This is a genomic window from Pleionea sp. WD8-19, from assembly GCF_055326765.1.
In genome coordinates, this window is the sequence record NZ_JBUZOU010000003.1 from 171,155 (window position 1) to 286,497 (window position 115,343).

92 protein-coding genes (1 of these 92 cut by a window edge) are annotated in these 115,343 nt (G+C 43.1%); 61 read left to right on the top strand and 31 right to left on the bottom strand.

The features are described from left to right. From ACTUJY_RS05070 to ACTUJY_RS05085, 4 genes are all read left to right on the top strand, one after another. A protein-coding gene (locus ACTUJY_RS05070) for an MFS transporter (RefSeq protein ID WP_463614977.1) crosses the window boundary here: on the top strand, nt 1-748 show its 3' portion. The gene continues 668 nt to the left of window position 1, outside the view; only the last 748 of its 1,416 coding nucleotides appear in the window; the start codon falls outside the window, past its left edge; the stop codon is at nt 746-748. A gap of 50 nt (nt 749-798) precedes the next feature. Next, nucleotides 799-1,320 (top strand): single-stranded DNA-binding protein, encoded by a 522-nt coding sequence (locus ACTUJY_RS05075; protein WP_463614978.1) that lies wholly within the window; start codon nt 799-801, stop codon nt 1,318-1,320. Nucleotides 1,321-1,537: 217 nt separating this feature from the next. Then, nucleotides 1,538-3,460 carry an EAL domain-containing protein gene (locus ACTUJY_RS05080; RefSeq protein WP_463614979.1) on the top strand — a complete coding sequence of 641 codons (1,923 nt, stop codon included), beginning with the start codon at nt 1,538-1,540 and terminating at the stop codon, nt 3,458-3,460. A 137-nt stretch (nt 3,461-3,597) separates the two neighbouring features. Then, nucleotides 3,598-4,542, top strand: coding sequence for an NAD(P)-dependent alcohol dehydrogenase (locus ACTUJY_RS05085; RefSeq protein ID WP_463614980.1), 945 nt, complete (start codon nt 3,598-3,600; stop codon nt 4,540-4,542). 261 nt (nt 4,543-4,803) lie between these two features. Here ACTUJY_RS05085 and ACTUJY_RS05090 read toward each other — a convergent pair whose 3' ends face one another. Genes ACTUJY_RS05090 through ACTUJY_RS05115 form a run of 6 tightly spaced genes read right to left on the bottom strand, consistent with a single transcriptional unit; the run spans nt 4,804 to nt 9,287 of the window. Then, the gene (locus ACTUJY_RS05090; RefSeq protein ID WP_463614981.1) at nt 4,804-5,799 is read right to left on the bottom strand and encodes a hypothetical protein; all 996 of its coding nucleotides are present in this window, start codon (nt 5,797-5,799) and stop codon (nt 4,804-4,806) included. Continuing rightward, nucleotides 5,784-6,479 (bottom strand): hypothetical protein, encoded by a 696-nt coding sequence (locus ACTUJY_RS05095; RefSeq protein ID WP_463614982.1) that lies wholly within the window; start codon nt 6,477-6,479, stop codon nt 5,784-5,786. Before ACTUJY_RS05095 ends, ACTUJY_RS05090 begins: the two co-directional genes overlap by 16 nt. 42 nt (nt 6,480-6,521) lie before the next feature. Continuing rightward, nucleotides 6,522-6,890 (bottom strand): response regulator, encoded by a 369-nt coding sequence (locus tag ACTUJY_RS05100; RefSeq protein WP_463614983.1) that lies wholly within the window; start codon nt 6,888-6,890, stop codon nt 6,522-6,524. 30 nt (nt 6,891-6,920) lie between these two features. Next, nucleotides 6,921-7,895, bottom strand: a complete 975-nt coding sequence (locus ACTUJY_RS05105) for a chemotaxis protein CheX (RefSeq protein ID WP_463614984.1) — start codon at nt 7,893-7,895, stop codon at nt 6,921-6,923. A 59-nt stretch (nt 7,896-7,954) separates the two neighbouring features. Next, nucleotides 7,955-8,551, bottom strand: coding sequence for a hypothetical protein (locus tag ACTUJY_RS05110; protein ID WP_463614985.1), 597 nt, complete (start codon nt 8,549-8,551; stop codon nt 7,955-7,957). Then, the gene (locus ACTUJY_RS05115) at nt 8,529-9,287 is read right to left on the bottom strand and encodes a methyl-accepting chemotaxis protein (protein WP_463614986.1); all 759 of its coding nucleotides are present in this window, start codon (nt 9,285-9,287) and stop codon (nt 8,529-8,531) included. The genes ACTUJY_RS05110 and ACTUJY_RS05115 overlap by 23 nt, the downstream gene beginning before the upstream one ends. Before the next feature lie 165 nt (nt 9,288-9,452). On the opposite strand from ACTUJY_RS05115, the gene ACTUJY_RS05120 reads away from it, so the two are divergent. The 5 genes from ACTUJY_RS05120 (at nt 9,453) to ACTUJY_RS05140 (ending at nt 21,987) form a co-directional block, all read left to right on the top strand. Next, nucleotides 9,453-12,356, top strand: a complete 2,904-nt coding sequence (locus ACTUJY_RS05120; protein ID WP_463614987.1) for a GAF domain-containing protein — start codon at nt 9,453-9,455, stop codon at nt 12,354-12,356. A gap of 96 nt (nt 12,357-12,452) precedes the next feature. Continuing rightward, complete coding sequence (locus tag ACTUJY_RS05125) at nt 12,453-14,684, top strand: TonB-dependent receptor plug domain-containing protein (protein ID WP_463614988.1); 2,232 nt, start codon at nt 12,453-12,455, stop codon at nt 14,682-14,684. A 298-nt stretch (nt 14,685-14,982) separates the two neighbouring features. Beyond that, nucleotides 14,983-17,082 (top strand): TonB-dependent receptor plug domain-containing protein, encoded by a 2,100-nt coding sequence (locus ACTUJY_RS05130; protein WP_463614989.1) that lies wholly within the window; start codon nt 14,983-14,985, stop codon nt 17,080-17,082. Continuing rightward, a complete protein-coding gene (locus ACTUJY_RS05135; protein WP_463614990.1) occupies nt 17,070-19,586 on the top strand; it encodes a carboxypeptidase regulatory-like domain-containing protein in 2,517 nt (838 codons plus the stop codon). The genes ACTUJY_RS05130 and ACTUJY_RS05135 overlap by 13 nt, the downstream gene beginning before the upstream one ends. A 109-nt stretch (nt 19,587-19,695) precedes the next feature. Further along, a complete protein-coding gene (locus ACTUJY_RS05140) occupies nt 19,696-21,987 on the top strand; it encodes a TonB-dependent receptor (RefSeq protein ID WP_463614991.1) in 2,292 nt (763 codons plus the stop codon). Nucleotides 21,988-22,053: 66 nt separating this feature from the next. Here the strand turns inward: ACTUJY_RS05140 and ACTUJY_RS05145 are convergent, their stop codons facing one another. Then, on the bottom strand, nt 22,054-23,067 hold the full coding sequence (locus tag ACTUJY_RS05145) for a porin (RefSeq protein WP_463614992.1): 1,014 nt from the start codon (nt 23,065-23,067) through the stop codon (nt 22,054-22,056). Nucleotides 23,068-23,451: 384 nt separating this feature from the next. On the opposite strand from ACTUJY_RS05145, the gene ACTUJY_RS05150 reads away from it, so the two are divergent. The 7 genes from ACTUJY_RS05150 to ACTUJY_RS05180 all read left to right on the top strand — a co-directional run bounded on the left by ACTUJY_RS05150 (nt 23,452) and on the right by ACTUJY_RS05180 (nt 32,330). Then, nucleotides 23,452-25,725 carry an ABC transporter permease subunit gene (locus ACTUJY_RS05150; RefSeq protein ID WP_463614993.1) on the top strand — a complete coding sequence of 758 codons (2,274 nt, stop codon included), beginning with the start codon at nt 23,452-23,454 and terminating at the stop codon, nt 25,723-25,725. Between the two features lie 24 nt (nt 25,726-25,749). Further along, on the top strand, nt 25,750-27,378 hold the full coding sequence (gene pstA, locus ACTUJY_RS05155; protein WP_463614994.1) for a phosphate ABC transporter permease PstA: 1,629 nt from the start codon (nt 25,750-25,752) through the stop codon (nt 27,376-27,378). Between the two features lie 99 nt (nt 27,379-27,477). Next, a complete protein-coding gene (gene pstB, locus ACTUJY_RS05160) occupies nt 27,478-28,266 on the top strand; it encodes a phosphate ABC transporter ATP-binding protein PstB (protein WP_463615129.1) in 789 nt (262 codons plus the stop codon). Nucleotides 28,267-28,347: 81 nt separating this feature from the next. Further along, the gene (gene phoU, locus ACTUJY_RS05165; protein ID WP_463614995.1) at nt 28,348-29,085 is read left to right on the top strand and encodes a phosphate signaling complex protein PhoU; all 738 of its coding nucleotides are present in this window, start codon (nt 28,348-28,350) and stop codon (nt 29,083-29,085) included. Nucleotides 29,086-29,172: 87 nt separating this feature from the next. After that, on the top strand, nt 29,173-29,868 hold the full coding sequence (phoB, locus tag ACTUJY_RS05170) for a phosphate regulon transcriptional regulator PhoB (RefSeq protein WP_463614996.1): 696 nt from the start codon (nt 29,173-29,175) through the stop codon (nt 29,866-29,868). 39 nt (nt 29,869-29,907) lie between these two features. Beyond that, entirely contained in the window at nt 29,908-31,194 is a 1,287-nt protein-coding gene (phoR, locus tag ACTUJY_RS05175; protein ID WP_463614997.1) for a phosphate regulon sensor histidine kinase PhoR, read from the top strand. 170 nt (nt 31,195-31,364) lie between these two features. Continuing rightward, the gene (locus tag ACTUJY_RS05180) at nt 31,365-32,330 is read left to right on the top strand and encodes a PstS family phosphate ABC transporter substrate-binding protein (RefSeq protein ID WP_463614998.1); all 966 of its coding nucleotides are present in this window, start codon (nt 31,365-31,367) and stop codon (nt 32,328-32,330) included. Between the two features lie 138 nt (nt 32,331-32,468). Here the strand turns inward: ACTUJY_RS05180 and ACTUJY_RS05185 are convergent, their stop codons facing one another. Beyond that, nucleotides 32,469-33,092 (bottom strand): alpha/beta family hydrolase, encoded by a 624-nt coding sequence (locus ACTUJY_RS05185; RefSeq protein WP_463614999.1) that lies wholly within the window; start codon nt 33,090-33,092, stop codon nt 32,469-32,471. Between the two features lie 189 nt (nt 33,093-33,281). Here ACTUJY_RS05185 and ACTUJY_RS05190 point away from each other — a divergent pair, with 189 nt between their 5' ends. The 6 genes from ACTUJY_RS05190 (at nt 33,282) to ACTUJY_RS05215 (ending at nt 39,296) form a co-directional block, all read left to right on the top strand. After that, nucleotides 33,282-33,491, top strand: a complete 210-nt coding sequence (locus ACTUJY_RS05190) for a hypothetical protein (RefSeq protein WP_463615000.1) — start codon at nt 33,282-33,284, stop codon at nt 33,489-33,491. Nucleotides 33,492-33,556: 65 nt separating this feature from the next. After that, on the top strand, nt 33,557-34,462 hold the full coding sequence (locus tag ACTUJY_RS05195) for a 1-aminocyclopropane-1-carboxylate deaminase/D-cysteine desulfhydrase (protein WP_463615001.1): 906 nt from the start codon (nt 33,557-33,559) through the stop codon (nt 34,460-34,462). A 135-nt stretch (nt 34,463-34,597) separates the two neighbouring features. Then, on the top strand, nt 34,598-35,509 hold the full coding sequence (locus ACTUJY_RS05200) for an ABC transporter ATP-binding protein (RefSeq protein WP_463615002.1): 912 nt from the start codon (nt 34,598-34,600) through the stop codon (nt 35,507-35,509). A 1-nt stretch (nt 35,510) separates the two neighbouring features. Further along, nucleotides 35,511-36,251: an ABC transporter permease gene (locus tag ACTUJY_RS05205; RefSeq protein WP_463615003.1), complete on the top strand. Its 741-nt coding sequence runs from the start codon at nt 35,511-35,513 to the stop codon at nt 36,249-36,251. A gap of 12 nt (nt 36,252-36,263) precedes the next feature. Then, nucleotides 36,264-38,156 carry a Gldg family protein gene (locus ACTUJY_RS05210; protein ID WP_463615004.1) on the top strand — a complete coding sequence of 631 codons (1,893 nt, stop codon included), beginning with the start codon at nt 36,264-36,266 and terminating at the stop codon, nt 38,154-38,156. 9 nt (nt 38,157-38,165) lie between these two features. Continuing rightward, nucleotides 38,166-39,296: a DUF4340 domain-containing protein gene (locus tag ACTUJY_RS05215; RefSeq protein ID WP_463615005.1), complete on the top strand. Its 1,131-nt coding sequence runs from the start codon at nt 38,166-38,168 to the stop codon at nt 39,294-39,296. A gap of 115 nt (nt 39,297-39,411) precedes the next feature. Here ACTUJY_RS05215 and ACTUJY_RS05220 read toward each other — a convergent pair whose 3' ends face one another. From ACTUJY_RS05220 to ACTUJY_RS05235, 4 genes are read right to left on the bottom strand one after another with little or no spacing between them, the layout of a single operon-like run. Further along, on the bottom strand, nt 39,412-40,491 hold the full coding sequence (locus ACTUJY_RS05220; protein ID WP_463615006.1) for a MaoC family dehydratase: 1,080 nt from the start codon (nt 40,489-40,491) through the stop codon (nt 39,412-39,414). Between the two features lie 2 nt (nt 40,492-40,493). After that, the gene (locus ACTUJY_RS05225; protein ID WP_463615007.1) at nt 40,494-41,414 is read right to left on the bottom strand and encodes an HpcH/HpaI aldolase/citrate lyase family protein; all 921 of its coding nucleotides are present in this window, start codon (nt 41,412-41,414) and stop codon (nt 40,494-40,496) included. Continuing rightward, nucleotides 41,414-43,054 carry an acyl-CoA synthetase gene (locus tag ACTUJY_RS05230; RefSeq protein WP_463615008.1) on the bottom strand — a complete coding sequence of 547 codons (1,641 nt, stop codon included), beginning with the start codon at nt 43,052-43,054 and terminating at the stop codon, nt 41,414-41,416. Before ACTUJY_RS05230 ends, ACTUJY_RS05225 begins: the two co-directional genes overlap by 1 nt. 1 nt (nt 43,055) lies before the next feature. Further along, nucleotides 43,056-44,177, bottom strand: a complete 1,122-nt coding sequence (locus ACTUJY_RS05235; RefSeq protein WP_463615009.1) for an HpcH/HpaI aldolase/citrate lyase family protein — start codon at nt 44,175-44,177, stop codon at nt 43,056-43,058. Nucleotides 44,178-44,487: 310 nt separating this feature from the next. Between ACTUJY_RS05235 and ACTUJY_RS05240 the strand changes: the two genes are divergently transcribed. Continuing rightward, nucleotides 44,488-45,480: an HpcH/HpaI aldolase/citrate lyase family protein gene (locus ACTUJY_RS05240; RefSeq protein ID WP_463615010.1), complete on the top strand. Its 993-nt coding sequence runs from the start codon at nt 44,488-44,490 to the stop codon at nt 45,478-45,480. A 55-nt stretch (nt 45,481-45,535) separates the two neighbouring features. Here the strand turns inward: ACTUJY_RS05240 and ACTUJY_RS05245 are convergent, their stop codons facing one another. Beyond that, nucleotides 45,536-47,488 carry a YfiR/HmsC family protein gene (locus tag ACTUJY_RS05245; protein WP_463615011.1) on the bottom strand — a complete coding sequence of 651 codons (1,953 nt, stop codon included), beginning with the start codon at nt 47,486-47,488 and terminating at the stop codon, nt 45,536-45,538. A gap of 113 nt (nt 47,489-47,601) precedes the next feature. Between ACTUJY_RS05245 and ACTUJY_RS05250 the strand changes: the two genes are divergently transcribed. After that, nucleotides 47,602-49,146 (top strand): DUF3369 domain-containing protein, encoded by a 1,545-nt coding sequence (locus ACTUJY_RS05250; RefSeq protein WP_463615012.1) that lies wholly within the window; start codon nt 47,602-47,604, stop codon nt 49,144-49,146. A gap of 54 nt (nt 49,147-49,200) precedes the next feature. On the opposite strand, the gene ACTUJY_RS05255 is transcribed toward ACTUJY_RS05250, so the two are convergent. Together ACTUJY_RS05255 and tesB are read right to left on the bottom strand one after the other, a co-directional pair. Further along, entirely contained in the window at nt 49,201-52,053 is a 2,853-nt protein-coding gene (locus ACTUJY_RS05255; RefSeq protein WP_463615013.1) for a M9 family metallopeptidase, read from the bottom strand. A 279-nt stretch (nt 52,054-52,332) separates the two neighbouring features. After that, the gene (gene tesB, locus ACTUJY_RS05260; protein ID WP_463615014.1) at nt 52,333-53,202 is read right to left on the bottom strand and encodes an acyl-CoA thioesterase II; all 870 of its coding nucleotides are present in this window, start codon (nt 53,200-53,202) and stop codon (nt 52,333-52,335) included. 112 nt (nt 53,203-53,314) lie between these two features. Between tesB and ACTUJY_RS05265 the strand changes: the two genes are divergently transcribed. Further along, on the top strand, nt 53,315-53,806 hold the full coding sequence (locus ACTUJY_RS05265; protein WP_463615015.1) for a tetratricopeptide repeat protein: 492 nt from the start codon (nt 53,315-53,317) through the stop codon (nt 53,804-53,806). A 3-nt stretch (nt 53,807-53,809) separates the two neighbouring features. Beyond that, nucleotides 53,810-55,621 carry an alpha/beta hydrolase family protein gene (locus ACTUJY_RS05270; protein WP_463615016.1) on the top strand — a complete coding sequence of 604 codons (1,812 nt, stop codon included), beginning with the start codon at nt 53,810-53,812 and terminating at the stop codon, nt 55,619-55,621. A gap of 43 nt (nt 55,622-55,664) precedes the next feature. Here the strand turns inward: ACTUJY_RS05270 and ACTUJY_RS05275 are convergent, their stop codons facing one another. From ACTUJY_RS05275 to ACTUJY_RS05300, 6 genes are all read right to left on the bottom strand, one after another. Beyond that, on the bottom strand, nt 55,665-56,489 hold the full coding sequence (locus ACTUJY_RS05275; protein WP_463615017.1) for an RluA family pseudouridine synthase: 825 nt from the start codon (nt 56,487-56,489) through the stop codon (nt 55,665-55,667). A gap of 8 nt (nt 56,490-56,497) precedes the next feature. Continuing rightward, complete coding sequence (locus ACTUJY_RS05280; RefSeq protein WP_463615018.1) at nt 56,498-58,261, bottom strand: tetratricopeptide repeat-containing diguanylate cyclase; 1,764 nt, start codon at nt 58,259-58,261, stop codon at nt 56,498-56,500. Between the two features lie 3 nt (nt 58,262-58,264). Beyond that, complete coding sequence (locus ACTUJY_RS05285; protein ID WP_463615019.1) at nt 58,265-58,498, bottom strand: hypothetical protein; 234 nt, start codon at nt 58,496-58,498, stop codon at nt 58,265-58,267. 32 nt (nt 58,499-58,530) lie between these two features. Beyond that, complete coding sequence (locus ACTUJY_RS05290) at nt 58,531-59,337, bottom strand: SAM-dependent methyltransferase (protein WP_463615020.1); 807 nt, start codon at nt 59,335-59,337, stop codon at nt 58,531-58,533. Between the two features lie 76 nt (nt 59,338-59,413). After that, nucleotides 59,414-59,929: a GNAT family N-acetyltransferase gene (locus ACTUJY_RS05295; RefSeq protein WP_463615021.1), complete on the bottom strand. Its 516-nt coding sequence runs from the start codon at nt 59,927-59,929 to the stop codon at nt 59,414-59,416. Beyond that, entirely contained in the window at nt 59,930-61,183 is a 1,254-nt protein-coding gene (locus ACTUJY_RS05300; protein WP_463615022.1) for a pepsin-like aspartic protease, read from the bottom strand. A gap of 194 nt (nt 61,184-61,377) precedes the next feature. Between ACTUJY_RS05300 and aspS the strand changes: the two genes are divergently transcribed. From aspS to queC, 14 genes are all read left to right on the top strand, one after another. Then, the gene (aspS, locus tag ACTUJY_RS05305) at nt 61,378-63,165 is read left to right on the top strand and encodes an aspartate--tRNA ligase (protein WP_463615130.1); all 1,788 of its coding nucleotides are present in this window, start codon (nt 61,378-61,380) and stop codon (nt 63,163-63,165) included. Nucleotides 63,166-63,260: 95 nt separating this feature from the next. Further along, complete coding sequence (locus tag ACTUJY_RS05310; protein WP_463615023.1) at nt 63,261-64,004, top strand: YebC/PmpR family DNA-binding transcriptional regulator; 744 nt, start codon at nt 63,261-63,263, stop codon at nt 64,002-64,004. A gap of 77 nt (nt 64,005-64,081) precedes the next feature. After that, nucleotides 64,082-64,600, top strand: a complete 519-nt coding sequence (gene ruvC, locus ACTUJY_RS05315) for a crossover junction endodeoxyribonuclease RuvC (protein WP_463615024.1) — start codon at nt 64,082-64,084, stop codon at nt 64,598-64,600. Further along, a complete protein-coding gene (gene ruvA, locus ACTUJY_RS05320) occupies nt 64,597-65,205 on the top strand; it encodes a Holliday junction branch migration protein RuvA (RefSeq protein ID WP_463615025.1) in 609 nt (202 codons plus the stop codon). The genes ruvC and ruvA overlap by 4 nt, the downstream gene beginning before the upstream one ends. 9 nt (nt 65,206-65,214) lie before the next feature. Continuing rightward, nucleotides 65,215-66,237 carry a Holliday junction branch migration DNA helicase RuvB gene (gene ruvB / locus ACTUJY_RS05325; RefSeq protein ID WP_463615026.1) on the top strand — a complete coding sequence of 341 codons (1,023 nt, stop codon included), beginning with the start codon at nt 65,215-65,217 and terminating at the stop codon, nt 66,235-66,237. A gap of 177 nt (nt 66,238-66,414) precedes the next feature. Next, entirely contained in the window at nt 66,415-66,822 is a 408-nt protein-coding gene (gene ybgC, locus ACTUJY_RS05330; protein ID WP_463615027.1) for a tol-pal system-associated acyl-CoA thioesterase, read from the top strand. Beyond that, on the top strand, nt 66,812-67,498 hold the full coding sequence (tolQ, locus tag ACTUJY_RS05335; RefSeq protein WP_463615028.1) for a protein TolQ: 687 nt from the start codon (nt 66,812-66,814) through the stop codon (nt 67,496-67,498). Before ybgC ends, tolQ begins: the two co-directional genes overlap by 11 nt. Nucleotides 67,499-67,504: 6 nt before the next feature. Then, complete coding sequence (gene tolR, locus ACTUJY_RS05340; protein WP_463615029.1) at nt 67,505-67,924, top strand: protein TolR; 420 nt, start codon at nt 67,505-67,507, stop codon at nt 67,922-67,924. Nucleotides 67,925-67,935: 11 nt separating this feature from the next. Then, nucleotides 67,936-68,721 (top strand): cell envelope integrity protein TolA, encoded by a 786-nt coding sequence (gene tolA, locus ACTUJY_RS05345; protein ID WP_463615030.1) that lies wholly within the window; start codon nt 67,936-67,938, stop codon nt 68,719-68,721. Beyond that, on the top strand, nt 68,700-70,052 hold the full coding sequence (gene tolB, locus ACTUJY_RS05350) for a Tol-Pal system beta propeller repeat protein TolB (protein WP_463615031.1): 1,353 nt from the start codon (nt 68,700-68,702) through the stop codon (nt 70,050-70,052). Before tolA ends, tolB begins: the two co-directional genes overlap by 22 nt. Nucleotides 70,053-70,090: 38 nt before the next feature. After that, nucleotides 70,091-70,612 carry a peptidoglycan-associated lipoprotein Pal gene (pal, locus tag ACTUJY_RS05355; RefSeq protein ID WP_463615032.1) on the top strand — a complete coding sequence of 174 codons (522 nt, stop codon included), beginning with the start codon at nt 70,091-70,093 and terminating at the stop codon, nt 70,610-70,612. Then, nucleotides 70,602-71,360, top strand: a complete 759-nt coding sequence (gene ybgF / locus ACTUJY_RS05360) for a tol-pal system protein YbgF (protein ID WP_463615033.1) — start codon at nt 70,602-70,604, stop codon at nt 71,358-71,360. Before pal ends, ybgF begins: the two co-directional genes overlap by 11 nt. A gap of 107 nt (nt 71,361-71,467) precedes the next feature. Continuing rightward, a complete protein-coding gene (gene queE / locus ACTUJY_RS05365) occupies nt 71,468-72,112 on the top strand; it encodes a 7-carboxy-7-deazaguanine synthase QueE (RefSeq protein ID WP_463615034.1) in 645 nt (214 codons plus the stop codon). 139 nt (nt 72,113-72,251) lie between these two features. Continuing rightward, nucleotides 72,252-72,923 carry a 7-cyano-7-deazaguanine synthase QueC gene (queC, locus tag ACTUJY_RS05370; protein WP_463615035.1) on the top strand — a complete coding sequence of 224 codons (672 nt, stop codon included), beginning with the start codon at nt 72,252-72,254 and terminating at the stop codon, nt 72,921-72,923. A 35-nt stretch (nt 72,924-72,958) separates the two neighbouring features. Here queC and ACTUJY_RS05375 read toward each other — a convergent pair whose 3' ends face one another. After that, nucleotides 72,959-73,537 carry a hypothetical protein gene (locus ACTUJY_RS05375; protein WP_463615036.1) on the bottom strand — a complete coding sequence of 193 codons (579 nt, stop codon included), beginning with the start codon at nt 73,535-73,537 and terminating at the stop codon, nt 72,959-72,961. A 282-nt stretch (nt 73,538-73,819) separates the two neighbouring features. Between ACTUJY_RS05375 and ndk the strand changes: the two genes are divergently transcribed. From ndk to ispG, 5 genes are all read left to right on the top strand, one after another. Beyond that, entirely contained in the window at nt 73,820-74,251 is a 432-nt protein-coding gene (gene ndk / locus ACTUJY_RS05380; protein ID WP_463615037.1) for a nucleoside-diphosphate kinase, read from the top strand. A gap of 113 nt (nt 74,252-74,364) precedes the next feature. Further along, nucleotides 74,365-75,474, top strand: a complete 1,110-nt coding sequence (gene rlmN, locus ACTUJY_RS05385) for a dual-specificity RNA methyltransferase RlmN (RefSeq protein WP_463615038.1) — start codon at nt 74,365-74,367, stop codon at nt 75,472-75,474. A gap of 17 nt (nt 75,475-75,491) precedes the next feature. Further along, nucleotides 75,492-76,286 carry a type IV pilus biogenesis/stability protein PilW gene (gene pilW / locus ACTUJY_RS05390; RefSeq protein ID WP_463615039.1) on the top strand — a complete coding sequence of 265 codons (795 nt, stop codon included), beginning with the start codon at nt 75,492-75,494 and terminating at the stop codon, nt 76,284-76,286. Beyond that, the gene (locus tag ACTUJY_RS05395) at nt 76,277-77,179 is read left to right on the top strand and encodes a RodZ domain-containing protein (RefSeq protein WP_463615040.1); all 903 of its coding nucleotides are present in this window, start codon (nt 76,277-76,279) and stop codon (nt 77,177-77,179) included. Before pilW ends, ACTUJY_RS05395 begins: the two co-directional genes overlap by 10 nt. Before the next feature lie 58 nt (nt 77,180-77,237). Continuing rightward, nucleotides 77,238-78,371, top strand: coding sequence for a flavodoxin-dependent (E)-4-hydroxy-3-methylbut-2-enyl-diphosphate synthase (ispG, locus tag ACTUJY_RS05400; protein ID WP_463615041.1), 1,134 nt, complete (start codon nt 77,238-77,240; stop codon nt 78,369-78,371). Nucleotides 78,372-78,383: 12 nt separating this feature from the next. Here the strand turns inward: ispG and ACTUJY_RS05405 are convergent, their stop codons facing one another. Beyond that, entirely contained in the window at nt 78,384-82,880 is a 4,497-nt protein-coding gene (locus tag ACTUJY_RS05405; RefSeq protein ID WP_463615042.1) for an EAL domain-containing protein, read from the bottom strand. Between the two features lie 225 nt (nt 82,881-83,105). Between ACTUJY_RS05405 and hisS the strand changes: the two genes are divergently transcribed. From hisS to ACTUJY_RS05430, 5 genes are all read left to right on the top strand, one after another. Further along, the gene (gene hisS / locus ACTUJY_RS05410) at nt 83,106-84,386 is read left to right on the top strand and encodes a histidine--tRNA ligase (protein WP_463615043.1); all 1,281 of its coding nucleotides are present in this window, start codon (nt 83,106-83,108) and stop codon (nt 84,384-84,386) included. 52 nt (nt 84,387-84,438) lie between these two features. Beyond that, on the top strand, nt 84,439-85,185 hold the full coding sequence (locus tag ACTUJY_RS05415) for a YfgM family protein (protein WP_463615044.1): 747 nt from the start codon (nt 84,439-84,441) through the stop codon (nt 85,183-85,185). After that, nucleotides 85,185-86,408 carry an outer membrane protein assembly factor BamB gene (gene bamB / locus ACTUJY_RS05420; RefSeq protein ID WP_463615045.1) on the top strand — a complete coding sequence of 408 codons (1,224 nt, stop codon included), beginning with the start codon at nt 85,185-85,187 and terminating at the stop codon, nt 86,406-86,408. Before ACTUJY_RS05415 ends, bamB begins: the two co-directional genes overlap by 1 nt. 7 nt (nt 86,409-86,415) lie before the next feature. Further along, complete coding sequence (gene der, locus ACTUJY_RS05425; protein ID WP_463615046.1) at nt 86,416-87,816, top strand: ribosome biogenesis GTPase Der; 1,401 nt, start codon at nt 86,416-86,418, stop codon at nt 87,814-87,816. Nucleotides 87,817-88,074: 258 nt separating this feature from the next. After that, nucleotides 88,075-89,262, top strand: a complete 1,188-nt coding sequence (locus ACTUJY_RS05430; protein WP_463615047.1) for a hypothetical protein — start codon at nt 88,075-88,077, stop codon at nt 89,260-89,262. A 32-nt stretch (nt 89,263-89,294) separates the two neighbouring features. Here ACTUJY_RS05430 and ACTUJY_RS05435 read toward each other — a convergent pair whose 3' ends face one another. From ACTUJY_RS05435 to xseA, 3 genes are all read right to left on the bottom strand, one after another. Next, entirely contained in the window at nt 89,295-89,543 is a 249-nt protein-coding gene (locus ACTUJY_RS05435; protein WP_463615048.1) for a hypothetical protein, read from the bottom strand. A gap of 126 nt (nt 89,544-89,669) precedes the next feature. Then, entirely contained in the window at nt 89,670-91,748 is a 2,079-nt protein-coding gene (locus ACTUJY_RS05440) for a choice-of-anchor X domain-containing protein (RefSeq protein WP_463615049.1), read from the bottom strand. Between the two features lie 329 nt (nt 91,749-92,077). Next, nucleotides 92,078-93,439, bottom strand: coding sequence for an exodeoxyribonuclease VII large subunit (gene xseA / locus ACTUJY_RS05445; RefSeq protein WP_463615050.1), 1,362 nt, complete (start codon nt 93,437-93,439; stop codon nt 92,078-92,080). Nucleotides 93,440-93,734: 295 nt separating this feature from the next. On the opposite strand from xseA, the gene guaB reads away from it, so the two are divergent. From guaB to ACTUJY_RS05485, 8 genes are all read left to right on the top strand, one after another. After that, on the top strand, nt 93,735-95,204 hold the full coding sequence (gene guaB / locus ACTUJY_RS05450; RefSeq protein ID WP_463615131.1) for an IMP dehydrogenase: 1,470 nt from the start codon (nt 93,735-93,737) through the stop codon (nt 95,202-95,204). Nucleotides 95,205-95,327: 123 nt separating this feature from the next. Further along, nucleotides 95,328-96,905, top strand: coding sequence for a glutamine-hydrolyzing GMP synthase (guaA, locus tag ACTUJY_RS05455; RefSeq protein WP_463615051.1), 1,578 nt, complete (start codon nt 95,328-95,330; stop codon nt 96,903-96,905). Nucleotides 96,906-96,956: 51 nt separating this feature from the next. Further along, the gene (tadA, locus tag ACTUJY_RS05460; protein ID WP_463615052.1) at nt 96,957-97,598 is read left to right on the top strand and encodes a tRNA adenosine(34) deaminase TadA; all 642 of its coding nucleotides are present in this window, start codon (nt 96,957-96,959) and stop codon (nt 97,596-97,598) included. A 153-nt stretch (nt 97,599-97,751) separates the two neighbouring features. Next, a complete protein-coding gene (locus tag ACTUJY_RS05465; RefSeq protein ID WP_463615053.1) occupies nt 97,752-99,014 on the top strand; it encodes a response regulator in 1,263 nt (420 codons plus the stop codon). Nucleotides 99,015-99,289: 275 nt separating this feature from the next. Beyond that, complete coding sequence (locus ACTUJY_RS05470; protein WP_463615054.1) at nt 99,290-102,673, top strand: methylmalonyl-CoA mutase family protein; 3,384 nt, start codon at nt 99,290-99,292, stop codon at nt 102,671-102,673. Between the two features lie 108 nt (nt 102,674-102,781). After that, on the top strand, nt 102,782-104,689 hold the full coding sequence (locus ACTUJY_RS05475) for a regulatory protein RecX (protein WP_463615055.1): 1,908 nt from the start codon (nt 102,782-102,784) through the stop codon (nt 104,687-104,689). A gap of 292 nt (nt 104,690-104,981) precedes the next feature. After that, nucleotides 104,982-105,200, top strand: a complete 219-nt coding sequence (locus tag ACTUJY_RS05480) for a hypothetical protein (protein ID WP_463615056.1) — start codon at nt 104,982-104,984, stop codon at nt 105,198-105,200. A gap of 175 nt (nt 105,201-105,375) precedes the next feature. Next, nucleotides 105,376-107,367: a TonB-dependent receptor plug domain-containing protein gene (locus ACTUJY_RS05485; RefSeq protein WP_463615057.1), complete on the top strand. Its 1,992-nt coding sequence runs from the start codon at nt 105,376-105,378 to the stop codon at nt 107,365-107,367. Between the two features lie 37 nt (nt 107,368-107,404). Here the strand turns inward: ACTUJY_RS05485 and ACTUJY_RS05490 are convergent, their stop codons facing one another. From ACTUJY_RS05490 to ACTUJY_RS05500, 3 genes are all read right to left on the bottom strand, one after another. Next, entirely contained in the window at nt 107,405-107,884 is a 480-nt protein-coding gene (locus ACTUJY_RS05490) for an aminoacyl-tRNA deacylase (protein WP_463615058.1), read from the bottom strand. A 142-nt stretch (nt 107,885-108,026) separates the two neighbouring features. Continuing rightward, the gene (locus ACTUJY_RS05495; RefSeq protein WP_463615059.1) at nt 108,027-109,298 is read right to left on the bottom strand and encodes a TolB family protein; all 1,272 of its coding nucleotides are present in this window, start codon (nt 109,296-109,298) and stop codon (nt 108,027-108,029) included. Nucleotides 109,299-109,352: 54 nt separating this feature from the next. After that, nucleotides 109,353-109,583 (bottom strand): PGPGW domain-containing protein, encoded by a 231-nt coding sequence (locus ACTUJY_RS05500; RefSeq protein WP_463615060.1) that lies wholly within the window; start codon nt 109,581-109,583, stop codon nt 109,353-109,355. A gap of 214 nt (nt 109,584-109,797) precedes the next feature. Here ACTUJY_RS05500 and ACTUJY_RS05505 point away from each other — a divergent pair, with 214 nt between their 5' ends. Next, on the top strand, nt 109,798-110,547 hold the full coding sequence (locus ACTUJY_RS05505; RefSeq protein ID WP_463615061.1) for an S-methyl-5'-thioinosine phosphorylase: 750 nt from the start codon (nt 109,798-109,800) through the stop codon (nt 110,545-110,547). 51 nt (nt 110,548-110,598) lie between these two features. Here the strand turns inward: ACTUJY_RS05505 and mtnA are convergent, their stop codons facing one another. Together mtnA and ACTUJY_RS05515 are read right to left on the bottom strand one after the other, a co-directional pair. After that, nucleotides 110,599-111,621 (bottom strand): S-methyl-5-thioribose-1-phosphate isomerase, encoded by a 1,023-nt coding sequence (gene mtnA, locus ACTUJY_RS05510; protein WP_463615062.1) that lies wholly within the window; start codon nt 111,619-111,621, stop codon nt 110,599-110,601. A 22-nt stretch (nt 111,622-111,643) separates the two neighbouring features. Next, nucleotides 111,644-112,321, bottom strand: a complete 678-nt coding sequence (locus ACTUJY_RS05515) for a class II aldolase/adducin family protein (RefSeq protein WP_463615063.1) — start codon at nt 112,319-112,321, stop codon at nt 111,644-111,646. 78 nt (nt 112,322-112,399) lie between these two features. Here ACTUJY_RS05515 and ACTUJY_RS05520 point away from each other — a divergent pair, with 78 nt between their 5' ends. Together ACTUJY_RS05520 and ACTUJY_RS05525 are read left to right on the top strand one after the other, a co-directional pair. Continuing rightward, on the top strand, nt 112,400-113,314 hold the full coding sequence (locus ACTUJY_RS05520) for an AEC family transporter (protein WP_463615064.1): 915 nt from the start codon (nt 112,400-112,402) through the stop codon (nt 113,312-113,314). Between the two features lie 138 nt (nt 113,315-113,452). Continuing rightward, nucleotides 113,453-115,282 carry a DEAD/DEAH box helicase gene (locus ACTUJY_RS05525; protein WP_463615065.1) on the top strand — a complete coding sequence of 610 codons (1,830 nt, stop codon included), beginning with the start codon at nt 113,453-113,455 and terminating at the stop codon, nt 115,280-115,282. Nucleotides 115,283-115,343 lie beyond the last annotated feature (61 nt).

Sequence of the window (115,343 nt, forward strand, 5' to 3'; positions counted from 1 at the left end):
CATTTTTTTTCATCCTCAGTTATGGCGCCTTAATTTTGGTATATTTGCGCTGCATTTCCTGCTGACGGCTTTTTTTGTCGCTTTTCCTGTTAAGTTACAGCAACTTTCGCTCAGTTTTAGTGCCGGATGGCTCTATCTCTTGGTTATGGTTATTGCGGTAATCCTAATGGTGCCTTTGATCATTTGGGCCGAAAAAGGGTGGAAGCATCGACGGGTGATGGTGCTAACCATGTGCTTCATTGCGGTATTAGAGCTTGCAGTCGGTCAGGTTAATCATCCTTTATGGGCATTAATTTTGTTATTGGGCATGTTTTTCGCCGGCTTTAATGTCATGGAGGCTTTATTTCCATCGCTTATTTCACGTATTGCGCCCGCTTCAGCAAAAGGTGCCGCGCTAGGAGTGTATTCGACAAGTCAGTTTCTTGGGGCTTCGTTAGGCGGTCCGATTGCGGGTTGGCTGGTACAAACTTATGGCTTATCAAGTACTTATAGTGCGGGAGCCATTTTGGCAGTTCTTTGGGCCGTTGCAGGGCTTGGGTTAAAGTCGCCGCCACGATTGACCTCGTATACCTTCACAGTTCATCATATAGCCGATGAAGATAGCTTAGCGACCTTATTAGATGACATTCACGCCATAGAAGGTGTCGCGGAAGCCGTTGCTCTGCCCGAGGCAGGAGCCGTCTATTTAAAAGTAGACTCACAGCAGTTTGATGAAGCAGCACTGCAACAATTAAAAGCAAAGATTTAAATCGTAAAGTACTGAAAATACGGTTGAAAGCCGTAGAGGAGAAAACATCGATGGCCAGTAGAGGCATTAATAAAGTTATTCTTGTAGGTAATCTGGGTAATGATCCGGAAATCCGCTACACCCCAAACGGTGGAGCGATTGCAAATTTAAGCATTGCAACGTCTGAGCAATGGAAAGATCGTAATACCGGTGAGCCACGAGAGAAAACCGAATGGCATCGAGTGGTGATATTTGGCAAGCTTGCTGAAGTGGCTGGAGAATACTTGCGCAAAGGCTCGCAAGTGTATCTGGAGGGCAAATTGCAAACGCGGAAATGGCAAGATCAGTCTGGACAAGATCGTTACACTACAGAAGTGGTTATCGATATAAACGGCGTGATGCAAATGTTGGGTGGTGGTCAACGAGCGGGTGGCGACTCTTCTTACAATCAAGGAGCGGCTCAACAGAATTATAATCCACAACAAAGTTACGGTCAGCCACAACAAAACGTAAGTCAAAAACAAGCACCACAACAGCAAGCGCCAGCAGACAGTGGATTTAGCGAAAGTTTTGATGATGATATTCCGTTCTAGAGTTTAATTATCTACTCAAATTTAAAGGAGCAGTGTTTGCTCCTTTTACATCTAAATTCAGGACGATGAAACGCCAGGACGCAACCCGATCATTTAGAAAAGCTTCAGAGAAAGTATCGGATTTTTACGCCTTGTATAATATATGGTCTAAGCTATAAAAAGTAATTGTCTTTATCAGGCAAAATCTCAAATTTTGGATATGGAAGTGCAGAGCATTATGAGACAAATCATTACTCGTGTTTTTATTCTCTGGTTATTGGTCTTTTCGGTAACGTATTTTTTTATATATAAAGCGAATCAGCAAGAGTTAGCGCATTCCCTGTTACAACAAAGCCAATGGCTGGAAAGGCAGCATTTAAGGCTTCAACAAAAAGTTGAGGGCTTGGGTTGGCAAAATTCATCAGAGCAACAGCACAGCATTTTAGAACTGTCGGCTGATAAAGCCATCAGTGCCATTCGTTTATATCAAAATGAGCAGCTGTTAGAAAACTTTGCCAAGTCGAATTTGCCGCAGCACAGTTTTAGCTTTCGAATACCATTGGTTGCGCAACTAGAACGTAGCGCTTACTTGGATATTGATATCAACCCTTCCTTTTTCCAACCCTCATCACCACCATTTTCTATGTATCAGTTTCTTGCGATTTTATCGCTGGTTATTGGCTCTGCGGGCGCAATATGGATATTGAAACCGTTATTGACCTTGGAAAAAAAGGCAAACGCAATATTAAATGGTAACTTTGATCCAAAAAGCTTTAATGGCTCAGTACAAAACTCAACGATTTCAGAACTGGCGATAAATTTATTATTGAATGAGTATCATCAAAGCAAAGAGCAGCAGGCTGAGTTGTCCAATCGATTGCGTAAACATTCTTTCGTTGATGAGTTAACCGGGTTAGGTAATCGCGAATACTTCGATGCAGAGCTGGAAGTGCATTTAAATACCGATAGTGAAACCATGCACGGCGCAGTAGTGTTGTTTTCTTTTGAACCTTTGCTCGATCTGTATCATGAGAAAAGGCAAAAGTTTAATCAGTATATTCGACTTATTGGAGACTTTTTTTATCACTTTTCAAATGAAGAAGATTTGTGTTGGGTTGCGCGTCGTGGCCGAGTCGATTTCGCACTACTAACGTTGGAGCATGCTCCGGATAAAGTAAAGCGGCAATGTCAGAAAATTGTACGCGATTTGCAACGAAGTGTGTTTGATCGTGGAAGTTTGCAAGATAACTTTATCAGTGTTGGAATAACCTTTTTTTCATCCGGAGATACTGCCTATGATGTGCTTTCCAGTGCTGATATGTCACTACGTCATGCGCAGCTGGAAGGTGAAAACCGCATTCATATGTATACGCCTAAGTATCTGTCAAAAGACATGATCAAAGGTGGCGTGCGGTGGCGTTCCTTTTTACAACATATTCTTGATAATCGAAACGTGATTTTGTTCTTTCAGTCTCAGGTTTCGACTGAACAACCGGATAGGCTCAGTTACGAAGTGCTTTCCAGGGTTGAAGATAACGGTAAAATGATCGCAGCATCCGTTTTTTTACCTATGGCGAATCGATGTGGTTTGTCTGCGGAATTTGATCGATTAATCATCGATAAGGCAATTAAAGAACTCTCCTTTGGGGAACAATTTACCGATATTGAGTTATCGATCAATATTTTTTCCGACAGTTTAATGAATGAAAAATTTCTCTCTTGGTTATTGCGGAAACTTTCTTCCAGTCATGATATTAAAGAACGCGTTATTTTTGAAATAAGTGAGTTTGCAGCCTGTCGCTCGTTACAAAAGCTTCGCGAGCCTATGGAACAAATTGCTCAACTCGGTTTTCGTTGGTGTGTTGAGCATGTAGGAAGCCCCAATGCGGATCTTTCCTATATTACTGAGTTACCTTTACACCGATTAAAATTGGGACAATCCATTGTTCGTCATATCAATGAACAACAGGAAAAAGAACTCTTTATTCAAGCGTTAATTACTTCTGCAGGCCATGCGAATCTTGAAGTGTGGGCTGAAGGTATTGAAACGGAGCAGGAATGGAGTCGACTATTGGAGCTCGGCGTGAAAGGCGGGCAAGGCTATTGGTTTGGAAGCCCTCAGGATAAATTATTTATAGACCCTCCAATTGCAATAGGCTGATTGGTTTTGAAATGATCAGCTATCGAATACCGATGATCACTGGTCCATTACCATGCGCGCTCAGTTCGCCACTGACTACACTCCTCTTATAATAAGACGGATAGAAAAAGAAGAATCAAATTAGGTGATACGGATAAATGAAAGCAGTGGTATATAACAAGAAAGGTTTACCTGACAAGCTCGTTTACTGTGATATTGAAAAGCCACAACCAAGCGATAAGGAAGTATTGATAAAAATATTTGCGGTTTCAGTCAATGCGGCGGATTACCGTTCGGTGAGAATGGGAGTCATACCAAAGAAAAAGATTTTAGGAGCCGCTATAGCAGGTAGAGTGGAATCGGTCGGGAAAGAAGTTCGAGAATTTAAGGTTGGGGATGCAGTAGTCGGAGACCTTTCTGATTACGGGTTTGGCGGTTTCGCGGAATATGCTGTGGCTCCTGAAGAAGCACTTGTACTCAAACCTGTAGAGATATCATTCGAAGAAGCATCGGCTTTGCCTCTTGCAGCGACAACGGCGCTTCAGGCATTGCGTGACAAAGGCAACATTCAAAAAGGACAAAAGGTTTTGATTGTCGGTAGCGGAGGTGGCGTTGGGAGCTTTGCCGTTCAACTCGCCAAATATTTCCATACAGAAGTCACTGCCGTTTGTAGCACGAAAAATGTGGAGCAAGCAAAGTCTCTTGGTGCGGACAATGTCATTGATTACACAAAAGAGGATTTCACCAAATGCAACAGAAGTTACGATCTCATTTTAGCCATTAACGGGAATCGCCCGCTTTCCGATTATAAGAAAATCTTAAATCCGAACGGCATATCTGTCACGGTTGGTGGTGCTTTGACACAGATTTTTAAGTCTATTTTATTGGGTTGGATGATGTCATTTGGCTCTAAGAAAATACGTTGTCTTGCTGCAAAGTCAAACCAAGAGGATTTGAAGTTTATCTTAAAGCTCGTAGCGAATGGCCATATCAAGCTAGCTATTGACAGGCATTATTCATTGGATAAAGTTCCTGATGCTATGCGATATTTAGGCGAAGGACACGCACGGGGAAAAGTGGTGATTAATGTGGAACAAACGTAATAAAAAGGGAGAGTACAGAACAGCAATGACTTTTAATGTTTAATCTGAAATTGGTGCATTTTTAGTCTTCGAAATATTCGATTTTTGTAAAGTTCGTCGCATCAATGATAAGTAATTAAGACCGTGTAACGTTTAGTAGCATACTGTATTCGCAGTTAGCTGCTAAAGACTTAACTGCTAACAGCGTTAATGATAATCAGAACCTAATTTTAGCAAATTAAAAAAGGGCGCAGAAAGCGCCCTTAATCATTGAACAGAGGGTTATTGGATCACTTCATCCATTTCCTGAAGTTTACTCTTATGGTAGGGAATGGACTTCTTTTCCAGTACCGATACGTTGACAATCTTTTTCACTGATATGGGTTGGGATATATCGCGTTCCCCCATATCCCAATCTTCGTCCATCAATTCAAACAGAATGGATGCGGCCTGAACACCCAGCGCATAGTGATCCGGTACTATGGCAAATGTACCAAAGTTAAACTTGGTATTGAGCAGCGGTTTTACACCGACTAATACCGGTATTTCTGAGCGACTGAGTAAGGGAATCCAAAGTTGACCAATTGACTTACCGTTGAGTAACTCGTTGTCATTGAGAACCCAAATGGCATCCACTTTTTTATCTTTTAACTCTTCTATGGCTGACTTCAACTTTTTGTCCATGTTTTTGTCTTTATTCGGAAGCTCAATGGCCACTAGGTCAATACCTTCAGCTTTCAAGTACTGTTTGTTTTCATTAATCAAAGTGCTCATCCATTGACGATGAATCACACCAACAGACTTTAGAGGTTTATTGACGAGAGTTCGCATATTGACAAGACTGATGACTGCAGGGATTTCGTAACGGATACCGGAAGCATTTTTTAAGTCGCTGATGAACTTATCGATAAATAATGCCGCTAATGCAATGCTGGGTGGGAACTCAGCGTTCGGATTTTTCTTCTGATAAGCAGAGTAAAGGTTGATGGAGTTGTTACCAATCAAAATAACAACCTTGGGCTTACTTTGCTTCATTGCTTTTTCAATATCCGAAACCGATGAAGATTTTTCCAGCTCTACGGTATGAAAGCTTAATTCGTCTTCTATATCGCCGGTAATCCCAGCAACAACTTGCGAGAAGGCTTCGCCTTTCGCGGTAAGGATAAGAGCGTTGCCTTCACTGCTTATCGCCTTCGTTGAAGTAATAAGGCAAGTGAATGCAACAAGCCCCAAGAATACACGTTTGTATTGGGTCATGGAGTTTAGAGTGATTGCCATTGGTCGACTCCTAATGTTGCATTCAAAGTTTTACTGAATTTTTTTACACAAGAGATGTACTCGTCTTTTGCGGCTTTGTTGGATAGTGCCGTACCGGCAAGGCCAATTTTAATGTTGAGCCGGGTTGCAACCAGGTTAAGGTTAGATTTGCCTTTGAGTTCTGCGTAGGTGCGTTCCGAAATAAAGATACCATCAGCGCTTTTAAAGGTTAGCAGGGGCAAAAGATCTTCCTGCTTGGTAACTCTCTTTATTTTAATGTCGGCTTGAAAGAGTTGGGAAATAAATTCACCCATAGGTTTTCTTCCCAGCAGATCCACCACGCCTATTTTTTTACCGTCCAGCTTGCTTACCTCAAGTGGTGTATCGATGGAAACCAGAACGTAGTCTTCTTCGACATTTCCGTTGTGTTGCCCTCGCATAATGGTACTGTAAGTGCTACTTCGTTCGATAACCGGCACTAACGATAATATGGCATCGGGATTAGACTCTTCGACTTGTTTTCGAAAATCTTTTCCTCGACCAAAAACGGTGACTGATATATTCGGGCAAGCTGCCTGAATATCTTCCTGGATCGCCGTGGCTCTTACATCACTTGGTATAAATACAAAGAGGTCTTTTGCCAATATGGGGATTGGCATCAGAACGAGCAAGAGAAGCGGCAAATAAACAAACCTTTTCATACTAAGCCTCGTTTTATTTTCAACTATGCCTGCATCGAGAGTTCAGGCCCCGATCATTTTTTTGATGCCGCCTATCACCGCATCACCATTAAAAGGTTTTACTATCCAGCCTTTAACGCCAGCTGCTTTACCTCTTTCTTTCATTCGTGGGTCGCTTTCGGTTGTTAGCATGATAATATTGACGGAGGCATTGCCTAACTCGCCACGAATTTTTTCAACCATAGTTAACCCGTCCATGTTAGGCATGTTGACATCCGATATTACCAATTTAATACCGGAGTCTTTTTTTAATTTATCCAGGCCATCTTTACCATCTACTGCAGTTTCTACCGCTAACCCCTGACCTTTCAGGAAGCTGCCTACTTCGTTACGTACAGTTGCTGAATCATCTACTACCAGTATTTGTGCCATAGTTTTTTTCCTCTACCTGAAAGATGTTCGCTAAAAAAACTCGAGTTCGCCTGCGTTTACCATATCATCGATGGCCTGTTCACTCTCTTTGAACAGCTCAGGTTGCCAGTTGAGATTAAATATCAACTTTTGATAAATGGTAAAATCAGGTTTCGAGTTGTCGTTATCTTTAACCACATATTTAAAGCATAAGTGTGGTTCACTCGAGCCAAACGAAATAAAGTGATGCGCATGATTTACCAGAATCGGTACATGAATTCTATTGGTTATGTCACTTGCTGAGCTGCTTTCGTCTTCAATGAAAAACTTCGACTTAATAGAGCCCCATATCATATTGGTCACTTCGCTGAGTATATGGTTTACATCACGAAATGATGGGTCGGAGGTTATGAGGCCTGTTTTACCCGTCGAAATAATTTCTTTTATCTCTTTTTCGGTGGTTTGTAACATCATAAAACCACGACACCAATTACTCTCGAGCGGTATTAAACTGAACAGCTCTCCATAAATGATTTGATCTTTAACCAGGTAAGGAGGATCCACTGTCACGGTTACGTTTTCAATAGCGGTCTGAAAAGAGTCCTGAGAGATTTGTTGAATGCCTCGAATTAAAGGTATGGGGTAGTGTTCACTGAATAAATGTTTTTGAACAAGCTGAGTGAGGGTTTCTTCATCATCGATATGGTAAGTGCCAGCAAAATAGTGCTGGTACTCTTCGGGAACTTCAAAGTCCGATTGGTTGACTCTTAGAAATATCGGCACTTCGGGTCGAATTTCATGAAGTTTTTTGCCGATCTCAAGGCCACCGACCTGATTTTTATCGGGTGACTCACATAAGAATGCAGCGCCCAAGTCTGTGTTTCGGTTAAATATTTCGAGTACGCTTACCTGGCTTTCTTTCAATCCGGTTAAGTGATGAGTATCAAAAAAGACTTTGAGCTTTGCTTCCACAGAAGAATCAACTTCATGAATGAGTACTTTACTGGTCAGCTGGTCTTGATTCATATTTGTGACCTCTAATAATTCGGTTAATCATCTCGCAACATAGCGGAAATGAGATAATTTTAGAAAAACTCAATTTCACCTGCTTCTGTTTGTTCGCTGCTTTGCAGGTAAGACTCATTGACTTCGATATCGGGCTTTTCTTTTGCACACAGGTAATAGCTGGCACAGAAAAGCTCTTGCCCGGCAAGCTTACAAACAACGGACTGTTTTCCAACAACGTTGATGTCTTCTATATATTTTAAGCAAAAGTCATCCAAAATATTGGGTGTGGACATTCCTAAACTGGGTATTAGCGAGCCCAGGTTGCGTTTGAAAGCGCCACAAAAGGTATTACCTATTTCACAAAGATAGTCGTAGATTTTGTCATTTCCCAATTTTTCATTACCAATTTTTAGACCCGTAGCGACAAATTTTTGACATTCTGACGACAAATTAAAGTGAAATGTGAAAATGATACGAAATAAGTGTGAACTGACCGTTAACACAATAAATTGTGGATACTTTTTATGGTCTATTTCACCGCGCTCACGAAAATCCCAGTCACCGTCGGCAATGGCTTCTTGCATGGCCAGTTTAAAACTGGCCAAAAACTCTTTATTTAAGTAGCGTTCAAACTCAGTTTCGGTCATCGCGTTAATATTGATTCTGATTGACAATGGACTTTGCGAGCTGAGAGGTCGCATTTACTTCAGTTAAAATCATTTTGCCGCAAGCTTGAATATCCTGAAAAGTGGTCGTCGTCAGCAGATCATTTTTATTCAGGTTCTCGCGGTAAATTTCGCTTAGCTCTTGCGACTGCATGGCTAATGACCGTACTTCATCGGCGACAACTGCAAAGCCACGCCCAAACTCTCCTGCTCTAGCGGCTTCTATTGCAGCATTTAACGCCAGTATGACAATTTGTTTTACAATTTTAAAAAAGGCTTCATTTTGTTGATGCATCAGTCGGTTGTGCTCCATTAACTGGCTTAGCGATTCATGCCAACGCTCAAAAGTGACCAATAAATCTGTCAAATCCGATAAGTTACCTTTGATTTTTTCGACCTGCAGTAATAACTCGTTCACTTGTTGCTGGTGCTGGGTTGTCAGCTCATTGTGTTGTTTTTGCCAATTCGCTTGCTGATCGTTAAAGGACTGCTCTTGCTCTGCAATGTGTTGTCTGTAGGTTGCTTCAGAGCTGTGTAGTGACTGTTTGAGGTTTTCAATTTGAGATAAATATTCGTTCTTTTGCTGATTTAATTGTTCCGATAAATCATCATCGCAATCCTGTTTTATTTGTTGTGTCTTCTGTTCAAATTCAATCTGCTTTTGCTTATTAATACGATACATCCACGCTGCGGTGATTGCGGCGCCGAATACTAGCCCAATAAAAATCATCATAATGTCAATCATTTTGCTAATCTTAGTGAGAGGCGCTTGAAGTACGCTTTATAAAATATACTAGCAGCTATTTTAAGAACTGCATGAAAAACGAGATTCTATAAACTAAGCTACTATAAGAAATTATATCGAGGCATCGCCTGATGCGGATGGCTATGGTTAAGTGGAGATATCGCTTTGAAATTTAAAAGTATTCGAATAAAGCTGATAACCAAAGTCAGTTGGATGTTCATTATCAGTTTTACCATTGTGTTATCGCTCGTTTCCTACATGAGTCTTTCTGAGTCGGAACAAAACCGTGCTAAGTCCGAACAAAGCATTCGCAGTGCATTGATCGCGAAAGGCTCGACGTTGGTCAAAAACAACAGTCAGGCCCTAACCGGTATGGTGGAAGACAATGCGTTTGGTGCGGTGCAGGACCTGGTTGCCAGCACGGTTGAAAGCGATAATGATATCGTTTATGGCATTTATATGGACATTGACTTACAACCTTGGGTGTATGCGACGGAAGAAAATCCGGAAGGCACTATAACGCCGGGTGAAACTTTGGAAGATGAAACCAGCTTATGGGCGCAAGCACTGGAAACGTTTGAGTTTAAAATTGTGGAATGGAATGGCGATGAAGTGTATGAGTTTGTATCGCCCGTTGTCATAGATGATGAAGTCTTGGGTTTATTGCGTTATGGATTTACTACTCAAACCATGAAACAGCAACTGGCTGAGGAAGCTGAAGCATCCAAACAGGCTCTTATTAAGACCATTGCCATTCTTCTCGGTGTGGGGATTCTTGCTGTTGGTGGTGGATTCAATGCAACGCGAACCATGGCAAACCGTATTACCAGCCCGTTAAACCAGTTGACCTCTGCAGCAGAAACCATTGCCAGTGGTGACTATAGCTCTGCGGTGGATGTAAAGTCCGATGATGAAGTCGGCGTATTGGCCAATAACTTTGAGTCGATGCGCAGTACCATAAATAAGAAAATGAAAGATTTGGCAACTTTGAATGCCACAGGGGAAGTGTTAGCGTCGTTGCTGGACCAAAACCGGGCTTTGGAAGAAGCGCTGAAAACAATGCACGAACATTGTGGTGTCAGTCAGGGGTCGGTATTTTTAATGAACAGTAACGATGAGTTAGAAGTTAAAGGTTTTTACCCTCCGAAAAAAATGGATAAAGATTTTAAACCGACCACTTTCAAATTAGGGCAGGGCATTTTAGGGCAGTCGGCAGAAAGCAAACAAATCGTATACGTACCGAATACTGCTGAAGATGAAACGTTTGTTCAGTCGGCTCATGATGACCATCCTAAAGCGCTGCTGTGTATTCCGCTTTTGGATAAAGATGTATTGATTGGGGTAATGAATTTTTCCGGTGAAGTTGGACAGGTACATTTTGAAGACAGCGACTATGAATTTGCGTCTTCTATTGCTCGCTTACTCGTTATTACCATTAAAAATATTCGTATGCGCGAAGTGATTGAAGAGCAAAACCGAACCTTGGAGCAAAAAGTAGAAGAACGCACCGCCGAGCTGCAGGAAAAGACCAACGATATTATGAATATGATGCAGAACATGCATCAAGGTTTATTCACAGTTATGGAAGGTGGCATTGTGCATCATGAGTACGCCGCTTATCTAGAGGATATACTGGAAACAAAAAAGATTGCGCAACGCAACTTTATGGATCTTTTGTTTAAGCACAGTGATTTGGGCAGCGATCGACTTGATCAAATTCAAACAGCAGTGGAATCGTTATTAGGTTCCGATGAAATGATGTTTGAATTTAATTCTCACCTTTTACCCACCGAGTTTAATTTGGTTAATGGTGATAATTCAATTAAGAAAATTCTCGAGTTGGATTGGGATCCCATTGTGTTGAATGGTGAAATCGATAAGATCATGGTGACTGTACGCGATGTAACCGCGCTAAAGGCGTTGCAAGCCGAAGCAGAAGCTCAGAAGCAAGAGCTGGAAATTATCGGCCATATACTCAGTGTGGAGCCTGGTAAATTTAACGAATTTGTTGCTACTTCCTACAAATTCATTAGCGACTGTCGCCAATTGATTGAGTCTACATCCAATAAAGATCAAGATGTGATCGCAACCTTATTCCGTAATATGCATACTGTAAAAGGTAATGCCAGAACATACGGCTTTAGCTACATTACCAACTCGGTTCATGAGGTTGAGTCAACCTACGATGAATTAAGAAAAGATGCTGATAAAAGTTGGCAACCCGAAGAACTGCTCGAGGAGCTTGCATTGGCTGAAGAAGATGTGAAGCGCTACGAAGACGTCGCCCAGAAAAAGCTAGGACGTGATACCAAAGGCACTGATATGGGAACGGCATCTGTGGATCGAAAACGATTGGCAGGCATTCTTGAAAGTATGCATCAGATTGATACTTCCAGTTTAAGTCAGGATATTAAACAATGTTTAACAGAGGCGTATCAAGTCTTACTCGAATTTGAGGCTAAGCCAATTAACAAGGTCATAAAAGATGTTATTGAGTCGACCGTCTCTTTATCTCAACAACTTGGTAAGCCAGAACCTCAAGTCAACATTACGGGTGATCTCGCGTTTATAAAAGTTGATGCGCACAACATGTTAAACAATATATTTATGCATGTGTTTAGAAATGCAGTTGATCACGGTATTGAGTCAGCAGAAGAAAGAAAGCAAAAAGGTAAAACCGAGCACGGAAATATAGAACTCAAAGTTGAAGCTCAACAAAATTATCTTGATTTAATCGTATCAGATGACGGAAGAGGACTCGCGTTGAAAAAACTCTACGAGAAAGCGATAGAAAAAGAAATTTTTAGCAAAGACGATAACCCAAGTGCTCAAGAGATTGCTGATCTGATATTTGGTTCAGGATTCTCCACGGCTGAAGCGGTAACTGATGTTTCAGGGCGCGGTGTTGGAATGGATGCGGTTAAGCGGTTTCTTGAAAAAGAAGGTGGTTCCATTGAAGTTGTATTAGGTGAGGACAATGGTTCTCAGGACTTTCGTAGTTTTAGCACGCGAATTCGAATTCCTGAGAAGTACTACTTTTTTGCTTCTAAAGAGTTAACCGTTGCTTAACTTTTACGGTCTTAACACAAAGGTATTTTTTAGTCGAAAATCGTTTCATAAATAGTAGTCGCACTGTACTTAATAAGTAAAAATTCAGGAGCGCTTATGCGAAACTATCTCGTTATCATTTTGCTGATGACTTCAATAGTTGGGAAGGCAGAAGAGGACTTTCTGCTTGAGTTGAGTTTAGAAGATCTGATGAATATTAAGGTATCTTCTGCTTCCGGTATTGAAGAAAGTCTAAGTGATGCACCGGCAACGATGGTTGTTGTAACCGCACAAGATATTCGTCAGCGTGGCTATACCGATTTAACCGAAGTGTTTATGGATTTACCAGGCTTCGATAATATGGTTACGAACGGTACCAATTACTTAATCAGTTATCAGCGGGGATATCGAACTCCATTTCTTCAACGAACGTTATTTTTAATCAATGGAAAAGTGGATAATAATTTATGGAGCCAAGCTGCGGTTGTTTCTCGGCAGTTTTCGATGAATAACATAGAACGCATTGAAGTGCTTTACGGTCCGGCAGGTGCTGTTTATGGGCCGAACGCATTTTTGGGTATCGTTAATTTAATTACTAAAAATGTGAGAGATAAAGGCTCTAATTATGCGAATGTCAGTGTGCAATACGGGAGCTTTGATACTCAAGCGGTTGACATTGCTGCTGGCGCTCAGCTCGGAGAGCTTTATTTCAATGTTGCACTGAAAGAGTTTTTCAGCGATGACCCCGATTTAGACGATTATGCGCCTTGGGGCTTTACTACGCTCGACTGGATACAAAACGACACCGTGTGGGGCCCGATTTTGGATCTATCGTTTCGTAACGTTCCTTATTCGCAATATGCGGATCGCGCTGTTAACAACAGTACCTACTTTGATATGCAATTCCGCGATCAAAAACTGGGTGATATCACCGTTGCGCTTTCTGAATGGGAAACCAAAGAAGGTTACGGGCCTTATTATGCATTTGACCGAACAATTCCCAATCAAAGTTGGAATAATTCCTCTTCTCAGCGGTGGTTAGAGCACAAAAAGCAGTGGGACTCTTTTTCGGTTAAATCACTGTTGTTGAGACGAGACAGCCGAATTTGGGGTGGTTGGGTTGAAGCCACGCCAGACTGGAATCCGGGTATGGAAGATTTCAGTTACGTAAGCATTTCAGATTGGAACTCGGTAAACTCCAGTCGGTTATTCAAGCAGGATTATGACTATCAATTATCGGATCAATGGCGGGTTAATGGTGGAGTGAAAATGGAATGGAAAACGTTGACCAAAGCCTATGATATTTGCGGCTATTGGATCGGTGTTTTGTGTACTTCGTACACTGATGATGGCGGTATTGATGGTCAAGGGCGAGGTGTGATTCACAGCTCTCGAGACGAATACATTTTACAACCCAATTCACTTGATATTATGCCGGAAGAAAACCTAGCGGATACGACCGATAAAGGCATTTATATTCAGACGATTTATGATGTTGAACAATGGCGAATTAATGCAGGTGTTCGCTATGATAAAAACAGCTTGTATGGCAGTTCGGTCAATCCGAGAGCCTCAGCGATATACCGCATAGCCGACGGGCAAAACCTGAAGCTACTATATGGCGAAGCATTTCAAGAACCCGCACCGCTACAGTTATGGGGAGGTTGGAGTGGTCGTCAGGCGAATCCTGATCTAGAGCCTGAGTCCGCCAAAAATATTGAAGTGGTTTACAGCTTACAATCGGGCGTATTTCTTCACAGTGTTTCCTTATATAAAGCGGAGTACAAAAATGTGATAAAAGAAGAAGCTGAAAACGCGGGTACGCGAGATGTGATTGGCCTCGAATATCATGGAAAGTTTAGCTTCGACAGTTTTTTAGGAGGGATGGATAAAATCACAGGTTATATTTATTACTCTTATACTGATTCTGAATCCAGCATTACCTATAACCATGACACTGCATCATGGGATGAAGTGTCTTCGGAGCTAGGTGATATTGCACCCCATAAACTCAATGTCGGTGTGAACTTACCAGTAGGTGATTCGTGGAATTATAATTTGCGCTCAAATTTTGTATCCAGCCGTGAGTTTTATTCGCGTAATCCACTTCGGGCGCAAGGACTGGAAACCGGTGGTTATACAACGTTTGATTTCAATATGATATACAACTTTGGTGAAGCTGAAGTGGCGTTCAAAGTGCGTAATCTAACGGATAAAGAGTATTACCACCCAGGAGTGGAATCGGCGAGTGCAGGTAATGACTTTAATAATCGCTCACTGGGTTTCCACAATTCCGTTTTACCGCAAGTGGGACGTAGTTTGTTAGTTTCTTTTAACTGGAAGTTTTAATCATCGAAAGATTATTGATTGTATGAGAGATAATTGACGCCAGGTGGATTAAGTTATCTCTAAAAGCCATCAAAAACGATCTTTTAATATGACTCATAAATAAGCACAAGGTATAGGCTTATGAGTTATTTGTTTTTTATTTATTGAAAATTTATAAAGTAGCTTGTAATCAGTCACTTCCTGCTCTATACCCTAAGATGTTTCTCCTTGTTTAAACGCTCGTAAAGAGTAATCAATTAACAAATGCAGGAGTTAAGGAGGAGGCATGCATCCCAATAACCTTCTCAGGATTTCTATCTTGAGTTTGCTCGTCTTTGCTTTTCTACTCGTCCCATCCGTTTCACTTTCCGAATCCGCAACTGAAGAAATAGGTGATATTTCTCTAGAGGCCTTGCTTAATATCGAAGTTGTGTCAGCCACTCGTTCGGAGTCAAAACTAAGTGAATCTCCCGTCCCTATTTCCGTTATCACCGCTAAGGAAATTGCAGACAGTGGATTGGATAATATTCCAGATATATTGGCCAGACTCCCAGAAATTGATGTATTGAGAATAGGTCGCTCTCAAACCGAAGTTTCTATACGAGGTAAGGGAATTAATTTTAATCGTCGGTTACTGGTTCTGATTGATGGCCGAACAGAATACAACGACCTGTTCGGAGTGACGCTATGGCATGCTTTTCCAATATCCGTTGACGATATTGAACGTATTGAGGTGGTGCGAGGTCCTGCTTCGGCGCTGTTTGGTGCCAACGCATTTTCCGGCGTAATTAATATTATTACCAAGCAACCTGATGCAGAAAATGTCAATGTTGCTCGGGTTCATGGTGGTGATTACGGAACGCAATACACAACGGTTGCTGCGAATACCAAACACGATTGGTTTAGTTTGAAATTAAGTTATACGTTGCAAGAAAATGAAAGCATCCAATCGGATGTTTTTTTTGAAGGTTTTAATCGGATACCAAGCAGTGTCAATTTTGATTTGAATGATAACAAAAGCTTAGACGATATGAGTCGGGTCAACTTATCTGGATTGCTCAATCTATCGGATGATATGAACATTAAAATATCACATGGTCGAAGTCATGGCATCATGGAGTTGTTTCAACAACCGGGCTTGCCAAGAGAAGACTGGGAGGTGGAAACCAATAATTATCAAGGCACATTCAATTGGTACTTCAGTGATACGGCATCGTTTCAGTTTTCCTTGTATCGGAACGTGTTTGAATACATCACGGATCTGGTACCTCTTCGCTCAGAGCAAGAAGCATTAACCTCATCGGATAATGGCTTTTTCTTTCCTATTCGCGATAACACGAACCCTTTCTACGGTAAAGTTGAAACCGAAAACTTCTACTTTCAATTTGTTGGTAATGCAATGGAAGGTGACTTTAACTGGGTTGCGGGAGTAGAAAAACGAGACATTAATAATCGAGGAGGAATCGTCGATGACAGTGGAAAAGACATTAACTCAGTGTTTGGAAACTTTACTTTGCGAATGGATAAAAAATGGATATTGGGACTCGGTGTTCGGCAAGATGTTGACTCGATAACCTGGACCGACGTGGGGTATAACGCCAGCTTACAATATGCGCTAAGTGAAAGCGACAGTATACGAGGCACCGTAAGAAGAGCGTTTCGTGCACCAAGCCTGTTCGAGCTTTTCACTCGCTTTGATTTGCCAGTCCCCAATCAAAATCAACAAGTTAATTTTCGAGGTAATACTGAGTTGGATGTTGAAACCATCGACTCTATCGATATTACGTATACCACAATGGTAGCCGATAACATTCAGCTTACGCTTGAATTATTTCATGAAGAATACGATGCCATCATTGGTAATCCAGACAGTGGTATTTTAAGTGATGTATTGATTACCGATGAGGGATTGTTAATTTCTACGACGTCCTTTCAAAACTTGTCGAAAGCTGAAAGTGATGGCATTCAAGCCAGTGTCATATGGTTTCCAATGGAGAAGCTCAAAGTTTATGGAAGCTATCGATTTGTTAACCCCAAAGATCTCAATAGTGTACCGGGTGAAACCTTTTTTACACCGGAGCATACCATTAAGTTTGGTGGTCTTTGGCAGTTTGCCGATGGTTTTTCGCTAGATGTTGCATTCCAGTACATTGGTAAAACGGATGATGGTGAGTTTGTGCTGGGTAATGTAGCGCCAGATGGTGAAAACTTTACTCGAGAAAATCAGCAGTCTTACAGTAATCTCAACTTGGCTTTGCATTTTAGACCGAAGCAATTTGATAACTTAAATGTCTATTTGGTACTGGACAATGCACTCGATGATGAACATGTCGAATATTATGAGTATGACCAGATATTGAAAGGTGTCGGTGAAATGAGTGGCAGAAATATTTGGGGAGGTGTGTCATGGAACTTCTAAACAAAATTTTTCTTGTTGGAGTATGCATGGCGATGTACTCGGCATCCGTTTTTTCAGAATGCACTGAACAGGGGGAAGTTGTTGAGTTACGCCAGGGTTTAGATTGTGAAATTGTGTACGATGGTTCGGCAACGGGTATGGGCGAACTGCCCATCGTTGCACCTCGGCAAATCGCGATTGACCCTCAAACGGGTGAGTTGTATATCAGCAGTGGCGTGGAAACTAACATTCAAATCATCAATCCTACCAATGGTGATGCACGAGAGTTTCCCTTTTTCGGTCGAGGTATTGCATTTAACAGCGACGGGAGTGTCCTTTACTTCGGACTTTCCAGTTTAATGTTAGGGGTATGGTATCGAGATATCGATGAGTACAGAAAGTTCTCAATTTTACCCGGGGTGCAAGCGGTACAAATCGTTGATGATGGAAGTGCAAAAGGGCGCCTCATGGTCGCCAACAGTGATTACGGAAAGAATATTTTAGGCGTTGATACGATTTGGGAAGTGGACCAAAATGATGGCTATTATCAGGCGGTCACACGTTTCAGTGAGGGCTCTTCAGAAACCGGTGTCGGTTTTAAAGCACTGGCTTCAATGGCAATTGATGGTGCAGGCAATGTTCATTCACTCACCGGTCAAGGCAAAATTTTAATTCATAACGTAGACGGCAGTTATGAAGAGGGCAATACCTCGCCAGTGACCGCTAGTGGTTTAATGGAAGGTGGATTGGGCAGCAGCCCTGACGGTATTGTCTATCATCAAGATACCGCATCTGCCGAAGTATTTGCCTATTTTCCCGATGGAAGTCAAGTCATGGTTGGCTATGGCGATCCATTTAGACAAGCGTCAAACCGAACAGACGGTGCTATTTCGAGTGATGGTGATTCCATTTATGTCGCCAACGCTCGGGGTAAAGTTGTTCGTATTTTCAGTACCGATGGTGAAGCGCTTCTTTCGACTCTTCAAACAAATTTAGGCACTGCAACATTGAACGGGGTGATTCGTGACAATGAAGGGAATTTATTGTCGGGTGTTACCGTAAAATTACGAAACAAAGCTTATGCTGCCCAAACGACTGATGTTAATGGTGCGTTTTCATTTACCGTTCCAGCTGGACTCTATCATGTAGTCGCAACACTCCCTAACTTTAATGATTTTAATACGCAAGTAACCGCTCTTGATGGGCAAAGTACTGACTTGAATATTTCGTTAACGTCATTATTGCCGGGCTTCTTGGCACCTGGACTTGAAGCAGAAGTGATCGCAACGAAAGCGGTTGACAGTATCGAAGGCTCTTCCGATGTAACCTTTGATAACGACGGCCATTTGTACTCTTTAAATCACTCAAATGGCACGATTACTAAAACTGTTCTCGATACGGATACTCGGGACGTTATTGAAACTTTTGTTGCGGTTAGGGACGGTGGTTTGGACAACGCTTGGTTTGTTGCGGTGGGGGATGACTTCAATATTTATTCGTCGTCGAGTAACTCCGGATTACTTCGACTACCTCCCGTGACGAGTATCGAAGAAGCGTTTGTGTTAACTGTCGATGCTGATGATGAAAGTATCGTAAGAGACCAAAACGGTGTGGATCGAATGGTTTCTTATGTAACAGACATTGATGGTGCAGCAGTCCTTAGTAATGGTGATGTGATGTTTAGCTCTGGGAGTGGAGGGTCAATTATTCCAGGCTTTCCAGAAGGCACGATTGACACGATCATACGTTACTTACCTTCGAGTGGTAGCCAGTCGATATTCAGTCGTGGATTGGACGCTTCGGATCAAAAAATAGTGGATAACCCAGATGTGGTTAAAGCAGACGAGCAAGATCGCGTTTTAGTGACCAATCGAAATGCTAACGCGGTTCGACTTAATGCTAATGGTGTCGCGGAGCTCATTTGGCCAGGTGATCCTGATTTGGCTGCAAGCTTGGGTTACCCTCATGGTTTAAGTAGCTACACCTGTATTTCGTCGGATTTACAAGGTGGGTTATATTTAAAAGGTGTGGATGACCAAGGGGTTCCGGTTTTATGGATGATTGATCCCGCCGATCCAAAAAATACGTTGATCGTCGCTCGAGAACTGTCACCGTCTTCCGGATTTGGTGGCTTTGAGTTTGATCCACAAGATCAAGGTCGCAGCGTTGTGTTAAGTGAGTGGGATTTTGTTTTGAGAATTAAGGCGACGGATGGTCGCTCCATTGCTGAAAATTTAGTGAGTCCACCACCTGGTGCTCAACCGACAATCAATAATGCAGCGAGTGTTTCGGCAAATGAGCACGCCAAAGCCAGAATGATAACACCCGTACCATTTAAAGCGCCTGAAACGATTCGAGTTGATCCTGAAAAAGTAAAATTACCCAAACTCTGGTTTTGGGAGTCGAGTGCCAATACTGGTTCCGATAGTGCAGTCAAAGGCAATAGCGGCGGTAGTTTTCAGATTTGGTTGTTACTGTATTTCGTTATATTACTGGCTATTTTTAAACGAATTTTTCGCGAATAGAAGTAATTACTGCTATACCTTTAATAACCAAATAAAAGCCTTACTCGGAATGCCAGAGTAAGGCTTTTTAAATTTGACTGCTCTAATTATCTCTAAATGAGGAGGGATTATGTCGAGTACATTTACATTAAAAAAAATGACCAAGGCTTGTGTATTCGTATTAGCTCCACTTTCACTGCATGTTGCCGCCAGTTCCGAAGATATTGATGTTGGAAATATCTCACTGGAAGACTTGTTGAATATCGAAGTAACGTCTGCTTCTAAAATTGCGACAAAAACATCGAAAGCGCCCGCCGTTATTACTGCTTATAAGCAAAAACAACTCGATGATTATGGGTTTAATGTTATTAACGATTTACTCTATACTTTACCCGGGTTTGGCCCAAGTCAGGATTATGATCGACCCACTGTAGGCACTCGTGGAAATTTCGACAGCTGGAGTAATAACCATATTTTACATTTAGTTGACGGAATACCCGTTAACGATAATTTATATGGGTCTGCTTACACTTGGCTGGTCCCTATTTTTTTCAGTAAAACCATGGAGGTTATTAGAGGACCAGGATCGGCACTTTATGGATCTAACGCTACCAATGGTGTCGTGCAAATGAACACCTATAAAGGAGCCGATCTTGGCAATCGGTTTTACAGTAAAGTCACAATATTACCGGGAACAAATGGTACACGACGTATGGAAGCCATGACAGGAGCACAAAGTGGCGATTTGGATTTCATCATGGCGTATTCATACCATCAAACGGATGGAAATCAATACTATTCTTTTGACGGTTCAGGTCGACTCTCGGGTGAAACTTTTAGTGATGGAACGCCAAAAGCAGCACAATTTTTAACTCGAGATAACAGAGATGATTCCTACTTTTGGTCCAAGTTATCCGTTGGAGACGAATGGCAGTTTCAATATCACCGACAAGAGTGGGATTTTGATACCTATTTTGGATGGCTTTTCTGGATACCGGATTTTGACGAAGAAATGAATGAGTCGCGTGATATTTTGTCTGCGAAGTTCAGCGCTCAGATCAATGACAGTTTATCTCACGAATACGTTATCCGGTACCAACGACACGATATCACGTGGAATCAACGTTATTATCCAGACGGTGCATTCGATGATTATTATCCATCAGGCATGTGGGAATATCTGGATACTGACGCGTCGGATATTTTTGTTCGAGCGCAGCTCACTTATGTGTTTGACGATGAGTCTGGAGCCACCTTTTTAGCGGGTTTTGAAGGCGACCGATTTTCCTACGTTGGTGACGATGAACACTTCAGTAATATCAATGTCGACTCTGCGTTTTTTGAACCATTCCCTGGTGATATGAATACAGAGTTAGGACCGTGGTTAGACTATATAAAAGATGAGCCCATTTTAAATACTGCCATTTACGCTCAGCTAACAACCGGAAACTGGCTTGGCGATATTGAACTGACCGCTGGTGTGCGTTGGGATAAATTGGATGTGAATTATAAAGAAGTTTATACCCCTGAGCAGCCGAAAAGAAATAAGAGTTTATCGAAGGTAAGCCCTAGAATTGCGGGTGTGTGGTCTGCGAATGAGAACCTGGTTTTTAAGGCGATGTGGGGTAAAGCTTTTCGTGCGCCAACGCCGACTGAAATGGCAGGTGCTCACACTTTTTCATTGGCCTCCAATATTGCTGAGTTGGATCCTGAGTTGATTACAACCACAGAATTTCAATTGGATTGGACGATGGACGCAAACCATGTTCTAAGAAGCAACCTCTTTTTAACGGAGTTTGAAAATCAAATTGCGTATTCAACGGTGAATCAAAACCTGAGTACTAATATTTATTCAACTGAGAATTTAGGATACGAGTTTGAATTTATCGGTAATTATGGCGAGTGGAATTGGTTCGCGAATATTTCATATGTCACGAGACAGGATGAAAAAGTGTTGGCGTTTGATGAGAATAATAACCCAGAGTTTTCACAACATGCGGATGATATTAAATGGGAACCCGGGTTAAAAATAAATTTTGGCGCAGCTTTTCTTTGGGATAAGTTAAGCATGTCGTTTAATGCGCATTATCATGGCGAAGTCGAACGACGTGATTCCGACAATGAGCTGTTATCGGGAGATTGCGACTTTGATGGGAACATTGATCCGGATCCTAATTCCTTGCCTTTAGCTGTGTGCGTACCGACAGACTTTAATTTGGTTACTCATCGTGGCAATAAAGTTGATAGTTGGTTGACGATTAATGGAAAAGCGAGTTACGCATTGACCGATTCGGCACATGCCACTTTGGAAGTAAGAAATCTTTTTGATGAAGATGGTGTTTTAGCGAAAACAGGGCCATTTCCATTCGATTATCGTATTCCAGGGCGTCAAGTGATGGCTTATGTGGAGTTTAAATTGTAGATATTATTTAAAGCTGAAAAAAGGGCAGCTTTGGCTGCCCTTTTTTTATCATGAACTAACGTTGGATTAAAACTTTTGCTCAATTCCAACGCCTACCCATGAGTAGTCGTTTTTCGCTTTGTCGTCGCTTGAGGTGTAAAAAGTAAAGATTTTGGTTTTCTTACCCAGTTTCACATCCCAGCCAATCGAAGTCATTTCTTTGTCGACTGATTTTTCATCACTTTCACCGGTTTGGAATTTAAAAGTATGATCGCCACTTTTGTAAGCGATACTCACGAGTATACCTTCTTCATCGATCGTACCATTGTCGTGCTCATTGAATATTGCACCGAACGTCCAGCCGCCCAACTTGTATTGCGTCGTTAAGCGCGTCGTCTTAGTTTGATCACCGTCAACGTCAGAGTCTTGGGCCAGTGCAACGAATAAGTTATCCGAAGCGTACTCAAGTGAGAACGATGTTGCGTCGGTAATTTCGTTATTGTATTTAATCGCGACATCTGGAGTATTTGGATCGTTATCATGATCGGTATCGATGAGTTGAGTTTCTTCTGGGCTACCTTTTCCTTTGGAAGACATTGCCAATTTCACTTTTAATCCACCAGCAAATTTAGGTGATGTGTACTGAAAAATATTATCGGACCGATTTTCACCTACGAAGATGTTTTTAATATCGCCTTCTAAATCGTTAAATAAGTCGACTTTACCTTGAGCTTTTTTCAGAGGTGTATCGAATCGCCCTGCGATTAACTCACCAAAACCACCCGCTAGACCAACAAATTGATTACGTGATTTAATGTGATTGTCTTTTGTATCTTTCTCATCAACGGGGTCGACTTCCCATTCCAGTTGATAAATACCTTTTAGCGAATCGGACAGTTTGGCTTTACCTTTAATTCCGAAACGTGAAGCATTACTTTTAAGCTCCATACCATCTAAGTCGGCATCGTCTGTTTGTTGAAAGGTGACATTCAACTTCCCGTAAACATCAACGGACACATCATCATCCGCCAATACACTGCCTGTGAACCCGTAGGTTGCTATTGTCACTGCTACTGCAGCTACTTTTTTATTAAAGTTCATGCAAATACTCCCAGTTATGTAAAACTCAAAATCAGATGGCCGCTATCATAGAAGGTTATTGTGACAATTGTATTGCAATTGTAATGATATCAATGTTTTGGATATCTATGACTCGGGAGGTCGTGATTATAATAGAGAAAAAATGGAGATGCCTTAATTTAACAACGCAAAAAGTAATATTTCATGAATATTTCAGCCCTATGACAGAAGATTCACACAATTATTACCCAAAGCATCGATAGGCCCAGAAGGCTTTCAATAACTTGTGTAAAATCAGTAGGTTGGGTAATTTTTTGAATGGGCTGGAAACGTATGACGGTTTGTCATATAACTGTCATGTTCCACTTTTACAATATCCGCCATATTTCTCAAAGCAAGCAGCTCATGAACGATATTAGTAACGACTACGATGCGGTCAAAAATCGAGTACGCGAATTGCTCGATAATCAGACTGAGAGTGGACACCATACTTTTAGAAAAATCAAAGACTTAACTGCCAAGTACGGCATCGCATTCGGTGGTGTTTCCGTTATTGTTGCGGTTGTGATGATCTTCTTTTATTTGTTGTATGTCGTTTTTCCCATTTTTAAAAGTGCCGAAATTCTTCCCGAAACCTCGTACGTTTACTCGGTTGAGGACAGCCTTATCTGGGGAATGGAAGAGTACGGCGAAATCGGTTTTAAACTTGAAGAGTCGGGTAAATTATCCTTCTTCGATGCGACTACCGGTAAAACGGTTGATCAAAATCAGCTTCAATTGAATGAAGGCGAAAGGGTTACGCAGGCCAATTTTGCCAATCGAGAAGAAAACTTGTTGGCACTTGGGCTCTCTTCGGGGCGAGTGCTGTTGGCTAAAATGGTCTTTCGAATCAGCTACCCTGATGACAAGCGAAAAATTACGCCCGATGTTGAATACCCCTATGGTGAAGATGGCATCGAACTATTTAATGCACCAATAGCTGCCTTGTCTGTGGCTAAAGGTGAAGAATTTTTAAGCGTCGTTGCCGCTGATCAGGAGCAGGAAATTCGATTTGTTCGTTTTCTTTTTGAGCAGTCATTTCTCGATGATGAACTAACTCTTGATGAAGTCGCTAATCAATCCATAAATAGTGATATTAGCATCGACTATTTATTACACGATCAAGCGGGTCAATGGTTGTATGTCATCAACTCAGCAGGGGAAATGCAAAGTTATTGGTACGAAGATGAGGAGCTGCACACGAATGAGCGTTTGTCGTTGGTTCCGACTCAGACGAAGATAACGGAAGTCAAGTTTTTACTTGGTGGGATGTCATTAATTTTCGGTGATGACAAAGGGAATATTTCGCAATGGTTTCCCGTGCGCGATGAAAAGAATACGTATCGTTTAACTCATATTCGAAGCTTCGAGTTCAGCGATGCGGCAGTTAAAACGATTGTTCCAGAAATTCGTCGCAAAGGATTCTTGGCACTGGATAAGAAAAACCAGATTGGTGTTTTTTATGCAACATCTCATCGAAGACTATTGTTGGAATCGTTAGACGGCATAAAAGAATCGTCTCAAATGGTAATTAATCCACGTTCAAGCCGAATTGTCATTACTAATGGAAACGATCTTTCAACATGGCAATTAGATAACGAACATCCGGATTTGTCTTGGTCAGCACTTTGGAGCAAGGTATGGTATGAGAGTTATCCGGAACCTCAATATACTTGGCAATCTTCAGCATCGAATACCGACTTTGAAGCCAAGTTCTCATTGATTCCTTTAAGCTTTGGTACCTTAAAAGCGGCATTTTACGCCATGTTATTTGCGATGCCCTTAGCCATTTGTGGTGCTATTTTTACCGCGTATTTTATGGCGCCAAAAATGCGCACCATGGTAAAGCCTGCGGTGGAAATTATGGAGGCATTACCGACCGTAATTCTGGGGTTTCTTGCGGGGCTCTGGCTTGCTCCTGCGATGGAGGAAAACCTTCCCGGTGTATTTTTAATTCTTATTTTATTGCCACTGTTTATTATTGGTTTCGGTGCATTTTGGCACTTCTTACCTTCAAGCTTAAAGCAACACATTCCTGATGGTTGGCAAGCTGCCTTATTGATTCCTGTTATTGTATTAGTTGCTTGGGCTTGTTTGGCGTTCAGCTATCCGGTCGAAAAAGCATTGTTTGATGGTGATATGCGTGTCTGGCTTGAATCGTTGGGCATTAATTATGACCAACGAAATTCACTTGTGGTTGGTATTGCTATGGGATTTGCGGTGATTCCAACCATATTTTCAATTGCTGAAGATGCGATTTTCAGCGTACCGAAGCATTTGACCAGTGGTTCGTTAGCGTTGGGTGCAAGTCCATGGCAAACGCTGGTTCGAGTGGTGCTTCCTACGGCGAGTCCCGGTATTTTTTCTGCCGTGATGATAGGTTTAGGTCGTGCCGTTGGTGAAACGATGATCGTGCTGATGGCCACCGGTAATACACCCATTATGGAAGCCAATATTTTTGAAGGTATGCGCACTTTATCCGCCAATATTGCCGTAGAAATGCCGGAGTCTGAAGTAGGGTCATCGCATTATCGAGTGCTCTTCCTTGCAGGATTTGTGCTTTTTGTTTTTACCTTTGTGTTTAATACACTGGCAGAAAATATTCGTCATCGATTACGTAGAAAATACGGCTCGTTGTAACCCATAGATTGTTAGGCTGAATAAATGAAAGAGAAATTTTTTAAATCGGGTGAACATTGGGTCTGGTTTAATGCTGGTGCCATTGCTATCGCTCTGGTTATGGTATTGAGCTTATTGCTGTTAATTGCTGTGCGCGGCTTGAGTCATTTTTGGCCCGCGGATGTTACGGTGTATGAAACGAAGCAATCCGATGGCGGTACTCTTTTGTCGATGGGCGAACTCTACGATGAAGAATTACCCAAAGGCAAAGATCCGAAAGAGTATAAACAATTACTGTTAAAAGTTGGCAATCGTGATATCTATGGATTGGATTTTCGTTGGATCAAAATAAAAAACTTACTCTCTGAAACGCGTCGAGACGACGTAATGGTTTTGGAACGTCGAGAATGGGGTAACTTTTATGGATTTATTGAAAGTGTCCGCTTTGACAATAAAGACTTTGACAACGATGACAATGAGCAACTTCAAAACGCACTGTTTTTGGCGATCGAGCGAGCGAATAAAATTCACGATGAAGTTAAAGAGCTGGAAAAAGACGATATCGGATCTATTAACTACGAGCTGGAACAACTCCGTTTGGAGCGCCGCCGTTTACAACTTAACCGTGAGGATTCGCCAGAAGCATTGGCAGAAATTGAGGCACAGGAAAAGCAACTTAAAGCTGACTTTGAAGTGTTGCAAGCAAAAATGTTCGCTTTATACGAACAAGCCAATCGCGACACAATAAGCGCTCGGACCATCGATGGTAAACAGGTGAGTATTCGTGCGGCTAATATTGTGATGGCGTTTCAACCCAATTTGATGGGGTGGTTTGATAAAGTTGGGCATTACTTCAGTAAAGTAGGCGAGTTTATATTTGACGAGCCGCGAGAAGCTAACACTGAAGGCGGTGTCTTTCCCGCAATATTTGGTACCGTAATGATGGTAATACTGATGTCGATTATGGTCACACCTTTTGGTGTTGTTGCTGCGGTTTATTTGCATGAATACGCCAAACAAGGGTTTTTAACGCGCTTGATCCGAATTGCTGTCAATAATCTGGCTGGTGTTCCTTCCATCGTTTACGGTGTATTTGGGCTTGGCTTTTTTGTGTATTTTTTGGGTGGTAGTATCGACGAGCTGTTTTATCCCGAAGCGAAGCCGGCACCAACGTTCGGAACCTCTGGGTTGATGTGGGCTTCAATCACTTTAGCATTATTGACTTTACCCGTTGTTATTGTTTCAACGGAAGAAGGTTTATCGCGAATTCCTAAATCAATCCGTGAAGGCAGCTTGGCTCTTGGTGCAACAAAAATTGAAACGCTGTGGCGAACTGTTTTACCAATGGCGAGTCCGGCAATGATGACCGGTCTAATATTGGCGATTGCTCGCGCAGCGGGTGAGGTTGCACCGCTAATGCTGGTAGGGGTTGTGAAACTAGCGCCAACTTTACCACTCGATGCTAATGCGCCCTTTATTCATTTAGAGCGTAAATTCATGCACCTCGGCTTTCATATATATGACGTTGGCTTTCAGAGTCCCAACGTAGAGGCGGCGCGGCCACTGGTTTACGCAACCGCACTTTTATTGGTATTGGTAATCATTTTGCTCAACATTACCGCTATAAAAATCCGTAACCGACTGCGTGAAAAATACAAGTCGCTAGAACATTAAATGACGGATTGACGATTGAATATGAGCAAGCGTGAAGATTTTCAAATAGGTGAACCTATGACTGCAGAACTGAAACTCGATTTGAACAAAGACGATACGATGGATGGTGTTAATTTAAATGCGCTGAAAGGCGAAAAAATTGCACTGGAAGTAGACCAGCTAAATTTGTATTACGGTGAAAAACAAGCGCTTTACGATATTAACTTGCAGATTCCGGAAAAGAAGGTCACGGCATTTATCGGTCCCAGTGGTTGCGGTAAATCGACTTTATTACGCTGTTTTAACCGTATGAACGATCTGGTCGATATTGCGCGTACCGAAGGTGCCATTCGATTAAACGACAAAAACATTTACGGTCATGATGTCAATGTTGCGGATTTAAGACGCAATGTTGGTATGGTGTTTCAAAAACCCAACCCGTTTCCCAAGTCCATTTATGAAAATGTGGCCTATGGTTTGCGTTTACAAGGGATCAACAAACGCAGCGTTCTGGATGAAGTGGTTGAGTGGGCGCTTAAAGGTGCAGCACTATGGGATGAGGTGAAAGACCGTCTTGATGACAATGCATTAGGTATGTCTGGTGGTCAACAACAGCGACTGGTAATTGCTCGCGCCATTGCTGTACAACCGGAAGTTTTGCTTTTGGATGAGCCTGCTTCGGCATTGGATCCCATCTCGACTTTAAAAATTGAAGAATTGATCCACGATTTGAAAGACCAATACACCATTGTCATCGTTACACATAACATGCAACAAGCGGCACGTGTTTCCGATTATACCGCTTTTATGTACATGGGAGACTTGGTCGAATTTGATAAAACCGATGTGATTTTTACTAACCCTCGTAAAAAGAAAACCGAAGATTATATTACCGGGCGGTATGGTTAAATTAAGACGACATAGTATTGAAGAGAGATAGTTATCACGCTCTCCAGACAAACGAGTGAAACTAATAGCGAGTAATTCAAAATGATGGATAAAAGCCAATTTACGCAACACATATCTCGACAGTTTAATGAAGAGCTGGAAAACGTCCGCCAGCGTGTTTTGACCATGGGCGGAATGGTTGAAGAGCAAATTGAGCTGGCGATGGAAGCTTTATCTACACTGGATTCAGAGTTATCGAAAGAGATCATTGAACGTGATCAAAAAGTGAATGCTTATGAAGTGAGCATTGATGAGGAATGCACTCGTATTTTAGCGAAGCGTCAACCGGCAGCAGGTGACTTGCGTTTGGTGGTCGCCATTATTAAAACGATTACCGATCTAGAGCGTGTAGGTGATGAGGCAGAGAAAATTGCTCGAATGGCGAAGCATATTGCATTGTCGATGGAAGACTCTATTCCGTCTAAAAAGCAGTTTGGCTCGGTAATTCATTTAGGCAACCATGTAAAAACCATGTTGCATGAAGCGCTGGATGCGTTTGCTCGCCTAGACACTCAAGCCGCTTTAAGTGTTGCGCAAAAGGAGAAAACGGCCGACGAAGAATACAATGCGATAACTCGTCAATTGATCACTTATATGATGGAAGATCCAAGAAGCATTTCTTCTGCACTGGATGTGATGTGGTCGGCGCGTGCATTAGAACGAATAGGCGATCACGCACGAAATATTTGTGAGTACGTCATTTATTTGGTGGAAGGTAAAGACGTGCGTCACGTCAGTTTAGAAGAAATGGAAGAGTTAGCAAAAGGGCGCGAAGAGTAATTTTAAGAATCGTGTTTTCTGACATTTTATACGAAGTTAGAACATGTTGAAGTAATATTCGAAACACTTTATAGAATAGGTTAGGTTATGAGTGCAACCATTATGGTCGTTGAAGACGAACGCGACATACGTGAAATGTTGGTGTTTTCGTTGGAGCAGGCGGGCTATTCTACGTTACAAGCGGGGACTGCCGAAAAAGCGTTATCGTTGTTACAGGAAGAAACCATTCCTGATCTGTTACTGGTCGACTGGATGTTGCCAGGTGCTTCCGGAATCGAGATGACTCGAAAAGTGAAAAAGAGTACTTTATTTAAGGAAGTTCCCGTGATCATGCTCACAGCTCGTGGTGAAGAAGACGACCGTATTAAAGGACTGGATGCTGGTGCGGATGACTATGTGATCAAGCCGTTTTCTCCACGAGAGTTAATGGCTCGAATCAGAGCGGTTTTACGTCGAACTGAACCCAGTGTCGCTTCTGAAAAAGTGATTGAATCGGGACGTCTTCGCCTCGATACCGCAAGTCACCGAGTCACTGTTGATGGTCAGTCGGTGAAAATGGGACCCACCGAATACAAATTACTGTTGTTTTTTTTGGAGCATCAAGAGCGTGTGTTTACGCGAAGTCAATTGCTCGATTCGGTGTGGGGGCATCAAGTGATTGTTGAAGAGCGAACCGTTGATGTTCATATACGTCGCTTACGAAAAGCTTTGGCTCCATTTGGAATTGAAAATTACATACAAACCGTACGTGGAGCGGGCTATCGCTTTTCTCATCGTGGTTAGTCGCGTCGTGCGAGTCGGTAGGTTCGAAAAGAGTTGATTATGCGAAGTTTCCGCTATTGGGGTGTGGAAATCTGGTTTGTTTCGCTTACCGCAGCGGTTGGTATAGTCATAGGTTTGTTTACCGGCTATACCGGCGAAATTTTATTTGCCATTACCGCGTTGTATCTGGGGTGGCATTTAAGACAAATTTATCGACTGAAACACTGGCTTACGTCTTCGCGCAATTTGTACCCTCCGGAATCGGAAGGGATTTGGAGCGATATCTTTCATAGCATTTACTTGCTGCAAAAACGCAATCGTAAATCGCGTAAACGTTTGGCCAATATTTTAAGTGAGTTTCGAGCTTCAACCGCTGCACTGCCCGACGGTGCAGTTGTACTAGGCGAGTTTGGTGAAATCGTCTGGTTTAACAAGTCAGCGGAGGCACTATTAGGGTTTAATTCAAAACAAGATGTGGGACAAAGGATCACCAACCTGCTGCGTAACCCCAAGTTTGTCAATTATCTGGAACAACAAGACTATGTGTTGCCGGTCGAAATTACCTCACCAGTCGACGATGATACCAAACTGTCGCTAAGACTCACCGCTTACAATCGAAATCAACGGCTTTTAATGATTCGCAACGTTACCCGGTTATATCAACTGGAAAAAATGCGTCAAGATTTTGTGGCGAATGTTTCTCATGAGTTACGCACGCCATTAACGGTGGTTAATGGTTATGTTGAGATTTTTAGCGACTCTAAAGAGCAGTTACCCAGTTTTTTTCATCGGCCTATCGATCAAATGGGGCAGCAAGTGATGCGTATGCGCTCATTGGTGGATGATTTGTTGACGTTATCTAAGTTGGAATCGGGAGATGAGCCGATACGACAAAGTGCAGTAAAGCCTCACTTAATACTAAAACATATTTGCGAAGAAGCGCGAGCATTAAGCGATGGAAAACACAATATTCAATTCACATGTGAAACGGAATACTCTGTAAAAGGGAACGAGAAAGAATTGCATAGCGCTTTCTCTAATCTTATTTTTAATGCGGTACGTTACACGCCGGTAGGCGGCGATATTGTTGTGGCATGGGAAACGGATAACAAAGGCTTGAAAATGTCGGTGAGCGATACGGGGCCAGGGATTGATCCGATACATTTACCACGGCTTACCGAACGCTTTTATCGCGTAGATGATGGTCGTGATCGAGAAGTTGGTGGCACCGGGCTTGGTCTGGCCATTGTAAAACACATTCTTGAACGCCATGGTTCGCGCTTACAGGTTGAAAGTGAAGTTGGCAAAGGAAGTTGCTTTTATTGCTATTTCCATGCTGTCAATTGATCGGCTAAAAGCGGCCATTTTTGATATTGCAGTGAATCCAGTACGGCTTGTAACGAGCTGATTTGGTTTTAAAAATAGAATTGCATGATGTGTCATAAAAAGGAAACATTTGGTGCCTATCATGCTTGCATCCTGATTCGGGGGATAAAAGACATTTTTGGGAGAGTATCATGAAATTGCTAAAAAACGTTGCAATTGCGGCCAGTATGGCGGCTGCTTTAGCCAATTCTCACGTAATTGCCGAGTCCAAAGTTGACCCTAAATTACCTGAGTATACAAAAACCAGCGGTATTTCAGGCAACTTGTCGTCAGTAGGTTCCGACACATTGGCTAACCTGATGACCTTTTGGGCTGAAGAATACAAGCGTATGTACCCAAACGTGAATATTCAAATTCAGGCTGCTGGCTCATCTACTGCGCCTCCAGCATTGACTCAAGGCACATCGAATTTCGGACCGATGAGTCGCAAAATGAAGAGCAAAGAGACCGCTGCTTTCGAAAAAAAACACGGATACAAGCCTTTGGCTATTCCTGTTGCGATTGATGCTTTGGCTGTTTACGTAAATAAAGACAATCCCATTCAAGGTTTAACCATTGCTCAGGTCGATGCGATTTTTTCATCCACTCGTAAATGCCGCTCTGATGCAGATATTTCCAAGTGGGACCAGTTAGGGATTAATGGTTTGGGCGACATTCAATTATACGGTCGTAACTCGGTTTCTGGTACTTACGGTTATTTTAAAAAGAAAGCACTTTGTAAAGGTGATTATAAAAACAGTGTCAATGAGCAACCGGGCTCTGCTGCTGTGGTTCAAGCCATTAGCCAGTCTAAAAATGGTATCGGTTATTCAGGTATCGGTTACAAAACTTCAGGCGTCCGTTTAGTTCCGCTGGCGAAAAAAGAAGGGGATGCTTTTGTTGAAGCAACTTCAGAAAATGCTTTGAACGGTAAATTTCCTTTAAGCCGCTACCTTTATGTTTATGTAAATAAAAACCCGAACAAACCGTTATCGCCGCTAGAGCGCGAGTTCGTAAAAATGGTTCTTTCCAAGTCCGGTCAAGAAATCGTTGTTAAAGACGGTTATATTCCGCTACCTGCAAGCAAAGTTGAAGAGTTGTTAGAACTGATTAAGTAATATCGGAAATTTGATTCGCGAGGCGAAAGGCTCACCCACGGGTGAGCCTTTTTTAATTATAAATCCGGAAGGAATTCTTAAATTAACGAAAACGGACCTTGAAGCATTAATGGGTAAAAAATAATAGATAAACACGCTCTAATCGTTCGGTAACGTTGAAAAGATTTTCTCGCTGATTGATTGAGCGGCGTAAGTGATATTTTCGATTTGAGTCACGCCACTGGCTTTTCTTGGCTTAAAGCTGTGATCACCATCTTTTACCCAACGGATATCAACCGATGAAGGCAGCGGGTAAGATGCGACCTCCTGCCGACTGCCAAATGTGTCTCTTTCGCCTTGTAAAATCAAGCAGGGTTTGACCATGTCCTTAAAGTGTTCCGTTCTGAGTTTGTCGGGTTTTCCTGGTGGATGAAAAGGATACCCTAGTACAAAAGTACCGATAACCTTTGGGTGCAGATGTAACATAGTGGCTACTCTTCCACCCATAGACTTGCCGCCAATCCAAAGGTTTTTGCACTCCAATTGTTCAATGTTTTCGCTAAAACATTGCAAAAGTTTGGGCATCCTATCGGGGGGACGCCGTTTGCCATCTTGAGTACTCAATGCCATATAAGGGAAATTAAACCGTACAACTTGTACATCATCGTGCTCTAGTAATTGCTTGATCTGTCGCATAAATTCAGAGTCTGCATCGGCACCAGCACCGTGAGCCATCAAAATTGTGACTTTTTTACATCGACATACTTTATCTAAAAAGGCCATAATCGCCGCCGTTTTTATCACATGGTGAAATATTAATCAAAATCTTACCCGGTTATCCGTATTATTTTGCCGAATATCGTGGATAATTTTGGAAATTCTCAAAGGTAAGACTAAAATGCAAGTATCTTGACTGAATATGGATGTTTTTTGTTCAAGGTGCGACTTTTCTCACAAGAGGTTACTAAGACAATGAGTGATACACCAGCTGCGTATTTTGCAGAATCGAATGGTGATCGTTACTACATTGGACCGGAACGTCGGATTGATCGACGTCGAACCAATAACAATCGCCGACTGGAAAACTTACTCAGTAACTTCGGGCTGGACCGACGTGTGAGAGTGGATCGACGTAAACGTGATACTTCTTGGTTAATCATGGCCGATGTCGCTAACCTGTAGCGGCATTGATTCCTATTTGCTCTTCTAATCTTTCTAACGCAACTTTCTAAATTCTATCGCTTGTCGTGAGCAATTTAAATGCGCTTAATTTTTGCTTTCCTTCGCCCTTGCAGCCTCTTGACTCTCCCGATTGGGCGTCGTCAGTAGCGCTTTGGATTAAACGAGATGATCTAATTCACCCGCAAATATCCGGAAATAAAGCGCGAAAACTCCTATATTGGAGCAACGAATGGTTGAATACGCCTCCCTCCAGAGTTGTATCAATGGGGGGAAATCGTTCTAACTTCCTACATGCGCTCAGTTATTTGTGCCATAAGCTCAAAATTCCCTCCATCTTTTTTATTCGAGGCCATAGACCTGACTCGTTTGCTGCTACGTTGTTCGATATTCAAGGTTGGCGAACAGAGCTCCGATTTATTGACAAGTTGACCTTTCGGCTGTTGCGGGAACAACCTAATTTAGCATTACAGCAAGTAATGGATCCGGACGCCTTTTGGTTACCAGAAGGAGGCAGCGATAGGTTTGGATTGCGCGGTGTGATGGATTCGGTGGATGAGCTTGAATTTGAACCGGACAGCATATTGGTTCCAGTAGGCACAGGTTGTACCGCGTTAGGAATTGCTGCCGGTGTGTTACGCAGAGGCTGGCGCTGTCCAGTGATAGGGGTCGTTGTATTGAAAGGAGCTCGTTCATTAGAAACCAGCTTACGCCACTTATCTGAAGTTTCATCGATTGAGTGGCCTGAGAATCTAAAATTGGTGCATGATTATTGTGGTCGGGGCTTTGGCAAAATCGATAACACCATGAAAATGGAACAACACCAACTGGAGCAATTTTGGTCGCTGCCACTGGAACCGGTTTATACCCTTAAAATGTGCATGGCTTTAAAAGGACTTGTCAATGCTACCGGAACGACGCTTGGTGAGCGAGTGCTGCTTTGGCATACCGGTGGCCTGCAGGGAAACCGTTGAAAATCTGGAAAAATTTCACAAATTTACCTCTTGAAAAATCAAAATTAATCCTAATAATTTCAGCTTTCCTTTTGGCTAGTGGGTTCGATAAGCTGCTGGCCTTCCAGTGACATATTAAAAGTCGGGAGAAATAAAATGATTAAGGTAACGGGACTCACTCGCTACTTCGACGACTTTTGTGCGGTCGAAAATTTGTCTTTCGAAGTGAAAGAAGGTGATATTTTAGGATTTCTTGGTCCAAATGGCGCCGGTAAATCCACAACAATGAAAATGCTAACCGGGTTTCTTTCTGCATCGGGCGGCAATATTGAAATCAATGGTCATAATATTGAGCAGGATCCGGTTCGCTGTAAACAGCTGATCGGTTATTTGCCGGAAGGTGCTCCTGCCTACGAAGATATGACGGTCTATGACTTTTTGTATTTCATTGCCGAAGTACGAGGATACAGCGGAGATGCGCTGATTGAGCGATTGGCCGATGTGATCCGTAAAGTAGAGCTGCAAGAAGTGATTTACAAGCCGATTCAGACTTTATCAAAAGGTTTTAAGCGCCGGGTTGGGATTGCTCAAGCGATTATTCATGATCCTTTAATTTTGATCATGGATGAACCAACCGATGGTTTGGACCCCAATCAAAAGCATCAAGTGCGTAACCTGATTCGCAATATGGCGAAAGACAAGATCATTATTATTTCTACCCATATATTGGAAGAGGTCTCCGCGGTTTGTAACCGAGCCATGATTATTGCGCATGGGAAAAAATTATTTGATGGAACACCTGAAGAGCTCATTGCTCAATCTGACGAACACAATGCTATACGTGTGAACTGGGATCCGGCTCAAGATTACCAGTTTGTTAAACAAATTGAAGGGGTTGAGTCGGTACACTTAAATGGCGATCGCAAACTGCTGATAAAAGGTGACGGCGTCAAAGCTTTGGCTCCACTGGTTGCCAAACTCAATGAAAAACAAATTCAATACTCCGGATTGCAGTTAACCAGTGGACAGCTGGATGATGTTTTCCGTCAAATCACTCGAGGGGCTTAACATGAATAATTTTATGATCGGTCACTTGTTAAAGCGTGAAGTGAAAAGTTACTTTGCGACACCGCTGGCATTGGTTTTTATCATTATCTTTTTAGTGTTGTGCGGGCTATTTACTTTTGAGTTGGGTGGGTTTTATCAACGCGGGCAAGCAGAATTGGATGTTTTTTTCAGCTTTCATCCGTGGCTTTATTTATTTTTAATGCCCGCACTGGCTATGCGTATCTGGGCGGATGAACGTCGGTCTGGGACGATTGAGCTGCTACTCACTTTGCCAATTAAATTATCACAAGTCGCATTGGCAAAGTTTCTGGCGGCCTGGTTGGTGGCTGGCCTCGCTTTATTTCTCACGTTTCCTATTTGGTTTACCGTGAATTATTTGGGTGAGCCAGACAACGGAATTATATTCGCAGGCTATTTGGGAAGCTTTTTATTAGCCGGTGCGTATCTTGCCATTGGAATGTGCATATCGGCCGCGACGTCGAATCAGGTTATTGCTTTTATTTTGTCGCTCGTTGTGAGCTTTGTTTTTCTATTTATTGGTTTCCCTGCGTTACTTGACTTCTTTTCGGGTTGGTTGCCGCAATGGATAATCGATGCCATCGCATCGCTCAGCTTTTTAACGCACTTTGATGCCATATCTAAAGGTGTATTGGACCTCCGCGATGTGTTTTATTTTGCCATCGTTATTGCATTTTCATTAATCGCATCGGTGATTATCATTGATGCGAAGAAAGCAAATTAAGGAGCAAAGCGAATGAATAAATTGTTTTCTCGTTTGGGGCTGCTAACGCTTGTTGGTTTGTTTTTATTGGTGGTTACCATTAATCAATTATTGTTTAAAGGTGTAAGGTTCGATTTAACCGAAACGCAACTTTATAGTGTGAGTGACGGTACTCGCAATATTTTAAAATCGCTGGATGAACCCATCAATCTGTATTATTTTTTCTCAGAACGGGCCAGCGAGTCGCAACCAACGATTCGAAATTACGCAAAACGCGTGAGAGAGTTATTGGAGGAGTACGAAAGTTTATCGAAAGGAAAACTGGTACTGCATGTGATCGATCCGGAGCCGTTCTCTGAAGACGAAGACAAGGCTTCCGAGTTTGGATTGCAAGCAATAGGTCAAAGCGCCAGTGGTGATGATATCTATTTTGGACTGGCAGGGACCAACAGTGTCGATGACAAACAGTTACTGCCGTATTTTCATCCTGAGAAAGAGGCTTTTTTGGAATACGACATCAGTCGTCTGATTTATCGCTTGAATCAAAGTAAACAGCCAGTTCTGGGCTTGGTAGATGGTGTTTCAGCAAATGGCGGATTTGATCCTATTGCGCGTCAGCCGAAGCAAGCTTGGTATGTGATGCAACAAATTGAGCAGTTGTTCGATGTTAAAACACTGGAAAAGGATTTTACGGAACTCCCTGAGGATCTGGATTTGTTGTTATTGATACAGCCGAAAGGATTGAGTGATGAAGCGCTCTACGCCATCGATCAATATGTATTGTCCGGTGGTAAACTGGTTGTCTTTACTGATCCGAACTCTTTTGTCGATCGTCAGCCTTCTGGCCCTCAAAATCCGTTTCCGCAAAGTTTTCCAGGACAAGATTTAAACAGCCTGTTTAATGCCTGGGGATTCAACTTACCCATGGATAAAGTCGTTGCCGACAGTCAACTGGCAATGTACTTGAATATGCGAGGCCAGCGTATGCGACATCCTTTGGTATTGTCTTTAGGGCAGCAACAACTTTCTGAAGCTGAGCTTCTGGGGCAGGGGCTTGAGTCGATAAATGTTCACAGCGCCGGCGCGATTGAGTTGTTGAATAGCAATACGGATGGTAAAGATGGAGAGCAAAAAAATGCGCTGACCTTACACCCAATCATTTCGACAACGGAACAATCCATGTTAGTGGATAAATCTCGTATTCAATTTTTGCCCGATCCTTCTGAGTTGTTAAAAGATTTTCGTTCCGAAAATAAGCAACACGTTATTGCAGCTCGCATTGAAGGTGTCTTTAATTCGGCGTATTCAGACAAGATTCCAGAAGGTCAACAGGAGCAACATCTAGCAACATCCAAATCAAACTCGAATATCTTGGTGGTTGCTGATGTTGATATGTTAGCGGATATGATGTGGGTTCAGGTTCAGCAGGTATTCGGTCAGGCATTTGCGCAAGCTTTTGCCGATAACGGCGACTGGTTTTACAACTTAGTCGATGTCATGTCGGGAAGTTCTGATCTGATCGGTTTGCGAGGTCGTGGTCGATACAGTCGACCGTTTGAAGTGGTTCAAAACCTTCGTTTGGAAGCCGAAATGAAATTTCTGAGCAAAGAGCAGGAACTGCAGCAACAGTTGCAACAAACGGAACAGCAGTTAAAAGAGCTGCAAACCAATGTCAATGAGCAAGGTGTATTGGTACTTTCTCCTGAGCAAGAGCAGGCGATCAAAGATTTCCAGCAGAAAAAACTCAGCATTCGTAAAGAGCTTCGCAATGTACGGCATCAGTTGGACAAAGACATTGAAGCTTTAGGAACGCGTCTAGCAATGTTGAATATGTTTTTGATTCCTGCAGTACTCATTATTGTTGCCTTATTTGTGAGTTTGTCGCGTCGACGTGCACAGAGCCAATCTTTAAAGGATGCAGTTTAAGGAGCGATTATGACCAGTAAAAAACATCTGATTAATGCAGTCGCTACTTTCGCGGCATTATTAATCATTACTTTATTTTTAGTGAATCGAGAAAGCGATACGGATTCCTTAAGTGAGCAACCATTGTTGCTCACTGAAAGCAATTCGATCGTGAATAACATGAATCGAGTGACACTTAAAAAAGGAGAGGCCTATCTGGCGTTGAGCAAAACTGAAAAGGGATGGGGGTTACTAGAAAAAGATAATTACCCGATCAATACAGGTAAGTTGCGAGAACTGATCGATGGATTAAGCAAAGGACGTTTAGTGGAAAAGAAAACGTCTCGACCTGAGCGTTATTCTCACTTGAATGTTGCGGATCCTGGGCAAGAGGGTGAAGGAACATTATTATCCATTTTCAACGAACAACAAGCATTACTGGAGCTAATCGTTGGAAATTCCAGCAGCGGAGTTAATGGTGTCTATGTGCGCCGAAAAAACGATGCTCAAAGTTACTTGCTTGATCAGTCACTGTCGATAGCAACTGAAACGGCAGACTGGATAGACACCAAAATACTGGATATTAATGAGCAACAGGTTCGTCGTATTTCTCGACGTAACGATAAGTTGGAATACACTTTAGAGCGCGGTGATGGGGCGGAGAATTTTTCTATTAAGCCAGAGCCAGGGTCATCCAAACAACTGACTCAAGGGTACAAACTGAATGCATTGACGGGTGGTCTAAGCGGATTAACCATTACCGATGTACTCCCGGTTGCCGAGTTTAAGCCTGAAGAAAAACACCCGGAATTTGAGCTGACTTACCAGACGTTTGATGGTATTGATGTTGAGCTGAAGCACTTTAAAGTGGAAGACGATCGTTTTATGCAATTGGTGTTTAGCGAAAATCCGGATGCTGTGGCTAAAGTGGAAAGCGAAGCGCCTGAAAGCGCAGAGGATAAAGCAACTCAAGATTCTGAAACGCCTGTCGACGAAAATCAAATACCCAAAGCTGAAGAAGGTGTTGATGTTAAGAAACGACTGCAAGACTTACAGCAAAAGCATCATAAGTGGGTTTATAAGGTTTCTACCTATACTGCGGATAACCTGAATAAAACGTATGAAGACTTGCTGGAAGATAAACCTGCAAGTGATGAGTAGTTCAGTTCGTTAGTTTAAGTTTTAATGGTTGAATTGTATTTGAGCGGTCTCTTGAATACACATTGGTTCAAGAGACTGCAAAGTACATGTGTGGAAAGTATTTCGTGTCGGTATCTTAAGCTTTCCGTGGGATAAATAGCGTGTAATCCAGTTCCAATACCAAGTGAGCGTTTTCTTTTACATTTCTATCGGATTGCATAAATGCTTCCATTAATTGGGCATCACAGTTTTTAAAACCGTAGGTTTTCACGCGTAACCAGCCGATATCACGTCTGTTATCAATTTCACCTTTATCAATTATTTGAGACTGGCAAAAAATGGTATCGCCAGAAAAGCTGGGATTGACATGCGACCCACCATTAATAGCGGCCAACCACAATCCGTTGGCCAATCCATTATGGCTTAATGCACGAACCATTGAAATAATGTGGCCACCGTACACCAAGCGTTGCTCATGTTTCGAGTCTTGCATGGTGTGCGCGTCAAAATGCACTTTGGCATTGTTTTGATACAGTCGCGTAGCCAGCGAATGATCCGAGTCGTTGATGGTCATACCGTCTATATGATCGATGAGTTCTCCAGGCTGATAATCTTCCCAGAAAAACTGCGAACCACTCCAATCGCTTTCAAACGCATTAAAATTAAGTTGTTCGGGGACTAAGGTGTCAGGATTTTCTTCAAAAGACTTTAAATTGGGTTGTGAGTTTATACCCGTGGGGGCAGAGGGTGTATGTTTATGAACCATTACCCAACGTTTCCACTCCACCAAGGTTTCATGATACTGGTTTGTCGCAACAGAGTGCACATAGACCACGCCCGTTTTTCCGTTGCTGTTTTCTTTGAGGCCAATCACTTTCGACCGTACATTGACCGTATCACCAACGAAAGCGGGTTTTAAAAAGCGACATTCGGCGTAACCCAGGTTGGCAACGGCGTTTAATGAAATTTCGGGGACAGTCTTGCCAAAGGCAATATGAAACAGCAAAACGTTATCGATCGGCATGCGATCGAAACCACAAGCATGCGCCACCGTTGCCGCGCAATTTAGAACATGTCGACTGCCGGTTAATGCAATGTATAAACTGACGTCGCCTTCGGTGATGGTGCGTGGTGTGCCGTGGATCAGCAAGTCGTCAAGTTCGAAGTCTTCAAAAAAGTTTCCCGAAAACGTTTTACTGGCTTGAAATCCGGTCATGATTACTTCTCCGGCCCACAAAGCTCGCTTTGCCCAATTTTATGGACGGTGTCGTAGACCGCGATGACGCGTTCGGCCCATTCTGCCAATGAGGGTTCTACCAATCGATCGTCGAGTACGGCAATGGAGCGATCGTTCTTATTGGCTTTTTCGATAGCGTCTAAAATGCGTTTGGCTTTATTGATCTCATCTCGTTTGGGAGTGAAGGCATCGTTTGTGTAATTCAACTGGATGGGATGAATAACCGTTTTACCGTCAAACCCCAAGTCGCGCGCTTGTCGACAGGAATATTCGCAGGCTTCGATATCTTTTAAGTCGAAATGCGGTCCATCAATGACGCACTTTTTATAGGCTCGTGCAGCCAAAATGACTAACGATAAGCTGGTGAGTAATCCACTGCGATCAGGCGTAGGATTCAACTTTAGTTCGTTCGCGAGATCCGTAGTCCCCATTACAATCACTTTTAATCGATTGCTGGTTGCGGCGATCTCTTTTGCGTTTAACACTCCCAGTGGACTTTCAATATTGACCATTACATTTAAGTGCCTTCCCCCAAGGTTATCAAGGTGATAAATCGACTCTTCCAGTTGCGAAGCGGATTCCATATGTGGAAATAAAATAGCATCGATCTGCAGTTCTACGGCCGCCTTTAAATCATCGAAGCCCCAAGGGGAGTTTAACGGATTAATACGAATGACTTTTTCTGAATGGCCAAAGTTAGGATCCGACAAAAATCGCTGCACATTTTCGCGCGCCCGGACTTTCGAATCGGGTGGCACTGACTCCTGTAAGTCAAAGATGACTGAGTCGGCGTCGAGCGAGCGTGATTTTTCAATATGACGTTCGATATGAGCGGGCACGTACAACATGGTGCGTCTTGGTCGATAGTTGTAGCCGTTATTCACTGATTCATTATTGCTCATTAGGCTTTCTCCGTTTGCAGTTGTGCGCTCAGTTGTTTGCGCAAAACTTTGCCATTTTTGGTGCGCGGAAAATCTTTACAAAAATGCACGATTTTCGGAGCTTTGTATTTTGCCAGATGCTCGTTGCCGTAGCTTAACAAGTCTTCTTCGTTGACTGTGTGATTGTTGTGAGTGATGACGCAAATAGCAACCAGTGTTTTGTCTTTGCTTATTGTTTCTCCCAGCGCAACGCAATCGGCTACCGCAGGGTGAGTTTTCATTACCCGTTCCACTTCGTGCGGAGAAACACGGTAGCCAAAGGTATTGATGATGTCGTCTTTGCGGCCAATAAACCAGATGTATCCGTCTTCGTCTACCCGAGCAAAGTCGCCTGTTTTAAAGTAGCCTTGCTGTCGCGCTTTGTCGGTTTCTTCAGGTAAATTCCAGTAGTTAACGAACAAGCCCGGATCGGTCAGTGGTATACAAATCATGCCTTCTTCACCAGGCGCAACAGGTTGCATAGTGTCGTCGAGGAGTTGCACATCGTGACCGGGTTGAGGAAAACCCGCGGCGCCCGGGCGAATATCGCGTGCTTTATATTGAGAAATATAATACGACAATTCAGACATGCCAATGGCTTCGTAAACATCTTGGCCAAATCGTTCGCGCCAGGCGAGTAACATTTCATCGGATAAATGTTCACCGGCGCTCATGCAATGGCGTAACGAGAGTACATCCTGCTTGTTCAGTTTCGTTTTTTGAATAATTTGTCGGTAAATCGTTGGAACACCAATAAATATCGTGCAGTTGTGTTTTTGGATCAGCTTGGGCCAAGTTGTGGCATCATTTGGCCCTTCGTAAACCACAACGGTTTTACCGTGAAACAATGGATCCATTAACGCGGACCCTAGTACGTAGGTCCAGTTGAATTTTCCAGAGTGTAAAATGCGGTCATCGCCGTGAAAGTCGAACCAATATTGAGAAGCGGGCAGTCGCCCGATTAAGGCACGATGTGCATGTAAAACGCCTTTCGGAAAGCCTGTTGTTCCAGAGGTATAAACCAAATAGGCGGGATCATTGATTTCCGTTCGTCGTGTTGGAAACTCATGGCGTTGGCAATTCAGTTCAACATTCAGATCGAGAATTTGCAAGCCTGCCACTTTGGGTAACGAGTGAATGCTGCCTTCACCGGTTAAAAAGACTTCTTTTAAATTTGGGCAGTCACTCAATGCGAGAGATAACTCCGGCCACATACTTTTGTGCGTAACCAACGCTTTTGCGCCAGAGTCTTTTGCTAAGAATGCGACTTCATCGGCGGCGAGTAATGTTGATGTGGGGACTGCTATTGCACCGTATTTCAAACAGCCAAAAAAGGCCGTCGGGTATTCCAGTGAGTTAGGTAATCGGATTAACACCCTATCACCCTGTTCGAACATTAGGCTCGCTAACAGATTGGCAAATGCAGCTGTTTGACGTTGCAATTGATGGTAATTCATTTGCAGGGTGCCGAGCTTAGCATCCTCTAGGATAAAAGCTGTTTTATCGCCTTTGCCATCGACGACATGACGATCGATACAAGCCTCTGCAATGTTAAAGTGTTCCGGGAGTTGCCACTGCCAATCATTGCCTTCTTGAATTAAGTAATCATTCAACGCAGTCATTTTAAATCTTCCCGTAGGGCCAGTTTTCGCGGATTACGTGTACCGGTAATCGTTTTAACACGTCCATTGCAAAAGCTTTGTGCTCGGAACTGAGTGCTTTTAACGCATAAGCACGTAACAGCGTTTGTAGGGCTTTACCGAACATCGGTGGATCCAGCATTTCGCCCTCAAAGCGGATGGCTCCACCTAATAATGCGTCGGCATCTATCGCTGCCTGCAAAACGCGAACATTGCGCTGAACTTCCATTGGGCTGGGCGTAAACGCCACTTTACATAAGTGAATGTGATAAGGGTGAATAACCTGCTTACCCGTGAGCCCCATTTGTGCTTCTTCCACGGCATGTCGGTGCACTACATGAGAATTATGATCGCCGTGTAGGTCGAGCCAGCGACGCACATCGTGAGGTTCAATGTATTTTTCCGGCATAGGTGTGTCGTTAATAAGTACTTCCACACCTCCAATCACACCTTTACCCGCAATACGTGCTTCGAGTAAAAGGTTACGTAAATAGGTACGCAGTTCGTCTATCCAGCCTTCCGGCGTTAAATGGATCGCCATGGCTTTAGAAAAATCATGAATACCAAAAACAACATGAGTGACGGAGCTAAATTGCATTAAATCCGGAGCCAGCTTCAATGATCGGGGATGCTCAATGATCGGTTGAATTTCAATTTTATCGTTCACTCCAACCAGCCAGGCTGAAAGGTCACGTATTTCTGCTGCGCCGTAAACCTCTCCCGCTTTAGCAAGGATGATGACGTCAATGTGTTCGGCGACGGCTTTAATCAGTTCCAAATCTTTGTCGTATTCGGGGGTGCGGAAGGGGTTGATGCGAAGGGCAATTTGGAAGTGTTTTTCAGGGAACTTTGGGAGCTCTTGTTTCAATAATTCGCGGCTCATTTCTTTTTGTCGGCAGCCATCTTCTAAATCAAACAATAAAGTATGGGCCTGACAATGGTGAGCGTGCTTACGCATCCGTTCGGCCGCCTGTTCCATGGTTTCGTATTCCCCCTGCGCCGGATTGTATTTCACCGGAGGATAATAAAGCTGTATCCCCGGCCAGAATCCACCCAGCACCAATTGCTCATCGACGTTGTCGAGAAACGCGTACTCGTAATTCATCGCCTTGTCCTATCATTGTGCTTATGTTTGCTCCCCTAAGCATAGTTAATATCTGCTAACAGAGAGCTGTTTATTATGGTTGTATATTGCAGTGCAATAATACTAAAACACACTTAAACGGGCATTTCAATCACTTGTTTGAATTTTTTATTGCCTGATGCAAAAGACTCTAGTAAGGTGATATTAGGTTTATTGCAGTGCAAAATTCAAACAAAGCAGTGGTGTTGTTAATAGTCGCCACCGCTGATCTATAATCCCAAAAATCGATAGGACCATCGCTGAATAAGGCGGTGGCGAGAGGAGGAAAGCAATGAGCCAAAAAGTACATCCTAATGATGCGCTATTTGAAGGTGAAAAACCGTTTCCGGTGATTCCCAGTTGCGAGCATTTTGCAGGAAGTGAAAAACTGATCCGCAAAGCGCTGGCACTGCAGGATAAACTGGGGCCGGTATTCGACATAACCTGTGATTGTGAAGATGGCGCAGCTGCCGGAAAAGAAGTTGAACATGCGGAAATGGTGGCTTCGGTTATTGGTTCCGATGAAAACAAATACGACATGGCCGGCGTACGTATACATGATTATTCGCATCCGGATTGGAAACAGGATGTGGACATTTTGGTTCCTAAAGTGGGCGAGCGACTCGCTTACATTACTATCCCGAAACCCACTGAAGCTGCCCAAGTGGCGGAAATGGTGCATTACATTCAACAAGTGGCAAAAGATGCGGGAATTAAGCGGGAAATTCCTATACACGTGTTGATTGAAACACATGGCGCTTTGCATCAAGTGTGGAAAATCGCCAAGTTACCTTGGATTCAGGTTTTGGACTTCGGCATGATGGACTTTGTGTCTGGACATCACGGTGCTATTCCGGCATCAGCCATGCGTTCACCAGGTCAATTTGACCATCCCATTTTGGCTCGCGCCAAATCAGAAATGGTCGCTGCGGCACTGGCCAACGGCATTGTTCCGGCCCATAACGTGACGCTTGATTTGAAAAACCCATATCAAACCTATAAGGATGCCGAACGCGCTCGCTCCGAATTTGGGTTCTTACGTATGTGGAGTATTTATCCCACGCAAATAAAAGCCATTATCGATGCGATGAAGCCAGACTATTCTGAAATTGAAGATGCGATCGGAATCTTAACCGCTGCTCAAGATGCAGAGTGGGGGCCAATTCAATACAAAGGCGAATTGCATGATCGTGCGACCTATCGTTATTATTGGGAGTTGTTGCAACGAGCACAGGTGAGCGGCGAGTCATTACCTGATGAAGTTGTGAAGCGCTTTTTCGAATAGGGCGTCATTACACGTCAAGGGTGTGGCATGTGTCACGCCCTGAATGAATGCTTTTTTAGGCCGCCATACCATTCGTTTTTTGTTGTTCACCCACTTCAAAAGGTAACGTTAAACGAAAATGAGCACCGTCTGTGTGCGGTAAGCATTCAATGTGCCCCTGCATTTTTTGTGTCACCAAGTTATAGCAAATGTGCAGCCCTAAACCCGTACCACCATCGCGCCGATTTGTCGTAAAAAATGGCTCAAATACATGAGCGCGTACGGTTTCCGGAATGCCTTTGCCATTATCCAAATAATCGATACACACCCTGTGATCCTGTCGTTGAACGTTGATGGTAATCTGCCCGTTACTTATATCTTTAAACCCGTGAATGACGGAATTTACAATTAGATTAGTGATCACCTGCGCGAAAATTCCAGGATAGCTGAGTACGGACAATTGCTCGTCGCATTCAATGTGTACCTGATGTTTTTTCTGTTTCAATTTATGATGTAGGTTTTGTGTGACTTCTTTTAAATATTGTTTGATGTGGAAGTTGCGTTTTTCGTCGGTGGTTTGATCGGCAGAAACTTGTTTAAAGCTGCGAATTAATTCACTGGCACGTACTAGGTTTCGGTTAAGAATATCTCCCGACTCTTCCATTTCTTCAATCAACCGCTCCAGTTGTGAGCGTTTGAGTTCTCCTGTTTGGTAATACACTTTAAAGTCTTTAATGATTTCGGTTATATGAGATGCTGAAGTAACGCTGACACCAATCGGTGTGTTGATTTCGTGGGCTACACCGGCGACTAATCCACCTAAAGCGGCCATTTTTTCAGACGCGACTAACTGCTCCTGAGTGGTTTTTAATTCGTGGTTGATTCGCTCTAACTCAGCGTTTTTCTGCTCCAATTTCATATTGATTTTTTGTTTTAATTTAGCACTCCGGTAAATCAAGATAATAATTATAACAATAAATACAATAAATATAATCGAACCGTAAAGCGCTGTGGTTTGGGTTTTAATCGTAAGGCTTTGTTCGGCAATAGATTCGGATTGCTGTCGTACTTTTTCTTGAAAATCCAAAAGATCTTTTTTCTGCTTTTCTATTTCTCGTGTTTGGCGCAATAACAATTCTTTATTTTTATCAATCAGCTCAGATAAATCGCTTATGGCACTGGTTTTTTGTTGTAATTCGGCTTGTTTCACTTCCAGCAGTTGATTGTTGTTGTTGAGCTCTTCCCGACTTACTTGCAAGGAATCCATCATTGCTTGATATTCGGACTGCAGTTGATCGTATTTCGTTTTGTACTCGTTAATGGATTGATCCAGAGACGTCAATTGCTTTTGTTGACGCTCTAGTTGGTTTTGTTTTTCTGTTACCTGAAGTTGCAGTTCTTTAAACTCTAAGGTTTGTTTTTGCAGCTGTTGACGAGAAAGCTCAAGACTTTGTTCCATATCTTTAACGAGTGTTGCAATTTCGATTTCCGTTCCGCCGAGGATCACAATGTCAGGATCCGCTTTTAATTTTTGATACACCAAATTGTACCGGTTTATTTCAAAAGATAGGGTTTGATCGGCGTTATGAATAAAATTGATTCCAATTTTTGATTTATCGGCGTAATCTTCTGTAATCAAAAGAATAGGTTTGTCACTAATGCGTTGACTGATGGTTTTTACCTGATCATTTTGGGATGCATCGACGATGATCATATCTGCGGGTAACAAATCGTTAATGCGACGAGCTTGTTTTAATTCAATGGAGAGGTTGCGAACGCTTCTCCCTGAAATTTTTTGCATGGCAGTCCAGTATTGGCGATCATTGCCAAGGTACACTAAAACCAGTTTGTCTCGCTGGGACTCGTCAGGCCACTGGGTGTAACGAAGAAAATTATAAATATAAGCGAGTTTGAGTTCGTGTTCTGTCGGCTGCGCTGCAAATAAGGAAACGGGCGCCATCCAGACAGACAATAGCAAAAAAACGCTTAATAGCGTTAAATAGTGTGTTTGAGTAAACAAACGTCCCATATTCTGGCCACGTGGTTGGGGTAAATGTAAGTATAGATAAAAATTGGAGTCTTAAGGGTTCTATGACTATAACTATATTAGTGATATTACAATAAATAGTAGATGATTGATAAATGACCGAGATAGACGATACGTTAAAGTTTGCAGAAGAAGGAGATTTCACATCACAGGAAAAGCTGGAGTCCCTTAAGTGGTATCTGTTGGTTGTGGATGATGAGCCTGAAGTTCATCAGGTGACTCGTTTGGCATTGAAGAACTTTGAGTTTGCCTCCCGCCCCCTGCAAATCGACTCTGCGTACTCTGCTGAAGAAGCGAAACAACAGCTGCTTCAGCAGGAATATGCGGTTATTTTGCTCGATGTCGTCATGGAAACGGATCATGCGGGACTCGACTTGGTCCATTGGATCAGGAACGAAAACAAGAACTCTCATATTCGAATTGTGCTGCGCACCGGCCAACCTGGCCAGGCTCCGGAAAAGTCTGTAATTGTTGAATACGATATTAACGATTACAAAGAAAAAACCGAGTTAACCTCCAATAAACTCCACACCCTAATGCATGCCAGCTTACGCTCATACCGAGATATTATGGCGCTGTATCGCAATAAACTCGGGTTGGAAAGCATCATAATGGGGACCGATAAAATTTTCAGTCAGCACTCACTCATGGATTTCACCCAGGGCGCTCTGGAGCAGCTCGCCAGTCTACTGCAAGCCGATGAGGGGGCTTTTTACGGCAATATAGAAGGGATCGCGGCCACACACGACGAGACTGAAAGCCGGATTCTTGCGGCTACTGGGCCCTATAAACCGCATATTTCTGGCAGTTTGGAATCGGCCATTGCCAAGGTTCCCGCCGTTGAAATACATAACGCTTTGCAAAAAGAAGGACTTCACTTTGGTGAAGATTATGTCATTGGTGTCTACCAGTCGCATTTAAAGCGTAAAAATGTGCTATTTATGGATGGGCTACCGACATTAAGTTTACTTGATGAACGGTTATTGCAAATTTTTTGCAATCACCTAGGCGTGGCTTTCGATAATATTAGTTTGCTCGAAGAAGTGGAAGTGACGCAAAGGGAGCTGGTGTATCGTTTAAGTGAAGCGGTCGAAAGCCGTTCTAAAGAAACCAGTAACCACGTAAAGCGAATGGCGCATATTAGCCGTTTATTGGGAAAATCGGTTGGGTTGGACGAACATGAGCTCGAGGTGTTATTTACCGCGTCACCGCTCCATGATATCGGAAAAATTGCTACACCCGATCATATACTCAATAAACCCGGTAAACTGACCGCTGATGAGTGGGAAATTATGAAAGCGCACGCCAGTATTGGTTATGAGATATTGGCGGGGTCAAAACTCGAAGTGTTAAATGCAGGTGCCATAATTGCTCGTGATCATCATGAAAAGTGGGATGGTACAGGGTATCCGGACGGTAAAAAAGGCGAGGAGATTCATCTTTATGGGCGTATTGCGGCCATAGCGGATGTGTTTGACGCGTTGTATAACCGTCGTTGTTATAAAGAAGCTTGGCCAATTGGCAGAATTATTCAGTTATTCAACGAAGAAAAAGGAAAACATTTTGATCCGGAGCTGGTCGAAAAGTTGTTGTTTCGGATTGATCGAGTGGTCAGTATTCAAAACGAATTTCCTGATTGATTGTGTTGCTAGTGAGTCCACAAAGGCGCCAAAGGGCGCCTTTGTGCTTTAAGTCTATTGCGTTGTAATCAATAATGTTGCTTGATCAAAAGAGGGTTCCGATTTTAACGTCACGTAAAACCAACCCTCTTGAGGGGCGTTAATGGTTACCGATTCGGCGTTTCCAGTGTTTTGAGAGTGAGCATCGAAATCTGTACTGCTGGCCCAGCCGTTGTCTTTAACGTACAGGTCTAAATTGCCAGTCCCGTGATCGGTTTTAATCGTAACCGATTGGGTACCTGGCGGGATGTAAGTGTACAAATAACGGTATGTTGCGCCTCCCGAAATACACGTGGCGGTCCCTATTTCAACATTGCCAGAATCGATACCAGTACTATTACTGCAAGCATCGGGAATGGAGGTCGAAGCGGCCTGATAGTCTGCCACTAAGCTTAAGCCTGAAAATGCGCTGAAAGCTTTAACTCTTACGTACCAGCGTCCTTCTGCAGGATTACTAAAGGAACAGCTTTCAGAGTTGCCTCCTTGATAAGGACGACATTCGTAAACGGTATCTGTCGGTAGGCTACCGGAACTTACGTATAAATCTGCGTCACCTGTTCCACCACTGATATCAACGGTTAGGTTGGTTGCGCCTTGTGGAACGTCGATAAAGTACCAAAGCGACTCACCGGCTTGAGCCTGACTGAGCGGTGATTCAACCACGCCTTTGGTTAAAGGGAGCTCTGTTGAACCACTATCGGTATTAAAGCTGGCTTCTAACGTAACATTACTGAACGCTTGATAAGCTTTGACTCTGACATACCATCGACCAATTTGTGGTGATTCAATGGTGCAGGTTTCGTTATTTCCACCTTGATAGGGGCGACAATTGTATTGACTGTCGGTTGCTGGGTCGCCAAACCGAACATAAAGATCAGCGTCACCGGAACCGCCTTGAATGTGTACTGTTAATTGAGTCGCTGCTTGCGGTACATCGATGTAAAACTCGAGAGATTGTCCTGCAGAAGGTTCACTTAGACCGGAAACGGGCACACCGCTGCTCAGTTCGGTGGGTGTTGGGGTGGGAGGGGTTCCGTTACCTATTCCATCGGGTATCGAATCATCGCTTTGCACTTGCAGCAGCCAGCTGTTCCATTCTGAATTGTAACTGCTTCCAATTTCATTGATATAGCTCAGATAGCTGTCATACTGACCTTGTCGCAATAAAGCGAGTATTTGAACGACATCGTCACTGTGTCTTTCAAACATAAAACGCACCGCCAAATATCCCCAGCGATAAATACGGTCCGTACCGCTGTTGTAGGTATTGGCAAATAGGGTGCTTAATGAATAGGCTTGAGAGCTCGCTGCAGCGACGGCGTCGTCGTTTCGGTTTTTCTTCGATATGTACTCAGCTAAACCCTCTATCCACCAAACCGTCTTGTGAGAGCTGGTTCTAGCATCGCCAAAATCGCCGTGCATATTATACCGGCCATCAAGGTAATGAACATATTCATGAGTTAAATTCCAGACTTCAAAATCGGGACGCAACCAATCGGCTTCGTGAGCGATAAATCGAGCCTGATTATCAGGGTTAGCAGGGTTACCCTCTAGGTACATGCCACCATTGTTGGTGCTGATACCAAAAAATAAACCGGCGTAGGTGTCGTAGTTTTCCCAATCATCAAAAACGACGACTTCCAAGTCGGTGTTCAGATCATTGGCTACGGGCGTTTGATGGGTGTCTAACATTTGATGAAAAAATGACTCTTGTGCGCTCATTTTGCCACATGAGTCAGACATCTGTGTTGGATTCATATCTTGCGCGCGAATCTTTAACGTTGCGCTACAGGTATGGTTGTGCTGCAACACTTGATCTTCGAGCTCGCTTTCGAAATTGCACGTATTGTAATAGTTACAATCGTCGTAATCATTGGCTACCGAAGCCGTACGGATCCAGACTTTACTGCCTGTGCCATTCATATCGTAAAGCGATAACGTTTGTTGTACTTGGCTTCTGGTCGCAGAAAATAACGTACCGGTTTGGAATTGCAATAGTCGGGCGAGTTCGCCTCCAGCATTGACTTGCATAAAAGACGCTTCGCTGGAGAGCATCCAGCTTTGTCGAGAAAATTGCCCGAGCAGTGAAGCCAGTTCTGTGTCATTGACGACGGCCGCTTTAAAGTCATCATTCCACTGCCCTCGAAACAAAATGGTGAACACGCCATTTACGGCATTTCGCATGTACCAGTGTTGAGCCATCGATTGGTCCCAGCGTGTCAGCCACTGCTTCACAACCGGTAAATAACGCGCCTGCTCATTGGCACTGTCCATTAAAACGATGGCATCACCGATATTGCGTCCGTGTTGATCACTGCTGCGATAAAAGTCGGAGTTGTTCACTAAATTATCCAACGCAGCTCTAACTGCAGTGGTCACTTGACTGCCATAGGCTGGTACATCGTTTGAGTTGTAAAACTGAATGTAATATCCAGTCCGTAAGAATAAATACAAGTTGCCAATATCGTTTGGCCCCGAGTTAAAGGCATAGTTACTGGCAAGAGAGGCCGTAGCGTTCGCAACGTCGGTCATGTTATCGGGTTGAAAAGCTGCGAAGCTGGTGCTGTTTGCGGTGAACAGTTCGTTTAAACAACTGGTGTCTGAATTACGAATATGGGTAACCAACTCATTGCCTTTTTTGTTGGCAAAACCGGCCATATCGCAAGGCGCTTTATTTAAACTGCTTTGTTTTGAAGCTAATGAATCCGTTTGAATGGGTTGATATTTCGGTTCTACCGGAGCTACAACAGGGCTTGCGCTATTTGCGGCATAGCTGGTGGGAGGGGGAGATTGCGCCCATATCAATGAGCTTAAGGTGGGGGCAATCATTGCCAATGTTATTACCCCGGTTTGGGTTAAGGTTTTCATATTGGTCCTCGAGTTTTCGATCTAATTATTGTATGGGGTATGTGGACTGCGATTGACTCACATAGTGGGGATGTAGTGACTGCTTAAACTTTATACATCGACTAAACTATAGCGCATAGATATATTGTATACAATATATTGGATTAATGGTCCGATAAGAGACGCAAAGCGCGGGGAGAAGGCCGTCCTATTTCTTTGAGTAATAGGAATAGGTGATCGTAAAAAAGCCGATCCAGTCGCCGGCTTTTTTGTTTAATGGAAACGAGTATGAAAACTTAGTTACGATTTAGGCTTGGCAAAACGCATGACACCCTCTTGTGCGGTGCTCGCAACCAGCAGTCCATTTTTATCGAAAAAGCGACCTAAAACAAACCCTCTTTCGTTGGATGCCGAAGGGCTTTCGATGGCGTACAGCAACCAGTCATCGAATCGAAAATTACGATGAAACCACATGGAATGATCGATCGTCGCCATTTGAAAGTTGGGCGTTAAAAAAGATACACCGTGAGGCAAGGTGGCAGTAGGGAGAAAACTAAAGTCAGAAGCGTAAGCGAGTAGGTACTTATGAATGCGTGGATCGTCTGGTAAAGTGCCATTGGCTTTCATCCAAACGTGGCGAACAGGTGTTGCTTTTTCGGGTTTTAGTGGGTTGTGAAATTCAACCGGACGAATCTCAATGGGTTTATCGCAGGTAAACTTAGCGCGCAGTTTTTCGGGGATGTGCTCGGCGTATTTTCGAGCAATCTCGACTTCCGAAGGCAGGCCATCCGGTAATGCGACATTCGGCATTGCCGACTGGTGATCAAAACCACTTTGGCTGATGTGGAATGATGCGGTTAAATAAAAAATTGTTTTTCCATGTTGAATGGCTTTCACTCTGCGACTTGAAATACTTCGGCCGTCTCGAATGGTTTCAACATCATAGACTACGGGCTGCTGCGAATCACCAGGCAATAAAAAGTAGCAGTGGAATGAGTGCGCGGAACGTTTTTGATCGATGGTTTGTTTGGCGGCAGATAAAGCCTGACCGATCACTTGACCTCCAAACAATTGTGGAAAACCCAAATCCTGACTTTGTCCGCGAAAGAGTTTTGCTTCAATGCGCTCCAACTGGAGTAATTCAACCAGTTGTTCTAATACCTGACTCATGTTTTATAGCCGCTTTCTTTATTGGTTAAGTAATTGTAGGCGAATAGCATTGACACCGCTATCCTTCGACTAGGACAATGTGACCGCATGGACCTGAACAGGGGATAACAAGATGAAAACTGTGCAAAGGTTGTTCGTATTTTTGAGTTGCGGGCTTTTGCTAACGGCATGTGCAAACCAAACCGCGTTGGAAAAAAGCATCGACACACTGATCGAAGAAGCTGACGAAGGGAAAATTGCATCCGCTCATGCGTTGTGCTTTCGTATCAGCAATGGTATTGACGTTGAAATGGATGATGATAAGGCGTATTACTGGTGCAAGCGGGCTTCGCAATCGCAAAATCCTAAGTCGATGACTTTGTTAGCCGATTTATACTATCACGGGCGAGGAACGGCACAGGATTACCGCAAAGCCTTTAAGCTTTACCATTACGCTGCGGAACGTGGCATCGAAAAAGCTATGTATATGTTATATCACCACTTTCATAATGGGTTAGGTGTTGCTAAGGATGATACTGAAGCCAGGTATTACCTTAATCGTGCAGCAGCGCGAAATTATCAACCGGCCAAGCAACTGAAAACAGAACTACTATTACAAGAATAATTCATGATAACTCATTCGATTTTGCGCGGTGTTTTATTGGCCGTTATTACCCTACCTTGTTTTACGCAAGAGCCATTTGATATTAATCATTGGTTCGTACCAGAAACACAAATTCCAGTACAATTGTCGCCCGATGGTGATCGCGTTCTCTGGTTTTTAACCGGTGACGACAATGCGTTAATGTTACAACACTTACAGGGAGAAGAAGCGCTTCAGTTCACATGGTCTAAAAGTGAAACATTTTTAAATGCGCAGTTTATTTCGAACCACAGGCTCTTGTTACACACTCAAACTTCTCAACGACAGCATCGTTTATACGCTATTGATATTAAAGGCAAACATCAGAAGCTTTTGATTGAACAAAAAACGCCATTCATTCTTGCCGATAATAATCACAATGATCAAAATGTGTGGATACTGCAAGCAACACAATTAAAACGTTTTAGTTTTCAAACGCGTCTGTTTGATCGTTCGGTTGATGTGCCTGAGTTGATGGTATCGGTCAGCTTGAGTAATGCTGGCGAACCTTGTTTAGCCATTGCCGAGTCGGGTAATGTGTTTAACTTTGGTCGAGAAGGATGGCAATCCTTTGACAACACATCACATATGCATGCTATTAAAGCGAATGGTGAATGCAATAAGTTTTGGAGTATTCTAACACTTAAAGGCAATACGCGCAGTTTCTACGAACTTTCAAACACTGATAACGAAAAATTACTTTATCAAAACGAAACGTTTGATATTGATAATTTTTTACTCGCACCCGATCGCTCAAAAGTAAGTGCCATTAGCTTCGATGACCAATTGCCTAAAGTGTATGCGTTTACACCCAATATCAGTAAGTTGATTACAATTTTGGAACAACACAAGGAGCGCAGCCATTGGCAATCACTTGGGCAAAGTGTCGATGGTCAACGTTGGTTATTGGCAATACAGTCGCCAACGCTACCTCAATCTATCGTTTGGGTTGATCTTAATGCAAATCGAGTCGTGCGCCTTACTGGTTTGTTGCCTGATTATCAGAATCGAAAATGGGCCAACACTCACATTGTTTCGTTGGAAGGGCGGTCTTCGAGCGAGTTGTTCGGTTATTTTACTCAACCGTTAGATTTCAACGTTTCCGCGCCCATCATTATCAAATTGCATGGTGGCCCATATTCGGTGCGAGACTTATGGCGCTTCGATCCGGAAGCGCAATGGTTAGCCGATCGTGGTGTTGCTACGTTAACCATTAATTATCGAGGCTCATCGGGTATGGGGAGACGCTTTCAGCAGCAGGCTTACGGGCGCTTAAGAGAGACGCTGGAAGAGGATATTGAAAATATACTTGAGGCAACAAGAAAGCAATTTCAATTGAAAGATAATTTACTGTGTTTTTATGGTGCCAGTTTTGGTGGTTTTGCGGCGCTTTCGGAAATGATTGAAAATGCTGGTGACTATCGGTGTGCCATATTAGTGTCGTCTGTGGTGAGCTTACCGAAAGTGTTTCAGGCTTTGCGTAACGATGAAGATAAGAAACATTTTATTGAGCAATTTGGTGACATCAAAAACAAGGAATGGTCGAATAGAAACGATCTCCTGTTGCATCTAGAGGATATTAAGCAGCCCGTTTTGGTTATTTATGGCGAGCAGGATCAAGTGGTATCACCGGAGCACAGTGTTGAACTGATCCGTCAGTTAAAACAACGTCAGAAACCTGTTGAGTCGTTGGTTCTGCCTCGATCCGGTCATCAAATAGAAGACGCGGAAGAGCGTCGAGCCATGTATGCAAAAATTAAATCGTTTTTGAGCGCGTTGCAATTAATAAAAGATTAATGTTTAAACAGTTCGATGTCATGCTTTATCTGAGTATTAACTTCTAACCAAAATCAGCATTGATTTGATAAGATCTGGAATGTCCTGATAAGGGACATTCAAAAGACAAATGCACTGCGGTTAGCTTCAAATCGGTATTGATGTGTTTACTGCCGTATTGGCGATCACCGATGATCGGAAAGCCAACGCCTGATAGGTGTTTTCTAATTTGGTGTTTTCGACCACTTTCTATTTTTACTTCCAACAATGAAGTGTTCGAAGAAGCGTCTGACTTTAAGCAGGTAACATGACTGAGCGCTGGCTTATTCTCAATGGTTTGGTTGATGGTTAACTTTTCTTGGTGGGGCCAGATACCTTCTACGAGAGCATGGTATATTTTATTGACCGTGCGTGTTGCGAACATTTGTGATAATTTTGCGGCTGCATTTTTGGAGTGAGCAATTAATATTAACCCGCTGGCAGCTCGATCGAGTCGATGTACAACGAACGCCGATCGTTGTGGCTTTAAGTGTTGTTCTGCCCAACGAGTTACCGTGCAGTGGTCACCCCATTTGGAACCTTGTGACAAAAGCATTGAAGGCTTATTCCACACGGAGTAATCGCCTACATCGGCGATGAGCGTTGGTTCTACTGGAGCTGTATTCAATACGTGTGAGTCGAAGTAAATGTGCAACGTATCGTCTTTTTTGAGTTGCTTTTTAGCTCGACGAATACGTTGTGTTTTCTTGCCGATCGTTTGCCACACACAACCTTTTTGCATGGCATCTTTAATTTTTTGTTTGGAAAGTTCAGTGTGCTCAGCGAGACAATCGACGGCGTTAACACCATCGACTGACACTGTAATATGAGATTCAAATTTTTCAGGCATGGATAGTATTAGGTTTTTTCCAAAGTTTCTTTGTTGGCTAAAGAGCTTTGTTCTGTAGGCGGCATTGAGTAAACACAAATACGATTTCTTCCAGCGTGCTTTGCTTCATAAAGTGCTTCATCGGAATGTTTTATTAATGTATCAAGGTCATAACCAGAAACTCGACTAATGGTAATTCCAAAACTGGCAGATATTTGAAAATCGTGACCGGTTTCTTGAGTGTTGATTTTATTCAAACCAACTCGAATTTGCTCTGCTATTTCGCGGGCTTTGTCCAGTTCACAACCAGGCAATAAAATTGCGAACTCTTCACCGCCCATACGGCCAAAAACGTCCATTTTTCGAATGACTTTTTGAACGGGGCTTGGGACTTTGGCCAACACCCAATCTCCAACTGGGTGGCCGAAAGTGTCATTGATGTTTTTAAATTTATCGAGATCAAACAATATAAAACTCACCGCTTCTCTAACAGACGCATTGTAATTTAAACTGTCTTCGCTTTGTTTCGTAAAGTGTCGACGGTTTGCAATGCCTGTGAGTGAGTCAAATTCGGCTAACTGGCGTAGTTTTATGTGCGTTTTCTTCGTTCTTATTGCCCAAAAGGTAGTAAAGGTAATGACAATACCGAGCAGGATAATCATGAGTGTTTTGTTTTGTGCTTCTTTCTTAGATAAGTTTTTTTCTAGGTTTAAAGTTTCATTTTTTTTATTTAGAAGTTCGATTTGGTTGTTCTTCTCTAACAGTTTTTGTTTGACGGTATATATTGCCAGACTTCTGGCTTTACTCTCATCTAAATTAAGCTTGTCAAATTTATGGTACTGCTCTAAATGTTGAATCGAAGTATCTAAATTGCCTTTTTCTTTCTCTATTTGGTAAAGTGCGAAATGGGCTGATACGAGCTGTTTGTAAGGAATATCTTGAGAGTTTAAACTGATAATTCGGGTTGCAAATGCACTCGCGCTGTTAAAGTCACCTATTGCAAGGTAACTTTCCGATAATATGCGGTAGTATTCCGATGTAAGTACTGAATATCCGAGTTCTTCCGTTAACTTTAAGTGGCTTTTCAATAGGTTTATTGCAGACTGATATTGCTTTTTATTGATAAAGTATTTTGCAAGAAAAGCAATATTAAAGTTAGACCACATAGGTTCATCAGCATTATTGCAGATATTAATGACCTCAGTGTTGGGGTGCTGACTTTTATTGTTTTCAAATACAGCTTCATTTATCAAAGATTCTGCTTTACAGATTAAGTTATTGTCGGTGCTTTTCGCCAATGCTTTTTCGGCGTTTGCTTTGCCAAGCTCATATTCACCCAGTTGATTGTAAAATATAGCGAATGTTAAAAATACTTTACTGATTAATTTATCGTCGTCGACAAAGTCTAAAAATTGTTTGTTGTTTTCTATTAAGAGCATGCCTTTGGTCCAGTCACGGCTTACCGCATACGCATTTAATAGTAGTAATGAGGCTTTTAATTGCAGCTCTGGTGTTTTTGCATTTTCCACGATCTGTTCGGATTTGGAAACCGAGGAGTTTATTTTCCCATTGAGTGCGTCTTGAATTGCGAATAAATATTGTAAATAGAGGGATTCTTCAGAGTTCAGTATTTCATTTGTGTTTTGCCATTGGTTTAGCTGTTCTGAAAAGGCTTTAAAATTAGATGTTCTTAATTTTTCGATATTTTCGAGCTTAATCCATTGAGCAGACTGCGGGGCTGAAATAGCCCCTATGCTGTAGATAGAAATGATTAAAAAGAGTACAAATTTCATTGTTTAAGCAGACTTCTCTTCTTGTTCTTTATCGTCATTTGGGGTTTCTTGCTCGCGGTCATCATCATCTTCAGCGGGGGCAATCATACAGACGATATCTCGTTTGATATCCAATTTCTTTTCTAAAAAGGCGTCGTTTCCAAATTTTATGGCATCAACAATATCGGGTTGGTTTTCAAGTTCTTTGGACTCCAATCCTTCACCCAGAGCCTCTAGTGCTTTAATTATATTTTTCATCAGACTTACTCCTGTTTGTTTTGTTGTGTTATTCAATGAGAAAGTGAAGACCAAGTTAATTCTTTAAGTTTTTTTTGAACAATCAAATTGGGTATCAGGGGTTTTGCAGGTGGTATCACTAATGTCGACTTCATAGTCATGTGTGCTGTATGAAGTTGATAAAGTTTTACTCTTTGTTGATTGCTTGAGCGTAGAGCATTGGTTGCTGCTTCATAAATTAAGATTTCGTGGCTTAATGGGTAGCTTTTTGAAAGAAGCTCTGCGAGCGTCTTTAATCCATCGACATACTTCTGTGTGCGAGTGTGACTTTTATCCCCCGCAACCAAAGGCTGCCATAGTATTAAATATGCGGTGATATCAATTGTACGGTGATAAAGCATAAATTGACTGGTTTCGTAATGCTGGCAGCCTTGTTTACCCGGATCGATTCCTAGGTCTGCAAATAAGCAGTCTGCGGCGGAAATTCCAGGTAACATTTTTGCTTTGAAACCTTCTTTCTCGGCTTGAGCTATCGCTTTGTGGGAAGGAGAAACAAATACACCTGGGTGGCCATAAAATGCAGCAACAACATTGAGCCCTTTTCTGACTTCTTCCAGTAATACATTGGTCATCTCTTGATAGGTTATTTTTCGAGACTTTCCCTTCGCATAAAATGACTGTAACGAAATGACATTGGAATGAATTTCAGAAAGCCAAAGCTCAAACAGCCCATCGGATGAAGCGGCAAATACGACATCGGCTTTATGGATTGCATTTCGGACCTCTGGACTGATGTGGGCGCCAATCGATATACCAACGCCGACACAGGTTAAGCTTCCGAGGCAAGGCTTCTCTGTCATAGTGATGAATGATACTTTTAATAATAGGTATAAGATACGCAAGAGCGGTAAATTTGCAATAAAAAAGTGAGTGTTATCAAAGTGTTTGATTGCTGATTGAATAAATCAGAGGCGTTTGACACATCGTTTTTGCCTTTGTCTCCCTATCTTGGACGAATCCTATACGTTTCACTAATCGCTCAACAGGTCTATTAGAAGCATTAAAAACAGCAACGACTTTCTTCAACTTTAAATGAGTGAAAATATACTCGATCGTCGATAGGGTCAGCTCATACGGCAGTCCTTTTCCTTGTGCATGCCGTTTAAGAATAATGCCTATCTCCGCTTTTGAGCTTTCGTAATCAATATTGTTGACTCCCATTATGCCGAGTCGCGTAGTGGTACTTTTATCCTCAATGACAAATACCAGGTTTCTAGTCGTCTTATTCTCTTGTGCCTTTAAAGTAGACCAAAAGTATTTTTGTACTTGTGATTGAGTTAACCTTATACCAGTCAATGTCATCAACTTTGAGTCTGTATAAAGCGACTGATAAAACGCTTGGTCGTTTTTGGTTAGTAGGCGAAATGTTGCATGCTTTGAGCAGTATTTCATTTAGTATTGGCTCTGAGCGAAATGAATGCGTCCTGAATCACCCAAGGAGCGGTCAAAAATAGTGAAATAATTTGTAAGTAATGGCAACCCTAATACCGTCTGATTCGGCCAATGAGCCAACTGGGAGATGATTTTAAACGAGATCAGTCCATTTTCAGGAGCGTGCGTTTGCCAATAGTGTTGAGCGGGACAAGTTAATTTTATGGACTCTCCGTTACTTCCTTTTAAAAAGAAATGAATATCTGGCCAAATCGTCAGGTCAACCCTGCTAAGTTCAATGCCTGTTTCCACCCCCGTAAATGGTGGCATTGTGTCGATTATTGCTTTAAAGGAAGCGTTTAATCTTTCAAAGGACGCCATTAACCCTTGGTATAATGTATGGCAAAGTACGATAGCCGAAGCACCGGTATCCACAATCGAGTTAGTAAAATACAAGTGTTCGTCTTTTGCTGCTAAAGGTGGCGCTTCGATAAAATCACACCCTTCTACCTGAATACCGAGCAACTGGGTGTTGTAGTAAACATCATGAAGTACTTCAACCGATTGAAATTCACCTTTATATAAGTCTGTTTCTTCTTCTCCACCACCGAGAATAAATAACCCTTGATTAAGCGGATCGTGATTAAGTTGTTCTATCGATGCATTGCTATCAGCGCAATGAATGCTGGAGCGTTTGGTATAAAAAGCAAACTTATTCGCCGTATAGCCGTGTGTTTCCAGCTCAGTAAAAAATGGGCTGATGTCATGTTCCGGGTATCGCCAAAGAAACTTCTTAAAGTCTTGAATCGATTGGTGATTAGGCTTTACGGGAAATGGCCAGGGCCAGGTATTTGCCGGTTGAAATTGGTGTTGGTTAAAGTATTTGGTCAAGTTAAAGGCTTTGTTCAAGCCGTGATAAGCTAACCCTAAAATGCCGTCGGCTTTACCAAAAGCATCGGATTGAAGGGTGGTTGCTAAGGCCAGGTGCGCTTGATTTACCGTTATTGAATCGTTTTCTCCATTTAGTTCAACAGAGCTTTGCACGACAGGGCCAGTCCAGCCACCGATGCCGTAGGTAATATCCTGTGCGAAAGGTGTAGCTACCAAATGAGTGTCATTATCGGGTTGGTAGCTTTGAGGGTTTACGACAAAGGTGCTGCTGCCACTGTCCAGTACTAATTGTACTGGTGCTTTTTCGCTACCAAGGTCTAATTGCATACTAAAGTCGCCTTTGGCATAGACATTGGTTATTGGGATACGCAGTGTTTTTGTCATGAATTATTCACTTTTATTTTATGTCTGACACGTTTTGAGTGTCGACCTACAACTTGCTTAAATACAGGGCCTCGCGTACCATTATGCCCCTTTTGAGCAGGCTCGATTGAGCGGCGGCGACAGTCATCCGATTTTGCATTATCGGATATTAAAATCAAGATGTTACAGGAATTTTTATGTCCACTAGTTCAAATATGCGTAGTCACTATTGTGCTGATTTGGTGTCCCTGGAAGAAGGGCGTTCAATTGCCATCGCTGGTTGGGTTCATCGTCGCCGTGATCTTGGCGGGTTGATATTTTTGCAAGTGCGAGATCGCAGTGGCGTTGTGCAGGTGACCATCGAGCCGGATCAGGGCGAGGTGTTTACTCAAGCTGACCAATTACGCTCTGAATATGTGGTTCAAGTACAAGGTAAAATTCGTAAGCGCCCTGAAAATATGGTCAACAAAGATATGGCAACTGGCGCAATTGAAGTGGTAGCTGAATCCATTCACTGCTTCAATAAATCCGAAACGCCCGCCATTTTAGTGGATGGTCATGAAGAAGTTTCTGAGGAAACACGGCTGAGATATCGATATTTGGATTTGCGTCGACCAGAAATGACCGAAAAGTTTTTGTTTCGTACCAAAGTTACCTCTGCTTTGCGCCGATATTTAGATGAAAAGGGCTTTCTCGATATGGAAACGCCCATTCTTACTAAAGCCACTCCAGAAGGAGCGAGGGACTACCTGGTACCCAGTCGCACCCACAAAGGCTCGTTTTTCGCGTTGCCACAATCGCCACAGTTATTCAAACAACTTTTAATGATGAGTGGCTTCGATCGTTATTATCAGGTGGTCCGTTGTTTTCGTGACGAGGATTTGCGAGCTGATCGTCAACCCGAGTTTACGCAGCTCGATATCGAAACCTCGTTTATGGACGAAGAAGGCATCATGGGATTGATGGAAGAGATGATTCGAACGTTATTTAAAGATTTACTTAACGTTGAATTGCCGAATCCTTTTCCACGAATGCCTTATGCTGAAGCAATGGAAAAGTACGGTTCCGATAAACCGGATTTGCGCGTCGATATGCCCATTCACACGGTCGATGATCTGGTGAAAGACGTCGACTTTAAAGTTTTTAGCGGACCGGCCAATGATGAGCTGGGGCGTGTGGGCGTGATTAATCTGAAAGGCGGTGCTGAAAAAGTCAGTCGAAAGTTAATCGACGAATACACTAAGTATGTGGGTGTTTATGGTGCAAAAGGTTTGGCGTTTATTAAGGTGAACGATCGCAGTGCAGGCATGGAAGGTTTGCAATCACCTATCGTAAAGTTTTTAACCCCCGAAATTGCTGAAGCCATTTGTGAGCGAACCGACGCTGAAAATGGCGATATTCTGTTTTTTGGTTCCGACAACGCACGCACAGTCGCGGATGCTCTTGGCGCATTACGATTAAAACTGGCGAGCGACTTTGAGCTATTAAGAGACGAATGGCAACCGCTTTGGGTGGTCGATTTCCCTATGTTTGAAGAAGAAGACGGTCATTTGCAAGCCTTGCACCATCCATTTACTTCGCCCAAAGAGCTGGATCCACAAGCTTTGAGAGCGAATCCAACGGGCACTTTGTCTCGTGCGTACGACATGGTATTAAACGGTTGTGAAGTGGGCGGCGGCTCAATCCGTATTCATAATTCAGATTTACAACAAACCATTTTTGAGATTCTGGGAATAGGTGAACAAGAAGCACGAGAAAAATTTGGCTTCTTACTCGACGCATTGAAATTCGGTTGTCCTCCTCACGGCGGCATTGCCTTTGGTCTTGATCGGTTGGTAATGTTAATGGTGGGTGCGCAATCCATTCGTGATGTGATTACCTTCCCGAAAACGACGACTGCGGCTTGTCCTTTAACTGATGCACCATCGCCAGCGTCCGAAGCGCAATTAAATGAGCTAAACATTGCGGTTAAAACAACAAAGCCCGCGAAGAGTGGCGAGTAACGAAAAAGGTGGTTAAATATTTATCGAAACTCGAAACTCGAAACTCGAAACTCGAAACTCGAAACTCGAAACTGATTTTACTATCGGAGTAATGCATGGCTGGACACAGTAAATGGGCAAATATCAAACACCGTAAAGCAGCACAAGACGCTAAACGAGGTAAGATTTTCACTAAAATCATTCGTGAATTGGTGGTTGCTGCAAAAACCGGTGGTCCAAATCCTGATGATAATCCGACATTAAGAGCAGTAATCGATAAGGCGCTTGGCGCCAATATGAAAAAAGATACGGTTGAAAAAGCCATTGCTCGCGGTGCCGGGAATAGTGAGGGCGAAAACTACGAAAACCTGACTTACGAAGGTTATGGCCCTGGCGGTGTTGCTGTTTTGGTCGATTGCTTAACGGATAATAAAAATCGTACGGTGGGTGAAGTACGTCATGCGTTTTCCAAACACGGTGGAAACTTAGGGACCTCGGGCTCTGTTGCCTACCTGTTTGATAAAAAAGGCCAGATTATTTTTGGTGATTCTGTTGATGAAGAACAGCTGATGGAAGCCGCTCTAGAAGCCGGTGCCGAAGATGTGATAAACCATGATGACGGCAGTTTTGAAGTCCTCACGACACCCGATGAATTTATTGCGGTCAAAGAAGCGTTAACTGAAGCCGATCTTACTCCTGAGAATGCTGAAGTTGCTATGCTACCATCGACTCAGGCCGAGCTGACTGCTGATGACGGTGCCAAAGTATTGCGATTGGTTGAGCGATTGGAAGATCTAGACGATGTACAAAATGTGTACACAAACGCCGATATTCCAGACGAAGCTTACGAGCAGTTATAAAGTATGAGTTGCGTTTTATTAACGTAACTCTACGGAGAACTCTGAGTAACATTCAGAGGTGAATGCAGGAATCCTAATTGTCCATAATTCTTGGTATTGATCCAGGCTCTCGCATCACTGGTTTTGGCGTTATCCAAACCCAGGGGCGCACTATAAACTACCTTACCAGTGGATGCATTCGAGTTCAGGAAGGTTCTCTTTCTGAGCGATTGCAACAAATATTTGATGGGCTTTCCGAAGTCATCCGAAAATACAATCCCAATCAAGCCGCTATTGAACAAGTTTTTATGTCAAAAAATGCCGATTCGGCATTAAAATTGGGGCAGGCGCGTGGTGTGGCTATTGTCGCGGCATCGAGCCATGCATTGGATGTAGCAGAGTATTCTGCTCGCCAAATCAAACAGGCTGTAGTGGGGCATGGAAATGCTGATAAAGCTCAGGTTCAACATATGGTAACATCGTTGTTAAGTCTTTCTGCGGTTCCTCAAGTGGATGCTGCTGATGGGTTAGCTGTTGCCATTTGTCACTGTAATACGATGCAATCGATGGTGGCGCAATTGGGTGCTAATAAAAGAAGAAGAGGTCGTATTCGTTGATTGGACGTTTAAAAGGGGTTTTGATTGAAAAGTCACCACCTGAATTGTTGATTGATGTCAACGGCGTGGGTTATGAAGTGCAAGCGCCTATGACAACAATATTCAACTTGCCAGATAATGGTAATGAAGTCGTTTTATTTACGCACTTATCGGTCAGTGAAAACGCGCATAATCTTTACGCGTTTGGCAGTAAAAAAGATCGGCAACTCTTTCGCGAATTAATCAAAGTGAATGGCGTAGGCCCTAAGCTGGCCGTAGCCATTTTGTCCGGAATGACGGCGGATGAGTTTGTGCGGTGTGTGCATGCGGGAGACTCACAAGTGTTAGTGAAATTACCCGGTGTCGGTAAAAAAACGGCAGAGCGACTGATCATTGAAATGCGCGATCGCTTGAAAGACTGGGGCGTGGTTTCAGGTACTTCCATCGATGTGCCAAACTTGATACATGGTGAGCCAGTAAACGATGTCTCGAAAGAAGCTGAAAGCGCACTGATCGCGCTAGGTTACAAACCGCAAGATGCCGCAAAGGCCATCAGCCGAATTAAAGAAGAGGTTTCGAGCAGTGCAGAGCTTATTCGTTTGGCTCTGAAGAATATGGGGAAGTAGGATTTTAGCATGATCCAAGAAGACAGAATCATCGCAGGCTCCACACATACGCCAGAAGAAGAGCGTTTTGATCGTGCGATTCGTCCTACTCGGTTGCAAGACTATGTCGGGCAACCCCAAGTAAAAGAACAAATGGATATTTTCTTACGGGCTTCAAAAGCGCGAAACGATGCGCTGGATCATGTTCTGATTTTCGGGCCGCCCGGTTTGGGGAAAACAACGCTAGCCAATATTATTGCGAACGAAATGGGCGTTGCAATTAAATTTACTTCGGGCCCTGTGCTAGAAAAAGCCGGTGACTTGGCTGCGCTTTTAACGAACCTCGAAGCGAACGATGTGTTATTTATCGATGAAATTCATCGTCTGAGTCCCATGGTGGAAGAAATACTATACCCAGCCATGGAAGATTATCAGATCGATATAATGATTGGTGAAGGCCCTGCTGCTCGCTCCATTAAATTGGATTTACCGCCATTTACTTTAGTGGGAGCCACAACGCGGGCCGGACTTTTAACATCACCGCTTCGCGATCGGTTTGGCATTGTGCAGCGGTTGGAGTTTTACAGTATTGAAGAATTAACGCACATTGTTGTGCGTAGCGCATCGATACTGGGGTTAAGCGCTGAAGAAGCTGGGGCACGAGAGATTGCGCAACGTTCTCGGGGCACACCGCGAATTGCCAACCGATTGTTACGACGCGTTCGAGATTACGCCGAGGTAAAAGCGGATGGCACCGTTTCCAAAGAAATCGCGAGTCGAGCATTGGATATGCTGGAAGTCGATGAGCAGGGTTTCGATACCATGGATCGAAAGCTGCTGTTGGCCATTATCGATAAATTTTCAGGCGGACCTGTTGGTTTGGACTCATTAGCGGCTGCGATAGGTGAAGAAAGAGACACCATCGGTGACGTTATTGAACCCTTTTTAATCCAGCAAGGATACATCCACAGAACGCCTCGTGGTCGTGTCGCGACACCGCGCGCTTATCAACATTTCGGTATAACACCTGCCGAGAATGATCTTTTTGATTAAAACTCACTCTAAGATAATTGGATGTGAAAGGTGTTAATCAATTGAATTTAATTTTCTATTGTCATCATTTTCACATTTTCACATTTTGACACCGTGATCTGCTTTTAACTCTATGGTTAAAAGCGGTATAGTGAGCGGCCTGAACACTACAACAAAACAAACAACTGTGGTCGAACCATGGAATTTATTTTTCCTATCAGAGTCTATTACGAAGACACCGATGTCGCTGGTGTCGTGTATTACGCCAATTATTTAAAATTTATGGAACGTGGCCGTACCGAGTGGCTTCGTAGCTTAGGCGTTGATCAGGATATTTTAATTGATCAGGACATTGCATTTGCTGTGCGTCGAGCAGAAGTCGATTATTTAAAGCCCGCGCGATTTAATGATGCTCTCGACGTTGTGACTCGAATTGAGCAAGTTCGAGGGGCCAGTGTGACTTTTCATCAAAAAGTGTGTCTGGCTGGTGATCACCAGTCGGTATTCAGTGAAGGGGTAATAAAGGTCGTTTGCGTGACCATGAGCAGTATGCAACCCCGCGCTATCCCAAAGACTTTAATAGAGGAAATGCGACGTGACTCATAGCCAGTTGTCGGTTATCGATTTATTTCTAGATGCCAGCTTAATTGTTCAGCTTATTATGTTGTCGCTGGTGGTATTGTCGTTTATTTCTTGGGCGATGATTGTTGATCGCTTTCGTACATTGAAGTTAGCGACGGTTTCGGGAATTCGGTTTGAAGATAAATTTTGGTCCGGCATTGACTTAAGTAAACTTTACAATGAGCTGGGCGCTCGTCGAATACCTCCGGCTGGCATGGAGTTGGTGTTCATGGCCGGATATCGTGAATTTGTGCGTTTGCGAAACCAAAAAGGAACTGGTCCTGGTGCTGTGATGGAAGGTGCTCACCGTGCGATGCGAGTCGCGCATTCTCGGGAAATTGATAAGCTTGAAACACATCTGTCTTTTTTGGCAACGGTGGGCTCAACCACGCCTTATATTGGGTTATTTGGAACAGTCTGGGGAATTATGAACTCCTTTATTGCTTTAGGTTCGGTAAAGCAAGCGACACTAGCGATGGTTGCGCCAGGAATTGCAGAAGCGTTAATTGCAACGGCGATGGGTTTATTTGCTGCGATTCCTGCGGTGATTGCGTATAACAAATTCAATCATTCCGTACAGAAAATAGAAAATCAATACGACAACTTTGTCGAAGAGTTTTCAGGTATTTTGCACCGTAAAGCACACAGCAGTGGTGAATAAAACATTATGAAAACCAGTCGTCGAAAGCCCATGGCTGAAATCAATGTGGTTCCTTACATTGATGTGATGCTTGTCTTGTTAGTGATTTTTATGATCACCGCACCTTTAATCACCGCTGGTGTTAACGTTGAATTACCGCAAGCGGATGCGGAACCGATATCTGCAAACGATGACTTACCGTTAATTGCCAGTATCGATGCCAGTGGCAACTATTACCTTTCTCTCGGCGCCAACCCCGATCAATCTTTACAGCCTCAGGAAGTGGTTGCATTGGTTGCAAAACACCTTGCAACCAGCCCTAAATCAAAAATATACATTAATGCCGATAAGAACGTCGCACACGGCAAAGTGGTTGTTTTAATGAGTTTGCTGCAACAAGAAGCCGGTGTCTCCAATGTAGGCATTATGACCGAGCCGAATGAATAGCGAGGCGCGATTTGAGTAAGCGTTTTGTTATTTCACTGGTTTTTTCTGGAGTCGGTCACCTTTTGATTCTGGTGATATTGTTATTGAATTTCAGTATCGATCCGATTGAGGTTCCGAAAGAAAAAGTCGCACCGAACATAAATGCGGTCGCCGTTGACGGTGAGGCCGTTCGAAAAGAAATTCAGCGTCGTGAAAATGAAAGACAAAAAAAAATAAATGATGAAGTTCAACGACGCGAGAGAGTCGAGCGGCAGAAGGAAGCACAGCGTCAAAAGAAATTGCGTGAAGAACAGGTTCGAAATAAAAGAATTGCGGAAGAAAAGGAACGAAAACGACAGGAACAACTCGAAGAAGAGCGCAAACAAAAAGAAGCCGCAGAAAAAAAGCGTCGAGAAGCTGAGCGTAAAAAGCGACAAGAAGAAATCGCCAGACAACGTCAGTTAGAAGAAGAGTTAATGGCGGAGCAGTTGGCCGCTGAACAACAGGCTTTGGCTGCTCGACGTCAAGCGGTTATGTCGGAAGTTCAAATTTATGCGACTCGAATTGAAAGTAAAATAAAACGCTACTGGAATAAGCCAGAACGTGCCGGAGCCTGTCGCTTTCGGCTTCGGCTTGCTCCAGGTGGATTGGTTGTCGATATCATGGGAACGACAGGCGATAACATCAACTGTAATGCTGCAACTTTGGCAATCAAAAAAGCAGAGCCTTTGCCTGTACCTTCAGATCCTGAAGTTTTTGATGAAATAAGAAATGTAAATTTATGCTTAGGAGAATTATGCGATCCAAACAAATTATAACCAGCATGCTTTTTTTAGTTTTAGGGCTGGTTTTGTCGTTGAACGTTAAAGCGGACATCGATATTGTCATTACAGAGGGCATGAATTTCGCGCGGCCCATTGCCGTTGTGCCTTTCGAATACAAAGGTATTAATGTGCGACCACCACACGATCTTTCTGCGGTGGTTGCTGCCGATTTACGTCGCAGTGGTCGGTTTAATCCCATGCCTTATAATGAAATGCCAGAACACCCCATCTCAGCAGACGAAGTCAACTTGGACGCCTGGAAGAAAAAAGGCATTGAAGCGGTTGTTGTGGGAAAAGTTGAAGAGCGTTCGCTCGGCGAGTACACCGTTACTTATCAACTCGTTGATGTGTTTAAACCGAAACAACGCATTGAAAATGGTGAACTGGTTACAAGTAATGACTACATGCTTTTGGATCGAACTGGCGTTGCAAAACAAGACAATTTCCGTTTTTATTCGCATCAAGTTGCCGATACCATTTATCAAGCGTTAACCGGTGAACGTGGTGCTTTTGCCACCAGTATTGCTTACGTGGTGGTTGATCGCAGCCTACCAAAGCCATTTCAATTGTATAAAGCCGATTCCGATGGCTTTAATCCTCAACGTATTTTTGCCAGCGATGAGCCGATTATGTCGCCAACTTGGGCGCCAGATGGACGTTCAATTGCTTACGTTTCTTTTGAAAACGGTCGTTCGGAAGTCTACTTGCAACATATTTATACCGGACAACGCGATATGATTGCAGCGTTTGAAGGTATTAATAGTGCGCCGGAGTTTTCACCGGATGGACGAAAGTTAGCCTTAACATTATCGAAAGATGGCAATGCTGAAATATACGTTTTAGACTTACAGACTCGTCAATACCGGCGCTTAACACGAACAATGCAAAACGTCATTGATACCGAGCCCAGCTTTTCACCCGATGGTAAATGGATCATTTATACTTCGGGTGAACTGAATCCTCAAATTTATCGTGTGTCGGTCGATGGAGGCCCACGTGAGCGGTTAACTTTTGAAGGTCAATATAATGCGAGTGCAAGCTATACACCGGATGGAAAAAGCATTATTCTCGTTAACCGCACCAACGGAGTTTATCATATCGCAATTCAAGATATTGAGACTGGGATTATGCAAATCCTCACAGATACTCTATTAGATGAATCTCCCAGTTTAGCTCCGAACGGAAGCATGGTAATCTATGCTACTATTCATAACGGTCGTCAGGTTTTAGCGGCTGTTTCGACCGACGGACGCTTCAAAGCACGGTTACCGGCTAAGCGAGGGGAAGTGAAAGCACCCGCGTGGTCACCTTTTTTAACAAACTAGTTTTTTAACTTTAAAAAGAAACGATAGGAGCAACAACAATGTCAATCAAAGGTTTGGGGAAAAGCCTCATCATCACTTTACCCGCTTTATTTTTATTTGCGTGTAGTACTGCTGAAACTGATACTGGGCCAGCAACCACAGAGCAAACTCAAACTCAGGTCGATACAACACCAGTAGAGCCAGTTAAAACAGCTGAACAATTGGCTGCTGAAGCCAATGCAAAAGCGCGTCAAGTACGTACCGTATACTTTGACTTTGATGACTCGACGGTTAAAGCCCAGTATCAAGACTTGTTAAAAGCGCATGCATGGTACTTAAGCCGTAATCCAGCCGTTCAAGTGGTTCTGGAAGGTCATTGTGACGAGCGTGGTACGCCTGAATACAACTTGGCATTAGGTGAGCGTCGCGGTAAGTCTGTGAAAGACATTTTGATCAGCTACGGTGTTGCTTCTTCTCAAATTCGTGTTGTGAGCTACGGTGAAGAGAAACCAGCCGATCCGGCTCATAACGAAATGGCTTGGGAGAAAAATCGTCGAGCTATTTTGAGCTATGAAGGTTAATCCAATTTTATGGGTTAAACAGACAGCACTGATTTCAGTGCTGTCTTTGCTTTCGGGAGTAGTGTTTGCTGCTCAGTCGGCAGAAGAGCGGTTGCAGCGATTGGAACAAATGGCCGAATCCCGGGGGCAGTTGCAAGCCGATATCATGTTCCAACTCAATGCTTTGCAACAAGAGTTACAACAGCTGAACAGTAAAATGGAAGAGCATGAGTATCAACTCAAGCAGCTTCAAGATCGACAACGTGACCTTTATCGAGACATTGAGCGCCGATTATCTCAGCTGCAAGGAAAAGCGACTTCATCAACTTCCAATGTCGATTCATCGGGAACGTCGTCCACTTCCGCGGCCAGTAAGTCAACGTCGTCGAGCGATATTCATGGCGAATATCAAAATATTTTCGCAATGGTGAGAGCCAAAAAATACGACGAAGCAGTGGTGGCTTATCAACAGTTTTTGAAAACTCACCCTAACAGCCAATACGAAGCCAGCGTGCATTATTGGTTAGGGCAAATTTATTATATACAGCAAAAGCTGGACCTCGCGTTGGCAGAATATCAAATTGTTACTTCTCGTCACAGCGACTCTTCGCGAGCATCTGACGCGCTTTTCAAGCAAGGTAAAGTGCTGTTAATGCAAAATAAAACGGAAGAAGCTAAGAAGATCTTTGAGCAAGTGATCGCCAAATACGATGGAACACCGGAGCAGCTGGCGAAAACCGAGTTACAAAAGCTCAAAGGTGGGCAATAGTTTACAAGATAAGTTGTCTGTAAGGCCCGTAATCCGGGCTTTTTCACTTTACCTATTCCTGTCAACTCATTAGAATGTGCGCCCTTCTTGGCTAAAGTTTATCCATTGTGTCTCGACTTAGAATTACCGAAATTTTTTATTCCCTACAGGGTGAAACCCGAACCATGGGCTTACCGACCGTTTTTATCCGATTAACCGGTTGCCCGTTGCGGTGTCAGTATTGCGATACCGCTTACGCCTTTACGGGAGGCGAATACCAAAGCATTGAAAGCATATTGCAGCAAGTGAGCAGTTACTCACCACGTTATGTCACCGTAACCGGAGGTGAACCTTTAGCGCAAAAGGCTGGGTGTGAAGAGCTGTGTCGGCAATTGTGTGATGCGGGGTATTCCGTGTCTATTGAAACCAGTGGTGCGATGGATGTTTCGGGACTCGATCAACGAGTGAATAAGGTGCTGGACTTGAAGACGCCAGATTCCGGTGAAATGAGTAAAAACCTTTGGACAAACGTTGAGCACTTGGCATCTCATGATGAAGTTAAATTTGTCATCTGTTCCCGGCAGGATTACGACTGGGCGCGCATGAAACTTAATGAGTACGCATTGGCTGAAAAGTGCGATGTGTTGTTTTCTCCCAGTTTTGGTCAGCAAAACGCAACCCAATTAGCTGACTGGATTATTGCGGATAACTTACCGGTTCGGTTTCAAATTCAGCTGCATAAAATGCTGTGGAATGATGAGCCAGGGCATTAACGGACAGGGGCGAGGTTCGAAGTCCTAAAAAAGTGGTTTCAAGTTACTCGTACGGTAAAAACAGCCGAAACTATTTTTAGAACTTAGAACTTAGAACTTAGAACTTAGAACTTAGAACTTAGAACTTAGAACTTAAATCATGACCAAAAAAGCCATAGTACTCTTATCCGGTGGGCTCGACTCGACAACGTGTTTGGCGATTGCAAAATCACACGGGTATCAATGCTATGCGTTAAGTTTTTCATACGGCCAAAAACACTGTGCAGAACTAGAAGCAGCGAAACGAATCGCAAAGGTATTTTCGATTCATTACCATCGTATAATACCCATCGACTTAGCTGGCTTTGGTGGTTCGGCACTAACTGACGAGGCGATTGATGTTCCTACCGGTGGCACAGATGGCATTCCGGTGACTTATGTTCCTGCTCGAAATACGGTGTTTTTATCCATTGCACTGGCTTGGGCAGAAGTGATTGAAGCGAATGCCATTTTTGCCGGTGTCAATGCGGTGGATTATTCTGGTTATCCAGATTGCAGACCGGAATATATTAACGCTTTTCAACAAATGGCCGACCTGGCAACCAAAGCAGGAGTTGAAGGCAAAGGGCCTAAAATTGAAACACCACTCATCAATAAAACCAAAGTTGAAATCATTCAATGGGGTGAAAAATTAGGTGTGGATTATGGCATGACGGTGTCTTGTTATCAGGCTGATAGGGAAGGTAAAGCCTGTGGAGAGTGCGACAGTTGTTTGATTCGGAAAAAAGCATTTCATGATGCGGGCGTGCTTGATCCGACTCAATACTCATAAGATAAGCTACGGGTTATCACCCGTAGCGATAGGGTTTATTTAAATTTAAACTTTCCAGTAAGTTGGAACTGCTCGTTTAAATCTACAATATGATTATAAGTTACACCGAGTGCCCAGCGAGACCCTAAATTGAAAAACAGGTTTCCAGAGCGCTTTGTGTAAGTTTCTGAACCCCAATAAGCGTCTTCAAAATCGTATTCGATTCTCGACAGTTCAATATTAACTTCTGCGACATCGAAAGCGGCTTTATATCCGAAGCCGTAATGAAATAAACTGGCAACATCTTGAGAGTCAATATCAAATAAATCCTTATCCGAACTGAAATTTACGTCGTAGTCTCCAAACTCGACCAGTCCGTAGATTGACTGATTATCGAAAGTAAACTGGTAACCACCGCCAACTAAAAGATTAACCAAAGTAATATATTGAGTGTCATCGTAATAATCGTCGAATTCGTCGGCTTCACTGGTTAATGAGCCTCGAAGAAAAAGACCATTTTCAAAATCATGACCACCTCGAATCACGATTCCTGTGTAACTTGATCCATTACTTTTTTGAGAAGAAAGTCCTGCTTCAACAAAAGAAAAGTTAGGTTGATTAGCCATAACAGACATTGAGGCTACCAAGAAAAGAAGAGAAATAAATTTTTGAATCATCAATTGAGTTCCTTAAATTAAGGCTGAGATAGGAATGCCCTGCATAGAAAGCTGGCGAATTATAGCGGTTAGACGCGTAAGGACAAGCCTCAAGTAGGTTTTTTAATCAACCCCATGTATAATGTGCCGCCGAATTTGCAGGGGCAGGCTTTGTCTGGGCGAAGATTTTTGCTTAGAAACAATAAAGTGTGTCCCTTGACTTTGTAACTTATTGAAACTATTAATCTTTTGGAGAAAAGAATGGCCATTGAACGTACTTTTTCTATCGTTAAGCCAGATGCTGTTGCTAAAAACGTAATTGGCGAGATCTACAGCCGTTTTGAGCGTGCAGGGCTTAAAGTGGTTGCCGCCAAGATGATTCACATGAGCAAAGAGCAAGCAGAAGGCTTTTACGCAGAGCATAAAGAGCGTCCTTTCTTTGGCGCATTGGTTGAATTTATGACTTCTGGTCCAGTCATGGTTCAGGTTCTCGAAGGTGAAAATGCAATAGCAGCAAATCGCGAAATCATGGGCGCGACGAACCCTGCTGAGGCTCTGCGTGGTACAATTCGAGCCGATTACGCTGTTTCTGTTGATGAAAATGCGGCTCACGGGTCTGATTCTCCAGAGTCTGCAGCTCGTGAAATTGCTTATTTCTTTGCTGAAGAAGAAATTTGCCCACGTACTCGATAATTGGTGTACGAAGACGTTCCCCAGGCTTTTGGGGAACGTTTCAAATAAACTTATTTTCAGATTTCTTGTCTTATTTCTTCCATAAGACCAAAAATCGCTAAAAGGTGAACGTAATGAGTAATGAAAAAGTCAACTTACTCAACCTGAATCGCGATGGTTTAACCCAGTTCTTTCTCGAAATGGGTGAAAAGCCTTTCCGTGCAACTCAGGTTATGAAGTGGATCCACCATATGGGAGTGGATGATTTTGATGAAATGACCAACCTGAGCAAACCCCTTCGAGCAAAGCTTAAAGAAATGGCGGTGGTTCAGGGCCCCGAGGCGATTGCTGAGCAGATATCCGACGATGGGACGATTAAGTGGGCGCTTAGCTTAAATGGCGGACAGGCCATTGAAACTGTGTATATTCCCGAGCGCTCACGCGGTACGCTTTGTGTGTCTACGCAAGTCGGTTGTGCATTGGAATGCAGTTTTTGTTCGACCGCTCAACAAGGCTTTAACCGAAACCTTTCTGTTGCCGAAATTATTGGACAGGTTTGGTATGCGGTGAAAAAACTGGGCAGTCAAAAGACGACCGGAGAGCGCCGTGTTACCAATGTCGTCATGATGGGGATGGGGGAGCCATTATTAAATTTTGATAATACAATCAAGTCGTTAGACCTGATGATGGACGATTTGGCCTACGGTTTGTCAAAACGGCGTGTGACAGTAAGTACTTCTGGCGTTGTTCCAGCTCTGGACAAACTGGCTGACCATATTGATGTTGCTTTGGCGTTATCGCTGCATGCGCCAACTAATGCATTACGTGATGAATTGGTGCCGCTGAATAAGAAATACCCGATTGAAGTGCTCATGCCTTCTGTAAAGCGTTACTTAGATCGTTCCAAAGCGTCGGAAAAGGTAACCATTGAATACGTGATGATCAAGGATGTGAACGATACAGCAGAACATGCAAATCAACTGGTTAAGTTATTGAAAGATATACCCAGTAAGGTAAACTTGATACCGTTTAACCCATTTCCACAAACGCAATATCAAACATCGTCACAACGAACCATTGATCGGTTTACAGAAATATTGAGCCGAAATAATCTAACCGTAATTACAAGGCGAACGCGTGGTGACGACATCGACGCAGCGTGCGGACAACTGGTGGGAAAGGTAAATGATCGGACCAAGCGTAAATTACGCAAAGTAATTCCGGTTCAACAACTGGCAGGTTAACGACTAAGAGACTGACTATGCGCAAACTTGTAGGATTGATTTCATTGTCTACAGTGGTATTGTTTGGATGTACTACGGAAACAACATCGAATATCACAAACTTTGAAGGTAGCTCTTCCGTTAGCACTTCTTTCGATTCTACACATGCCGCTCGAAAACGTGTTGAAGCAGCGCAGGTTTATTTGCGTCGTAATAATCTTGAGCGCGCTAAGTTTCACCTGGATAAAGCAGCAGCTCACGATGATGACTTGCCTGATCTCTATTTAACGCTCGGTCTTTACTACCAGTTAGCAAAAGATCTTGATAATGCAGATAAATCTTTCAAGCGAGCTTTACGATTAGACAACGCTAATCCAGACTATCGAAATGCATACGCTCAGTTTCTTTGTATGATCCAAGAATACGATGAAGCTGAAGAGCATTTTAATAAAGCCATTAGTAACCCGACTTATTCGAATATTGCCCAAGCTTATGTGAATGCGGGTAATTGTAAACGGCAACAAAATAAAAATGACGAAGCAATAGAGTTTTATCGGAAAGCATTGAATATCAACGACAAATTACCTGCTGCTTTATTAGAGATGGCGCAATACGAATACGACAAAGAGCGTTTTGCACGAACTGTTCGATATATTGAGCGATTTCGAGAAGTTTCTCCTCATATACCACGTTCACTTTGGTTAGCGCTTCGGTCGGAGCATCAATTGGGTAACAAAGATGCAGTAGCCAGTTATGCATTGAAGCTTGAACGCCTGTATCCCGATTCAAGAGAAACACTGGAGTATCTTGATTCGAAAGAGAAGTGGCAATAGATACCATGGATGCTAAAGTAAAACCCGATTGCGGTGAGCAATTGCAAAGCGCTCGTGTGGCGCAAAATATTTCTATTGAAGATGCCGCGTCTCGTTTAAAGCTTTCCGTTGATCGTTTACTTGAAATTGAAGCCGGCGAGTACGACGTAAGTATTTCGACTGCTTTTTATCGGGGATATATTCGAGCCTATGCAAACTTTCTGAAACTGGACCCTTCGCCTTTACTCGAAAATTTTAATGAAGTAGTGGTTACGGAAACACAAATAGCGTCGACTCATCGCTTGGGAGCTTTCAACTCATCACGTCGAGAAGTAAATACTCGACACAGTGTGTTTAAGTGGATCAGCTTTTTAATATTCCTGGGAATTGTTGCTGCGGTTATTTGGGGGTTAAAGGAACAATTTTCTAAACAATCAACCGAAACATCCAAATCGACGACGGTTGCGCAAGAGTCACAAATTGAGTTGGCCGAAACGTTGTCTGAAGAAAGTGAAACTGCCGAACATATCACGTTTAATGCTCCGGAAGCTTCGGAGGCAGTGACAGAGTCACCCAGTTCAATTTCGGTCACTAACGACATTCAAGTAGACAATGTGACCGCTTCTGAGCCTGTTCCACCGTCGCAAAATGTCGAACAAATTGAACGACAAACCAACCTATCGGAATTAGTTTTTACTTTTTCAGGTGACTGCTGGGTCGTCATTAAAGACGCTGCGGGTGAACGACTAGCCTTCGGTATAAAGAAAGCGGGTAAAGTGATGAAACTCAATGGAGTACCACCCTTTCAGGTAACTTTGGGTGATCCATCGGTCGTACGGCTGCAATACAATAATAATATCATTGATTTAAGTGGTTATCGTGCTGGCCAACGAGCCGATATTGTCGTTGAGTAATATAAATTAGATAATGCTAACTGAATGCATCATCTTTGAATGGTTTGAGTAGAAAACGATGAAAGGTTTATCCTGGATTAAACGTCGCCCATCCAAGAAAATTTGGGTCGGAAATGTTGCAATTGGTGGTGATGCGCCTATCGCGGTGCAAAGTATGACCAACACCGAGACGTGCGATGTTACGGCCACTGTTGCGCAAGTGAATCAATTAGCTGCTTCCGGTGCAGATTTAGTCCGCGTATCAGTACCTACTATGGATGCGGCAGAAGCGTTCAAACGGATAAAACAACAATCTCAAGTTCCTCTCATTGCGGACATACATTTCGACTATCGAATAGCGCTTAAAGTGGCAAACTACGGTGTCGACTGTTTGCGTATTAATCCAGGAAATATTGGCAACGAAGATCGTGTTAGAGCAGTAATCGACTGCGCTCGAGATAAAAACATCCCTATTCGTATCGGTGTTAATGCTGGCTCGTTAGAAAAAGATTTACAAATGAAGTATGGCGAGCCCACTCCAGAAGCCCTGGTTGAATCAGCAATGCGACATATCGATATTCTGGATCGTCATAACTTCGACAATTACAAAATCAGTTTGAAAGCTTCCGATGTTTTTATGACGGTTTCGGCTTATCGAATTCTTGCTCACCAAATAGAACAGCCTTTGCACTTGGGAATCACCGAAGCTGGCGGTTTACGCTCTGGCTCTGTTAAATCTGCTGTTGGTTTGGGACTGCTTCTTTCAGAAGGTATTGGTGATACCATTCGTGTCTCCTTAGCGGCGGATCCGGTAGAAGAAATTAAAGTCGGATATGATATTTTAAAAAGCTTAGGCTTGAGGCAAAGAGGGATTAATTTTATTGCTTGTCCTTCCTGCTCCCGCCAACAGTTTGATGTGATTAAAACGGTTAATGAATTAGAAAGTCGATTGGAAGATGTGCAAGAAGCAATGGATGTTGCCATTATTGGGTGTGTTGTGAATGGGCCTGGAGAAGCGAAAGAAGCTGATATCGGTTTAACGGGCGGTGCTGGCGCGAGTTTGCTTTACAAGGAAGGCAATAAAGATCATAAAGTAAATAATGAGCAGTTGGTAGACGAGCTTGAAAAGGAAATTCGACATAAAATTGCCAGTCGACAACAACAAATTGATTTAAAGTCAGGCAATCAGCCAGTAATTGCGGTTAGCAAATAGTCTTTACTGGAGCTAACTCACTTTAAATGTTTCAGTAAGTAGTCCCAAAGTAGCATCGGCGTTCACCGGTTTTGAGAAGTAATAACCCTGTATGTAATCGGCTTTGCGCTTTTTCACAAACTGCAGTTGCTCTTTGGTTTCGACGCCTTCCACAACCGTAATTAAATCGAGTGAACGTGATAAGGATAGTATCGTTTCAATGATGGCTTCACTTTCTGCGGATACGCCAATTTGATTGACAAAGCTGCGATCGATTTTTAACTTGCTGATAGGTAATTGATGCAAATATTTTAGCGAAGAGTAACCGGTCCCAAAGTCATCTAAGGCAAATTCAATTCCCATTTCGTTAAGTTCTTTCATAAGTGGAATTGACGTATGGATATCTTCCATTAATAAGCTTTCAGTAATTTCAAACTCGACAATGCCCCGGTCAAATGAATAGGGTTGAAGTGCCTCTTTCATAAATGCGACAAGATCATAATGTTGCAAATGGCGAGCAGACAAGTTTACCGATATGCCACATTCGAAACCTTGGCTCTTCCATCGTTCCGCTTGCTTTAAAGCGGTAACGATAAAATGTTCCGTGAGTGGAATGATAAATCCTAACTCTTCGCAAATAGGAATGAAATCAGCAGGTGAAACAATGGTTCCATCCGATTGTATCCACCGAGCTAACGCTTCATACCCACGCACCGCTCCAGTCCGCAAATCGACTTGTGGTTGGTACACAAGAGCAAATTCGTTGTTCTTTATTGCTGCTCGAACACGGTTTTCTAAAGTCATGCGGCTGTGAGCTTCTTCGTTCATTGCTGCTTTAAAAAACTGGAAATTATTTCTTCCAGCATTTTTTGCATGATACATAGCAATATCGGCATGTTTCAAAAGTTCATCCGATTGTTTGCCATCTTCGGGATAAATGGATATTCCGATACTTGGAGAAACAGTAATTTCGTTTCCTGCCAACTTCATGGGAAGTCCCATTTTCTTCAAAATATTATTCGCAATTTTTTGTACAATAGTAAGCGTTTTAATGTCTTCTAACATGACGACAAACTCGTCACCTCCTAAACGGGCAACCGTGTCGTCTTGACGAACCGAGTTTCTCAATATTTGAGCGACTTCTATAAGTAAGAGATCGCCTACTTCGTGACCCAATGTGTCGTTTATTTGTTTGAATCGATCAAGGTCGATAAAAAATACGGCTAGCTGTTGGTCGCGACGATGACTGTGTTCAATAGCATGTGCAATTCGATCCAGTAGCAGCGCGCGATTAGGTAAGCCAGTAAGATTGTCGTAGTTGGCGAGTTTTTTTAATTTTTCTTGTGCTTGTTTTTGTTCGCTTATATCGGTAACTGCTAAAACGAAATATTCTTCCTGTTCATCATTTTGAAACTTAGTCGCATTGATGAGTACGGGTAAAGGGTCTCGATATTTTCTTAATATGTGTCCTTCCGACTCACAATGTTTGCTGGTGGCTAATGCTTTTTTTAGTAAATCGACGATCGGCGTTTCCGTATTTTCTTTCGATAAAAAGGCTATCGGCTTACTAATGATTGACACACTATCAAGTCCGGTGACGTTGTAAAATGATTGGTTCGCTGCAATGACGTGAAAATGACGATCGAGTATTATGATGATATCTCGCGTGTTATCAAACGCTTCAAAAAATAAGCGCATTTTGTCACGGGTGTCTTTTCTTTCGGTGATATCCGTAAATGTTCCAGTGACTCGAAGCGGTTGATGACTTTCATTAGATTCGGTAACACGAGCCATATCTCGAAACCAGCGCCAAGAACCATCGATAGCTTTCATTCGATACTCTAAGTCAAATAGTTGATTGTCTTTACTTATAAACTCTTTCCATCGATTCAGAAATTTTTTCTGATCTTCTGGATGAATAAAGCTCAGCTTTTTGTCAAAAGCGGTAATCAGTTCATGGTTGTGGAGTACACCCTTAAGTCGAGGTTCATAGATTAAATTAGAGTCTCTTTGCCAGTCCCAAAGATCAGAATCGCTTCCTGATAATGCTAACTGCAATCGTTCTTCGCTTTCTTGCAAAACGTTGTGTGAGGCTTGTAGGGCTTTTTGCCGTTGATGTTTTTGGAAAAAAATAGCTGAAATCAAACCCACAATAACAATGGTGTAAAGGGAGTAAGCCCACCATGAAAGGTACGGAGGCGGATAAATCTTTAAACGTAACGTTTCGTGTTCCGATTCTTTTCCAGTTTCGTAGTCGATAGCAGCGATTTTAACAATGTTTTTGCCGGTTTCTAGGCGAGGTAAAAACAGCTCGCTTTCTTTAATGATTTTTGGGGTAATTTTCGAACTGCCTTCAATCCAGTATTTGTAGCGAACTTTTTCAGGATGGGAAAAACGCAGTGCTGAAAACTCGAGGTGTAATCCATAGTCCGTATGGTAGAGTTCAAGTGATGCATCTTTAATGGACGTATAACTAACGGGGAGCTCACGTGACATTAAGCTTATTCGTGTGATGTGATTTTTAAACGGCAGTTCTTGATGCGTGTTTTGCAAAGCTTCTGGTTTAAAACGCATCACACCTTTTATACTTCCGAAGACAAAGTCGCCTTCTCGGGTTACTAAGGTGGCACCGCCATTAAATTCATTAGTCGATAAGCCATCGCTGGTATCGAATACCCGAAAATGAAAAGAGTTTTGATCAAAGCGAACCAGGCCATTATTCGTGGTTACCCAAACGTAGCCTTGGCTATCTCCATGAATATTAAGGGGACTGTTGTCAGGTAAACCTTGATCGGTGGAGAAGTGCTTTACTTCCGCTCCGGTTTGGTTATCGATGACGTATAATCCAAATCCGGGGTAGGATACCCAAGTGAATTTGTCCCCTTGATAAATATCGGAAGCCCAGGTTCTTGGCTTTTCTGCGGCAGGCAAGGCGTGAAAGGTTTCGTAATTTCCATCTTGTTGTGAATATCGAACAACGCGATCCGCCATGGAAATAAACAGTTTATCTTTGTCGGTTTTATCCGCTTTTAACACTTGACTCATCTGTTGAGTGATATCACCTTGAGCTCGTGTATTTTCATTAAAGCTGTATTCTTTGGTTTGACTGTTGTAGGTGTGAAGTCCGTCATTGGTAATGACAGTGATTTCGTGATCGCTTGTCGCATAAAGAGAGGGTGAAGGCGTGCTTAACACTTGCTGTACTTGCTCTGGTAAAACGGGAAATTCTTCTTGATGAGTTTCTGGGTTAAAAAAGCGAACTCCTTTAGGGGTTGACAACCACAATTGGTTATTTTGAATTTCAATACCGTAAACAGTGGCTTCGCTGGTCGTGGCTTTTTTATCCGGGTTTATCAAAAAGGATTGCGTTTTATTCGTATATGCATCAATTTTATTCAAGCCATTTCGGGTGCCAATCCAAATATGCCCTTTAGCATCTTGACGAGCGGACCAGACACGATTGTTACTGATACTCTGTTCTCCCGCTTGCTGCTGATACAAAGTAAATCGATCGAACACCGGTCGCCATTTGAACACGCCATCATTGCGACTGCCTAGCCAAAAGTTGCCTTCGCGATCTTCGATCATATCGATAATGTTATCATCGGCTGACTGAAAGGGGGTTTCGGAGTATCGAAAATGATGTTTTAATTCGCCATTTTTAAAAAGCTGGTAAAGGCCGTCGTTGGTCGCTAACCAGTAGTACTTTTCTTTTTCGATAACTTTCCAGATATTCAATTCCGGATGAAGTGTTTTTATGTTAAATGTTTTTTCGTGATCGCTTAATGTTTGCTCGAGATCTTGTGAAGTGACTTCATACAACCCTTGAACGGTAGCAAATAGGTAGTTACCTTCTTGATTGACATAAATTCCCTTCACATTTAAGCGATCGTCTTCACCGCTGTAACGGGCTTGCGTATTGATTGCAGGAAGCGATTGCAGTAAAGGAAGCGATGAAATCTGCTTGCTGGTAAGATCCATCGTATATAACCCATTGGAAGCCGCTAAAATAAGGTGGTTATTCGTTTGATAAGCTGCACGCAGAATATGATCTTTTCCAATTTTTTCACGCGCACTGGCGACAAAGTTCGCTTTTCCGCTTTGTTTGTCAAAAGTAAAAACTTCCCAGAAGGTTAATAGCCATAGCTCTTGATCGTTACGGGGCAGAAAAACGTTGATGGCGCTATCAAATATTTCATAGTTTTGTGGGTAAGGTAAGTGAACGGGAAGAAATTGAGCGGTAGACTTATCAAGAATAAAGTTGCTATTAGGCGAACTGGTAATCCATAGTTGTTGTTCAGAATCTTGATACAGTCGGTTAATCGCCTGAATTTCGAGTTTGCGCTCAGGCCCAGTCACGATGCGAACCCGATAACCATCGAATAAATTGAGACCCTGTTGGGTTCCGAGCCAGATAAACCCTTCGTGATCTTGTAAAATGCTATTGACTTCGCCCTGGCTCAGCCCTTGATCCAGTGAAACCTGTTGTAATCGTACTTGTGAGGCCGAAATCAAAGGCGTCCCCGCCATTATTAAGGCCAAAACTAGCAGCAGCTGGGAAATTTTATATCGCATTGAGGTAAAAAATTATCCGGTTATTCCATGAGTATAGCAGTGTTTGGCTACTTCTCAGGTTGAGCTTACCCAGTAAGTAAGGCCCGTTTGGCAACATTTACTCGTAATAACGCTCCATTTTGGGCGGCTTTCAGCTATAATGCCGCGTTTATTTGTTGAGTGACACTGGGTAGAGTAACTTTGAAAGCCAAGTTCCAAGCCGTTAAGGGTATGAATGACTTTTTACCACAGCAAACTGCCGTATGGCAGAAGCTGGAGTCATTGCTGCGTCATTTGATGAAACAATACGGTTACCAGGAAATACGCACTCCAATTGTTGAGCAAACCGGTTTGTTCAAACGGTCCATTGGCGAAGTGACCGATATTGTCGAAAAGGAAATGTACACTTGGACTGATCTCAACGAAGACAGTCTTACTTTAAGGCCGGAAGGTACGGCAAGTTGTGTTCGAGCTGGTATTGAACAGGGAATTCTTTACAATCAGCAACAGAAGCTCTGGTACATGGGACCCATGTTTCGACGTGAAAAACCTCAAAAAGGGCGTTATCGACAATTTCACCAGTTGGGTGTTGAGGCTTTTGGCTTCCCGGGGCCTGACGTCGATGTTGAGCAGATTCTGCTGACGCGTCGATTATGGCAACAACTGGGTATTGATAATAGCGTTTCTCTACATATCAACTCGCTGGGTGAATCCGAAGCTCGTGCGCACTACCGTGAATTGTTGGTGGACTATTTCGAACAACACAAAGATCAACTCGACGATGACAGTTTACGCCGACTTCATTCCAATCCGTTGCGTATTCTGGACAGTAAAAATCCGGAGATGCAAACTCTGATCGAAAAAGCGCCCAAATTGATGCAACATTTGGATGAGCCTTCCAAAGTTCATTTTGAAGCGTTAAAGCAGCGCTTGGATGCATTGGGTATTGAATATACGGTGAACCCGCGATTAGTGCGAGGTCTGGATTACTACAATCGAACCGTTTTTGAGTGGATGACAGACAAACTGGGCGCACAGGGAACGATTTGCGCGGGTGGTCGTTACGATGGTTTAACGGCTCAACTGGGAGGTCAAAACACGCCAGCCTGTGGTTTTGCCATGGGCATAGAACGGATTGTTGCATTAGTAGAAGACACTGAATTTACAAGGCAACTCAATGACCGCCCACACGTTTATTTAATTGCGCTGGGTGAAGTGGCTGAAACGCAAGCTCTGGTTTTAGCTGAAGATTTGCGAACTCAGTTACCGGAATTGCGTCTAACCATGAACTGTGGTGGCGGTAACTTTAAAAAGCAGTTTAAAAAAGCCGATAAAAGTGGAGCCTCATTAGCCATTATTCTCGCAGAGAACGAAGTAGAGCGTGGCACTGCGGGCGTGAAATATTTACGCGAACAGAAAGATCAACAAGAGTTTAAGCAAAATGAGCTGGTTGATTTTTTGCGCAAAACATTAGTGATTTAGTCCGAATTATTTAACTTTAACTCGATTGAACGATAGATTTTAGGAGTTTCAGGTGGAAGTTTACAATACAGAAGAACAACAGTTGAAGGCGTTAAAGGAGTGGTGGAGCGAAAACGGAACCTCCATTCTTGTTGGGGTGGTCATTGGCCTGGGTGGTTTTTTTGGTTACAACTGGTGGAAAAATGAATCTGTCGCCAAACAGGAGCAGGCGTCGGACGCTTTCAAAGCATTCATTGCAATTGATGCGAAAGAGAAGCATGAGGAATTCATCCAAGCGGCTAATGAGGTTAAAGCGCAATACGGAGATTCCGGTTATGCCATGTTAGCCGCTTTGCATCTCGCTAAGCAGTATGTTGAAAACAATGCCTTTGACAAAGCCGAAGCCGAGTTGCGATGGGCCGTGGAACATACGGCCGGTAATGATTTGCAGCCTCTGATGAAAATTCGCTTGGCGCGTGTTTTAAACGCACAACAAAAATTCGATGAGGCGAAAACTCTTTTAACTGGCATCAAAAGCCAAGCTTATGATGCTCTAAAGCAGCAAGTTTTAGGTGATACTTATTTGGCATTGGGCGAACAAGAAAACGCGCGAGCAGCTTACACGTTAGCGAAAGAGGCCAGTGAGTCTTATATCGCGAAAAATGAGTTGGAAATGGCGGTGAATGATCTAGCCATTGCAGATGTTGCTGTTGTTGCAACGGCTGTTGAATCAAAAGAGGAAGTGGATTCAACGGTTAATTCTGCAACTGAAACAGAGAGCGAAGAAACCATCGATAACAGTAGCGAGCAGGACTCTTAATGATTGAGTACAACACGAGCCGAGTATTGGGGTTAATCCTGGCTGCCGGCGTAATACTCACCGGTTGTGGTGACGAAGACACGATAGAGCCCAATCCGCTACCAATCCTGAAAGAAACTAAAGTCGCTTACGACTTGGCTTGGAGTGTGTCGGTGGGCGAAGGTATTGGAAATCAGTTTTTAAATTTGCATCCTGCCTATGCATACAGCAAAGTCTATTTTGCCGATAACAGCGGTGTTGTTTCAGCCATGGATCCTGATACCGGCAAAACCATCTGGAAGATTCGGTTGAACGATCGGATATCGGCAGGCATTGCTGTGGCAAATAAGCTCGCTGTGGTCGGAACTCGTGAAGGACAAATCGTAGCGCTCGATGCGGAAAGCGGCGAACAGCAATGGACGACTCAAGTTTCGAGTGAAGTAATTGCAACACCGGCTGTTGATGATGGCTTTGTTGTTGTAAACACAGTAGATGGTAATGTGGTCGCGCTTGATGCGAACACTGGAGAGCGAAAGTGGTTTTACGATCGAAACCTGCCAGCTCTCACTCTGCGTGGTACCTCTGCTCCCGTGATTGCCCATGGTGCGGCCATCGCCGGTTTTGCAAACGGTAAAGTGGGAGTCTTCATTTTACAAAACGGGCAACTGGCCTGGGAGAAGCAGATCACGGCGCCGAGTGGCCGCTCCGATTTAGAACGGCTGGTCGATGTTGATGCACAACCAATCGTTTTCGGCTCTACGCTTTATGCTTCTTCATTTAATGGTAACTTGATGTCGTTGGAACTGCGCTCTGGCGAGTCTAACTGGTCGCGCGAGCTTTCTTCTTTCCAGGATATGGCGGTGGACAACCAAACGTTACTGGTCACTCATGATAATGGTTATGTCAGTAGCTTGAATCGCAATAACGGTAACCTATTGTGGACTCAAAAAGCCCTGTTCTTACGTAATACAACATCTCCGACAGCATTTAATGATCACATCGTGGTGGGTGATATGGGTGGTTATCTGCATATGCTGAATAAGGAAGACGGAACATTGGTTGGACAGTTGAATATTAATGAAAATATTAATTATGAAGACTGTTACCAGAGTGATGAATATTGCCGCTTTCACAATCACGATGAATACGGTGTAGCGTCAGCTCCTTTGGTGATTAAAGACATGTTGTTGGTACAAACCCGCAACGGATATTTACAAGCTTACAAGCAACGCGAAAACCGCTAAGTAGATTATGGTTCCAGTCATTGCCCTGGTGGGGCGTCCCAATGTGGGAAAATCCACCCTTTTTAATCGCCTCACTCGTTCGCGAGATGCTTTGGTGGCGGATATGCCTGGGTTGACGCGCGATCGTCAATACGGGCATGCCCGCATTCAGGAGCGACCTTTCATCATCATTGATACTGGTGGTATTACGGGGGGTGAAGTTGGCATCGACGGTCATATGGCCGGCCAGTCAAAAGCAGCTGTTGAAGAGGCTGACTTGGTGCTTTTTGTGGTCGACGCTCGCTCCGGACTGACAGCGGTCGATGAAAGTCTGGCGCGTGAGCTGCGGACATTTAATAAGCCGGTGCATTTGGTTGTTAATAAAATTGATGGAATCAACGCGGATACTGCGCTTGTGGATTTTTACGCACTCGGGTTCGATAGCGTTAATCCTATTGCCGCGGCACACGGGCGTGGTGTTACTGCGTTAGCCGAAGACGTGCTGCTACCGATTGCTCCGACTGAAGAAGAAGTCGAAGCCAACAAAGAACGAAGCAAACATCCTAAATTCGCAATTGTGGGTCGACCCAATGTTGGAAAATCCACGTTGGTTAATCGCATGCTTGGCGAAGAACGTGTGGTGGTGTTTGATATGCCCGGTACCACGCGCGACTCCATTTACATTGATATGGAGCGTCGCGGACAACCCTACACTATTATCGATACCGCCGGTGTTCGAAGACGTGGAAAAGTAAAAGAAACGGTCGAAAAGTTTTCTGTGCTCAAAACCCTTCAGGCCATTGAAGATGCCAACGTCGTGATCATGATGTTCGATGCTCGGGAAGGAATTACCGAGCAGGATTTATCGCTGTTGCGGTTTGTCATGGAGTCGGGTCGTTCGCTGGTTATTGCCATCAATAAATGGGATGGTATGAGCGCTGAAGAAAAAGAACGCGTAAAGACCGAAATTAACCGTCGAATGGTATTTGCGGATTTTGCGCGGATGCACTTTATTTCAGCTAAGCATGGAACGGGTGTTGGCGACTTGTTTGGCTCGGTGGATGAAGCCTATCGATGTGCGAATATCGAAATGAGCTCTTCCAAGTTAACGCGTGAACTGGAAATTGCTGTCGCCAAGCATCCTCCACCGACCATTAAAGGTTTCCGTAGCAAGCTACGTTACGCACATCCCGGTGGGCACAATCCGCCGCGCATCGTCATTCATGGCAATCGTACCACAAAACTTCCTGAATCTTACCAGCGCTACTTGATCAAACACTTTATCAAAGTATTGAACATTGTTGGCACACCTTTGAAGCTGGAATTAAAGGAAGGTAAAAATCCGCACGAAGGTAAAAAGCAAGAAGTGACCCGGCGCCAGCGATTGAAACGAAAACGAGCCATTAAAAAGTTTGGCAAGAAAAAATAAATCAGTGGGCGTGCATCCTGTGTCTTGTTTTGAGATGCTCGCTTAACCAACCATTCACATTTTCCACTTTAGTTCCTATCTTTATACTAGCAACTAGCAACTAGCAACTAGCAACTAGCAACTAGCAACTAGCAACTAGCAACTAGCAACTAGCAATTCCTGTTAATTCGTAGCCTCGATGCAGCGAAGCGAAATCGAGAAGATAAAATGCAAAGCTCGTTTCCTGAACATCGTTTTTTTGTCCTCTGTGTGTTTTTCATGACACTGCAAAACGCTATTGCCTATGAAACTTTAATTCCCAATCCTCAGCCTTTTCGAGGATACGAATTTGAAGGGCGAGTCTATGACTTGGAGCATTACGGTCTACTCCATCGGTTCAGTTATTTACCTGATGAAGACTGGACTCAACAATGGGATACTGGTTTGATTTCCAGCATAGGCAGCGTGACCAGTAAAGACTTTTATTCTTTGTTATACCTCAATCATAACTGGTCATTAACCGACACCTGGCAGCTTGAATTTCGTAACGAACGTGGTGAAGATCTGGATAATCGCTACACCAGCACTCAGCTGGGTTTTGGTTATTCCTTGTCACCGAATTGGCGCATTGCTGCATTTTCGGAGTTACAGGCAGTGAAACGCAATGAAGATCTTCAACTGGAAACAAGCTATCAAGATTTGAATGGAAACTTCTGGCGATTCGCTTTGGTCGCAGTCGATGCGACATATAATAAAAAGCAACTCATTGGACAGTATTACTCACGTAATCCGTATACTTACTTTTTTCAAACCTCGTGGCAGCAATCCGACAATATTCGTTTCGATGGATACATTAATTACAATGCGCCATTGACCATTACCATCGAACAACCAGCCAGCGAACCAGAAGCTGAAACGCGGTTGGAGTATGAGAATATCTCTGCAGAGTTCAACTGGCGTGTCGAATTAAACCCAACGCAAAAGTTAAGAATAACATTCACGAGTGAACACGGAACTCGTGAGCGATTTCGACAACAAGGAATTGGTTACTTTGAGCGCGACTACCAGACTTTACTCATGGAATTTAAACACTACCACAAAGGGCGACGGGATTACTGGTGGGGGATACGTTTATTGAAGTTCGATGAGGATGACCAATTTTTTATAAACCTTGAAGACTCAATTCATTGGCAGCGTCGAGGCAATATGCTTTTTGCAGGAGTCGATTATTACAAGGGAAAAAACCTGGTGATTTCGCCATCGCTTTTTATTGAAGACATTGATCACATACGAAAAATTAGAGCTGGCTCAAAGAACAACGCTCGCTTTAATGAAACCTTTGTAAAATTCAGTTTACCCTTGCGTTATTCTTTAGATAATAACATTGAACTGATCATTAACCCGACCTATGAAGTCGACCAGAATAATTTTGGAGGACTCAATTTGCAACTTTATATCCCTTTTTAACGAGGCCAATTTTCAACTTTAAAATCGATAGTTTAGTTTTTTCTTGCCGCTTTAATTTCTTCTGTGGACGGTTCTCGCTGTCCACCATAAGGTTCTGGCTCTAATGTTTTGCAAGTGGTTTGTTGTTCGCGTTTGATGTCATTGCTTTCGTTATCCCACGTTACACTGTACTCACGTTTGACTTCCCCTAAGCATTCACGGTCAGGGTGATAAACCAGTTGTTCTGGTTGAGAAGCGCAACCGGATAGTATTGCGATCATCAGTGTGGCTAAGTATTTCATAATATTCCCCATATAAAACGCAATTGAGCCCAAACTTCAAGTAAGGGCTCAAATTTGAGGTTGCCATATTAAACTAATTTACCCAGGACGATAAGTCTGCTTTTTTCTTCCTGAGTTATTGTGAAGTTAGCGAGCTGCGTTAATATTCATTGTCGAATTACGACTGCTGTCATTAAATTGAGCCGGATCGCGCATGCCATTCGTATGGCACCAGCCGGTTTTATGGCCCTGGTTATGAGCGCCGGAAAGTTGTCCTGCCCATTTTTCAGTGGTGCCGTCTTCCGGTTCATCAAGAAACATATCCGTAGCAATATGACAGTAATCAATTCGCCACCATTTTTTTGTATCGGACGTGGTGTAGTAATGCACCTTTGAACGCGCCCAAGAAGGAATCGTTGAAAGCCAGTTGGCTGCGCCGTTATAAGTCATATCGGTATTGTAACCACATTGCACGCCAAACACTTCGGCAATGGCTGCCAAATTTCCTGCTAACGCAGTACCTTGGTAGGGCGTACCTACCGATTGAATCAAACGACCACTACCCGCATAGTCCAGACCGCTGTAGTAACGTGCGTAAAGGTGCAGTGCTGCGGCTCCACCTTGACTGTGTGCGACGACGCCAAAACTGGGATAAGCGGCACCGAAATCATGGATCAAACGAGCAAACTCATCGTGACTTCGATTTTTATTACGATCATTAAAAACGATGGCGTTGGAAAACTGACTGGTATTCCAAACGGGAGAGGAACAATACCCATGTACCAGCATCAACTTTCCACCGGCAGCCCTCACTGAGAGTTCGTCGTTTTGTGGCATAGTCGTTGACTTGCTTTGAAACGGTGCTGGAAGCGAAAACAATTCTTCGATACTTGCAGGGGTTTTCATATTACTGTCGAGCTTTCGCATAGGCATGTGTAATAAAAGTGAATCTTGTTCAGCTATGGGTGTGTTGGTTTGGAGCGTATGGAGTCGCAAGTTTTTCAAATAGAAAGGAGCCTTAAGTTGTGAATGAGTGACCCAGCGTGCGTCGAACGCCAACTCAAACTGATTTCGTTTATTAGTGGTTTGGGGTTCGACATTGCCACCAAGCCAGGTGATTTCTTGCGGATATCCATCGCTATTAGTACCCCATAACTCTGCGGCCATAAAAACGGTGTCGTCTGAATTGTTGAGTGGGTTGATCGGAACAGAAACCTTCCAATGCGCGCCTTGAACGGGTTCGGCTTGTGCAGGCTCGCTAATAAACTCATAGGTTTTTCGTTCAACCGGATAAAGATCGGCGGCGCTTCGGGTAAAGCGCAGACCATCATTTCGTATGCCTTCGACGAATACTTGTGTTTTGTAAATGCCTGTGACGTGGTTAGGCAGTTGTACGCTGAACTTTCCATCACCAGCCAATTCATCGCCTTTTATACCGTGATCATTGAGTTTGAGAATGTGCGTTGTTTTATTGGGAAAGGTAATGTTTACCCAGGCTTTTTCTATCACACCATCGAGCGGTGAGTAAGTTTGTAGGCGTTTGCGGTCCACCGATTGATCTTGAGTATTCGCTAGGTAAGCGATCAATCGAATGTCACTATTTTGTGTGGTAAAACGGGTTGATAAATGTGAAAAAAGACGAAATTGGGGATCGCCTTTTACCAAAATAAAACCGCGGGGTTTTTTCGTTGGATAATCGGAGCGCTTTTTAGCAAGTGTTTTGGAACGGGTTGAATCAGAATGTTTAAGTCGTAGAGTCCATTGGCCAACACTGGTTTGGGGAAGTTCAATCGTTTTACCGGAAAAACTTTTGGGTCCCAAATGGATTTTGTTGACGGCCAGTTTTCGTTTTTTATCTTTAGCTTCGTCGAGAAACGACTTCCCATTTGGTGATTCGAGTGATAACGCTAAATCGCCGATATCTGGACTTAAAACGATGATTGAAACGGGATCGTTGCTATCGATGTAGAAACTTTTTTGCCAAAGACCGCTTTGAGTTTTTGAGGCGGTAACATCATCCAGCGAAAACATGGTGGAGTGACTGGTAATACTGGTGCTCTCCGGGGGGAGAAGCCTTTGGTCTTTTATTGCCTCAGGTGGTGCCGCAACGTGTTTGTAGTTTGCAGCGTTTAAAACACTTGAGAAAGTGGAAAACGCAAACAGGAGCATTGAAAAAATCAATGAGAGCTTTGCCGTTTTTTGTCGTGTGTAAAGCCGGTAAATCATTGTGACTCTCCTTTATTATCGGTTTTGTGAGAGCCGATCGACATCTGCCTTCGAAGATACTGCCTGGTCTGCTAGCATGTGAGGTAAGCAAACGTTTTTCTATGGTAATGATCGGACCAGTTTGAAATAGCATAAATAAAAGACTTTGAAAGCATAATTTGCTTTTGGACTGAGATGGGCTTAGCGTTTAAAACAGCTGTGGTATTACCAGTGAGTTGAAAAGTGCTTCTAAAGCCGTTGTGAAATAAAAGGAATGGATTTGGTTTTAAACAACTGTTTTAAACCAAGCTAATTGTTCTGTCGATCCGTACTCTGTTGCGTTGCGCAAGTTATTTTGAGGTTGCGAGGTGAGTCACTTGGCTTTCGACTTCGCCATCTTTTAAGCGGGTTTTTAACTTGTCCCCTACCTTAACGTTGGTTGCGGAACGTAAGAGTTCATCATTGTGAAAGGTAATGGAATAGCCGCGGCTTAACGTGTTTAATGGACTGACGGCGTTCAAACGACCCGCAGGTAAAGCCAATTGTTGTTGCTTATTTTGCAATAATACCTGTACCGAACGTACCAGCCGTTCATTCAATGTCTGGTTTTTCTGATTCAGTTGTTGCAACTCTTTTTCCGGGTGCCGTTGAGACAGTTTAAGTTGCAATTGCAGGAGTTTGTGCGACTGGGTAGATAACAATTCCTTCAGGCTATGCAACGATTGTTTCGTTAATTGGTTGAGTTGAAATTGAAACGATTCGAGTAACGGCTCAGGGTCGGTCAGTTGCAGTACGAGCAGTCGTAAATGCGCCTGTAAAGACTCAATGTGTTGTAGCAGTTTTTGTTGTAAAGCCAGCTGCAATCCGTCGAGATATTGATTTAACTCACGTTGATCCGCGGTCAGTAACTCAGCTGCAGCGGACGGTGTTGCTGCTCTCAAGTCAGCGACAAAGTCGCTTATTGTAAAATCAATTTCATGACCTACGGCAGAGATAACGGGCAGTTCACTGTCAGCAATCGCGTGGGCTAAAACTTCTTCATTAAAACACCAGAGATCTTCCATCGAGCCACCACCCCGAGTGAGCAGTAGCACATCCACCTCTTTTCGTTGATTGGCAAGTGAAAGAGCTTTAATGATATCTAAATGTGCGATTTTGCCTTGCACCTGACACGGGTAAATTATTATTTCTGTTAGTGGGAAGCGGCGACGCATCACCGTGACCACGTCACGGATTGCAGCGCCTGTTGGCGAGGTGATCACACCAACACGAGTTGGACGAACAGGAATCGTTTTTTTGCGCGCTACATCAAATAGCCCGGCTGCACTTAACTTTTCTTTGAGTTGCTCAAATTGCAACTGCAGATTTCCAACGCCAGCGAGTTCCATAAAGTCTACGGCGAGTTGATAGTCTCCACGCGCTTCATAAAGGGTGACTTTGGCACGTAGGTACACTTGCATGCCATTTTCTGGACGTATTTTGAGTAACTGGTTGCGTCCACGCCACATGGTGCATTTTACTTGGGCCTGTTCATCTTTTAACGTGAAGTACCAGTGGCCGGAAGCCGCGGCGATAAAATTACTGATTTCACCTTGGATAAGCAATTGGCCAACACTTTGTTCTAATAACCCTTTGATTTTACGATTTAATTCGGTAACCGAGAGGTATTGAGGTGGGTTGGGTTTTCGCGGTTTTAAAACAGGTTTAAGCATAGTTAACCGGGCTTTATTTGGGTTAGGGCAGAAAGTGGCAGTCTTTCAGCGTTTGCAGATCTAACTCTTTGAGCTTGCAGTACTTTTATTGTAAAAAGGTGGTGCTTTTGTTTCGTTAAATACGCTTTTCTCAATGAAACCATGTGGAATACTGCGATTTGAACCCTCGAAATCCTTTAATCCGCAACAAAATATTGAAATATCAAAAAAACAGCGATTACCAGCCATTGTTCTAAAATCTTGATGAATGTTATAATCCCGCTTTGGTTTTCCAACCGACCGCAAGGTGTTTTTTATTATGCGAATTATTCAGGAAGCTCTTACTTTCGACGATGTTTTATTGGTTCCCGCGCATTCTACCGTATTGCCGCATCTGGCTGAACTGGAAACTCAACTTACCCGCGAAATAAATCTAAATATTCCTCTTGTGTCCGCAGCCATGGACACCGTTACCGAAGGTCGGCTTGCTATCGCCTTGGCTCAGGAAGGTGGCATGGGCTTTATACACAAAAACATGACCATTGAGCAACAGGCGAGCGAAGTTCGCAAGGTTAAAAAGTTTGAAAGTGGTGTCGTGAACGATCCCATTACTGTCACTCCCGATTTAACCATTGCGGAACTTAAACGGATTACTGCAGAAAATGGGATTTCTGGTGTTCCTGTGGTGGTTGGGCAAGAGCTGGTGGGCATAGTAACCAGCCGAGACGTACGTTTTGAAACGCATCTTGATCGACCCATTTCTACCGTAATGACACCAAAAGAGCGTTTAGTTACGGTTAAAGAGGGTGCCGAGACTGAAGAAGTTCTGTCATTAATGCACAAGCATCGCATCGAAAAAGTACTCATGGTCGATGATGCCTTTCATCTAAAAGGCTTGATCACCGTTAAAGACATTCAAAAAGCCGAAGACAAACCCAATGCCAGTAAAGACAGTTACGGGCATTTGCGAGTTGGCGCGGCTGTTGGCACTGGGCCTGAAACGGACGAGCGGGTTGCTGCATTAGTTGCTGCTGGTGTCGATGTCATTTTAGTTGATACCTCGCACGGGCACTCTCAAGGCGTATTGGATCGTGTGAAATGGGTTAAGCAAACTTACCCTAATATTCAGGTCATTGGTGGAAACATTGCGACTGCCGAAGGCGCTTTAGCATTGGTAGAAGCTGGCGCTGACGGTGTAAAAGTGGGTATCGGTCCTGGTTCCATTTGTACCACACGCATCGTAACCGGTGTGGGTGTCCCTCAAATTACCGCGGTTGCCAACGTGGCCGAAGCTTTAAAAGGCACCGGTGTTCCTTTGATTGCCGATGGTGGTATTCGTTATTCAGGCGATATGTGTAAGGCGTTTGCTGCCGGTGCTTTCGTAGTTATGGTAGGAAGTATGCTCGCGGGTACCGAAGAAGCGCCGGGAGAAGTTGAGCTCTATCAGGGGCGCTCCTATAAATCTTATCGTGGTATGGGATCCTTAGGTGCCATGGCGCAAAAGCAAGGATCCAGTGATCGTTATTTCCAAATGTCCAATGCGGCCGATAAATTGGTTCCAGAAGGCATCGAAGGCCGTGTCCCTTACAAAGGTTCACTCGTTGCCATTATTCATCAAATGATGGGTGGTCTTCGAAGCTCCATGGGATTAACCGGCTGTAAATCCGTGGCCGAAGTACGAGAAAAAGCCAAGTTTGTTAAAGTCACGGCTGCCGGAATGAATGAGTCGCATGTGCACGACGTACAGATCACCAAAGAGGCGCCGAACTATCAGATCGGTAAGTAACGGTTACCGCTCTTAACTATACTAAGCCGAAGCGAGTGCTTCGGCTTTTTGTTTACTACATCGATTTAACTACACAAGCAGTCACATTCTCTTGAGTTCAGGAGACAACCAAAGGTATCGCTTATGTCAAAAGACATTCATTCCAGTCGAATTTTGATTTTGGACTTTGGCTCACAATATACGCAACTCATTGCGCGTCGTGTGCGTGAAATCGGTGTTTATTGTGAATTGTATCCCTTTGATTTGAGTGAAGAAGCGATCCGCGAGTTTAATCCTCAAGGCATCATTCTTTCGGGCGGCCCAGAAAGTGTTACTGAAGCGACAACGCCTCGTGCATCCGATGTTGTATTCGAGTTAAACGTACCCGTATTGGGTATTTGCTACGGTATGCAAACCATGGCAGCGCAGCTCGGAGGGCAAGTGTCGGGGTCTACGGAGCGTGAGTTTGGTTATGCACAAGTCAAGCACGTCGGCGAATCAGAACTGTTTCGCGGCATCGAAGATCACGCGGATGATAAAGGCGATTTTTTGTTGGATGTTTGGATGAGTCACGGTGATAAAGTCACTTCATTACCTCCGGGCTTTACATGCATAGGTGCCAGCAGTAATGCGCCATTTGCGGCAATGGCAAACGAAGATAAGCACTTTTATGGTGTGCAGTTTCATCCTGAAGTCACCCATACACGACAAGGCGGTCGGTTGTTAGAGCGTTTCGTTTTGGGCATTTGTGGTTGTGAAGCGCTTTGGACTTCGGGCAACATTATCGAAGATGCCGTAGAGCATATAAAGCAACAGGTTGGTGATGATGAAGTCATACTTGGGTTATCGGGTGGGGTTGACTCTTCAGTTACGGCCGCTTTGTTGCATCAAGCCATAGGTAAAAACTTGATTTGTGTTTTTGTGGATAATGGATTATTGCGATTAAACGAAGCCGATCAGGTGATGGCGATGTTCAGCAAGCACATGGGACTAAACGTCATTAAAGTTGATGCAGAAGATCGGTTTTTATCGGAGTTGGAAGGTGTAAACGATCCCGAAGATAAGCGAAAAATCATCGGACGAGTGTTTGTCGAAGTCTTTGAAGAAGAAGCGAGAAAATTAAAAAATGCAAAATGGCTCGCACAAGGAACGATTTATCCTGATGTCATTGAATCTGCTGGTGCGAAAACGGGCAAAGCGCACGTCATTAAGTCACATCATAACGTCGGTGGTTTGCCAGAAGATATGGCACTGAAGCTGGTCGAACCGTTACGCGAACTTTTTAAAGATGAAGTGCGTAAAATAGGGTTGGAGTTGGGTTTGCCCTACGACATGTTGTATCGACATCCTTTCCCTGGTCCAGGGTTAGGGGTAAGAATTTTAGGTGAAGTGAAAAAAGAGTACGCAGATTTATTACGGCGAGCTGATGCCATTTATATCGAAGAATTGTACAAACACGATCTTTACCATAAAACGTCACAAGCTTTTACGGTGTTTTTGCCCGTTAAGTCAGTCGGCGTTATGGGGGATGCTCGAAAATACGATTATGTTGTGTCACTGCGCGCCGTAGAAACCATTGATTTTATGACCGCTCGATGGGCGCATTTGCCATACGAGTTTTTAGAGCATGTTTCTAATCGTATCATCAATGAAATTGATGGAATTTCTCGAGTCACTTACGATATATCCAGTAAGCCGCCAGCGACGATTGAGTGGGAATAGCAAGGGAACGAAGAGCCGTTTCGAGGTGCAAGCGAAATTAACCAAGGGTGGATGATCGATAGCGCAATCAGCCATCCTGTTTTGAATACCCGTCGGTTTACGCTTGCACTCATTCACTCTGCGAAAAATCAGACTTTACTCTTAATGTGGTCAATCAAGTCATTCTTAAAAAAGTTTAAACGTGAAGCAACATCGGAAATCTTTTCTGATGATGATCGTCGTTTTATGCTCCACGCCATTGAACTCGCAAAACAAGCAGAAGCGTTGAATGAAGTGCCAGTTGGCGCTGTGATTGTGAAAGATGGACATATCATCGGTGAAGGGTTCAATCAGCCAATTGCACAATGTGACCCTTGTGCGCATGCCGAAGTGGTAGCGATACGCAACGCGGGTAAACAATTAAACAATTATCGGCTCGTAGATACCACGGTTTATGTAACACTTGAACCTTGCGCAATGTGTGCAATGGCTTTAGTTCATGCTCGTGTTAAGCGAGTGGTATTTGGAGCGATCGATTCGAAAACGGGTGCTGCGGGCTCCGTCTTTTCACTGCTACAAAATACACACCATAATCACTTTATTGAAGTTGAGTCTGGACTCTTCGCTGAAACTTGTAGCCATTTACTTTCTGAATTTTTCCGACGACGTCGAGCAGAAAAGAAATTGGCTAAACGAAAGCTCAAGAGCGAATAGCTGAATATTGCTACAGAGATCCGCTACCTTTCATGTCATCCATAGATGAATTGATCCTCAGTTGCTTGTAATAGTAAAGATTTTCCTGCTTGGAGGCTTTAAGCTTAGCTATGATTATTGAACAATTCTAAGCGTAATAGCCAGAGGTTTCGCATGCACAAATACTCTCTCACGGATGTTTCCAAGATTCTGGTTGTTGATGATGATCCTATGGTTCGAATGGCACATGAGCGCATGCTGTGTGAGTTTTATTCGGTGGAATCTATTGGTAGCGGTCAAGAAGTTTTTAAGTATTTTGAAGATCGAAATCCCGATGTCGTTTTACTGGATGTGGGGTTACCCGATATCGATGGGTTTGAAGTATGTCGTCAATTGGAAGAAAAAGGTGCACTGAACCACACCTCTGTTATTTTTGTTTCTGGCAGCACTGATTTGGATACTCGTATTAAGGCGTTCAATTCCGGAGCCGACGATTTTATTGGCAAGCCACTCAATCCCGACGAACTCCTTTCTAAAGTCAATGTACTGAGCGAACGAAAACGTTTGAAGCAAGCAATGGCATCGGAGTTGAAAAGGGCAAAACAAAAAGCACACTCTGCATTATCGACAAGCAGTGAGCTCGGAAAAGCAGTCCAATTTGTTGATGATTCTTTTTCCATTCATACGGTTGACGGCTTGATTGAAGCCGCATTCGATGTGCTCAAAGATCTTGGCTTAAAAAGTGTTATTTCAACGGAAGTAGGGGGAGCCAAACGGTTTTTCTCTTTTGAAGGGACGATCAAACCAATTGAGCAGGAATTATTAATTATTATTAAAGAAAAAGGGCAAGTTTACGATTTTCACAATCGTACTCAAATTAATTATCCGCATGTTTCTGTGTTAGTTAAAAATATGCCAGAACAAGCCACAGAAAATTACGAGCGAGCGAAAGAAATTCTGATTGCTATTACCGGTTGCCTTAATTCGAGGCTGTCGGAGATTGAAAGTCAAGAGAATATACTGTTGCAAGCGCAAGAACTGATTCAATCGTTTGAAGTGATTCAAGCAACCATGGGCACATTAACAAACTCTTTAGGTGATAACCAACAAAGTGCCGGTAAACGATTACACCAAATGGTTTACGAGCTGCATGCTTTCGTTCAAAAGCTTGGATTAGAATATGACCAGGAAGAACAAATCATCCAATACGTGGATGACGCAGTCGAAGATTCCTTGCACCTATTAGATGCGGGCGAAAAAATATTTAATTCTTTTGAACAAATTCTGGCTCATTTACGGGAAACCGTTGATAAGCAAAGCGCCATTGTTGATGGTATTACTCGAGAATCGGTTGGTGTGAAAGCACCTTTGTTAGTAGACGATAAGTTAACAAAAATATCGGAGCTAACCCAAGAAGAAGAAGCCCATCAACACTGACCGCAAGGTACCTAATTGTTGTAGCTGCTTGTTCCATCAAAAAGTTATCTAAGTTCTTCCTTTTTCTTATTTGGTCGGACCACTTGGTGCCTATTTCACTGGTTTGGCCTTCTTAACGCCGTATCTTTTTCATCTGCCTTCGAACAATGGTAAAATTTGCCACCTTTTTACATTATGCGCTTCGGTTAAATATTAATCGATGGATTGCATTTAATCGAATTTTCAAATCTTTATAGCGCAATATTAAAACACACTCAGTACAGGTGGTGACGGTTATGGCCGATAAAGCAGTTCCTTACCAATCGAAGCACAAAGTGCGCATCGTGACCGCAGCGTCTCTTTTTGACGGGCACGATGCCGCAATCAATATTATGCGCCGGATCATTCAAGCGACAGGCTGCGAAGTGATCCATCTTGGGCATAATCGCTCGGTGCAGGAAATTGTCGACTGTGCGATTCAGGAAGATGTCCAGGCCATAGCTATGACGTCCTATCAAGGTGGACATGTCGAGTATCTCAAATACATGTACGATTTATTGAATGAACGCGGTTGTGGTCATATTAAAATTTTCGCGGGCGGTGGTGGTGTGATCCTGCCGGATGAAATTGAAGAATTACACCAATACGGTATTACCAAGGTGTACTCGCCCGATGATGGTCGAGAATTAGGCTTGCAAGGCATGATCAATGATCTGGTCTCTCGATCGGACTTTACAACTGGCGCCAATATAAAGGATGAGCTGGAACGTCTGCAAAACCGTGATCACTTTGCACTAGCACGGTTAATTTCTGCGGCAGAAAATCATCGACAGGATAACCTCGAATTATTCGAAAGCCTTAAACAAAAAGCGGAGCAATCCAATACGCCTGTTTTAGGAATCACTGGGACGGGTGGCTCGGGTAAATCGTCGCTGGTTGATGAATTAGTGCGTCGTTTTCTGCTCGATTTTGAAGACAAAAGCATCGCTATTATTTCCGTCGATCCTTCAAAACGCAAAACAGGCGGTGCGTTGTTGGGCGATCGTATTCGTATGAATGCGATCAATCATGAGCGAGTGTATATGCGATCATTGGCCACACGACAATCGAATTTAGCGTTATCGCCTCACGTTCAGGATGCCGTCAATGTCGTTAAAGCGGCGGGTTTTGACTTGGTTATTCTGGAAACGTCCGGTATTGGCCAGTCGGATACGGAAATTGTCGAACACTCAAATATATCCATGTATGTCATGACGCCAGAATTCGGTGCGGCGACTCAGCTGGAAAAAATCGATATGCTCGATTTTGCCGATATTGTGGCAATTAATAAATTTGATAAACGTGGTGCACTCGATGCCTTACGCGATGTGAAAAAACAATATCAGCGTAACAACCAGTTGTTTGAAATTGATGCTGAAAACATGCCGGTGTATGGCACCATCGCCAGTCAGTTTAATGACCCGGGTACTAACGGTTTATATAAAGCCATTATGGATAAGTTGGTCGAAAAAACCGGAGTGGATCTTAAAACAAGTTTCGAACTGCCTAACGAAATGTCGGAAAAGATTTACATCATTCCGCCAAAGCGTACACGTTATCTAGCGGAAATAGCGGAAAATAATCGCAAGTACGATGAATGGGTGAACGAACAGGCAGAGCTCGCGGATAAACTTTACGGTTTGCATCAATCCATACAAATCATAAATGAAATGGCGGATTCTGAAGGCAATGATGTTGTTGCTGGTTTGCAGAAAGTTTATAACGAGGTCGAGTTAAATTTTGACGGACAAAATAAAAAAATACTAGAGCAATGGGACGAGAAGAAATCGCAATACGAAAGCGATGAGTTTGTGTACCAGGTGCGTGGTAAAGATATCAAAGTTGAAACCAAAAGCTTGTCATTGTCACAAAATAAAATTCCGAAAATATCAGTACCCAAGTACCGAAGCTGGGGCGATATTTTAAAGTGGAACTTGCAGGAAAACTTTCCGGGTGAGTTTCCTTACACGGCGGGCGTGTTTCCGTTCAAGCGAGAAGGCGAAGATCCAACGCGAATGTTTGCAGGAGAAGGAGGCCCAGAGCGTACCAATCGTCGTTTTCATTACGTTTCTTTAGGAATGCCGGCGAAACGTTTATCGACGGCATTCGATTCGGTCACTTTGTACGGAGAAGACCCAGATTTTCGTCCTGATATTTACGGAAAAATTGGTAATTCAGGTGTTTCGATTTGTTGTTTGGATGATGCAAAAAAGCTGTATTCTGGTTTTAATCTGGCCGATCCTAAAACGTCGGTGTCGATGACGATTAATGGCCCAGCTCCCATATTAGTCGGTTTTTTTATGAATGCAGCGATCGATCAACAATGTGAGTTATACATTAAAGAAAAAGGGTTAGAAAAAGACGTTCGAGCCAAGATCGAAGCGATTTATAAAACGAAAGAACAACCGGTGCCTACTTATCAAGGTGAATTGCCAGAAGGTAACGATGGACTTGGGTTAATGCTATTGGGCGTTACCGGCGATCAAGTTTTACCGTCAGATGTGTATCAAAAAATAAAAGCCGAAACCCTCAGTGCGGTACGTGGAACCGTTCAGGCAGATATTTTAAAAGAAGACCAGGCCCAAAATACCTGTATTTTTTCAACCGAATTTGCTCTGCGATTGATGGGCGACGTACAAGAATATTTTATCAATCACAATGTGCGTAATTTTTATTCGGTATCTATATCGGGCTACCACATTGCAGAAGCCGGCGCGAATCCAATTTCACAGTTAGCGTTTACGTTATCCAATGGCTTTACTTTCATTGAGTATTACTTAGCGCGTGGAATGGATATTAATAAGTTTGCGCCGAACTTTTCATTTTTCTTTTCGAACGGAATGGATCCAGAATATGCCGTTATGGGACGTGTGGCACGTCGCATTTGGGCAAAAGCGCTCAAGCATTTATATAAAGCCGATGCACGTTCGCAAATGTTGAAGTATCACATTCAAACGTCGGGACGCTCTTTACACGCGCAAGAAATTGATTTCAATGATATTCGTACGACGTTGCAAGCCTTATACGCTATTTACGATAACTGTAACTCATTACACACGAACGCTTACGACGAGGCCATAACCACACCAACGGAAGAATCTGTGCGTCGTGCTATGGCAATTCAGCTCATAATTAATCGAGAACTAGGTCTGGCGAAGAATCAAAACCCGTTACAAGGTGCGTTTATTATTGAAGAGTTGACCGATCTCGTGGAAGAAGCAGTGTTAATGGAGTTCGAACGCATCTCTGAGCGGGGTGGTGTGTTGGGTGCGATGGAAACCATGTACCAGCGTTCCAAAATTCAAGAAGAATCTTTGTATTACGAAACACTGAAGCACACTGGTGAATTACCGATCATTGGTGTGAATACTTTCTTATCTTCGAAAGGTTCGCCGACCACCATTCCTCAGGAAGTCATTCGTTCTACCAAAGAAGAGCGCGAGTATCAGATTAATACCGTGGTTAAACAACACACGCGTTTTGAATCGGAAGTCAAGAATGCATTGCAGGATGTGCAAAGCGCGGCGTTGCATAATCAAAATATCTTTACTCAAATTATGGAAGCTACAAAATACTGTACGTTAGGACAAATCTCCGGTGCGCTTTACGATGTGGGTGGACAGTATCGACGGAATATGTAGTTTTCACATACTAAAGTTACGCTACACATTTTATCTAATTTTAATCACCTCTTATGGAGGTGATTGATAAATTTATACATTGAAGTATGAGCTAAATAAGGAATAAAAATGAGAAAGTCTGTATTTGTTGTATTGGCTATAGCCGCGTTTGTTTTGTTGGTCGTGCTTCTGAATAGAGAAAGTCAATCTCATCAAGAAGCAAGTATAGAGTCTAATAGTAAGGCTATTGCAAAAGAATTGAGTAGTAGGGATGACTTACAAATACCACAACAAGTAATAACACAGCCTTTGGAAAAAGCTAATGAACATTGTAAACCTTTAATGTCTAAATATAGAAAGTTAAAGTTACAGTCAAACGCAAAGATCGCTAATTTTGTTATGAACAATGGACTTGATTACGACTTGAGTGATTTGGCATTGGCATTAGCGATGATCTTTGATGGTGACATCGCTAACGACCATTTGAACGCTTTATTATCAAAAAACAACGCCAAGGAATTACGAAATAAAAAGTTTCAGAAGAATTTATTAGACATTGGGATGAATGAAAGCTTAGCAAGTAAGCTAAGGTTTGGATTCAGTCTTGAAAGAATTAAGTCAAAATTGAATTTGTTAGATGAGGAAAAAAACACACTTCAAGATTACCCTTTGGTCAACGAAGATATTTATGAGTTAATGAAGTTGAAAGACGTGAATACTTCACTAATTATAAAAGCGATGGACTTAGTTAGTGATGTAAATGAAGAGATGAAACTTGACGGAAAGTATGAACCTCATAACTTACTTGATGCTATTATTAAGTATGGTAATGATGAAATATTTAGACATTATATAAAATTAAATGGGAAAGTTAGCTATTCTGGAGTTGGTCTCAACCCTTTAGAAAAACTTGTGATCAGTGACCATGATCTTAGCGACAATAATAAACGTTATATCTTAACTTCACTTATATCAAAGGGATACGCTTTTCGATATAGAAAAAGTGAAAATGGTAGGTACCGGTTAGGAGCGTATAACGATTGGGATTATGTATTGGCAGATGGGTTTAAACCTGAGCGACTTAGTGAAAAAGGTGTTGAATTAAGTACACCTTTAGATAAAGAGAATTTAGAAAATCTGGTTCGAGAAAACGATGCCTATCGAAAGTTGAATGAAATTAGAAATCATTTTCTTTATGAAAGCGGAGGTTTGGAACAAAGGGAGTTGCAAAAATGTAAAGAAGTTGGAAAAGCTATTTTTAAAAAGTTAAATGGAACTTCTTATATTCAGCTATTGACGCAGTTTGGCTCTGACGGGATGAATGATATTGAAATCGAGGAAAGGTTGAAAAAGGTTGAGCCTGGACTTCAGGACTGTTTTGTTTCAGAAAAAACATTAGGAATGAAACCAAATCATTACTCACATGTTGGAAATTCAAAATATTTAAGTGAAGCCAGCAATTTAATGCATAAGGGAAAAATTGAGGAAGCAATTAGGCTAATGATAAGTAATGATGTGCCACGGCACGAGAAAGGTATGTTTTTTTGGAATGTTTTTCGGGGTTACCGAGATAATATTAACGCTTTAATTAGCCATGGTATTTTTCCTATGGAGCAAGATCATATTTGGGTTAGCCAGCTTAATTCTGATGATTATCAATCACTGATTCAACTTGGCGCTACTTTTACGCCAACTGCACACAATGGCAAAAGCTTACTCGAATTTGCTGCGGCACGATGTAATGTTGATTTAGTTAATCATTTACTCAAAGATGGATATCCCTATAGGCAAAATGAACAAGGAGCCGACGCGTTAGCTCTTGTTATTTCAAATGAACGATGCTCCGTTGCTAATAAAGAAAGCATGATCGCCGATTTTTTAAAAACTGGAGCAATCGTTGAGGATTATCATAGACGACGAATGTCCCGGTTTAAGTTTCGAAATTTAAGCGAATACAATTTATTAGTCGAATCTTTTCCTGAGCTTAGAGCAGATGGTTATGAGCCACCAATTAGTTATTGCCAGATTATTCATTAGAGCGTCTGATTTTATAAATCGCATTTCACCGACTAGACTTAGTATTGAGTCCTGTCGGTGGAAGTGAAATGTCCTTAATCCGCTCTAAAGTCCGTTCAAATTTATACAATAGCACAACGTCTACTTGTCCATTGTAGGCCTTCAGTCTGTGCTAAAAGTTTATCGAACTTTTCTTTTCGCTGTTGCCTGCCTATCAAGTATCGGAAGGGGCATTCTACAGCGCAAGTATAAAGAGATTCTATGAACTGATGAGTATGGATTACTCCTAACTCTTTAATTTGAATTTGGATGTGTGAATAAGGGTAGTTGCGGCACACCACAAAAATTGGATAGTGAAATTTATTTGAGTCTTTATTATCTCAAACGGCAAACACAATTTTCTTTTGGCATAGGAATCGCTAACTTGTTGGATGATGAGATTTACTACGCTCAACCGCATCGAGGTGGGCAGACGCCGACGCCAGGACTGGATCGGCGGTTATTATTGGATTTCGAGTTTGAATTCGAGTGAATAAAATTAGCTAACCTTTTGATAGCTAAGCAATAAACTTTTATTTTCCTAAATAGAGTCTACACTTACTAAAAAAATGCAGATAGCGCAAAGCTGTAGGCCATTTTTCGCTGCGTGTTTTGGTCAAGTCGCATCTGGTGGCAATTAACAACCAAGTAGAGCCTAAGGATTTAACATGCAAAGCATTCGACCTAAATTCGTATGTATTCTTGCCAGTATTTTCATCTCATTTTCTTATGCGTCCTCCGATGACGATATCGGAGCGATCAGTCTAGAAGATTTATTGGACATTAAAGTTACCGTTGCTTCCGGTGCGAAAGGAATGACGGTACGAGAGTCTCCGGGGATAGTCACTTTAATTACGCGCGAAGAAATTGAAAATTCTGGCGCTCGTGATTTGATTGACGTGTTGCAATTGGTGCCCGGTTTATCGTTTGCGATGGATGTGCAAGGTGTAGTAGGCATAGTCGCTAGAGGTAACTGGTCGCACGAAGGTAAAATCTCACTGATGGTTGATGATATGGAGATGAATGAGCTTTCCTTTGCGACTCTACAATTTGGGAATCACTTTCCGGTCGATAATATTGAGCGAATCGAGCTTATCAGGGGGCCGGGCTCTGCTATATATGGCGGTTTTGCTGAAATGGGAGTAATAAAGATTATTACGAAGAGTGCGGAAACATTAAAGAAAACGGAAGCGGCACTTCTTGTCGGTAATATGAAAGAAGGGACAAGTCGCAATTCTGCGAGTTTAGCGATGGGAAAAAATTTCGATAACGGATCTTTTAGTGGCAATGTTTTTTATACCGAAGGAGCTCGAAGTGAAAGAGCCATGTCAGACTTTTATGGTGATACCTACAGCATGTATGGAAATTCCGATATCGACTCTTACATGCTCAATTTAAATGTCAATGTTTCTGGCTTCTCTGCGCGATACTTAGCGGATCGTTATACCATATGGCAACGAGATATCTTTTTTGTCAATGCGCCTTATGCGATCGAGCAAAAGTTCAACTCGGATTTCGTCGATGTAAAATATAAGTTCAGTGTAAGTGATTCGTTGGAGTTAACCCCTCAAGTTACGTTGAAAAAACAGAGGCCTTGGTATTCCAACTCACAAGCGGTCATTGATTTGGAAAATTTGGATCCAGACTCTTATGGTGGTCAGTTTTTCGAGGAAAAACTTGAAAGAGTCACCGGAAAAGTTGTTGGTTCATACAATTTAAACGATACCGATAATCTGGTATTCGGTGTTAGTTATTATCAGGACGAAGATAAAACAGTAGGCTTTAAATATCACAGTAAAGCATTATTTGCACAAAGTTTATTTGCCACAGATTTTGGAAATTGGACAGTGGGCGCTCGGTTTGAAGACAATAGCGACGCTGGAAGTTCATTTTTACCAAGGTTGGGATATACGCGGTTAATGGGTGATGCTCATATTAAAGTGCTTTGGAGTAAAGCCTTTCGTACTCCGGTTGTGCAAAATATATTGGACTTTAATGACCCCAATAGTACAGAAATAAAGCCAGAAAATACGACGGTATTTGAGGTAGAGTATGGATATAAAGTCACAAGTAACTTTTTTCTGACGGCCAACTTATTTGATATTGTTATAGAAGATCCGATTGTTTACTTTTTTGATGAAACCGATGCTTATCGTAATTATGATGAAGTTGGGACACGAGGTATTGAAGTTGAAGCGAAGTATAAAGCTGACTGGGGTTACTTAAACGCGACCTATTCAACTTACATTGTTAGCGATAATAAAGTGGATCAGTATGCGATTACCGATCCTGATGGAAACATTATTGATGACGATCGTTTAGTTGGAGCTCCAGACGATAAGTTGACATTAAACTTTTCGTATAAATTAAACGACCAATGGGTAATCAATACTTCGCTGATTCGAGAAGGCAGTAAATATGGCTACGTTGCCGTTGATGATGACGATAACTTGATTCCTGGAAAATTTGAAGCGATAAATTTACTTAATATGAATGTTATAAGAAAACAAATATTTCATGAAAACTTAAGTCTTCAGTTTGGCGTATTTAATGCTCTCGATGAAGACATTGCTTATGTTCAACCTTATTACGATGGTTATCACGCAGCATTACCCGGACCAACAAGAGAATTGTATGTACGAGCGAGGTTTGCGTTTTAAAGCCAGAAGCTCTGCTTCTGGCTTCAATAAACGAGAATTAATAGGTCCACTTGGTACTAAAATGGCCGTGTTGGTAGCGATCAAACAATTGATTGAATGAACGTTTATCCACTTCGATTAAAGTTTCATGATCACCTGCTTCAAAATAGACTTTTTCTTGTGCCAGGAGCTCGTCTTCAAATACCACATTCACATTGTAAGCATCACCTAACGGTGGAATTGCTCCGTATTGGCAGTCTGAAAACAGTTTGTTGATTTCTTCTTCCGGCATTAATTGAAAGCTGGCATTGTACAGGTCATTTAATCGACCCAGTGTGATTTTACTGTCGGTGGGCAATACAGCCATCATATGCCGACCTTCATGGTCTTCCAGTAATACGGCTTTAGCTACCTGGTTCATTGGAATTTTAGCCGCGAGTGCTGAGCCGACTGAACTTTGGCTGTGTGGGTGGTTTACTACTTGATAAGGAATCTTTTGTTGCTCAAGGTACTCATGTACCCGATTGGGCATGGACATGGCCGCCTCCTGCTTTAAGTGGATCGCCTTATAAGTATAATGGTAATTGGCGTGACCACTTGGAGCAAATATCTATTATAGGAGGCCTATTTGTAACCTCTATTCATATAATTCAACTTAGTCACGGTAAGTAGACACTTGCTTAATGATCAGAGAGCTGCAGCCAAATCATTTTACCTTCGCGATGCTCTGATTCGACCAAAGGTATTTCGATGCCCAGGTTTTCGATGTTGATAACCACAATATCCGTGTTTTTATGATCGGTATCGATGGACTTATTCACCGCCAGCCACTGATCGTTAAAATACCAAACCGGATACCAATAATAGCCTTCTTCGGTTAACCATTGAATCGCATGACTCTCGAGGTTGACAATGCCAATACGTGAACGAGAATCGTCAGACGAATAAAAGGCCAACTTATCGCCATTATAGGAGTGCAGTGCACTGCCATTGTATGCGTTGATAGCGGTAATCGCTGAAGGCTGAAAACGTTCAGTATCCAATTGATACAGTTGAGCGTGTTGATCTTTGCGACTAAAGCGTAAGGTTGCGACAAAATGATTGCCTTGAGGGTGCCAGCTGATTGGTGTTGATGTTTCTGGCGACGTATCCATCCAGCGTTTGGGTTGTCTGTTCTGCAGTGACAATGTGTAAAAAAAGTTTTTCCTTTCGCCATCAGCTAATCGATCCCAACGTAAAAAATGCAGCTGTCCGGTTTTTGGATTAAAGGAAGGTAGATAGTCGTGATCGGAATGACTCGTAAGTGGCTCTAATTGGCCATTGCTCAATTGCATTAGATACAAATCGAACTTTTTGTTTATTTGTCTTTGAAAGACAATGACGGTTCCATCCGGACTCAATACTGGCCAGTTATCGCTGGCATCGGAGTTTGAAAGGTTGGTCCAGCTTTCGCCCAATCGAGATCGATAAAGTTGTGAATGACCCGTTTTATTGGAAGCAAATATAAATTCGGCTTCGGCAATGGCGCCCAGGTAAAACGATTTTACGGTTTCTATGTTTGCCCAGGTGGTCCAGATGGCTTTTTCATGTTCCAGTAATTCTGGCGATTTTGCACGGATTTGATCAAACAAGTCATGCATTTCACCACGTAAATGGGCGTATTGTTTAAAAAAAGTCACACTATTTTTCCAGGCCAATATATGCCGCCGGAATTGTTGTTCAAAAACCAGAGGCGTTGCTGAGTAATTGAGCTGGTTGATTTCATTAACGTAGAGTTCAATGGCTTGATGGATTGGGATTGTTTCTGGTTGATGGTTGCGTACTCGGCCCAGTTGATCGTCTTTTTGTAATACTGAATGGATGGCCTGACGCCACTGTTGTAGTGGTGAGTTTTCTGCGAATAGTAGTGGCGCAATAAAACAAGAGATTAAAACTATCGAGTTTCGGATCATGACGCAGCCTTTTTTCTTTGCAGTGTAGAAGAGGCCACGCCATATGTACAAATGTTAGCGCCTTTTAAACGATCGCCACTTTGCGTCTGCCCAGCGGGCACTTTTGCTGAGTTGTTGCTGAAATTTTTTCAACCACTTTTCTGCAAGTGGGTATTCTGTCGCCAATAACGCCAGTCCTAAAGGAATGATTAAAACGGCAGGACCGGGAAGAACAATGAACACGATGCCAATTAAAAGTACGGCCAAGCCTACCAGTGTAATCAGCGTTTTTTTGACTAGTCGCATAACTTTCCTATTGTTTTAAATATCTTAGGTTGATAAAGCAAACTTTAAGCCATTGGTTAATTATTAATAAAAACAACTAGTTAAACTGCTTTATCGATTGAGAAGACAGGTCGTAGCGAGTGATTTCACCAAACTTTGGTAATTTTGATAGATTCGGTTGTCACAGTAATCGCTTCAATGGATAATTCCTGTTAATGTTTTTTAAAGAGAGTAAGTGCGAGTGACGACCACAGCCATTATTTGCGGCAGCGATTTACGACAATACCCAGGATTAGCATTAACCGACTCAGTTGAAGTGACGTCTCAATACGGCGAACTGTCTTCGCCCATTTTTAAGTCTACGTCATCGAAAAATCCTTTGTATTTTCTGGCAAGGCACGGAACCGACAGTTCCATTGCGCCCCATTTGATCAATTATCGAGCTAATATCGATGCACTCAAACAATTGGGTGTAGAACAAATCATTGCCGTAAATACAGTTGGAGGCTTGTCCGAAAGTATGGGGCCAGGCACGTGGGTCTGTCCGGATCAGATCATTGATTATACACACGGGCGTGAGCCGACCTTCTTTGACGGCGTGACTCGTTCTATGAAGCATATTGACTTCAGTTTTCCCTTTGAGAAAAGTTTACGTGGAGAGCTGCTCCAGCTAGCCAATAAAACCAAACGCTCCATGATTGGCTACGGCACTTATGGCGTGATGCAGGGGCCGAGATTGGAAACGGCCGCGGAAATTAAACGTATGCAACGTGATGGATGCCATTTGGTAGGCATGACCATGATGCCAGAAGCCGTTTTGGCGCGTGAGCTGGATATCGGCTATTCATCCATTTGTTTTGTCGCCAACTGGGGCGCAGGTATGGAATATCAACCACTGGATGTTGATGCGATTTACGCGTTGGTTAAGTCCGGCTTTGCGGATATTGTTCAATTTTTAACGGAGTTTTTCGAAATTAAAAAGTAAGGCATTTTTTTAAAGTTTATTTTAAAGCGCGCAACAGCGCGCTGTTTTTGTTCATCCCAACCACCAGTTGTTTTTCATAACCTCTTCTTGACTAAAGACACCTGTGTTTAAAATCCAACCCGTCACTAAATGCGCTGGAGTCACATCAAACGCAGGGTTAAATACGTCACTCATTTCCGGTGCCCATTGGCAACGGCCAAAACTACCGCTTACGCCTTTCACTTCTTTGTTTTCACGTTCTTCGATGGGGATCACGCTACCATCGGGGCAGTCGGGGTCTACGGTGGTTTGTGGCGCGACGACGTAGAAAGGAATTTGATGATAATGCGCGAGCACGGCGAGCGAGTAAGTGCCAATTTTGTTAGCAAAATCACCATTGGCTGCAATCCGATCACTGCCAACAAAAATACGATCCACTTCGCCTTTTGCCATCAACATGGCCGCCATATTATCGCAGATAATTTTATGTGGAATGTCGCGTTCAACGCATTCCCAAGCGGTGAGTCGACCCCCTTGCAACAGAGGCCGTGTTTCATCGACCCAGACGAAAACATTCTTCTTTTGTTGATGCGCTTTGGTGATAACGCCCAACGCGGTACCGAGCCCGGCAGTGGCCAATCCACCGGTATTGCAATGCGTAAGCAGTTTTTCACCGGATTGAATTAATGCTGCGCCATTGGACGACATGCGTTCACAGAGCTCGATGTCTTCGTCAAGCAACTTTTCTGCTTCAGCGATAACATCTTGCGGATATTCTCCGCTGATGATGGCACGTTTCATTTGATCAATGTTGTTCATCAGATTAACTGCTGTGGGACGCGCTGCTCGCAATACATCAGCGGATTCTAGTAACTGCTCTTTCGTTCGACCTTGTTCTGCTAACAGTCCAAGTAAAATGGACGCGGATATGCCAATGGCGGGCGCACCTCGAATGGCGAGTCGTTGAATGATCTCAACCAACGTGGTGACATCGTTACAAGGCAGCCATTGTGTTTCATGCGGTAACAAGGTTTGATCTAAAATCAAAAAGTGTTCGCCGTCGTATTTCATACAGCCAGTGGTAAAAGTTTTCATCGTATTGCGACTCTTATATTGTTTACGTCTCTCGAAGCTCCAAAGCACGCGCTAAATGATCAATCAGTACAATGCTTGCTTCGAAAAAGTTTCGGCCGAAACCAATCACACCGTCTTCATGCCCGGCCATAGTGAAAATGCGCTTTCGTAACACCGTTGTTTCGTTAAACAAGCGTTCAACTTCTTGCGCCATTAACGGTGTACCGTAAGGAATTTCGGCTCTTGTGCATGGCAATTGTAATTGTTCGGAACAGTTCCATATTTCCGGGCAATGTGCGTGCACTACACAATGTATGTTGTCACTCAGTTGGTACAGTTGGCCGTGAGTCATGGCTTCCGATGACGGTTTGCAGTGACCTTGTGCTTTTATAAAGTTTTGCTCGGGATGGCACTCGGTAATTAATGCAAAATCATTGGTGTTTAAAAATTCCGCTTGGCTGGTTTGAGTTCCGGTAATTATAAAATGCTCGGGTTCCCCGGGCTGGCGCATGCTGATATTTCCGTAGCCAAAACCCATGTACCGTTGATTTGACTGACCAATAAACTGTAATCGATGGTGAATGTGTCGCCACGCATTAAATTGTGCGATCCAGGCGGGGTGAATGGCGTCGCATTCGGTGAAGTCGAGAGTGAATTTAATGACACCTTCCTGTTCATGCGAACTTTGTTCGGTATCGTGCAATAAACGTTCGTCAGACATAGATTAAAACAAGGGTAATTCGGAAAAAGGACGCTATTCCATTATTATACGCGTTAATTACCAATATCGTGGCAACTTATGACCGAATTTGGCGTAATCGCGGTTTCGCTAATCGCTGGAATGTTATTAAAGCGAAGTCGACAGCTTCCTGACAACAGTGCTCAAGTGCTTAACCTGTATGCGATTTGGATTGCACTGCCAGCGCTGATTCTGGCAAACGTGCCTCGGCTCAGTTTGTCGATAACAGTATTATGGCCGGCAGCAACCGCCTGGGCTTGTCTGTTGTTTTCTGCATTACTGGTATGGCTGCTCGCTCGACGGTTGCGCTGGTCGAAAGCAACCCGTTGCGTGTTGTTGCTGTTAGTGCCGCTGGGTAATACTTCTTTTGTGGGCATACCATTGGTGAATGCACTGATCGGCGCAGAGGCGATCGGTATCGCTATTTTATACGATCAATTGGGCAGTTTTTTAGCGCTGGCCAGTTACGGCACGCTAATTTTGGCACTACACAGTGAGCAGGCGTTTAACTGGCGCGATATATTGAAGAAAATAGTGACTTTTCCACCCTTTTTAGCGCTCATGCTGGCGCTGTCCCTAAATCATTATGAGGTCTCAGGGGCTTGGATAGACACAGTGCGCGTACTGGGGACGACATTGGTACCGGTAGTGATGGTGGGCATTGGGTTTCAGTGGCAATTTAAGCTGTTTGCTGAGGATCGTTCGGTGGTCATTTGGGGCTTGGCAATCAAACTGTTACTGATCCCGCTGTTGCTTTGGTGGATTTTATTGAATGTTGAGTTACCTGAGTTGATATTTCAAACTCTGGTATTGGAGTCAGCGATGGGACCGATGATATCTGCGGCTGCTTTATTGATTGCTCACAATATCAAGCCTCGTCTGGCGTCTGCCATCGTTGGGTATGGGCTATTGCTTGCCTTTATCACCGTGCCGATTTTGAACGGGTGGTTGTTTCAAGGCAAAATATTGGGGTAAGCGATTCGATTCTCGCAAGCTTTCGGTAAAATTGTATCTTATATGTACACAATCAACTATACTATGCACCCATTGAACGATCCTAAATGCCATAGGCTCTCCTGTTTTTACCTTCTTTAATTTGGAAATTCCTTTTTTATGTCATCAGATACAGTGCTGAACTTTGATCAGCTTTCTTTGCCCGAGTCTATTTTATCGGCTTTAAAAACAATTGGTTATGAAACACCTTCCCCTATCCAAGCGCAATGTATTCCATTATTGCAACAAGGCGGCGACTTAATTGGTCAGGCGCAAACCGGTACTGGAAAAACGGCCGCTTTCGCTTTACCTACGCTCGCAAAAGTGGATGTTAATTTAATGCAGCCACAAGTTTGTGTTATTTGTCCGACACGTGAATTAGCCATTCAAGTAGCAGAAGCATTCACCGAATACGCAAAAAATATTAAAGGATTTCGAGTGTTGCCCATTTACGGTGGTCAGCCATATCCGCCACAATTACGTCAGTTAGATCGGGGTGTTCACGTTGTGGTAGGAACACCGGGGCGTATTATGGATCATATGCGTCGAGGCTCACTGAAGTGGGATCATTTAAAAACTCTGGTGCTGGATGAAGCCGACGAAATGTTGCGAATGGGGTTTATTGATGATGTTGAATGGATATTGGAACATACGCCAGAGCATCGACAAATTGCATTGTTTTCTGCGACGATGCCAAAACCAATCAAAAAAGTAGCGCAAACCTTTTTAAAAGATCCACAACATATTCAAATCGAAAGTAAAGCGCGTACCGCCAGCACTATTAATCAGCAATTTATAACCGTCACTCAAAACTACAAACTAGAAGCATTGACGCGTGTATTGGAAAGTGAAAACTTCGATGCTGTTATCATTTTTATGCGCACCAAAAGCAGTTGTGATGAATTAGCAAGTAAACTGACTGCGCGTGGTTTCTCCGCCGAAGCAATTCACGGAGACATGCAACAAAAGCAACGTGAACAAATGGTGCAGCAACTGAAAGACGGCAAAATCGATATCATAATCGCTACCGATGTTGCCGCCCGCGGTCTGGATGTTGAACGTATTTCTCACGTCATTAATTACGATATCCCATACGATTCTGAGTCCTATGTACATCGAATAGGTCGTACTGGTCGTGCAGGGCGAGCGGGTAAAGCGATTTTATTTGTGACGCCACGCGAACGTCATCTATTGCGAATGATAGAACGCAATAATTCCACTCAAATTGAGCGCATGAGTTTGCCGTCTGTCGAAGTGATCAATGATGAGCGTACTCGTCGATTTTTTGAAGAAGTGCAGCAGCAAATTATAGCCGGCGAACATCAGAATTACCTTAATATCATTGAGCAAATTCAAAGTGAACACAATCAAAGCGGCGCAGACATTGCAGCCGCGATGGCCAGCTTATTATTTAAAGACAAGCCACTATTGCTGGACGCGTTGCCAGAAATTCCGGACTTTGAAAAAGGTGGGCGTGAGCCGCGAGAAGGCGGCAGTAAAAAACGCGGCATTGCACCGGTCAGCACTCAGGCTGAATCGCTTAAAGGAATGCCGGATGTTCGTTTACAACGCTATGTGATACATGTTGGTCGAACACATGGTGTTACACCCAAAAACATCGTCGGTGCCATCGCTAACGAGGCGGATATCAGCAGTAAATACATAGGAAACATTAAATTGTTTGATGACGTAACTACGGTTGACTTACCCGAAGAAATACCAGGAGAAGTCTTGCATATTCTTAGAAAGGCCAGAGTGTGCGGACAGGCTTTAAACATTGAACTGGCGAAAGATTACTTAAAAGGCGGTGATAAACCGTTCGGTAAAAATAAAAAAAGTCGTGGCAAAAAATCAAATGCCGCGAGTCCTCGTCGTTCCAGTAGCGATAAGAAAACCGATAGTAATAAGAAAACCAGTAGTGATAAGAAAAAGCGAAAAGTGAAGAAATAAGCCTTTCTGCTTCGTTCTCAGGTTGCAACTACGCAACCTGAGAGTCTGGTGGAATAAATTC

What these genes read in the sequence shown, in the direction of transcription:
- phoB (WP_463614996.1), top strand. Translation starts at nt 29,173, where the DNA reads ATGAGTGCAACCATTATGGTCGTTGAAGACGAACGCGACATACGTGAA.
- ACTUJY_RS05085 (WP_463614980.1), top strand. Translation starts at nt 3,598, where the DNA reads ATGAAAGCAGTGGTATATAACAAGAAAGGTTTACCTGACAAGCTCGTT.
- ACTUJY_RS05470 (WP_463615054.1), top strand. Translation starts at nt 99,290, where the DNA reads ATGGCCGATAAAGCAGTTCCTTACCAATCGAAGCACAAAGTGCGCATC.
- der (WP_463615046.1), top strand. Translation starts at nt 86,416, where the DNA reads ATGGTTCCAGTCATTGCCCTGGTGGGGCGTCCCAATGTGGGAAAATCC.
- ACTUJY_RS05230 (WP_463615008.1), bottom strand. Translation starts at nt 43,054, where the DNA reads ATGACTGCGTTGAATGATTACTTAATTCAAGAAGGCAATGATTGGCAG.
- tadA (WP_463615052.1), top strand. Translation starts at nt 96,957, where the DNA reads ATGATCGATAGCGCAATCAGCCATCCTGTTTTGAATACCCGTCGGTTT.
- ACTUJY_RS05140 (WP_463614991.1), top strand. Translation starts at nt 19,696, where the DNA reads ATGTCGAGTACATTTACATTAAAAAAAATGACCAAGGCTTGTGTATTC.
- ACTUJY_RS05135 (WP_463614990.1), top strand. Translation starts at nt 17,070, where the DNA reads ATGGAACTTCTAAACAAAATTTTTCTTGTTGGAGTATGCATGGCGATG.
- ACTUJY_RS05215 (WP_463615005.1), top strand. Translation starts at nt 38,166, where the DNA reads ATGACCAGTAAAAAACATCTGATTAATGCAGTCGCTACTTTCGCGGCA.
- ACTUJY_RS05440 (WP_463615049.1), bottom strand. Translation starts at nt 91,748, where the DNA reads ATGATTTACCGGCTTTACACACGACAAAAAACGGCAAAGCTCTCATTG.
- phoU (WP_463614995.1), top strand. Translation starts at nt 28,348, where the DNA reads ATGATGGATAAAAGCCAATTTACGCAACACATATCTCGACAGTTTAAT.
- ACTUJY_RS05500 (WP_463615060.1), bottom strand. Translation starts at nt 109,583, where the DNA reads ATGCGACTAGTCAAAAAAACGCTGATTACACTGGTAGGCTTGGCCGTA.
- ACTUJY_RS05310 (WP_463615023.1), top strand. Translation starts at nt 63,261, where the DNA reads ATGGCTGGACACAGTAAATGGGCAAATATCAAACACCGTAAAGCAGCA.
- ACTUJY_RS05095 (WP_463614982.1), bottom strand. Translation starts at nt 6,479, where the DNA reads ATGAAAAGGTTTGTTTATTTGCCGCTTCTCTTGCTCGTTCTGATGCCA.
- ACTUJY_RS05265 (WP_463615015.1), top strand. Translation starts at nt 53,315, where the DNA reads ATGAAAACTGTGCAAAGGTTGTTCGTATTTTTGAGTTGCGGGCTTTTG.
- ACTUJY_RS05435 (WP_463615048.1), bottom strand. Translation starts at nt 89,543, where the DNA reads ATGAAATACTTAGCCACACTGATGATCGCAATACTATCCGGTTGCGCT.
- pilW (WP_463615039.1), top strand. Translation starts at nt 75,492, where the DNA reads ATGCGCAAACTTGTAGGATTGATTTCATTGTCTACAGTGGTATTGTTT.
- ACTUJY_RS05280 (WP_463615018.1), bottom strand. Translation starts at nt 58,261, where the DNA reads ATGAAATTTGTACTCTTTTTAATCATTTCTATCTACAGCATAGGGGCT.
- ACTUJY_RS05200 (WP_463615002.1), top strand. Translation starts at nt 34,598, where the DNA reads ATGATTAAGGTAACGGGACTCACTCGCTACTTCGACGACTTTTGTGCG.
- tesB (WP_463615014.1), bottom strand. Translation starts at nt 53,202, where the DNA reads ATGAGTCAGGTATTAGAACAACTGGTTGAATTACTCCAGTTGGAGCGC.
- phoR (WP_463614997.1), top strand. Translation starts at nt 29,908, where the DNA reads ATGCGAAGTTTCCGCTATTGGGGTGTGGAAATCTGGTTTGTTTCGCTT.
- ACTUJY_RS05225 (WP_463615007.1), bottom strand. Translation starts at nt 41,414, where the DNA reads ATGAGCAATAATGAATCAGTGAATAACGGCTACAACTATCGACCAAGA.
- ACTUJY_RS05485 (WP_463615057.1), top strand. Translation starts at nt 105,376, where the DNA reads ATGCAAAGCATTCGACCTAAATTCGTATGTATTCTTGCCAGTATTTTC.
- ACTUJY_RS05275 (WP_463615017.1), bottom strand. Translation starts at nt 56,489, where the DNA reads ATGCCTGAAAAATTTGAATCTCATATTACAGTGTCAGTCGATGGTGTT.
- ACTUJY_RS05375 (WP_463615036.1), bottom strand. Translation starts at nt 73,537, where the DNA reads ATGTCTGTTATGGCTAATCAACCTAACTTTTCTTTTGTTGAAGCAGGA.
- ACTUJY_RS05475 (WP_463615055.1), top strand. Translation starts at nt 102,782, where the DNA reads ATGAGAAAGTCTGTATTTGTTGTATTGGCTATAGCCGCGTTTGTTTTG.
- queC (WP_463615035.1), top strand. Translation starts at nt 72,252, where the DNA reads ATGACCAAAAAAGCCATAGTACTCTTATCCGGTGGGCTCGACTCGACA.
- pstB (WP_463615129.1), top strand. Translation starts at nt 27,478, where the DNA reads ATGGATGGTGTTAATTTAAATGCGCTGAAAGGCGAAAAAATTGCACTG.
- ACTUJY_RS05100 (WP_463614983.1), bottom strand. Translation starts at nt 6,890, where the DNA reads ATGGCACAAATACTGGTAGTAGATGATTCAGCAACTGTACGTAACGAA.
- ACTUJY_RS05465 (WP_463615053.1), top strand. Translation starts at nt 97,752, where the DNA reads ATGCACAAATACTCTCTCACGGATGTTTCCAAGATTCTGGTTGTTGAT.
- ACTUJY_RS05105 (WP_463614984.1), bottom strand. Translation starts at nt 7,895, where the DNA reads ATGAATCAAGACCAGCTGACCAGTAAAGTACTCATTCATGAAGTTGAT.
- ACTUJY_RS05150 (WP_463614993.1), top strand. Translation starts at nt 23,452, where the DNA reads ATGAACGATATTAGTAACGACTACGATGCGGTCAAAAATCGAGTACGC.
- ACTUJY_RS05290 (WP_463615020.1), bottom strand. Translation starts at nt 59,337, where the DNA reads ATGACAGAGAAGCCTTGCCTCGGAAGCTTAACCTGTGTCGGCGTTGGT.
- ndk (WP_463615037.1), top strand. Translation starts at nt 73,820, where the DNA reads ATGGCCATTGAACGTACTTTTTCTATCGTTAAGCCAGATGCTGTTGCT.
- ACTUJY_RS05240 (WP_463615010.1), top strand. Translation starts at nt 44,488, where the DNA reads ATGAGCCAAAAAGTACATCCTAATGATGCGCTATTTGAAGGTGAAAAA.
- ACTUJY_RS05205 (WP_463615003.1), top strand. Translation starts at nt 35,511, where the DNA reads ATGAATAATTTTATGATCGGTCACTTGTTAAAGCGTGAAGTGAAAAGT.
- ACTUJY_RS05145 (WP_463614992.1), bottom strand. Translation starts at nt 23,067, where the DNA reads ATGAACTTTAATAAAAAAGTAGCTGCAGTAGCAGTGACAATAGCAACC.
- ACTUJY_RS05270 (WP_463615016.1), top strand. Translation starts at nt 53,810, where the DNA reads ATGATAACTCATTCGATTTTGCGCGGTGTTTTATTGGCCGTTATTACC.
- ACTUJY_RS05430 (WP_463615047.1), top strand. Translation starts at nt 88,075, where the DNA reads ATGACACTGCAAAACGCTATTGCCTATGAAACTTTAATTCCCAATCCT.
- ACTUJY_RS05185 (WP_463614999.1), bottom strand. Translation starts at nt 33,092, where the DNA reads ATGGCCTTTTTAGATAAAGTATGTCGATGTAAAAAAGTCACAATTTTG.
- ACTUJY_RS05285 (WP_463615019.1), bottom strand. Translation starts at nt 58,498, where the DNA reads ATGAAAAATATAATTAAAGCACTAGAGGCTCTGGGTGAAGGATTGGAG.
- pstA (WP_463614994.1), top strand. Translation starts at nt 25,750, where the DNA reads ATGAAAGAGAAATTTTTTAAATCGGGTGAACATTGGGTCTGGTTTAAT.
- rlmN (WP_463615038.1), top strand. Translation starts at nt 74,365, where the DNA reads ATGAGTAATGAAAAAGTCAACTTACTCAACCTGAATCGCGATGGTTTA.
- xseA (WP_463615050.1), bottom strand. Translation starts at nt 93,439, where the DNA reads ATGCTTAAACCTGTTTTAAAACCGCGAAAACCCAACCCACCTCAATAC.
- pal (WP_463615032.1), top strand. Translation starts at nt 70,091, where the DNA reads ATGTCAATCAAAGGTTTGGGGAAAAGCCTCATCATCACTTTACCCGCT.
- ACTUJY_RS05515 (WP_463615063.1), bottom strand. Translation starts at nt 112,321, where the DNA reads ATGTCTGACGAACGTTTATTGCACGATACCGAACAAAGTTCGCATGAA.
- ACTUJY_RS05250 (WP_463615012.1), top strand. Translation starts at nt 47,602, where the DNA reads ATGACCGAGATAGACGATACGTTAAAGTTTGCAGAAGAAGGAGATTTC.
- ACTUJY_RS05090 (WP_463614981.1), bottom strand. Translation starts at nt 5,799, where the DNA reads ATGGCAATCACTCTAAACTCCATGACCCAATACAAACGTGTATTCTTG.
- ybgC (WP_463615027.1), top strand. Translation starts at nt 66,415, where the DNA reads ATGGAATTTATTTTTCCTATCAGAGTCTATTACGAAGACACCGATGTC.
- ispG (WP_463615041.1), top strand. Translation starts at nt 77,238, where the DNA reads ATGAAAGGTTTATCCTGGATTAAACGTCGCCCATCCAAGAAAATTTGG.
- ACTUJY_RS05080 (WP_463614979.1), top strand. Translation starts at nt 1,538, where the DNA reads ATGAGACAAATCATTACTCGTGTTTTTATTCTCTGGTTATTGGTCTTT.
- ACTUJY_RS05115 (WP_463614986.1), bottom strand. Translation starts at nt 9,287, where the DNA reads ATGATTGACATTATGATGATTTTTATTGGGCTAGTATTCGGCGCCGCA.
- ACTUJY_RS05405 (WP_463615042.1), bottom strand. Translation starts at nt 82,880, where the DNA reads ATGGCGGGGACGCCTTTGATTTCGGCCTCACAAGTACGATTACAACAG.
- ACTUJY_RS05210 (WP_463615004.1), top strand. Translation starts at nt 36,264, where the DNA reads ATGAATAAATTGTTTTCTCGTTTGGGGCTGCTAACGCTTGTTGGTTTG.
- ACTUJY_RS05300 (WP_463615022.1), bottom strand. Translation starts at nt 61,183, where the DNA reads ATGACAAAAACACTGCGTATCCCAATAACCAATGTCTATGCCAAAGGC.
- ACTUJY_RS05190 (WP_463615000.1), top strand. Translation starts at nt 33,282, where the DNA reads ATGAGTGATACACCAGCTGCGTATTTTGCAGAATCGAATGGTGATCGT.
- ACTUJY_RS05495 (WP_463615059.1), bottom strand. Translation starts at nt 109,298, where the DNA reads ATGATCCGAAACTCGATAGTTTTAATCTCTTGTTTTATTGCGCCACTA.
- ACTUJY_RS05180 (WP_463614998.1), top strand. Translation starts at nt 31,365, where the DNA reads ATGAAATTGCTAAAAAACGTTGCAATTGCGGCCAGTATGGCGGCTGCT.
- ACTUJY_RS05255 (WP_463615013.1), bottom strand. Translation starts at nt 52,053, where the DNA reads ATGAAAACCTTAACCCAAACCGGGGTAATAACATTGGCAATGATTGCC.
- bamB (WP_463615045.1), top strand. Translation starts at nt 85,185, where the DNA reads ATGATTGAGTACAACACGAGCCGAGTATTGGGGTTAATCCTGGCTGCC.
- ACTUJY_RS05075 (WP_463614978.1), top strand. Translation starts at nt 799, where the DNA reads ATGGCCAGTAGAGGCATTAATAAAGTTATTCTTGTAGGTAATCTGGGT.
- ACTUJY_RS05235 (WP_463615009.1), bottom strand. Translation starts at nt 44,177, where the DNA reads ATGAATTACGAGTACGCGTTTCTCGACAACGTCGATGAGCAATTGGTG.
- ybgF (WP_463615033.1), top strand. Translation starts at nt 70,602, where the DNA reads ATGAAGGTTAATCCAATTTTATGGGTTAAACAGACAGCACTGATTTCA.
- guaA (WP_463615051.1), top strand. Translation starts at nt 95,328, where the DNA reads ATGTCAAAAGACATTCATTCCAGTCGAATTTTGATTTTGGACTTTGGC.
- ACTUJY_RS05220 (WP_463615006.1), bottom strand. Translation starts at nt 40,491, where the DNA reads ATGACCGGATTTCAAGCCAGTAAAACGTTTTCGGGAAACTTTTTTGAA.
- ACTUJY_RS05520 (WP_463615064.1), top strand. Translation starts at nt 112,400, where the DNA reads ATGACCGAATTTGGCGTAATCGCGGTTTCGCTAATCGCTGGAATGTTA.
- ACTUJY_RS05295 (WP_463615021.1), bottom strand. Translation starts at nt 59,929, where the DNA reads ATGAAATACTGCTCAAAGCATGCAACATTTCGCCTACTAACCAAAAAC.
- ACTUJY_RS05525 (WP_463615065.1), top strand. Translation starts at nt 113,453, where the DNA reads ATGTCATCAGATACAGTGCTGAACTTTGATCAGCTTTCTTTGCCCGAG.
- ACTUJY_RS05245 (WP_463615011.1), bottom strand. Translation starts at nt 47,488, where the DNA reads ATGGGACGTTTGTTTACTCAAACACACTATTTAACGCTATTAAGCGTT.
- ruvB (WP_463615026.1), top strand. Translation starts at nt 65,215, where the DNA reads ATGATCCAAGAAGACAGAATCATCGCAGGCTCCACACATACGCCAGAA.
- ACTUJY_RS05490 (WP_463615058.1), bottom strand. Translation starts at nt 107,884, where the DNA reads ATGTCCATGCCCAATCGGGTACATGAGTACCTTGAGCAACAAAAGATT.
- mtnA (WP_463615062.1), bottom strand. Translation starts at nt 111,621, where the DNA reads ATGAAAACTTTTACCACTGGCTGTATGAAATACGACGGCGAACACTTT.
- tolB (WP_463615031.1), top strand. Translation starts at nt 68,700, where the DNA reads ATGCGATCCAAACAAATTATAACCAGCATGCTTTTTTTAGTTTTAGGG.
- tolR (WP_463615029.1), top strand. Translation starts at nt 67,505, where the DNA reads ATGAAAACCAGTCGTCGAAAGCCCATGGCTGAAATCAATGTGGTTCCT.
- aspS (WP_463615130.1), top strand. Translation starts at nt 61,378, where the DNA reads ATGCGTAGTCACTATTGTGCTGATTTGGTGTCCCTGGAAGAAGGGCGT.
- ACTUJY_RS05125 (WP_463614988.1), top strand. Translation starts at nt 12,453, where the DNA reads ATGCGAAACTATCTCGTTATCATTTTGCTGATGACTTCAATAGTTGGG.